The following is a 115,343-nucleotide window of genomic DNA, read 5'->3' as shown; positions in this document are numbered from 1 at the left end:
CTTGTATTCGGAGTGGGAGAACGGAAACAACGTTGGAGGTCGTATTGAATTTGTGTGGCTTTTTGGCACGATCGGCGTATTTGTGCTGCTGCTGGCTTGTATCAATTTCATGAACCTGAGTACGGCGCGTTCGGGAAAACGTGCCAGGGAAGTCGGAATCCGAAAGGCGATCGGTTCCTTGCAGCGGCAATTGGTGGGCCAGTTTTTCAGTGAATCTTTCCTGGTTGTATCGTTTGCCTTCGTCCTCTCGCTGGCATTGACCCGCCTCGCTTTGCCGGCTTTCAATGAAATTGCCGACAAGCAAATACTAATTCCCTGGAACGACCCGATCTTTCTCGCGGGTGCAGCCGCTTTCGCACTTCTGACTGGCTTCGTGGCAGGCTCCTACCCTGCTTTCTATCTATCTTCATTTCAACCTATTAAGGCACTAAAAGGCAAATGGAGCCCTTCGGGAATGCGGGCGACCCTGCCGCGAAAAATTCTGGTAGTTGTTCAATTTACGGTTTCAGTCATGCTGATGATCGGGACAGTGGTCGTTTACAGGCAAATTCTTCATGCGAAAAACCGCCCTATCGGCTATACCAGGCAAGGCCTCGTGACCATGCTGGTAAACAACAAGGACATCCATGGGCATTTCGATGCGGTGCTGGACGATCTCGTCAAAACAGGAAGCGTAACCTCGATAGCAGAGTCGGCTTCCCCGCCTACCGAGGTTTTTTCGGCAAATGTAGGCTTCGACTGGAAAGGCAAAGATCCCGGCCTGCATTCCGAGTTTGCGACAATTGGTATTTCACATGGTTTTGGAAAAACAGTCGGGTGGAGCTTTATCGCCGGGCGCGATTTTACCAGAACCTTATCCTCGGACTCCGCCGGGTTTGTCGTCAACGAAGCGGCGGTGAAGTTTATGGGCCTCGGAAAACGCGATTTGAACGACGCGATCGGCGAAACCGTAACCTGGGATGGAAGGCGTTTCAGGATCATTGGCGTGATCAGGGATATGCTTATGGAATCACCTTACGACCCCGTCAAAAAGTCGATATTTTTCATTCATCCCAAAGGCGGCCGGTTTGTGACGGCGAGGCTCAACCCGGGAGCTAACGCGAGTTCGGCATTGAAAAACATTGAAGCTACTTTCAAAAAGTACAGTCCCGACTCACCGTTTAGCTTTCAGTTTGCGGACCAGGAATATGCTTTGAAATTTGCAGCCGAAGAACGGATCAGCAAGCTGGCAGCCATATTTACAGGCTTGGCCATTTTCATCAGCTGCCTCGGCCTTTTCGGAATGGCCTCTTTCATAGCGGAACAGCGGACGAAAGAAATAGGGATCCGCAAAGTGCTCGGCGCGTCGGTTACCAGCTTATGGCAGTTGCTTTCGGGCGATTTTATCATTCTGGTGGCGGTTTCTTGCCTGCTGGCTACACCCATTGCCTGGTATGCGATGGATCGCTGGTTGGAGAAATATGCCTATCACACCCAGATTTCCTGGTGGATTTTCATGATTGCGAGCCTGGGAACGCTCGCAATCACGCTCATTACAGTGAGTTACCAGGCTGTTCGCACCGCCTTGCTAGACCCTGTAAAGAGCTTGCGCACGGAATAGGCATGCCTGCTCTTAATGCCGATAGGCAACTTTACCTGACAAGAAACGCATTGGCTGGGTCGGTGCCGGTGAGCAGGTCTTCCCGTGACGGCTTAATGGTAACGTCGGGCAATATCCCGCGCCCGGGCGTCGGCTCGGGCTTCACGGCCGAGTAGTATCCGCCGAGCGGGATGCCCAAATCTAGCCCGGTAGAGGGCAATTTATATATGGCGAACGTTCCGCTATTGTCGCCATGGTAGGTCCCTCCGGATTCCTCGCCCATGAACACGCCCCGGTTTTCGTCGCGTGCCACGGCCAGAAATTCCGATGTTACCGAATAGCTCAGGCCGTCCATCAGGAACACGACCTTTCCCGTGTAAGCGCCGCGGCGCGGGTGATGTGTGCCAAAGTTCTGGTGTTTTTTGAACACCAGCCTACCCTGGGAGTCTTTTTTGATAACCAGCCTGGCCAGACCAAGAAACCGCGGCAGGTACACGTGCCCGCGATCCGGAACATCTTTTTTGCGTTTTACTTTCACTTCGATGCGGTCGTAATACCGGAAATCCTTCGTCGCGATATAGGCATAAAGATGCTTCCCGAGGGCATCGTTCCCGCCTTCATTGCCCCTCACATCAATAATCAGCTGACGTACCGGCCGACTGCCGATCTCGGTAAATACCGAATCCAGAAAGTGCCTGAAATGCTTGTCGCCTTCGCTTGAATAGAAGTTCGCGATCCGGAGACGGGCCACCGTATCCGATGGGAAGCTGAGCTGATTGAGGCCGGTTAAGTAGGAGTTCTTCCGATTAAGTGCCTGCCACGCACCGACATTAATGCCCATCATTTCAATAACCGTACTGGTTTCGGTGCCGTCCGTCAGGCCCACTGAGAATGACCCGGTACTGCCCTGGATAAAATCGGCATACCAGGCGCTGAAATACTGCTGGATCTGTGCATCGGCAGATGATTGCACGAAGCCGTCGACCATCATATGAGGGCGTAACGCACGTAAAACCGATTCGATAGATTGCCCGTTGATGTGCATTACGTACTTGCCGACGGCCTGCGGATAGCTGGAATGCGTCACCAGCAACCTGTCGGAATTATCGAAACGCACGATCATTGGTATCAGTTTGTCTGTAAAAAAATAGAACGGGAATTCTTTCATAGGCGCAAAGAATTTGGTGTGCCCGCAGCGAAGTCGGGCCAGCACGGGGTTCACCATCCTAAAAAACGACACGAAAGTTGTAGAATCGGCACCGGCGACGACGGTTTTGACGGAATCGAGCGAATGCAGAAAACGTTCACGCGGCTCAAAGCGGCCGAGGCCCGGATGAAGGGCTACCACGGCCGAACGGATCATGGCGAGGTCTGTGAGCAATGCGGCGGAAGAAATCTTTTTCCCGGGCAGGGATTGTGCCCCGGTTGCAAAGCAGGTAACAAGTTGCAGGAGGAATGTAAGTAGTATACGGCGTTTCATTTTTCAAAATTTTACGCAAATTTGGGTCGAAACAAAGCAGGGGTCGTCTTTCCCGACAAGTTCAGACCTCTTCAATGTACACTTTTAGCACATTCTCCCGGCAATCTTGATTACAGCACTCCTTCTTTCAGGGATCATCCAGGGCGGCTTCCTCGCTTTTCTATTGCTTCGGAAAACGGCCAATCAGTTGCCCAACCGAATCCTGGCAATGCTGATTATGGTGGTCATGTTCCATCTTTTCCTGATCTGCCTGGACGTTCGGGGCCTTTTTACAACTTATCCGCATTTCAGCAGGCTGTCCTGGCTGCTGCCGCTTTTATATGGCCCGCTCATCTGGCTGCTTACTCAAAGTATTACCGACCCGGACTTCCACTTGCACCGCCGCCAGCTGCTTTCGCTCGTTCCTTTTTTGATATACCTGGTCATTTTAACACCCTACTTCGCGCTGCCCACGGTCGAAAAGACAGCATATTTAGCCGACGCCCGGCTTGTAGCGCAGGCGGATTTTGGCTGGATGAACACCCTTACCAATTTCATGCACGTAGGTTTTACTGCCTATGCATTGGCGGCGTTTTACCGCAACATCAGGAAACGCTCGGAGTATTTTTCAAACAGCGAGCTCATCGATATCCTCTGGCTGAAAGAATTCCTGTGGATCGTATTTTCGATCATGCTTTTTTCGGTAGTCACCTTCTACGCCCATAAGTACCGGCTGGCATACCTGAGCAGTATTTATCCGGCCCATTTTTTACTGGTCGTCATGCTCGTGTACTGGATTGCATTCAAGCTCCTCAATGAAAAAACCTCGCTCGCTCCCGTGAGCGAAGCTGCTGCCGAACAACTGCCGGCGGATCAGGCCGAACCGGCTGCCAAATATGCCAAAAGCAGTCTTTCCGGACAGGTTAGCGGCGACATTGCGGAGCGTCTCAAAGCGTTGATGCATTCCCAAAAGCCCTACCTGAATAATAACCTGACCCTCAGCGACCTGGCCGCACAGCTCAACATCCCGCGACATCAATTGTCCCAGGTGATCAACACGGTATTTGGTGTCAACTTTTTCGAGTTCATCAACCAGTACCGGCTGCAAGAATTCAAGAAGCAGGTACTGGACCCTTCCAACGATCACTTGTCCATTCTGGGAGTCGCCCTCGAATGCGGCTTCAATTCGAAGGCCACCTTTAATCAGGTATTTAAAAAACTGGAAGGGATCACTCCTTCCGACTTTGTGAAGCGATATAGGGAAAGTGTGGAGAAATAGGCCCGCGCATAAACGCCTGGGACGTATATTGCGGTACTGAAATCATTCACGAATGTATAGGATTTTATTAACCATTGCCCTGGCGTTGGTTTCCAGTGCTGTTTTTGCCCAACTGAGGATCGAAATTACAGAGGCTCCGGCGCTTATCTCTCCTGGCTCCTCGCTTTTTCTGGCCTCGGACCTGAACAACTGGAGTCCCGGTGACCCCAATTACAAGTTCAAGACGGACCCGACGGGCAAATACTATCTCGATATCGCCAAAGTTCCTCCGAAGTTCGGGTACAAAATCACGCAGGGAAACTGGACGATGGTGGAGGGCGATTCGGCCGGAAAGCCTGTTTCGGACCGGATTTATGACGCGTCAAAGGAGGCAGACAGGCATCTCGTACGCATTCATATACGCGGGTGGGAGAAAAAAATAGTTTATACATTCATTATCAATAGTCTCCCCAAAAACACGCCTCACGACGCACAGATTTTCATTTCCGGTAATTTTAACGACTGGGAACCGGCCAACCCGCTTTACAAAGTATATAAGAACGTCGATGGCACATACAGGACCACCATTTACACCGACAAAGACCCGGTTGAATACAAGTTCACGCGGGGTAGCTGGGAGTCGATAGAGGGCCGGCAAAGCGGCAAAGCACTCCCCAACCGGACAATCTACCGCGATTCAAAAGTCGATCATACGTCCATCAATGTGGAAATAGACGGTTGGGAGGACCTTTCTGCTTCTTTCCATTTTTATTCGCTTTACGATCTGTTACTGCTTTTTGCAGTCTTTCAGGGCATTCTGCTGATCATCGCGATCCCCTCGATGCAAAACTATAACCGTGCGGCGAACCGGTGGCTGGTAATTACCATCGCCGTAGCCTCGCTGATGATCCTGCTGCGGACAATAGGAGGCTATCGCGAAGCTTCGCAGGCTTTTGGTAAAATATTGCTCCTGCCGGACTTCATTCTCTTTCTGTACATGCCGGCCTTTTATATTTACCTGCAAAAGCTGCTTTTCAACCATTCTGAAAAGCCGGTGAGGCAATTCGCCCTCTTTTTGCCGGTATTGCTCCAATGCTTTGTTTATTTGCCGTTCTTTTTGATCAGCGATAGGGAGCTGCATCTGCAATTCCTTGTCCGCGACGCTAAACTTTTCGGGGTGTTTCTCGGCACAGGCTTGCTTGCTTTGGGCTGGAATACCTATTTCTGGTTCCTTTTCCGCAAAACTTTCCGGTTTTACAGGGAGCAGTACCAAAGTCATTTTTCTTACGAACAAAACCTGCATTACCTGAATACCGTCATGTTCATCCAGGGGCTTTGCCTGAGGTTATGGTACTTCCTTTTTGTGATGCTCGGGCTGGGTTACTGGTTTGGGTTTAATGTCACCCAGATCGTCGAGGGCAGCGTGGACGCCATCTGGCTGGCTTTTTCAACGATTACTTATTTTGTAGGCTATTTCGCCATTCACCAGCCGGAAATCTTCAAATTATCTTCTCAACCCCAGTCGCTCTTCGAGGCGGCAACGAATGCGGCGGACGAGGAGGTCCCGGAAGGCTCGGGGAGCAGGAAGGTCGAACAAATAGAGGACCTTGCCGGGCTGAAACGGCAAGTGGAGGAATTCATGGCGAAAGACAAGCCCTACACCAACCCCAAACTTAGCCTCAGCGAATTGGCAGGCAAGCTGAAAGTATCTCAGCATATCCTGTCAAGAGTGATCAACGACGGATTCGAAAAGAACTTCTTCGACTTCATTAACTCCTACCGGATAGACGATTTCAAGAAGCGGGTCGACAACCCCAGGTTTAAGAACTACACCCTGCTGAGCATTGCCTATGAGGTAGGATTCAACTCCAAAACCGCATTCAACCGGTCCTTCAAAAAAATCACCGGACAGACGCCCCGCGACTACTACAACGCCAGCCGCCCGGAGGAATAATTGACCTTTTTCATTTAAAATTATCAGGAAAATAAGTGCCATTTTATAAAGTGGCGCTATTTTACTATTCATAAATACCTGTATCATAAACAATTATGTAACATAATACCCCTAATGCTTAAAAAAACGCCGGATCGGTGAAGTGGGACGACAAGGGCTCTGAAAGCAGGTAGTTTTGCCAGAAATATTTTGATAAATAATTGGATTTAGCCGGTTAGACCTATCAGGTATTGAAAAGCAATCGCTCACATTTTATCCCTTTATGATGAAACAGCTTTACCAGAAAACAGTCTGTTTTGCCCTTTTGCTCCTTCTCGGGAATTTTGCATTAAGGGCCCAAAGTACCGTCACCGGAGAAGTTACCGACGAGCACGACGGCTCAGTTCTACCCGGCGTGACCGTCATTGTCAAGAACAGCGCATTAGGTACCCAAACCGATGAAAAAGGAAGGTATTCGCTATCCGGCGTTCCGGCCGGGGCCAGGCTTGTTTTTAGCTTCGTGGGAAAGCTCACGCGGGAGGTGGATCTCGGAAACGAGTCGGTGATCGACGTCGCGCTGGCCGACAACTCCAAGGAATTATCCGAGGTGGTGGTCATCGGCTACGGTACCCAGAAAAAGCAAGAGCTGACAGGCTCCATCACGAGTATTTCTGCGAAGGATTTCCAAAAAGGGAATATTCAAAGTCCCGAACAACTGATCGTTGGCAAAGTAGCAGGTGTTTCTATCACTTCGAACAACGGACAGCCGGGTTCTGGCAGTACCATCCGCATCCGGGGCGGCGCGTCGTTGAATGCGAGCAACGATCCGCTGATCGTCGTCGACGGCGTACCCCTCAGCGGCAGCAGCCTAAGCGGTGCGCCTAACCCGCTGAGCCTGATCAATCCAAATGACATCGAAACTTTCACCGTACTGAAAGATGCATCCGCGACAGCCATTTACGGGTCGCGGGCATCCAATGGCGTTATCCTTATCACCACCAAAAAAGGACAGAGCGGCACCCCTGTGATCCATTTCAGTACGCAGGCGGCCGTTTCCAAAATCATCAAAAAGGTGGAGGCGCTCAATGCCGATGAATTCAGGGCTTACGTCGAAACGAATGGAACCGATGAACAAAAAGCATTGCTGGGTTCTTCAAAAACCGATTGGCAGGAGGAAATCTATCGTACCGGGGTGAGTACCGACAACAATCTGAGCGTTTCGGGGGCTTTAAAAAATACGCCTTACAGAATCTCGCTGGGCTACATGCTGCAAAACGGGATATTGATTACCGACAAGTTGCAGCGCCCTTCGGCATCGATCAATGTAAGTCCGAGGCTCTTTAACAAGCATCTCAGAATCGACCTGAACCTGAAAGGCGCGCAAACCAGATCGCATTTCGCCAACCAGGGAGCGATTATCAACGCGGTCCAGTTTGACCCTACCCAGGCAATCATGGATGAGTCGAGTCCTTTTGGCGGCTACTTCGAATGGGTCACCAAAGACGATGCGGGAAAGATCACCCTCAATCCCAATGCGCCAAGGAACCCGGTGGCGCTGATCCGCCAGCAAGACAATAACGGCACTGTTACCCGCAGCTTCGGCAATGCGCAGTTTGACTACAAACTTCATTTCCTGCCCGATCTTCATGCGAACCTTAACCTGGGTTACGACATTTCGAAAGGACATGGGACAACATTTGTTCCCGAATATGCCGCACAAAACTTCACTACCAGGGGACAGAATAACCGCTATTTACAAAAGGTCGACAATAAGGTGGCCGAGTTTTACCTGGCCTATGCGAAAGATATCAGCAGCATTAAAAGCTCCGTGAGCGCGACAGCGGGCTATGGTTATTACAACAACGCGACCAAAAATTACTTCTACCCGAATTTCAGCGCCGACGGGCAGATCATCGAAGGCTCTCAACCAAAATTCGAATACGATATTCCAGAAAACACGCTGATTTCGTACTATGGCCGGCTTATCTACACCTACAACGATAAGTACATTCTGGCTGGCTCGATACGCACGGACGGTTCTTCGCGCTTTTCACCTGAAAATCGCTGGGGGGTATTCCCGTCCGTAGCACTAACTTGGAGGCTCAACCAGGAGGAATTCACCAAAACTTTCAAGGCGCTCAGCGACCTGAAACTCCGTTTGAGCTACGGCGTCACGGGCAATCAGGATGGGATCGCCAACTATTCTTACCTGGGCATCTACTCCGTAAGTTCCAACGCGTCCCAGTACCAGTTCGGAAACACTTTTTACAACATGACCGCCCCGGCTGCCTACGATCAGAACATCAAATGGGAACAGACGGCTACGGCCAATGCCGGTTTGGATTTCGGCTTTTTCAACAACCGGCTTTCAGGGAGCGTGGATGTTTATTACAAGAAGACGAAGAATCTGCTCAATACTGTTCCGGTTCCGATTGGCTCGAATTTCAGCAACCAAATCCTGACCAACGTCGGTAATATTGAAAACAAGGGGGTGGAATTCTCCGTAAATGGCTCGCCCATTGTCAAAGACCAGCTAACCTGGAATATCGGGTTCAATGTTACCTACAATAATAACAAGATCACTAACCTCACCGCCGTCAACGACCCCGAATTCGCAGGAAATCTCGCGGGCGGAATCACGGGAGGCACCGGCCAGAGCATTCAGATCCAGTCGGTAAACTACAACACGTTCTCTTATTATGTTTTCAAACAGGTATACGATCAGGAGGGCAAACCACTGGAAGGCGTTTACGCCGATCTGAACGGCGACGGGGCCATTGACCAGAAAGACCAGTACCGCTACAAATCGCCGTTCCCAAAGGTTATGTTTGGTTTCAATACGCAGCTGACCTATCAGAAATGGAGCCTGAGTACCATTTTGCGGGCCAACATCGGCAACTACAATTACAATAATGTGGCCTCCAACTTTGGCGTGCGGCGGAACATCCTGAATCCCAACAACATTCTGGGAAACAGCACGACCGACATTTACAATACCAACTTTTTCAACAACCGCTACCAGTCGGATTACTACGTCCAAAACGCTTCCTTCCTGAGAATGGACAATGTGGGTATCGGCTACAATGCAGGCCGGATTTTGGGCAACCGCATGAACCTGAAAATCAACGCCAGTTGCCAGAACGTGTTTGTCGTAACCCGCTACAAGGGCCTCGATCCGGAAATCAATGGCGGTATCGACTACAATTTATATCCAAGGCCGAGAACTTTCGTACTGGGCCTTAATCTGGAATTTTAATTCAAAACTCATTAGTTATGAATATCTTATACAAAACGCTGATAGCGTCCGTCATCATTGCAGGCGGAGCATCGTCCTGCACGAATGACCTGAATCTTTCACCAACCAATTCCATCACCGCCGAAATTGCCTACAAAACACCTGCCGACTACAAGCAGGTACTCGCCAAGGTATACGGCAGCTTCGCACTGGCGGGCAACAACGGTATCAACGCTTCCGACCTGGCGGGTATCGATCCGGGCCAGGCCGACTTTTTGCGGCTTTTCTGGAACGCCCAGGAGCTTACTACCGACGAAGCGGTTTGCGTGTGGAACGACCCCGGCATTCCTGATTTTCACAACCTTAACTGGACGGCCAGCAATGTGCTTTTGAGCGCACTTTATAACAGGAGCCTTTTTCACGTGACCGTCTGCAATGAATTCATCCGTGAGTCGTCGGACGAAAAATTAGCCAGCCGGGGAATCGCAGGCGGGGAGGCTGACGAGATCCGTCGGTACCGGGCCGAGGCCCGGTTTCTGAGGGCTTTCCAGTATTGGGTACTGATAGACCTTTTTGGAAACCCTCCGTTCGTAACCGAGGCGGATCCGATAGGCAAGTATATTCCGCCCCAAATCAAGCGCGCTGACTTATTTGCCTACATTGAGTCGGAATTGAAAGCTGCGGAACCTGTTTTGGCCGAACCGCGTAAAAATGAATATGGCCGTGTAGACAAGGCCGCTTCATGGGCGCTATTGGCGCGGCTTTACCTGAATGCGGAAGTTTATCTGGGCAAAGGCCAGGCGAAATACGGGGAGGCGATTACCTACTCGGATAAGGTAATTCAATCGGGTTACTCGCTGATGCCCGAATACAAACATCTGTTTCTTGGGGATAATGATCTGAACAATCCGGAAGTGCTGCTATCGATCAATTATGACGGGATCAAGACACAGAACAATGGTGGTACTACCTTCATTATCAACGCGGGGATCAATGCGGCCATGAACCCGTCGTCGTTTGGCATTCCCAATGGCGGGTGGGGAGGCAACCGCGCTACGAAAAACCTGCCATTGCGCTTTGGCGATTACAGCGGAAACAAAGATAAACGCGCGATGTTTTTTGGCCAGAAGATCGAAATGGATGATCCTGCCTTATTCACCGATGGCCTGGCGATCACCAAATTCAGGAACATCACGCGCGCCGGTGCCATCGTGCCTTCCACGGGCAACTCGTTTTCATCGGTCGATTTCCCGCTGTTCCGGCTCGCGGAAATGTACCTGACCTATGCCGAGGCCGTCAAACGCGGTGGAACGGGCGGTAGTGAGTCGACCGCACTCTCCTATTTCAACAAAGTGCGGGAGCGTGCATTCGGTAATGCGAGCGGTAATGCGACGGCTATCAGCCTCAACGATATCCTCGACGAACGAGGCCGCGAACTGTATTGGGAGGCACATCGCCGGACAGACCTTGTCCGGTATGGACTACTCACTTCCGGCAGCTATTTATGGCCATGGAAAGGCGGAGTAAAAGAAGGCAGAGGTGTTTCCGAAAGCTTCAATCTCTTCCCCATCCCGGCTACCGACCTGATCGCAAACCCTAACCTGAATCAAAACCCATGAAGAAAAATAGCATACTATCCGGTTTCCTCGCCCTGATCGCATTTACAGCGCTCTTCTCCTGCGAAAAAGACGAAATCAAGGCCATCGCCACCACCGGCTCTGTCCCTGTGTTGTCGGTAAACAACTCCGTTCTCGCGTTGAGCAACGAGCATTCTGCCAAAGAAGCCGTTGTCCTTTCGTGGACGCCTGTGGATTACGGCTTTGCCAGCGTGGTCCGTTATACCATTCAGTTTGATAAAAAGGGAAGCAATTTCCAGAAGCCGGTTGAAATCGATGCAGGAAATTCCCTGAAACGTGCCTTGACCACCTCGGAGATTAACGGCCTGATGATTAACAAGCTTAAACTCGTTGCCGGCCAAAAGGCAGATATAGAAGCGCGTGTGGTATCGTCCCTCGGCGCGGACGCCAAGCGGATGGATGCCATTTCAGAAACTAAGAATCTGTCCGTGACACCTTATTTTGTCGTAATAGTTTATCCGGCGATCTATGTCCCTGGCAGTCATCAGGGCTGGGCTCCCGAGAAAGCACCCAGGCTGGTTTCTGTGAAGGATGACAAAACCTTCGAGGGCTATGTGTATTTCCCGGAAGAAAGCACCGAATTCAAATTTACCAATGCACCCAACTGGAATGAGGGCGATTATGGCAGTGGCGGCCCCGGCAAACTGGGAACTACCGGCAATCTTGTCCAGAAAGGTTCGGGTTATTACCTGCTCAAAGTAGATTTGAACAAAAGCACCTGGTCGTCGTTAAAGACCGCCTGGGGCGTTCTGGGCTCGGCTACGAAAGGAGGTTGGGATAAAGATCAGGACCTTACTTTCGATCCAAAAGACGGGGTTTGGAAGACTGAACTGGCCCTGACGGCGGGAGAGATCAAGTTCCGGGCAAATGACGACTGGACCTTGGCGTTCGGTGACGGCAATGCCGACGGCATACCCGACACGCTCGACAATGGAAATATCCGCATCGAGGCGGCCGGCACCTACCAGATCACCCTCAATCTGAGCAATGCAGGCAACTATTCGTATTCTGTCACTAAAAAGTAGCTTCTCATTATTTCATGGATTTCACTAAAATAAAAGGGTGCTGCCTTTCCGTCTTGTCGCTTCTGACAGCGGCCGCCACCCAGGCACAAACCGGCAATCCGCCCGCTGTCTGCTATGAGATATTCGTCCGCTCGTTTGCCGATTCAAACGGGGACGGTATCGGCGATATCAATGGGATCACCTCAAAACTGGATTATCTGAAAGAACTGGGTGTGGACGCCCTCTGGCTGACGCCACTCTGCAAATCGCCGACCTATCATAAATACGATGTGATGGATTACCGGCAGATCGATCCGGAGTTTGGTACAATGGATGATTTCAAAAGGCTGCTATCGGAGGCCCACAAGCGGAAGATCCGCATTATCAAGGACCTGGTGGTAAACCATACCAGCGATCGGCATCCGTGGTTCCAACAGGCCCGAAGCGGAAAACAGAATCCTTACCGCGACTACTATGTCTGGCTGGATCAAAAGACCATCGACTCCCTCGGCATTGCCACCCGCGAGAAATCGGGGGATTCCTGGGAGGTAAACCCCTGGCATGCATTAAAAGAAGGAGGCGCCGAAAAGTATTATGGCCTCTTTTGGAGCGGTATGCCGGATTTGAATTTCGACAACCCTAAAGTGCGTGAGGAAATCTATTCCGTAGCCGATTTCTGGCTCAAAGAAGTGGGTGTGGATGGGTTCAGGCTCGATGCGGCCAAACACATTTACCCCGACTGGGAGGCAGAGAAAAGCCATGCATTCTGGATCGAGTTCAGAGAAAAGATCCTGCGCATGAAACCGGATGCCTATCTGGTCGGAGAAGTATGGTCGACACCGGATAAAGTGGCACCGTATTTCAAGGGGTTGCCAGCCAATTTCAATGTCGACGCCGCCCTGGCAACGCATCAGATGCTCAAAACGGGGTTAGCAAGCGACCTGATCGGGCAATTGCAGCAGACCTATCAGGCCTATGAAGCAGTGAACCCTAACTTTATAGATGCGATTTTCAACAACAACCACGACCATGTCCGCATTGGAACTACCGTTGATGGTGATATCGACCGGATGAAGCTCGCCGCCAGTCTGCTCCTGACGCTTCCGGGCGAACCGTATTTGTATTATGGAGAAGAGATAGGTATGCTCGGCAACAAACCCGACGAACACATCCGCGAGCCTTTTTTATGGAGGAAACAGGCACAGGATCAGCAACGCACCCGCTGGATGAAACCATCCTACTCTACCGACGATAGCGTCCGCAACCTGGAAGCACAAATGCAGGACTCGACCTCCCTGTATCACCATTACAAAAGGCTTATCAGGCTCCGTCATGAACATCCGGCATTAGGGCAGGTGGCACCAGCCAACCTTCTTCACGCGGGCGTTGCCCAGGAGGGCGTTCTCGCCTTCGCCCGGCCGCATGCCAGCGGCGACGTGCTCGTGATCCACAATGTAAGCGGCACGGAAAAGACCGTCGAACTGCCCGCCGGGGCACGCAACAAAGGACTATTGTTTGCTTCTTCCGGCAAAACCAGCATTACTGCTTCGAAGTTGAAAATCCCTGCCTATTCATCGGTCGTTTTGCAGTAAATCGGGCGCTTTCCTAACCCTTATCAAAATGAACAAACGCGTTCTGCTCTTTTTATTTTTTCTGGCCTGGCCCACTCCCACCCGCGCGCAGCTTCGATGGCAGCTATCTACCGGCGGCGGCATTCACGGGGCGCCGGCCGTGACCGGGTCGGCTGTGTATTTCGGAAGCGACGACAAAAACCTGTATGCCGTAGACAAAAAGACAGGCAAGCAGATCTGGAAGTTTGCAACGGCGGGGCCGATCAGGTCGACGCCTGCTGTTACAGGGAACAAAATCATTGTTAACAGCGCAGATGGGAGCGTTTACGCTCTTGACAAACAAAAAGGCAAGCTGCAATGGGCCTTCAAAACCGGCGGTGAACTGACCTACGACCTTTGGGACTACTATTTATCTTCACCAGTCGTAAATGAAGGCATAGTATACCTGGGCAGCGGCGACAGCTCGGTGTATGCGATCGACAGCGAGTCGGGAAAAATGGTATGGCGTTTCCAGACTGGCGGTGTCGTACATGCCTCACCGGTGGTGCAAAACGGCAGGGTTTTCATCGGTAGTTATGACGGTCATTTTTATACACTGGATGCCAGGACCGGCAAGGTGGTTTGGAAATTCAAAACAATCGGCGACCCCTCGTTTCCAAAAGGTGAAATCCAACGGGCTGCTTACGTGGATCAGGAAAGAGTGATCTTTGGCAGCCGCGATTTCTTCATTTACACGCTCGATGCCGAAAGCGGCGAGGTAATCTGGAAAATGAAGGAAAAAGGCAGCTGGGTTATCGCCACTCCCTTGTCCGACCGGAAAAGTATTTTTGTCGGAACCTCGGACACGCATCAATTCTATTCGCTGGATGTGAAAACAGGCCAGGTAAACTGGGTATTACCATTAAATATGCGTGTTTATGCCACTGCGCTATTTGTCGGCAACTCGCTGGTTTTCGGATGTTTCAACGGGAAAATCTATTTTGTAGACCCCGGGACGGGGAAGGTCAACAGTACATTTCAGACCGAGCAAAGCAAACGGAATTATTCGCAGGTTTATGATGCGACCGACCATATCCGCAAGGACTTTGATATGTATGGGGACAACTATATCAACGCCGAGAAGCAAATACTTTCGCTGGGTTCCATTCTCTCAGGGCCAACACTAGATAATGGCACCCTTTATTTCGGCGACGCCGCTGGACACTTATATGCACTGAAAGCCGATCCTGCTGCGATAGACTAACAAACGCATTAATCTACTTAAATAATAGATCAAATGAGTTAGTTTTGCGAAAAAACTGACTCATTTGTTGCGTTTGGCCTTTCGAAGCATGAAAAAACGCTACCTGACTGCTATTCTTATTCAAATTTGTGTGGGAAAGGGCCTTTTCGCGCAGTCGGACTCGCTACGCCGTGAGCTGACCGTCGATTTTGAGATCAGGCCCCGAGCCGAATACCGCGACAATTTCATGTGGACTCCCGCTGATACCCTTATGCCGGAGGTTTACACCACCCAAAGGAACAGGCTTAGCATTACTTACCAATCCAACCGGCTCAGGCTGCATGCATCGCCGCAAGAAATCCACGTCTGGGGCGAATCCGGGCAGTTTTCCCGCGTCGGTAATGTCAACTTCTTCGAACTCTATGCCGAACCGAAAGTTACCCCCAATTTTTCTGTAAGGATTGGCAGGCAAGCACTTTCACTGGACAATGGCAGGATATTTTCCGCAGCGCCCTGGGGCCAGCAAAGCCGGGCACATGAGGGGGTCAGGTTCCTGTACAAAAAGAAATTCGAGACCGATCTGACAATCGCATTCACTAGGCCTTATGCGCAGCATTTTGATCCCGCCTACTCCCCTGTCGCCTCACATACCTACAAATACCTTTTTGTACACCACCTGAAATACAAGTTCGCGAATCAGGTTTTACTGACGACGATTAATACGATCGACGTATTTCGCAGGGCGAGTGGTAACAGACAATACTATGAGCGGATCACGAATGGCGGGCGGCTGGACTACACAAGCGGGTGGTTCTACGCGACTGTCAGCGCCTACTACCAGTACGGGCAAAATGCGGCGTCGAAGGCAATACGCGCCTACTACATTCAACCTGAAATCAGCGTGAACACCGGCAGGACATTATTCAGACTGGGAGCGGAAATCCTGAGTGGCAGTAACAGTTCGACAAGTAAGGAAGTATCCGCATCATTCTTACCGCTTTACGGAGTAGCCTGGAAATTCATGGGCAACATGAATCTTTTTACCAAATTCCCGGTGGATGTGAATGAACGAGGACTTGTCAATCCGTACTTGTTTATCCTCTATCAGGCAGGCAAAAAACTTTCTCTCCGAGGCGACTCTCACCTGTTCTACTCGCAATACCCGCTGCTCAGAGATGGCAGCGAAATCGGCGGGACCTATCTGGGATTTGAGAGCGATTTGTCCTTAAACTACAAGCCTGTCAAGACGCTGGAAATCATTTATGGGTTTTCTTTCGCAGTAGCCAATCAGCGCATGGAGTTGCTCAACAAGGTTCCCGATTCCGGCAAAATACCGGTATGGAGCTATCTGATGGTTTCTTTCACACCGCGTCTGCTTTCCCTTAAGTGGGTTGGGACGCGGTAATTGCGTGTTAATTCTGCCAGTAGGTTGCAAGCTTTATCCTGAAAGTTGTGCCTTCTCCCCGCCTGCTTTCAATACTAAGACCTGCCCGCAGCAGTTCGCATAAGCCTTTCACAATGGACAGGCCAATGCCTTCGCCTTTATGGGAAAACGCTGTTTGAGGGGAAGGAGTAAGGAGCATTTCCTGATGACAGCTGTCGTCCGCAGTCATGTTGACGTTTTCCATCGGGTGAAGCGACGAATCATCCGTCTGTGCAAAAAAATCGTTCTGAATGGCATTTGGCAGTCCAGGGCCGGAATCCTGTACACTAATGGTCCAACAATTGTCATTTCCCAAAGTCCATCCCACCGATACCCAGCCTGATTCGGTATGCTTCAAGGCATTCAGTACCAGATTTTGTACGATACGCTGAAGGTGAATGGGATCGCACTCGACCAGTAAGCTAGCCGGGCCTTCGCAATTTAATATAAGGCCGCGATCATTGGCCAGTGGCTGGTACCTCGACACCAGGTCCGTCAACATTTGGGCGGCATCGATGCATTTGATTTGCAGCACCTCCTGCCCTGCTTCGAGCCTGGCCAAATCCATCAGCTGCGTAACCAGTGTGCGGCAGTTCACCAGGTTGCGGCGCAATATCTCCAACAGTTCCTTGCGTTCCTGATCGGAGTTATTCACCATTTCTAAAAGCGAGGCTGCGCCCTGAAGTGCTGTGAAACTTCCCCTGAGATCATGGAAGGAGTTGCGCAACAAATCACTGCGCTGCTTCCCGATTTCATTTAATTCGGCTAGCGTTTTCTGCAATGCTTCCGCCCGGTTCAAAGCAGCCTGCCGTTGCAGATCGGCATACTGGGTGATACTGCCCGTGTTGATCTCGTTACTAAACTCTGCGAGGTGTTCATAGCTGAATGCCAGACTGGCATTCGTAGAGGGGTTGAGCTTCCAGAACGCCCTAAGCTCTCCAAGCAAAAGACGGTTCAGGTGGTGCATTTCGGCCGATAAATCGGAAAGGTCATATCCTTTCTGCCACCGATGAAGTCCATGTCCGGCTGTTAATAGCCTGAAATCCTCTCTGTCGGCTTCGCCATTCAAGCGCTGCCCCAGCACGTTAAGCATTGCAGGAACCTGGTTGATAAATTGTTCCCTGCTCAGGCTCTCGGCCCCTTTCAGCGAAAAATCATTCCCACAGGCTGTACGCCAGTTGTCGAGCAGGTCATGCTGTCTTTCCGCGAGGAATAGTGTAAGGTGCCCGACGGAAGATCCGTCAGAATCATTATAAGATATCATTGTGGAACCTGGTAAATTGCCTACGTCCGGCAGGAGCGGTTTGTCCGGAAGTTGTTTCCTAATTAGGCGACCAGGCGTTTAGTGCAAGTAGGGAGGTTAAACTAAATGACGGATTTCACTCATCGCGTCAGGCTTGGAAATTGTTGCTACTTCCAAAGTCAGCAATTATTATGCCAACAAAAACCATTGCACTATGCAAAAGACCGTAGCAGGAATTTCGTATGAAAGGTGGCATTCCATTTGTTACCTTTACAATACTCCAATTTTCCGGAGTTTGTGCATCTGAAAAGTCGTTAGATATCAGCCTTCATGGATCAAAAATCTACAATCCCCACACTATTCGAATGGGCCGGTGGAATGCCTGTTTTCGAAAGACTGACGGATTTGTTCTATCAAAAAGTACTGAAAGACCCGATCTTGGAACCGGTCTTCAAACATATGTCGCCCGAACATCAGCAGCATGTTGCGCATTTCATCGCGGAGGTTCTGGGTGGTCCCGAATGGTACAGTACTGCTGAGGGAAGCCATTTTAAAATGGTCCAAAAGCATTTGGCCAGGCACCTCACCGAGCAGCATCGTCAGCGTTGGGTTTCGCTGCTTTTGGAAACCGCAGATGAAATCAATCTGCCCGACGATCCGGAGTTCCGTTCCGCTTTCGTAGCCTACATCGAATGGGGCACGCGGATTGCTGTCATCAACTCTCACAGCGACGAGCTGCAAATGAACCCCGAAGAGCCAATGCCCAAATGGGGCTGGGGCGTTCCGGGAGGTCCTTTTCTGGGATGAAAGCAGGTGCCCGTATCACTGCTTTTAAAGCATACGTAAAGGTTGCCCAGCTTACTTTTTACACTATTGGTATCGGTAAATCCTGCTTGCTATTGACTGATGGCGGGCCTCACTTTCTTAAATTTTTCAATCATACGTTGCAGCCTGGGACGGGTGTACCGTTGCAATAAAACAGGGTAAACATTCAACAAGATGTTGAATACCAATAGCCAAATGGCGTTTCGCGCTGAATAGGCAAATAGAACGTAGCCATTGACTATCAAAACGATCACGGCGACAACTATATGCCCAACTTCGGCCACCCGGGTTCCTCGCTCATATGCTTGAAAGTCGGAAAGGCTTTTTTTAATGGGCGTCTGCTGTTGTCTGATCTTTTCCCATCCACTTTTGATTAAAATGGCCCGATACCACTCGATGCCCAGCATCCGGTACAACGCCCCTTGTTTTTCAAAAGGATAGGAGTTAAAGTATCGTGAGTGCAAAGTCGGCCTGAGCTGAGATTCAAGTATCGTGAACCAGAACATCAGGGCGAAGTTAAATCCTAAACTAAAGGCTCCGGAGGTAATATCCATATAAAGCAGCATTAAGCTTAAAGTTGCCGTCGCCAAACAGACTAGAAGCACTATTTTGACCCATTTAAGAAGCATGAGAGAAATATCTTTTCCTGTTATTTTTTGATTAATTGGTTCTAACCGTTTCCTGGGGTTGAATCTAAGCACTAAATGGGAAATGTTCTAGCCGCGCGATTGAAATAGAACCGCAAGCGTTTTATAACAATACATCAATAGCCGCCCTGAAAAACAAATTCGGTTTTTCAGGGCGGCTATTGATTGATAGGAATACTGCAAAAACTTACTGTTTAATTAATTTGATCGTAACGGTATTTTCCCTGTTTGCCATCCGAAGCAGATACAATCCGTTCGATTTGCCATTCATGCTAATCGTATGGTTCTCCTGATTTGACTTTATTTTCAAATCCTGCTGCATTAACCGGTTACCGTTGATATCGGTCAGCGTCATTTGAATCGATTGTCCACCGGCCCCGCGAATCTCGGCGACAGCCTGATCGCCAATAAAGGGGTTACCCTGGATAATCACTTCAAAAGCCTTCGACTCCTTATCCGGGCCTTCCGCGGACAGTCTTCCGCCGGTAGCATATGGCTCCGTTCCATAAATAAGCGTTCCCTGGTAATACACCCCAATGTGGGCGTTTTCCGCGAAGCTCCCCACTGGTTTGTAGGAATAATCATTGGTATGACTGAAAGCCGACCAGTCCGATTTAGCGATCCTATACTGGATATTGCCTGTACTGCTCGATGGATAAAAGCTACCAACGGCAGGATTCACACTTAATTCGAGATAGGTATCCGCACCGGTAACGGCCGGGGTCACCGTCACAAACTGCCCGCTGACATTCGCGGCACTAAGTTTCGCGTAATCTGTCCAATAGTTCAGGCTGGCGGCAGTTTCTCTCGTGAACCAGTAGCGGACTTTTACATCCCCGTAGTTGACAGGCATATTGCCTTCGTTATTGATTTTCAGATAGGTACTGATCGTGTTGGAATTCACATTTGAGCTCTTGTTTTCTGAATAAACTTTAAGCGCGACAACCGGCGCGACAAGGGTTGGCTCCGTGCCCCATACCAACAATCCATTCCGGTAAAGGGCCATGTGGTCATTCAAAACGTAAGCGGATGACGCCAGATAAGCATAATCGTCCGCTTCGTTCAGCGAACTGCCGTCGGTGTTCGCAAACCTCGATTTAATCTCTCCGGAATTCCCATTCGCTGCCAGCGTACCTGCCGATGCATCGAAACTGTATTCAATATAGGCATAGGCGCCGTTGCGCGGCTGGGCGAGCGCAACGTATTTCATTTTCACTTTGCCGCTGCCTAGTTGTGCATAATCGACCCACGTGTTGATACCGGCATAATTCTCGGCAGTGAACCAGTACCGGGCCGTAAGTTCGCCGTAAGCCACCGCAACGGAATCGTTATTGACAATTTTAAGATTAGGTTTGATCACATTGTTGGCAGGCTGACCGGAATCTGCATTCTGGTATTGTATTTTAAGTTGAAGAGGCGCGACCGTCAGCGTTTGATTTACAGAATACGCCGCATAATAATGGCCATTGCCGGCTTGAACGGCTATAATGGTGGTGGTTCCTGCTCCTGTTATATGCAGCTTTCCACCGACAACCGTGGCCACCGTCGTATCCGAACTGGTGTAGCTCACGGGCAATGTCGAAGAGGCCGTCGCGGCCGGGACGAAATCGGTATCTCCGATGACCTTTTTAGCCAAAGCATTGAAGGAAATTGTTTGATTTCGTTTGATCACCAGCACCAACGTGTCGGTAACTTCCCCCCAGGTGTTACCGGCTTCCAAAATGACGGGAAACGTGCCTGTAACGGTAGATGTACCCGAGATGATACCGGTGCAGGTGTTCAGGCTTAAACCTTCGGGCAGGCCCGTAGCGCTGAAATGATCTGGCCGGTTGGTCGCTTCGATGGTGTAACCGAATGCTGTGCCAAATACGAGGTCCCGGGTAGCCGTGGAGCTTGTAATGACCGGAGCGTTGGCTTTCAATCCCCAAAACTCGACTTCCGCGACATTGCCAAACCCATTGCCCGGCGACAGGTACCGGACGTAACGATATGGTGTGGCATTTGAAATGATCTGTTCCGTCAATATCCCGACCGCCGGTTGAGCAGTGACCGTGAACAACGTTACCGCATTGCTGAAATCCGAAGTATTGGCCCCTTGAAAAACGCCGCCCACCATTCGTACAGGGAAATTGGCCCGTGGCGCGTAACGCACACGTGTAATCACGCTAATCCCGCCGGAACCAAGGTCGTATCCAACCCACCCGCTACCCTGCGGAGCATCGAAGTAGGTGTCCAGGTTGCCATCCACCGCGGCAGCTTTGGTGGTGGCAGCTACATTGCCAAACGAGCCTTCGGTACCTACGAGTGTACCGCCGGTTAACTTCCCTCCCAATGAAAGGCCGGAGGGAGACGTGTCGGGCCCTTCTCCTACATTATTAATGGCTGATACCTTATAGAAATAGGTATTACAATTGGTAGCGGCCGTGTCGACATAAGTCAACGTATTTACATTGGCAATCACTGTATAAGGTCCGCTAAGGGCAACGGCCCGCTTCACATTGTAACCGCTTGCGCCCACAGGAGCCGTCCAGTTTAACGTCACGCGGTTGTTTCCCGCCGTAACCGACAACGGTGCTGGTGCTGCCGGAGGTGTCGAAAGGATCATGATATTCGATATTTCCGAAGCGCTTAATGCACGGCTGTAAATCTGAAATTCATCTATTTTACCTGCTAAAAGCGGATCCGGAAATTGCGATTTGCCGATCCAGTTCTGGGTCGCATTCCCCAAACTGGAAGGTTTGAGGGTCAGATTGACGTTTCGTCCAACCTCAACACCATTTACATACAAAACCCCCACTGTACCCGACTGCGTCATAGCTATGTGCGTCCACGCGCCGGTGGCGATCACCGAGCTGGTGGTTATTTGCTGTTCGCCGGAACCCGTGGTGATTGCATAACGCAATGTCCCGTTAGCTCCGTTTTTGGCCGTCAGAAACATGTAATTTGTCGTCCCCGATCCAAAATCAAAAATACGCGCCCAGTTCGGGGAAGCGTCCAGTTTCACCCAGGTTGCAACACTGAAATCGTTCAATGAATTAACCAGGCCCGCCGGTAGCGTAACAAACCCATTGGCAGTACCATCCAGACTGACGGCATTGTTGACCACACCCGGCACCAAAGTCGCGCCGGAAGCAAGCGTTCCGTTTCTCCCACTCCATGAATCGACCGCCGTAGTACCTCCGGTTTCATCGAATTTATAATAATTAGCCTTGCCAGGCACCGCACTCGTCTGTGCTGAATTGGCCGACTCCCCTATCGCATTTACTGCCGAAACAACATAATAATAGGTCGTGGAGGTTGTCAAGGGGGTATCCATGTAGCTGGTCGTGGAAGGACTGGCAATGGTCGTATATGGGCCTCCGCTCACTGTGGCTCTTTTTACATGGTAGGAAACCGCGCTTAAACTGGCTGTCCACGACAGGTTAATCTGGCTGGCAGACGCAGAACTAGCCGTCACGCCCACGGGAACGGGGGCCAGCGCAAGTACCGGTGTGGCATTTACCTCCGAAGAGTTGGGACTTTCACCTGCAAAGTTCGTGGCCAAAACGACATAATAGTAGCTGGTACCGTTTGAAAGCCCGGTGTCGATATAATTCAGTGCGGCAAGACCTGTCGCAACCGTGGTGTAAGGCCCGCCGCTGACCGTTGCGCGTTTTAACGTATAGCTTGCGGCGCCGGTTACCGCATTCCAGTTTAACGTAACTTGCGTATTACCCGGCTGGGCAGTCAGGCCTGTCGGGCCCGGAAGCACCGTGCTGTCCCCGCCTGCCAGGGTCACGTTATCAAAAGTAGAATTGGCCAACGCGCCCGTCGCACTGCCTGAACATGAAGCAAATCCCACGTAATAGGTATTGCCCATTGCCACCGTGCTGGTCGCGATGGTAAACCAGGTTTCACCATCTGAAGACTGATAGGCCGTGAAAGTATTGCCCGTCCGCTGTATCCTGAACCAGGCAGGGATCCACGTATAATCATTCGCACCTACCCAGCTCATATTTCCCCCCGCAGCGGCCCGTGTTCCCACACCCGCCTGCCGCCAGCCTGCATCGCCCAGCTTCATCACGACCGCCTTCGCGTCCGGAGCCAGTGATTCGCGAAACATAATGCCCGTTTTACTTAAAGTTCCGCCTACCGCCGATAGCCGGGCCGTCATGGTGAAATCGCCGGTAACTATTCCATAAGTGTAGCCAAACGAATCGGAAGTGCCGCCTATGCCAGTCCCCGAACCATTGACGATAAACGTGCTTCCGGAAACATTGGCATAACTGGCACTGCCCGCCGCACTTACCGTCCCGATATCTTGCCTCGCCCAACCGGCCGGCAAACCCGCTGCGGCCATGGGAGTGGCCGTAGTTTGAGCCGAAACACCACTGGTGCCCGACTGGTTATTGGCAGATATTACGTAATAATAGGTTGTACCATTGACCACCGTGCCGTCCGTATATTCCGGATAGGTGTTCTCTTTCCAGGAGGCAATGGAGGTGTAGGGTCCTCCGCTCGTGGTAGAACGCAGTATGTTGTATCCCTGGGTAGTGGCCTCATTTGCGGGTGTCCATTTCAGGAATACCCGGCCCACACCAGCCGTTGCACTCAGCCCTGCGGGCACAGGAGGAGCCGGCGAAGGCGGGTAAGGCGAAGCGGCTGCGGTCCGCGTGAATGCCAAAGTGCCGTAACCAAAATGGTCGGCACTCCCGTGTTCAGGCCTTACCAATTGGGCCATTGACTTTACATTGGGAGCGCTTAACCCTTTGCGTACCACATAATGGTTGTAGATCATTTCCCAAACGGGACGATCATCCAGCCGGCCCATTCCATTAATCGAAACCCAAAGCTGGTTTGCATTCTGGCAATTATTGTAGGCGGTATAAGGGACCGGCAACGACAAATTGGTTCGCGCCACATATTCTGCCCCAGCCAACAAACGGCTGTTGTCATAGCCGTACAAGTCGAGCCCCTGGTTCCAGGCGATCTCACATACAGACGCCAGCATTCCTACCGCAAGCTGTGCATGTTCCTGGTCCCGTCCGCTTTCCTGCCACTGCCCGAGATTGCCCGCGTGTACATAGGGAATCGTATTCATGATGCTTCCCATTCCTGCGCCGTTTTTAAAATAATCCACGGCCTCGTCGTATTTGGCCTGATCATCGCAGAGCACCCCCATCGCCAGAATGGCGCCTATGTTACTGATGTCCCAGTTGGACCAGTAGTTGCTGATACAGGACCCATTGTGGTTTACAAGAAAATTATGGGCTACCGGATAAAAATAGGTGAGCATCATATTTTTAAAGCGCGAAAAATCCGTCGGGGCCCATCCGGGATAAATGCGCAGCAATTCGGCCGCCATTCCAAAATCAAAAATAGGGATACCACTCAAACCGGGAATATCCGTACCGGTGGGAACCTGGTTCACCGCCGAAGACCATGCATTACAGATCCGTACCGCACATTCGGCATAGGTGGTGTCGCCGGAAATGTACCAGCGAAGCGCATTAAGGTAGGCGGCATGCGCGTCGGCATCGGCCCGCTGGCGGCTGGAACCCATATTTGCCCTTGCGGCGGGCGCATAGGTGTTCTGTGCCTGCGGATCTGTAATGAGTTTATTCCAACTGTCGATCCAGGGATGTTCACCGGCAGCCACCTTCGTTTTCATCCGGTCGAGATCTGCCTGCGTGTGTAAACCACCGGGGTGTGTAAACGTCTGGGCCTGCGCTGTCGATCGCGCCCCGCCCAACAACCAGAAGCACATCCAAATGAAGGTAAGTAGTGTTCTTGCATGAGGTAATTTTACAATGCTCATAGTCATACATTTAGATAGTAAAATTTAACATATTACGCTCATCTCAGTTATCGAAGGAGGTGTTGAAATGGTGATCGGTGTGACGGGATTGGCGATGGAATATCCGCCAACCCCGTCAGGAAGGTATCCTTGGTACTATAATTTTCGAAGCGAGGGAAGCGGTTATTACCAGCCGGGATTTTGAACCAGATTAGGGTTCAGCTGTAACTGGTTTGTAGGCAGCGGGATCAGGTAATTTTTCTCGGTGAATTTACGCTCATTAACCGGATCGGCGATCACGTCGCCTTCGGCCGTCAACGCCGGGGGGTTGGTCGTGTATTTGGTGGCGTATTCGGTACCAGCCCAACGAACGCCAAGGACAGGCTTGGCCAATTCGGTGTGCGCAATATACCAACGCTTCAGATCGTCCATCCGAAGGCCGTCCCCCTGCAATTCCACAGCTCGCTCGCGGCGTATTTCTTCCTGCATTTTCAATCCGTTGGCGGTAGCAAAGGCATTGCTGAGCTTCGGCATGGTGCTGTTTACGCGGCTGCGGACCAGGTTAAGGGACTTATCCAGATCCTCATCACTGATGGATCCGGTCCTTTCGTACACGGCTTCTGCATAATTGAGATACACCTCTGCCAAACGGATGACCGGGTAGTCGTATCCTTCCTGCGAGTTAGGGACTTGCCTTTCTGCCGCCCATTGCTGGTTGCTGTAACCCGTTATATCATTGCTCCATGGATCGTGGGGCAGGCGTGCATTCTTTAAATCGGTGGCACTCCAGTCCCAGTTGATATGCCAGTTCGTGGCATTTTGCCAGTACCGGTAACCGGGCACCATCATAAAGTAGCGCATCCGGTTGTCGCGGTTGGCAAATTCGGATTTCAGCGTGGCGCGACTGAACGGCAGCTTCGTTTTACCGATCGGCAAACCGTCAGCGGACAGGTACATATCTGCCATAACGCGGCTCATATCTGCCCCCAATGCTCCGAAAGAAATCTGGTTAGGGATCGTTTTGAGCAGGTTGTTCGACTCATAACGAACCGCCAGAATGTACTCCTGGTTGGCAGACTTGGTGATATTGGCAGGATTAGATTTCTGGTTTTCAAGAATAAACAAGTATTTCAGTGCTGAATCGCCCAAAGCTTGTGGCTTGAACAGCGAGTAAGCATTGCTGGTAATCACCGCATTACTATTGCTGATCGATTTATCCAGCAATGCATTGGCTCTTGTGGCATTTTGGTTCCTGAACTTCAACCACGTGCCTTCGTATAAGCACACCCTTCCCAAGAAGGCCTGTGCCGCACCTTTGCTCACACGCCCTTTATCGACGGCCGTAATATCGCTTTCCAAAGGCAGGTCCGCAATCGCTTCTTCCAGGTCCTGGATAATGAAATCGATGGTTTCGTCGCGGGTGCTGCGTGCGGCCTTCAACTCGGGAGATTCCGTGGTAAGCACATTTTTGATCAGGATTACGCCTCCGTAGGAAGTAAGCAGTTTGTCAAAATAAACATATGCACGAAAGAATTTCGCCTCAGCCACATAGGTCTTGATCTGATCCGGGCTTTTGAAGTCTTTTGCTTTTTCCAACATGTAATTGATGTTGTGTATCCATTTGTAGGCATCGTTATAGTTGCCGTCATTGGAAACGATCGTATTGGTGCCTCTTGCAAAAGAGCCCCGGTCGGCGCCCAGATCGGACCCGCTGTGCCCATCCCCGTTACCGTTGTTAAAGGAGCGCAAGTAGTCATAGAATTTGTTAGTCGCCAGTTTAAACTCCGTAGCCTCCTGCCAGAAGGAAACGTCCGACACACGGTCGAGCGGTTGCAGGTCCAGGGCATCCTTGCAGCCCGAGGGTACTACAATGCATGCAGCCGTCACCAATGCAATGATCAGGTGGTTATATAGTTGCTTTTTCATATTTCAGTTTCTCGGATTAGAATGTAACGTTTACACCAAAAGTCAACAGCCGGTAGAATGGGTAGCGTTGCGCCCCGCCGTCGACTCTGTCGGTCTGTTCCGGGTCCCACTTATCCTTTACCTTGGTCAGCTCCCAGAGGTCGCTACCTGAAAAATACACCCGCAGTTTTTCAATTTTCGCCCGTCTGGTCAGTGGCTGGGGAAGCGTGTAGCCGAGCACGATATTCTTTAATCTCACATAAGCCCCGTTTTGCATGGACCAGTTTGAGATCTGATAATTGTAGCTGGCATAGTTCCCGAATCCCTTGTTGGTGGCCGTGGTCAGGATTGGTAATTCAGCGTTTGTGTTTTCGGGCGTCCAGGTTTTGCCCACCCACCAGTCGGCATGGCCTTGCCAGATCGTACCGAAGGGTGTACTCCAGTCGGAGCGACGGTAGATCTTTCGTTGTCCTACCCCTTGAAAGACCGCAGAGAAATCAAAGCCCTTCCATTCGGCACCCATATTGAAGGCAAAAACATAGCGGGGGTCGCTCCTGCCGAGATAAACTACGTCGCCATCCGCGACTGGTTTGCCGCTCGCGTCTTTTTTCCCGAGCAGGTACTGGTTGGCCCCGGCGTTGGTCAGCTTGCCGTCGCCGTTGATATCCTGGTACATATTGATTCCCCTGATCATCTGCGTAGCTCCCGGCATGTTCGTAATACTGCTTCCCGGCACGAGCCCTGCATAAGCCGCTGCTTCATCATCCGTTTGAATACGGCCAGCATATTTCAATCCGAAGTAAGAATCCAGCGCATATCCTTCGATTTTGTTTTTACCGGCAGCAACGATATTATTTCCGCCGTAATTCACGAGTTTGTTGCTATTGTCGGTAAGGGTACCGTTGATGTGGTAGGAAACGCTTCCGATCTTATCGCGCCAGCCCAGGGACATTTCCCATCCCCACACTTTCAGCTGGCCAATGTTGGCTGTCGGGGCTACGGCACCCAGCACAGCGGCGTAGGTTTGGGGCAGCAGCATATTCTTGTTCTTTTTCCAGAAATAATCGAAACTACCGGTCAGCCTGTGGTTGAGCAATGCAAAGTCGACACCGATATTGGAGTTGCGGATGGTTTCCCAGGTCCGGTTCAGGCTTACGAGGGTGTCCGAGGGCGCGGCGGTAACCGAGCGTGAGGTATAGCCTCCCAGGATAGCTCCTGCGTTGCTGAGGTTCGTCAGCTGGATATAGTCATAAAGCCCGATCCCGGTTTGGTTTCCCACGGTACCAATGGACCCGCGCAGTTTCAGTTCATCCAAAAGCTTGATATCCTTCATGAAATTTTCCTGGGTGATCCGCCATCCAGCCGAAACTCCCGAGTAGAATTTCCACCGGTTGGCTGCGTCGAATTTGGAAGAGCCATCATAGCGGGCATTCGCTTCGAACAGGTATTTATCCTTAAAAGAGTAATTGAAACGGCCGAATGCGGATGCGATCGCCCAGTGGTTACCCACTTCGACGTTAGAGCGGGTGGTGTTGTCGCCCAGGCTCAGGCCAAGCGCAGGCACATCGTTGCTTGCCAGGTATCCTGTGCGGCTGGAAAAATAGTTGAATTCATCCCGTTCATAATTACCTCCTGCCAACACGCTGATATTATGGCTGTTGTTCAACACCTTCTTGTATTCCAGAAAAGCATTGGTATTGAAATAGGCATCCTTTCTCAGCGAGCGCTCGTACCAGGATTGCGCCTGTGAAGGATTGGCCTGATACTGGTAGCTTTCCGTATAGTTATAGATCTCCGAAATGTATTTGTACTGGTTCTTGCCCTCCGTCGCTGCCCAGTTGTACCCGGCCTGCGCAACGAGGTTCAGATCTTTGGCGACATTGAATTCCAGTTTCGTATTCACAAACACCCGGTTGTTCAGGGTCTTATTCTCTCCGCCCAATTCGAGCAGCCAGTTCCGGGCGGGCTGCGTGCCCCATGCGTACGGCTTGCCATTGACGGTCGCTACCGGGAATCCGGGCTGCGAACCGAAGTTGATTTCCCCCTGACGACTTGGTACGATCACGTCGTTTTTTTCGAGCGAGATATTGGTTTCCAGTTTAAAACGCGGAGAAAAAGTGTAATCGAAAGCCAGACGGGTATTGTAGCGTTTGCTGGAATTTTCGCCCCATTTGAGCATACTGCCGTCATTGAGATAACCAAAAGACAACCGGTAGCCCAGGTTTTCATTGCGGGCAGCCAGGCTCAGGTCATGCTGGTTGGAGACAGCCCGGCCGTTTCCCCACAAAAGATCGATCGGATTGGTATCGAAGAACGTATAATCTTTAACATCCGTAAATCCGATCGTTTCACCGCCCGCAATATATTCGGGGGTATTTTTATCGATGTACCCGCTGGCAGGTCTGTTGATCCACGCCCTGGCGTACTTGGTCCAAATCCAGTTTTCGTCCGGCACTCCGCCTGTGGAGGCATTGGAGATAGCTTCCAGCAAATATTTACCATATTGGTCCCCATTCAGAAAGGAAGGCCGTAAACCCATCCTTTTTTGCGATACCGAGCCATTGTACTGGATGGTCGCTTTCCCTGACTTAGCCCTTTTGGTAGTGACCAACACTACACCTCCTGCCGCACGCGCGCCATAAATCGCCGCCGAGGCGTCTTTCAAAAAGGAGATATTGTCTATATCCTGTGGATTAATGGAGTTCAATGCGCTTGAATTGACGAGGGGAATGCCATCTACAATAATCAAAGGTTCGGAGCCATTGGAAGAAGCGGCGCCCCTGATCTGGAAATTCCAGCCCTCCTGCCCCGGCGCTGCCGAGCTGCGGGTCACAATCACACCCGGTACCTGTCCTTGCAAGGCAGCCAACGGATTCGAAACGACGCCGCGATCCTGAAAAACTTTCGAATCGATTGAAGAAACGGCGCCGGTCAATGTTTCCTTCTTTTGCTCACCATACCCAACCACTACCACCTCTTCCAGTGCCTTATTGTCGACCAGCAGCGTTACATCGATTTTCGACCGGCCGTCTACCTGTATTTGCTGCGATGCGAACCCCACGAATGAGAATACCAAAACAGCATTATCCATGGGCACAACCAGCGAGTAATGGCCGTTGGCATCCGTAGAAGTACCGGTAGTGGTTCCCTTTATCGTGATATTGACACCCGGTAATTTCTCCCCGTTTTCGGCCTGGACCTGCCCCGAAACCGACCTTTCGGAAACCGTGGCCCGGTATTCGGACGATTGGGAAGCATCCATTTCATGCGACCCCGTTTTTAACGGTGCGGGATCAGGTTCTTTACTTAAAATGATAAAATCATCGGCAACGGAATACCATATACGTAGCGGTACAAGCAGCCTTTCCAGCACTTCCTCCAATCTTCCGTTTTTGACCGAGATACTCACCTTTCGGTTACTCACCACACCGACCACATAGGAGAAACGGACCTTTGTGGATTTCGATATCTTGTTCAGGACGACTTTAAGCTCCATGTTTTCTGCCTCAATACTCACCTTTCGGTTAAGCATTTCCTGCGCAAGGCCAGTTCTTGCGTGGCTCATCCCTGCCAGCAACAGTATCAACACGAACGGGACGCTGATTTTCATAATTAAATAGGCACAGTGATGCCACCAAATTCTTTTTTTCATAATTTGACACGGGTTTTTGAAACTTTTAGATAAAACCTTCCCCTGACTCTTTCCTGAGAGCTTCGTTGAACGCGAGAAAATGGGGAGTTAAACATAGTCGGTGATGCTGGACACATCGCCGGCTTTTTTTAAGTAGTTTTTATTTGCATATCCAATTGATTTAGTTGAACAAGGTCTTAGTTGCAGCCTGCTCCTGAAATCACCACTTCGTTACCCGAGACGACATATTTGGCCTGTATAGTCCGGCAAATGATGTCGAGTTTGGTAAAAAAAGGCTCTTCCCTGAATGGAATAGTAATATTGCAGTTGCCGAAAGTCTCTGCGTCGTAAATAATCCTGATCCCGTACGCTTTTTCCAGCGATTCGAATATTTTGGAGACGGGCAATTCTACGTAGTCGAAGCTAAGTGTTTCCTCCTGGCCCTGCAGAACGACCGGATTTTCCACCAGTTTTTTAGAAATCAAGTTCTTTTCACTGATATACTCCGCCTTCTGGTTTGGTACCAGCAAAAGGCCTTCTTTTTGATCATTTTCAGATTCCTGCATCCTGTACACGGCAACCTTGCCCGATTTCACAGCCACGGAAACATCGGCGCCGCGGGAGGAAATCTTAAAACTCGTACCCACCACACGCGTTACGAGTCCGCCGGTGTAAACCAGAAAGGGGTGTTTTTTATCCTTCGCTACCGAAAAGAAAGCGTCTCCCTTCAAATAGACATCCCGGGTGGAGTCACCCAGCAAGTGTTTCGAATAACTGATCCGGCTGCCTTTCGAGAGTGTTATCTTACTACCGTCGGGAAGCGCGACCTCATGGTCGGCATTGCGGTCGTTTGCAATTTCAACCAGCTCTGATCCGGATCCTGCCGTAAGTTTCTCGTAAGTGTAATCCTTTGTGCTGCTATTTTTCCTTGTCAGCAGCCATGCCAACCCAACGGTGAGCAACAAAACGGCAGCGATTTTATACCAAATACCAAATGCAGCATAAAAAGGTGTGCTGATTTCGTCCCGTACATCGACGCTCGTCATGATCCGCTGGATGTTATCCGAAAGCTTTTGATCCGAAAGTTGCGACGGCAGGTGTTTCCATTCCAGGATCAGCAGCCTGGCTTGTTCCATTTCGGCCCTGGCGGCGGGATCCGAGTTCATCAGCATTTCCCAGCGCGTTCCCTGAATGGGTTCCCCCGAATGCACCCATTCCACAAACTGGTCATCCGCGAGAAAAAAATCAATATTGTAATGATTATATTTATCCATATCTAAGCACAATTAGGAATTGCTTGTACTCATATGGTAAACGTTGTGTTATTATCTCATCAAAAAATATGAATTATTTTACGACAAAATCACAGAATTAAAGTAACTAGCTGATATTAAAAAACTTACAAATCAACAATAAAAACAGTAAAGCATTGAAACAGGTCTTCCAGTAGCTGCGGAAAAGTTTGAGCGAGAGGGACAGCAGATTATATACCGCAGGCTCCGAAATGTTTAGCACCTCGGCTATCTGGGAATTAGACAGGTTCTCAAAAAAACGCAGGTGCAGAATTTCCTGCTGGCGTTTCGTGAGCTTTAACATGACAAAGTCGATCCTGGAAAGTTGCTGCTCGGTCACTTCCACGCGGATAATCCGGGTTTCCGCATCGTCGGTTTCCTCAAAAGGGCTGTCATCCTCCTCGTCCGGAAGCTCTTGGGTCAACGACAGTCTTTTCTTCGCCCGCCATATCTGGTTCCGCAATGCGCTGAACAGATAGAGTTTCAAATTGGTGGTCGGCGTCAGGAATGCGCGGCGGTCCCACAGGCTTAAAAACAGGTCGTGAATGTCGTCACTCAGCTGGTCGTGATCCCTTTGAAACCTAAAACCATAATCGAACATAGGACGATAAAAAATACGCAAGATCTCTTCAAAGGCATCCTTGCTGCCGCCTTGAAAAGCTTTCCACAATTCTTTCTCCTGCTCAGACATCCTGTTGAAATATCCTTTAAAATTATCATCGCTGCAATCCGGGAAAGGCTCCTGGCCTGCTAAATTCAGGTGCATACCTGTCCCTAAGGCAAGAGCCTGGCCTGTGTCGTTGTGTCTCGGTTGGTTTTAGGAATAATTTTGTAAATATCAGAATTATTTTAATAATAATTGTAGCCTGTACAATTATTCTATCGGCCGGAAAGGCAGATTTGAGCTTTCATTTTCGTCAGCTCTCCCAGCAGCTTGGTTTCGCGCACCGCTTCGCTTTTGCCCAGCCCTTCGGCCATCCGCGCGATTTCCAGGTTCAAAGTATCAATCTCGGTATTCCGCTGGCGGCGAATGTCCTGCAAAGTCGAAATCAGCTGGCCGTCTGAGGCAAAGCTGATTTCCAGCAAACTGTCTTCGATGTCTTTTTGAACTAGCCATATTTCTTTGTGATGTGCAATGGAAAGGCATTCCGAAATAATCCTGCGTGCGATTTGCATTGCGTGCGGGCTGCGGGAAAAAATGCCGTTGTCAACTTCCAATAAAGGGCATACAGAATTGAACACACAGTTGATGATGGCCTTTTTCCAGATAATGTTCTTCAGATGCGCTTTGGTTTCGAAAATAAATTGTGGTGTGGTCAGCTGGCTTACGATTTTACTGAGGTTTTCCATGCTCCCGCGTTCAATACCGACGGGACAGGCAGCGACAGGCCTGAACTGGACAGTCGCATCGTCTATCACCTGGCTGGTCACGAAAAGAACGGCTCGGTATATTTCCTGAAAGTTCTGCTCCACGAAAGGCTGCTCTATACCCAAACCGTTTTGCAAAAGCACAATAGGAGAATTGCCGATCTTTTCTTTCAAGTCAATGGCAAGTTGTTTGTTTGCGTAAGACTTGCTCGCCACCACAATGATCCCATCGATCGCTGAAAATGTGTTTAAAGCGGCCACGGTAACCTCGGCTTCCAACACCGTTCCATCCGGCATCCGCGCTGAAAAATGGGCTGATTTATAGCTTCCGTCGTTGAGGCTACCTCTGATAATCGTAACCCTTTTGCCGGACAATCTAAGAAAAACCGCCAGCGCCCTGCTGATCGCCCCCAAACCGACGATGTAAATGTGTTCCATATTCGAATGCATTGCTTGGTTACTGTTTCTGTTCGTTACAAAATTGAAGAACGAAACGCCGCAATAACAGATGCAGTTTTGTTATTTTCAACAATAACAGTTTCCAGCCAAAAGCCTGTCAGCACTAAAAAAGCTGACTGGTCCCATTACTTGCCAGAATAATGCGAATAATATCCCGCCCGAAATCCGCGGCTTTCGCTTGTCCGAAATTTTTGATTTGGGATAATTGGGTCAATGTGCCCGGCATTTTCTGCGCCACCTGCGTTAAGACGGCATCCGACACGATCGTATATGGCTGTACGTTTCGCTGACCGGCAATACCGGCGCGCCATTCAAGCAATTTATCGAAGAGCGCCGCATCGACTTTTGGCTGCTTTTTGCCGCTCGCCACCGGCCTGGTCTCGCTTTTATCAGACCGATAATCGCTCAGCGCCTTTGCAGCCGTCGAAACCAATTCATCGAGGCTCCTGGTTTCGGGCAACATCAAAAAGATTCCCGTTTTCAGCCCGATGCAGTGCCTTAGCCGCGCCGCGGACAAATGGAAGTCAGGGTCCAGTGCGCGCCGGTCGCATTGAGCGAGCAATTCGCCTATTTCCTGCATGACTTCATTGAGTTTGAAAAAGAAATAGCCGATGGCCTTGGTCAGTCTTTCGGGCAAGGCTGGTGCGCTCCGCCCCTGCGAAGAATCCAGGAGCGCCAATAACTCTTGCCTGCGAAAGCTGGCTGAGACCTTTATTAAATCAATATTAATCCATTTCGATACGGCGTCGGTCCTCTGCCGGACAAGCCCATCAAGCAGCTCATTTCCTCTGATAAACCCTGACACCTGTTCCCAGGACTCCGCCAGGATTGAAAAATCGAACAGGTCTATCACCGCTTCCCTTAGACTGTCATGCCGCTGCGCAGCCAGGCCCGAGCCATCGTACGCGTTAATCGAGGCATTTTGCATAAATGCTTTCACTGCGGGGGCCACCATAACACTGGCTGAACCGACCGGTTGAAGCAGCACAAGCCCATCCAGCGAGCGGCATCGGCTCAGGGCCACATACACCTGCCCGGGCGCAAATGCGGTGCGGACGTCGACCACCAGCTTGTCGAAGGTCAGGCCCTGGCTTTTATGAATAGTTACGGCCCAGGACAGTCTCAACGGCAACTGCGTGAATGTCCCCGCGCTGGATTCGCTGATTTTCCCCTCGGTCTCCGACAAAGCATATTTCACATTCTGCCAGATTTCCGCACTTACAACAAAGTCGGAGCCATCATCTATAAATGTGACATGAACACGCCCGTTGTCGATCCGCGAGACCCGCGCGGCCCGCCCGTTGTAGTATTGCTTTTTACCAGAGCTGTCGTTTTTAATAAACATCACATGAGCTCCTTCTTTTAGGACCAGTTCCTTCTCGGCCGGATATGCCTCGGAAGGAAAATCGGCGGAGATAGTCGCACTGAAGAGATGTTCGGGAGCCTGCAACGCGTCGAGCCACTGCTGATTGATCTCCTTGACCTTTTGGTTATGAGTGGAAAGTGTAACGTATTCGGATAGCTCTGAATCCGGCCGGGAAATGTACCGTGCATTAAGTGTAGAAAGCGTCTTTTCTGTTACCTCACCATTTCTGACATTGTTGAGGATGTCGATAAACACCGGATCGCTCTGACGGTAAACGCGCGACAGCTCAAAGGTCAGAAAGCCTGACAAGCCCCAAACCAGACTATCAAAGAAATACGGGCTTTTATAGAAGCGGCTTAGCAAATCCCAGTCGTTGTTGGCAACTGGCGGCAACTGGTAAGGATCGCCGATCATCAGCAACTGCACTCCTCCGAAGGGCCTTGCCGATGCCCTCGTAAGCCTGAGAAGGGCGTCTATGTAGTCCAGCGTGTCGGCGCGCACCATACTGATCTCATCGATGATTAGTAGCTGCATTCGCCGAAGCATTTTCTCTTTCTCCGGGTTCACAGACCGTATGGCTGGCTGTGGCTGGCTCTTTCCGCGTACGCCAGGCGTTAACGGGCCCAGCGGAACCTGGAAAAAAGAATGTATCGTAACGCCTCCCGCATTAATGGCCGCCACGGCCGTCGGAGCGACGACGACCATTTCTTTGGCCAGGTTCAGACGGATATGTTGCAAAAAAGTTGTCTTACCTGTTCCCGCTCTTCCTGTCAGAAAGATAGGTTTATCGGTCAGTGTCAGGTAATCGAGGATAGTTTGATGATGAATGTCGAGTTGCATGCCGGTTTTTTACTGCAAATTAACCTGAATCCGAAGTCCGCGGAAATACTTTTCTGATTTTTAGCAAGCCAGGAAACATACACCTTTGGGCAGACGAGTGCACTACCGGAAAGTACCGGGGCTACGTTCCAAGACTTCCAGCCGCCGTCCCCTTGTTTAATAATAACCGTCAGATAACTAATAAGTTACAAGCAGTTATATTATTGAAATTTTATTATAAATTAGAAGAAATAAACAATCTATACATACATGAAAACAGCTCTTCTTATTCTCATCGTATTCATTGTCCCTCTCACATCCCACGCGTTTGGAACCATTACTTATGCGAGAGCTCTTGAACCCACATCCGGCGTTGCGTTTCCTAATCCGAATGCTCCAACGGTATATGCCGGTCAGAGCATAAGACTGAGTGGATTCGCGGGAGGCCCAGGCGGAATTAGTCCTTTTTTTTGGTTTGGCGAAGGGTTACCTACCGCCGGGGGCGACAGAGAATCGTTGGTTACATTGCAGAATTCAGGAATTGAGCCAAGAACTGTTATTTACATTTTTGCGGAAGACGCGTCCAGCGAATATAAAGCTGTGGTGACAGTGACAGTGCTTCCTGCGCAAACAGTGTCCCCCGAGCCTGTTCTCACAGGACTTCCAATTTGCGCTGGTAAGGATGTGCCCATAACAATTACTGCCTCCGGCTGTCCCGGAACAATCAAATGGTATTATATTAACCAGCAGGGTAACTATCAAATAAAAAGTTACATGCCTGAATATAACGGTTTAACAGCCCTGGTACTATCCCCGATGACCACTCCACGGTCTATTTGTGCTACCTGCACCGTGGGAGGTATTGAAAGCCTGGGCGGTAAAAGATTTACCATTTACCCCAACGGTGCTTCGGGATCATTGACAATCCTTGCCGAAACTGATCCATCCGATACTCTTTGTCCGTGGACAAAAGTCAATCTTACGGCAACGGGCGTAGGAATTAACACCGGATTGGTAGAATGGCAGAAAAGCGCATCGGGAAATGGCCGCCGCCTGGGGACTGGTCCCAATATTTCATCGACGGTGGACGACAGAAATACGTCTTTCCTCGCCTGGCATGAGGATGGCTGCAGTACTCAGTATGCCAGTATCGATTACAAAGTAAATCTACCTACAGCTGTCGCTGCTACCAGCTCGTCACAGACCTTCGTATTTCCCAACTCTCTTTATACTTCGGTGTCAAAGGACTGTCAACAAATTGCTTACTTCTCAACCTTATATAACTATAAAGAGTCCTTTTCAGGGAAGGAAATAACTGTAAAGGTGAATGTCGAGCCCCAAGTTGGTGTGTATAAGGGCCAGCCATATTTGCAGCGACATTATGATTTTGAACCTGTCCAGGCCATTGCCCCCACTGCCAAATACCAAGTCGGCCTCTACTTCACCCAAGCCGAGTTTGATGCCTTTAACGAACACAGTAGTGTCAAATTGCCGTCGAACAACTCGACCGAGGAACTGGAAAAGTTTTCGAACCTGAGGGTTTGGCAGGCACACGGGCTGCCGTTGTCGCAACCCGCAACTCCCGGTAATTATTCCGGGGGAGCGGTCACCGACTATTTGGCTGATCCCGAAACGAAAGTAATCTGGGACAAAGAGCTGGACTGCTGGCGGATTAACTTTTGGGCTTCCGGCTTTTCCGGTTTTTTCATCACGATGGATAACGCGATAGCATTCCCGGTAACACTCGTCGATTTTTCCGCAAGGTTGAATGAAAAAGTAGTAGACTTAAACTGGCAAACTTCGGACGAAGTCAACAGCGATCACTTCGAAGTTCAGCACGGAACAGATGGAAAAAACTGGGCAACATTGCATAAAATAGGCTCAGCTGGCACCAGTAATACAGCCAAAAAATATTCTTACCGGCACGAAAACCCGGTTCATGGCGAAAATCTTTACCGGCTCAAAATGGTCGATTCGGATGAAACCTACACGTATTCAAAGATAGTATCGGTGAATTTCACCAGCCCGGGCGGTCTGCGAATTTTCCCTAATCCGGCATTCGACCAAATTGTTTTCCAAAACGAAGTACCCCTCAGGAATTACCAGATATTAAGCGTAACTGGAAAGGTCGTACAGGAAAAAAGGTTTGAAAACGCGAGCAAAAGCGAAGCAGATATTTCTTCCCTCGCCGCCGGAGTGTATATTGTCAAGGTGACGGATATCCATGGCGAAAGCACTAACCGGAAATTTGTGATAAAAAGGTAGCGCGGGAGTATCAGCGCCGTGGTCCCTACAAATTTGAAACAAATCCGGGGATTGGGACAGCATACCAAATAAATTCCCTTTTTGGACAAGCCCGGTCATCACAAAAAGATCACCGGAGCATAGCTCTTTAATTGAAATCCCCAGAGAATGGAATCAAATCTGCGGCAACATATCGAGAAGCTGGTGCTTTTGACTGACGAAGAATTCGCGTTTGTTGAAAAGCATTTTATTTTTAAGAAATTCAAGAAACACCAGTTTATGGTACAGCAAGGCGAGCCCGTGCCTTATAACTATTTCCTGCTTTCAGGTTTGACCAAGCTGGTATATACCGACGAGACCACCGATAAGCAACATATTTTGGCCTTCGCGATGCAAGACTGGTGGGACAACGACTTTCAGGCATACTACACCCGCACCAGGGCTACACTCTCCATGGAATGCCTCGAAGACACCGAAGCGCTTTGCCTGTCATTGGACGACTTCAATGCCCTACGTACCGGTCTGCCAAAAATCGAGCGCTTCTTTCTGGAAAAGGTGATTGCCGGCTTCCTGGCATCCCAACGCCGCATTCTTTCGTTGATGACTTCCAGCGCGCAACAACGCTATGAACAACTCGCGGCGCAGCATCCTTCATTACTGCAACGTCTTCCCAAAACGCAACTGGCGGCTTATCTGGGCGTTTCCAGAGAAACACTCAGCAGGATGAGCTTTTAGTGTGAGGTACCTCACAGCAAAGTCGTGAGGTACCTCACGGGATGATTTCCCGCGCCCTCAGTAGGTTTGCATAGAAATCAACTGAAGCAAAAATGGAAAAGATAGTCATCAATCCCTGGCAATGGCAGAACGAGCGCCACTATGCGCAGGGTATAGAAGTGAAGCACGTTGAAAGCACGCTGTACTGTGCCGGACAAGCAGCCGTACATGCTGATGGTACATCGAGCTCGGCAGATATGCAAACGCAGCTGCTGATCGCGATAAGTAACCTAGAAAAGGTCATCAGCGAAGCTGGCTACGAATGCAAAAACATTGTCCGGCTAAATGTTTACACGACCAATCAGGAGGAATTCTTCAAATGCTTCGGTACGTTCGGTGATTGGGTTGCGAAAAACGAAATCAAACAAGCAACAACCTTCTTTGAAGTGAAATCGCTTTTTGAAACGTTGTCAGTGGAGTTGGAGGCTACTGTTGTAAAGTAAGTTCCGGGGGTCTGCCCTGGCTCCACATAAAATTGAACGTTGAATTTACCGTTGTTCGGATTCGGCCAGGCTATTAAGCCGCTTCGACTGGTAAATTCAACGGTTATCAAAAAACATGCCGCACGAGAAAACCATCGACCATCTGCTAACAACCCATGAGATTTGTCATGAGCCGTCACAACCGCTCTTAGTTGATCTTTATCATGCAGTTACAATCTCCTCTCGGCTTCGCTGATTGGCAGGTCGTTGATACTTGCATACCGGCGTTGCATGAGCCCATGCCCGTTGAACTCCCAGTTTTCGTTTCCATAGGCACGGTACCATTGCCCCGCTGCATCGTGGTATTCGTACTCGAATCTTACCGCGATCCGGTTATCGGTAAATGCCCAGAGTTCCTTTTTGAGCTTGTAATCCAGCTCTTTGCGCCATTTGGCGGTAAGGAACCGAACCACATCCTCACGGCCATTGATAAACTCCGAACGGTTTCGCCATTCGGTGTCCTTCGTATACGCGAGCGATACACGCACAGGGTCCTGGCTATTCCAGGCGTCTTCGGCCAGTTGCACTTTTTGAAGTGCAGTTTCCAATGTAAATGGCGGGAATGGGGGTTTTTGCTCCATGCTATATACTGTTGTGTTAAATTTGTGATAATTCGAAAACCGTCGGGGTGGCTAGCCAAGTTCCGCTATTTGCCGGATCATTTGATTCGTAAAGCCCCATTCATTGTCGTACCAGGCCATCACTTTCACCAGATCGCCATCGACCACACGGGTCATTTCCAGATCGACTACCGCGGCATAGGGGCTCTGCTTAATATCGGTTGAAACGAGCGGCTCGTCTGTTACAGCCACCACCTTTTCATATCTTGCAGAAGCAGCCTCTTCCGTCAGGATTGCATTGATCTCCTCCGCGCTCGTCGGCCGTTCGGCGATAAATGTAATGTCGGAAATGGAACCTACCGGAACAGGGACGCGCACGGCAACGCCATCGAATTTGCCGGCATATTGCGGCAATGCTTTGGTTGTGGCAATGGCCGCGCCGGTTGCAGCCGGTGCCAGGTTAATGCCTGCTGCCCTGCCCATGCGCGGTTCTTTCTTCGAGGGAGCATCTACCAGCGCTTGCGAGGCTGTGTATGCGTGCGTGGTGTTCAGAATGGCCTTTTTAATGCCGATCCTGCGGCCCAGGATTTCGATAATCGGGCTGATATTATTGGTAGTACAGCTCGCGCAGGAGAAGATCGACGTTTTTCCTTCTTCGGTATTGACGCCATGAACGATCGTAGGCGTATCCTTGGTAGGACCCGAAATGACCACAAAGCGTGCACCCGCTTTGATATGCTTTTCCGAATCGGCGTAGTTGGTAAATACGCCCGTACTCTCGATCACCACATCCACTCCGAGCTCCTTCCAAGCCAAATCATCGATAGACCTGGTCGTTGAATACCTGATTGCCTTACCGTCTACCAGAATGTCGTTCCCTTCGACCGTTACATTGTGGTCGTACTTGCCATAAACGCTATCATACTTCAAAAGGTAAACCGCATTCTCGATGCTCATCATATCGTTGATACCCACTACTTCGAGCCCTTCCGTTGCAGTGATTACTTTCAAGGCTGCCCGGCCTATCCTTCCGAAACCATTAATCGCTATTCTTTTCATTGTTTTATATTTAAATTATTATACAGAACAGTCTGTCTATTTTTAGATAAAAAAATTTTAAATTCTTTTCAATAACACCTCTGCCATCTTCCTGGCCTTTTTTACCGGCCAGGTATCCCGGTAAATTTTCGATTCTACGATCGCCCCTTCATACAAAAGGTAGATCGAGTCGCCCACAAAATCGACGTCAAGGCCACCATCGCCTTCCAATGCCTTCTCCACAAAACCCTTCATATACTGCCTCAGCTTTGCCTTATGCTCGATAATCTCCTTAAACATCAGCGGACTATTGCCACCTACCTCCGACAGGATATTAATGAACTTGCAACCCAGATAATTGTCTTTTTGCAGTGCATATTCCAAAAAATCAAAGCAAGCAGTGAGCTTCTGCCCGGGAGCCTTTTTGGCACTCGTCCATTGCTCAATGCCTGAAAACCACTCTTCCCTGCCCTCTTTCAGGTAAACAACACCCAGTTCATCCTTCGACCCAAAATGCTGATACAGACTCGCCTTGGCCACATTCGCCTCTGCAAGGATCTGATTGATCCCCGTGTTGTTATATCCCTGGCTGTGAAACAGCCTCGTAGCCGTTTCCAGAATCCGCTCCCTCGGTCCAAGTTTCTTTGTCATGTCACAAAGATACAACAGTTATTATTATAGACAAGTTTGTCTATATATTTTTCTCAAAAGTTATTTTAGAGCAGCACATTGAGCTCGATGTTATGCAAATCTATTGATTCATTAAACGCCTCATTGTGCGGACGGAGGGGGTACGGATGTCCCCCAGCTCCTATTGGGTTCGTTACCCATTGTAAAAACGAGCTTGCCTCCTTTCATCAATTCGTCACGGTACAGCCAGCAGTTCTGAATCTTTCGCCCATTGAATGTCAGGCTTTGAACATACACATTCTCCTTTGAATTGTTCTTTGTTTCGATCACCAACACTTTTTTATCGCCAAGACTTATCCTTGCCTTCTCAAATGCCGGACTTCCAAATTCGACAATTGGTCGCAGGTCGGTAAACCCCTTGACGTCAAATAATCCCAGACTCGCCAGAACATACCACGATCCCAATTGGCCCTGATCTTCGTCCTGGCCATATCCGTAACCGTGAATGGGTTCAGTTCCATAAAATTGATCGCAGATCATGCGTGTCCATTTTTGCGTCAGCCAGGGTTGCCGCGAAAAATTAAACAGCCAGCTAATGTGCAAACTGGGCTGGTTACCGTGGTTGTAAACCGCGTTAATCCCTGCAAATGCATCGATGGACTTTCCACCGCCAAAACCATTTTTCTGAGCGTCGTTAAAAATCCCGTCGAGCGTTTCATTAAACTGCCCGTTCCCCAAGGCACCGATCAGCGCGGCGGGATTGTGCGGAACATAGTAGGTATACTGCTTGGCATTGCCTTCCTGAAAGCCGCGCCATGCCTGGTACGGATCAAAATCCTTGATAAATTCGCCGATTTCCGTCTTTGGCTGGATAAGTTTATTGGCCGGATTAAGCAATTTTCGCCACCCGTTCGAATAATTCATGAACATCTTATAATCGGCGGTATTGCCCAGGCCCCTGGCCATTTGAGCGGCAGCAAAAGCACTAAAACTGTATTCCAGCGTATGGGAGGCCGAAAAACTGGATCCCGTTGTATCCGATACATAATTGCTCCCGTTCTCGACCTGCGGAACGTAGCCTAATTTGAGAAATACTTTGGTATCCATTTTCCCGGACCCCTTCAAGCGGTTTTCCCAGCCAAGCTCGTTCTTCCGGACAGCCTGATAGGCCAGGTTTACATCGTAGTCCCGCAGGCCCAGCTGGTAAGCCGCAGCAACGGCCAGGCCTACAAAATTGGTACCCACTCCGGAAACGAATTCACTGTGGGCGATGCCGTCCCCGAACCATCCCCGGTCCTTGTAAATGCGCAGGTGTGTATTTACAAACCTCTGGTACCATTCCGGATAAGAAAGCGCCCCATATAGCGTCGGTATTCATGAAACCGTACTTCTTTTCCTGTTCAGACAGTGTCCCGGACATCCCGCCATGTTGGGGGTAAGCCCCATTGAAGTCGGATAGGTAATAACGTGACCTTCAAAATGGGTATCATCGATCATATGGACTGCACTGCCGGTTACCGCGCCGCTTTCACCTTGCGTTTGCCCTATATCAAGGATGATGCGGGCCTGATCCGATTTTGGAAAAGTGTAGCGATGAAATCCGACCCTTTGGGTTGCAGTAAGTTCCGCGGTGATCTGATAATCATCCAGTAGCACCTTATAATAGCCCGGCTGAGCGACTTCGCTGTTGCGGGAGAATGCTGAACGGTAACCGCTTCCCGGCTTGTCTAGCTCCCCGGGATTTAATTTCAACGGACCTGTGGTAGGCATAAAACTTACACCACCTACTTGCCATTCATGAAAATGTACAAACCCTTCGATCGTATTTTGCCTGACATCGTAACCTACCGCCTCCCAGCCACTCGCGTTACCATAGTGACCATTGGTAGATGGGGCAAGTTTAGCCATTCCTCCGGGCACCGCCGCCGGTGTAAAAAAGAACCATCTGCTATGCGCGGTACCGATATTCGGATTTACATATTTTAAAACATCCTGCGCATCCGCGCCAAAGGTGACAAAAGAGGCGAAGAAAAAGGCGGTTGCTTTCTTAAATGATATTTTCATTTTGGTCAGGTTAAGTCTAATTTTCACCCTGTTCAGACAATGTGCGGAAAAATGAAATCATATAATCGATCTATGCATTGCCCTGGTGATTGGGTGGCGGAATTCAGGACCAGGTCAGGGCTGGTGGGTGATTCAAAATCCGCATTGATGCCGGTGAAATTGCCTATTTCGTTATTCCTTGCTTTTTGATATAAACCCTTAACATCCCTGGATTCACAGATCGCAACCGGGCAGTCGACAAAAACCTCAAAATATTTCTCTCCCAGTTCGATGCGGTTTCGATTGCGTTGGCGTTGCAGAGGTGTAATAAAGGAGCAGATAACCACGATTTTTTTCTGAACGAGCATCTTGCTTATTTCCAGGACCCTGCGGATATTTTCGGATCTATCAGCTTCCGTAAAGGTCAGGTCTTTGTTAATGTTCGATCTGATCAAATCCCCGTCCATTACAAAAGTAAAGAACCCGTTTGCATTCAGTTTCTCTTCCAGACCGGTTGCTATGGTGCTTTTGCCGGCACCCGACAAGCCCTCTAACCAAATCACAAGCCCGTTCTGGTCCAGGTTACTTTGTCTCATTTAGAAATGCGGATTGATTGACCAAACAAAGGAAACTTCCGTTCAAAAGTGATTCTTTATTATACAAAAACGGTTCACCCGTCGGCGTGGTAACACTACCCCCACTATACGTTAAAATAGCCTGCCCGGCTGCGGTATCCCATTCCATTGTCGGCCCGAGCCGGTAGTAAATCTGTGCTATTCCTTCTGCCACCAGGCAAAATTTCAAGGAACTTCCAACTGAAACGCTTTTCACAACCGGGTATCTGGCCAGCATTTCCGCTTCTTCGGGAGCGCTGTGCGTACGGCTGCCCACTGCTGTCCAGCCGGAAACCCTTCTATCCACTTCCAATGCAGTTTTAACGCCGTTTGCATCAATTTTCCATGCGCCGTCAGCTTCACTTGCGTAATACATGAGATCGGTAACGGGCACAAAAATCACCCCCAAAATGGGCCTGTTTTTGTGGATCAATGCAATGTTAACCGTGAACTCTCCATTCCTTTTCACAAATTCCTTCGTCCCGTCCAGCGGATCTACACACCAGAAATAATCCCAATGCTTCCGTTCTTCAAATGGAATATTCCGTCCTTCCTCCGATAAAACGGGAATGTCCGGTGTGAAATCCTTTAGTCGTTTCGTGATCACCTCATTGGATGCTTCATCCGCCAGTGTCAGCGGCGATTGGTCCGATTTATACGTTACCGCATCTGATTTTGCAGGATCGTTGTAAATTCTCAGAATAGCCTCTCCGGCCTCCCTCGCAATAGTCAGCAATTCGTTTATATCAATATCCATTATTAACCCTGTCAAAAACCCAACTTTTAACCATTACAAAACGGGCATCCGGCTGCTTACCGAGCGCAGTAATTCTTCTTGCGCCTTCCTTTTTAGCAGGTCTTCCGGTTTTAACTGCCGCCTGACTTCCTGCTTCATTTTCAGGTTGCTCTCTGAAAATAAAGCAATTTCCTCCTCGCTAAAATCGCGTTCCTTTTCTGTCGGAAAATGCTTTTTGTATCCTAGTTTTTCAAGGGTATCTCCCGCAACTTGCTCAAAGATCAGAATGTCCTCTTCGCTCAGTTCTTTCAGGAATTTGTTATGATTATCCGACAAAACCGGCTTCACGACATTCTGCCACATCAAACCGGAGTTTGCCGTTTCTTTCGACTCATCAGATTGATAATATTCCATTGCTGCATCCGAATACTCGGCACCGATGAAACTACATAATTCGCTCAACACCCTTTGCGGCTGGCTAAGTAAATCCTCATACCGCACCTGTATCACTCTCCCGGCACCCAATGATTCTCTCAACTTAATGGATGCCTCCTGTTCCTGCTTCCATTGGCGGGCAATATGGTAGATGTGCTTTTCCCCGACTATCGCCTTTTTAAAAGACAACGCTACATCTCTCCCATCTCTGAACAAATGTAAATACAGCGGCTTTTCGGTATATTTTTCAAGTTCTTCGGCGTACCGGATGTTTGCCATGCTTTTGCACATCCAGATCGCCGCACCTTCATGCTCAGCCTTCATTTCATAAATGATCCGCGTTATTTCGGGAAGTGTGGGACGTTCGACTCTTTCAATAATCGCTTTCCGGTCCAGGAGAATGCCTGGCCAGGGCACGGGATTATATTCTACCAGAAGACAAACATCTTCAACCAACCGGGCGAAATTCTCCGGGTTTTCCAAATCGCCATATGCCGGGAGCAAAGGCATAAACCTTTCCAGGATATGGGGCGGATGCGGTGCGGAAACTCCTTTCAGCTGATTTAACATCAATCGTAACAGGTTGGAACCCGACCGCTGGGTCCCTATCATTTGAACACAAACCATAGCTATAAAATCAATAATCCTGCAATTCCAGCTGCGGGTATGAGGTACACCGGATCTACCTTAAAGCGCATAACCAGAAGCTGGGCCACGACAAAAACAACCACCGTAAAAACTGTAAATCCGCTATTAGCCATCATCGTATAAGCCGCGGAGACGATCATCCCGATGATAGCCGGGCGCAAACCTTTGAAAACCGCAATCAATGCAGCCGATTTGCTGATCTGATTAAAAAAACGGGTACAAATAATCGTCAGGATCGCCGTTGGAAGGAAAATCGACAAGGTTGCGTTCAATGCGCCCCAAAATCCCGAGAGCTTGTATCCGATAAAAGTTGCGCTGATAAAGATCGGGCCGGGCGTAATTTGTCCCATGGCAATGGCATCCACAAACTCTTTGTTGGTAAGCCATTTCATGCCATCGACTATCACTTTCTGCATCGTTGGTATGATCACGTAGCCGCCGCCGAACTGGGTCAGGCTCATCGTCGAGAACGTCAGTAATATTTGCCGGTGCAGATTGACGATCACGTTTTGTCCTTCGTAAAAGTAAACGAGTGCCGCAATCACTGTAACGAGAATAATGGAATAGACGATAGCTCTTCCCGGGGTTTCAGTAGTCTGAGTTTCCTGCTGTTTTTTCTTTTTTGCCTGAATGGTCTTCACTGGTGGTGCTTGTCCGTAGTAAAAATAACCAATCACACCGCTCACTACCAACACCGCCAAAGTGGTAAGGTAGGACTTCGAAAATGCTGCAATCGATGCGGAGGCAATGGCAATCAATATCTGGGGCCAGCCTTTAATACTTTTCTCACCCATGCTAACGGCAACGCTGATAATCACGGCCGCAACAGCCGGAAGGATTCCCGCGAAAAAATGATTCATGGCCGGGATATCTCCAAACGCTAAATACAAATGAGAAAGCACCAGCATGAGCACAAAAGAGGGAAGCAGCACTCCAAAGATGCTTATCAATGCGCCTTTAACACCGCCAAGTTTGTAGCCTACAAATGATACTACATTTACGGCCATTGGACCGGGAAGTACCGACGCCAGCGATATGCCTTCCAGGATAGTCTCATTTTCAATCTGCCCGTCTTTCTCTACCACTCTTTTCTGGATCATGGAAATGAGCGCCATAAATCCACCCCACGACGTCGCACCTATCCTCAGGAATGTCAGGAAAAGGTAAATCAGGCTGGGTTTCATAGGCTATTTGTTCACAAGATAGGGAGCAACCAGATTGCCCGGGATAAACTCGGCGCGATAAGGCATGATCCTGCTTTTGAGCATCCACAAAAACCGTCCTTCTCTGTTTGTAAGTACTACTGTGTTGGTTTTGGAGCTGCATTGCAGGATGGTTTCGCCTGTTACCAAATAAGCGCTGCCCATTCTGGCGGTATAAATTTCTTTGGGTAAAATGATTTGTCGGGTAACGGCTGCTGTTTTGCTTTTTTCGTCGAGTCTAAATGTCAACGTACGCGTTTGTTCGCGGCTGGTACCGTTATCAAAAAGCATCAGATCTCCTTCTGCGTTTTTATGTACCGCATGGCCCTGGTCGAAAATACCTTCCTCGGGGATCACAAAATCGCCTTTCTTGCCAAATTTCCAGATTACCTTCCCGGTTTTGGCATCGATTTTCCAGACCTGCCCATTGTTGTAAAATGAAACCAGATAATTGCCGTCGGTATCGAAGTTGACGCTGTTGGCATGCATCCAGTCTTTCTTCTCCTGCATGATCTTCGGATCTTTCAATGGATCGAGTACGTCAAAAACCGACCAGCTCCATACTTTTTTCCCTTTTCTGTCGAGTACAATGATTCCGTCACTTTTGACAGTGTCTTTTGCCGTCCCACCCACGCTGGTAAGGTCCATGATCCTCGTCTGCACGCTCAACGTTACTATTTCACTTTTCGGGTTCAGGATAATTTCGTGGTGTACCGTTTCTCTGAAATCGCCTTCACCTTTTTTGAGATGCAGCAGCGTATCGCCGGTCATGGATAGTTCGAGAATTTCATTTCCATAGCTCGTCGGATATTCCTCGGTTCCGAGAATGGATAAAATGGTTTTGTTGTGTGTAAAATGTGTGGTTTTAAATCCGGTACCGTTCACCTGATGATACCAGCGGATCTCACCCTTTGAATCCAGCATAAAAATAATCCCCGGGGTTTCCCGGCGGGCGATGAGCACAAAACCTTCTTTGAATGTCTGTGGTAACACCGCCGGATCGGGCGCGATCACCCAGAAGAAATCCTGAATCCAGACAGGATAACCGGGCGTTTTGAAATCGTATACTTTACTGCTGGTTTCCGCTCCCCCGTTTGTCGAGATGATCTGATAAAGGTATTGTGAGCTGGGACGGAGATTGGTAAGTACAAGGGCGTGCTCAGTACCTTCGGGAGAACTTGGTGTGGTGTATTTGGTAAGCGAGTCGCTTTTTGTCCAATAGTTGATGCGAAGACTGTTTTTATGAGTTGTTTTTACATCAATTTTCACTTTCAATGTATTTCTGCCGGGCGCGCTCAGGCTGATCGTTTCAATACCCGAGCCACCACAACCTGTCAGGAACATTCCAGCCAGGAAAATCAGAAAGTTGAGGAAAATGCATTTCATAAATAAGAGAGACGTGGGTCTGCGTAAATATAGTAAAGTGCTTCGACCGCCGGGCGCCCCCCTGCGCTCAGCATGACAATCTTTTGTCACCCTGAGCGCAGCGGCCGCCGCTGCGGTTGAAGGGTTATTGCCTGTCGCTATTGCTTAGGCTTGGGTTGAGGTCTACCTGTGTTTGTGGATAGGGAAAATACTTATGCTTGTTGATATCAATACGTGGAGCCTTTCCGATGGAGGAGAGATAGGTGTTCACCACTGATTGATATTTCCCCATACGGATCAAATCCTCGCGCCGTTTGCATTCGAAGAAGAACTCCCAGCCACGCTCTTTCAGGATCTGATCACGCAATCCGTCTTTCGTGAATGTACCGGCAGCGCCCAGCAATGTCGCTTTCGAGCGTGCTTTTACCTGATTGATCAACTGAATACTTTCCGCATTGGGTCCATTCAACTCATTCAAAGCTTCGGCGCGGGACATCAGGATATCCGCATAACGGATGATCGGGAATACATGCCCGTCCAGGTAAGTGGTTGACCCTTTGGGGTCCGCATATTTTTTCGACGCCACGTTCGGCAGATAATAATAACCGGCGGGTGGGTTGGTTTGCCCGGCGGGAGGTTGTACATAATGCAGGCCGTCACTGCCGATATAGTCATAAAAGAACATTTCGCGACGATCGTCATTCTTTTCAAATGTATTCCAGAAATACCACGTGATCGCGAAATACTGCCACCTGTCGGTTACCTGCTTATTGTTGATGGGCCCAAAATGGTTCATCATTTCGGTGCCATCCACGAGATTGTTGGACAGCGCGCTAAAAATATTTTCGGAACACCATTTGTTATTTTCTTCAAAAAGTCCCGAATAGGTAGGGTAAAGAGCGTACTGTTTCAGGTCCATGATCTGCTGGGAAACCTCAACCACTTTTTGCCACTGTTTTTCACGCATATACAATTTGCAAAGTAATGCCAGCGCCGAACCCTTTGTGGCTCTGCCAACATCATTGGTTGGGTAAATCGCGTTGCTTCTGTAATTCGCCGGTAAATTTTTTGCGGCATATTCCAGGTCGGCTATGACCTGTTCGTTGATTTTTGATAATTCCGTTGGGGGGGTATGAGCTCCATAGTCGGGACTTTGTACGCTTTTGGCTACGGAATCTTCCGTCATCAAAGGCACGGGACCGAATGCATTTGTCAAGTCAAAATATCCTAGCGACCGCAAGAATTTTAGCTCGCTTAGAAATTGCGTCTTTTCGGCATCCTTCAATGAAGCGATTTTCGGGATATAATAAAGCGCATTATTTACGTCGGAAACGAGCTTAAACTGGTGTTGCCAGGCATAAGCCAGGTAGGTATTGCCCGGCCCCCAGTTGGACTCGGACATGAGGCCAACGTCTCCGCCAGACGCTGCGTGCCCGACATCGGTTGTGAGGTCAGTAATCGTTACCTGAAAACCAGCATAATACATCCACGAATCATTCGTTCCGCTGGGCTGTTTCAGCCTCGAATACGCTGCATTGACTGCCGCAATGGCATCGTCTTTCGATTGGAAAGCGTTGGCGTCGGTGAGGATGCTATACACTTTGGGTTCAATCAGCCCTTCACAGGATACTGCAAGGCACAATAGGAGCAGCGATATGATTGATATATATTTCATTGTCAGAATATTAAAAGTTAATTTTTAAACCAAGGGTATAGGAACGGTAAGAAGGGAACGCCGTATAATCCAGCCCAGAAGCAAGGTTGATAGCAGCGGTTGAGACCGCAGAGGGAGGAGTTCCTCCAATGGCTGCCGTACCTGAATTGGAAGCCCTGGTGTTTGATTCTGGGTCGGTTCCGGTATAATTGGTTATGGTGAAGAGATTTTGAATAGTTCCGTACACTCTTACATTGAGTTTTTTAGCTGTGCCAATCGGGAGATTATAACCCAAAGTGATCATTTTGCAACGCAGGAACGAAGCATCCTCTACAAAGCGGTCATTGATATAGCTTCCATATGAAGTGGTTGCATAGCCATCGCGTGGAATGTCCGTGTTCTGGTTGTCCGGCGTCCATCTGTTTAAAGCGGCCGTTCCATAACCGGATTCAAGAACTAATCCGTTACCGTTGAAAAGACTGTAACCCAGGGCACCTTGCATGAATATATTCAGATCGAAATTTTTATATCTGAACTCATTTCCAATACCATAAATATAATGTGGGTTAGCATTCCCGAGGTAAGCGCGATCATTTGCATCGAGTTTGCCATCATTGTTGACGTCCACATATTTCGGGCTGCCGGCTGGTGCGCCGGGTTGCGGCGTATAGGTTTCGCCTGTTTTGATCACCCCCGCGTACTTATATCCGAAAAAGCTGCTGAGTTCCTGGCCCTTTTCCAGTTTGGTGAAGTCAATAGCCCTACCACCGTAAGGATTGGCTGTTTGGGTGATAATATACGGACGACCACCCAGATTCAGTACTTTTTGCTTGTTGTAGCCGATATTGAACGAAGATTTCCATCTGAAACTCCCTTTTGCAATATTTTGGGTATTAAGAGAAAGTTCAAGACCACTGTTTTGAATAGAACCTGCGTTCACGATCTGGGTAGTGAAACCCCACCAGTCGCCAACCGGAATATTCAACAGCAGGTCCTTCGTTTTTTTACGATAGTAGTCGAAAGTTGCAGAAATACGCCCATTACCGAAGGCAACATCCGCACCAATGTCAAGCTGGGCTGTACTTTCCCATTTAAGGTCAGGGTTGGGCAAACGACTGGCGGCTGTTCCGCCGTAAGAATTATTACCGTCCAATGTTACGTTAACGGGGGAAAACGTAGTCATGTACGCGTAATCCCCGATGCGGTCGTTACCTGTGACCCCGTAGCTCGCTCTTAGTTTTAAGTCAGAGAACACATTCAGATTCTTTACGAAATCTTCATCACCGAGACGCCAGGCGACTGAACCGGATGGGAAGTAACCGTAGCGGTTGTTTGGTCCGAAGCGGGACGATCCGTCTCTCCGGATAGTAAAGGTGGCCAGGTATTTATCTTTAAATGCGTAGTTAATACGTCCGTAGGCGGAAGCAATTTTAGTATTTGTTTTGGAGCTTGTTGAGAGCACGCGTTGCGTACCGGCTCCAAGATTATTGTAAAGAAACGCATCTGTACTAAAATTTTGAACAGCCGAAAAATGGTTTTCGACGATATCGTCTTGCATCGATACTCCTGCAACAGCATTAATAAAATGGGCCCCGAAGGTTTTGACATAGGTAAAATAACCTTCTACAAGATTTCGGGCAGCCGTATTTTCCTGGACCGTCGCACGGCCCCTTACTTTTTCCCCATCTACAAGGGTACGCGGCAAATAAGTGCCTTCCTTCGATGCGTTGTATTCCGTACCGGCATTCACCTTGAAGGATAATGCATCGGTAAACTGATATTCTATAAATGTGTTGATATTGATCTTGTTGCCATAAAGGTGGTTGACGGGTTCCAGCAACCAAGCAATGGAGTTATCGCGGCCCTGAAATCTAGCGTATGTCCCGTCAGCATTGTAGGCAGCTATTGCGGGCGAAGCAGACAGGATTCCATACATCACATTGGATGGCTGAATGTTACCGTCATAATTTTTGTACATAGAGAAAGTATGCGCCCCGTACATATTCGCGCCCATTTTAAAGCGTTTACCAAATTGTTTATCCAAGTTTAAGCGGATAGAATACCGGTCATAATCGGTATTTTTAAGCGCTCCGTCCTGAGAGAAATAGTTAAGTGAAAGCGCCACGCGGGTATCCTCATTTCCACCACTGGCAGTTAAACTGTAGCTCTGTACTTTTGCATCACGGGTGGCCAGCTTGAACCAGTCGGTGTTGGTCCCGCTCGCCAGATCTGTCGGTGTGTAGGTAGGGGGCAAACCTCTCTCCTGATTTTTAGCATTGGTGATTTGCATGGCCTGTAAACCAGTCATTTTATCATACGAGCTGGCTACTTTTTGAATCCCATAGTAGCTATCCAAAGTCACCGTAGGCTTGCCCGTCTTACCTCGTTTTGTGGTGATTATCACAACACCGTTCGCACCCCTTGCCCCGTATATGGCGGTAGCCGAGGCGTCTTTCAATATCTGAATATCATCGATATCGTTCGGGTTTATCTCTTTTCCAGTTTCGGAAGGAAATCCGTCTACCACATATAGCGGTTCGTTGGTCGAGGAAATGGAATTTCCACCTCGCACACGGACGACCGTCGAGCCACCGGGAGCGGAGTTGGACTGGCTCACCTGCACACCTGCCGCTCTTCCCTGAAACGCCTGCGCTACGTTGGAAGTAGCACCCCCGAGGTTCAGGCTTTCATTACCGATGGAGCTTACGGCGCCTGTCAGGTCCTTTTTCTTCTGTGTACCATAACCCACCACTACCAATTGGTCCAGTGTCCTGGAATCCTCTTCCATGGTGATGCTAAACTGATTCTTATTACCAACGGTAACCTCGGTGGTCTTGTAGCCAATAAATGAAAAGCGAAGTACCGCCTGACTGTTGGGTACATCCACAGAAAACATTCCCTTTGCGTCGGTAATTACGCCGGTGGTAGTTCCTACGACAGAAACATTTGCACCGGGAATTCCACCTCCCTTTATATCTGAAACCGTTCCCGACACACGGCGTGCGTCACCCGACGCAACCGTCGCCTGCTGAGAATAGCCGGGTACAGATAAAAATAGTGAAACAAAAATGAGTGTAAATAAAAGTCTAGGTGTCATTTAAACTATGTTTAGGGTTATTACTGATTGTTTTATAAAGCATTGCCAACACGAGAGGAACACAGCCACTAAGTAACTGATAGCAAGTACTTTAAAGGATGCAAACAAATATATCAAATATATGTGCTCGTACACACGCCAAATTAAATATTCCTGATCTTTGAACCTTTAGAAGAAAATTTTACTGCAAAAGGGGAAAGAAAAATATTTTTTAACTTTTCAGGCCATTTCGTAAGCCAACTTGCCGCTTACCGACAACGTTGCGTTTGATGTGTGGTGCTCACAAGATGCTACCCGGACTTCCGACAAAAGAGCCCGGGTGAATGAGAAATTACGGTCCCCTCACCTTACCATCGCCTTTAAGTAGTGAACCTGATTGTTGACCTTATTCCGGATTTTGATGGTATAAAGTCCCGGCAGGATTTCCGATTTTCCCTTTATCACCCAGCCTGCCGGCGCCTCGGAAAGTTCCTTGCTGACAAGCAATTGCGTTCCGTTTAATGCTATGAAAGAAAGATCGTAGTCCGCAGGGCTTTGCATTGCTATACGGAATTCCTGCCCGACAATCGGGTTTGGGAACACGTAGAACGGGGCAAGGTCCTTGCTACTGACCACATTTATGATCCTCGAAAAAGTGAATTTTCCATCAAAATCGAGCTGCCTGAGCCGGTAATAATAACGCAAGTGCTGTTGTACATCCGAATCAAGGAATGTGTACTTCGATTTGACCAACGTTGTATTGCCGCCTGTCACAAGTCCCTTGGTCTCGAAACGCAGCCCATCCAGGCTCCGCTCGATCTTAAATCCCTTGTTCTGCTCTTCCTGGGCCGTCTCCCATGTTAATTTAATGCCTTCCGCATCGGGCTTGCCGTCAAAGCTGATCAGGGTTACGGGCAAAGGGTCCTGTATTGTAATAGAAAAGTCTTCAATCTGGCCTGAGCCGTAATTGACCAGCGTACGGCCGGTATTGTACCCTATGATCGTACAGGCATCTGAGGTCGAAGCAGGGTCGGCCAGCACTCTGACACGCAATGGAATATTGCGTAATGCGGTTAACGGCATTGCGATACTGCCCGATATGAAGTTGTCATTCCCGCCGGGTGTCGTCCCCTGGAACGCCAGCTCATTGTTGGCTACGCCAGTGGTAAAAATCCCGTCGTTGTTGTAATCGATATAAACCTTTACACGGTGTGAATTAGTGTAGTTTCCCCGGATCGAGACCGGATATGAATGGCCCGAGTTCATAACCGAAACGTCGGTACAGGTGCGGTCCACATAATTGGCACCATCTTCCTGCGAATTGCCCGAATTTTTGTTGATGGTCCCGAAGGTGAAGTTTGTAAGGCCAAAATAGACACTTAGCCCGTTCGATGCCGTTGGTGAACATTGCGCTGCGGGGGTTACCTTCTGCGCGCAGCAAGGAATAGCCAATGTAACCGAATTGCCGCAGCCGTCTCCATCCTCAATGTTGATGATCGCCTCTTCTGTATTCGGAATACCCGTAATGGTGTTTCCCGCAACTGTACCCGCAGAAGAGGTTACCAGATAATTCCGCGGATTCTCGAACTGCACCTGCCAGCTATCTTCGGAAGAGCAGGAGGTCACGACATTCCTGATACCGGGATTATAAAAGGTAATGGATTTTGAAGCCGTCAAACCGTTTGCACAGGTCAGCGTATAGTTCCAAACGGTGGAGCTACCTGCGCCGGGCAGTGGTTTAGTCCCCAATCCCGACTCATTGATAACGGAGCCGTTACGGGTGATCGAGGATACTTCGCTGCAAATACAGCTAACCCTGGTGGTCGGGAAACCATCCAATGTACAGTACTCGTCTGGCCCTGAGATGATTGCTGCCGCTGTTGGGGCCGAGGGCGCTAACATAGGCGAGGTAAGCAAAGTCGCGTGATAGGTTTCCAGCGTCGCGCGCATCGCATTCACCTGGTCATTGGTAAACAATTTGTCGCAGCCGCCACCAAGGTAGTTCATGATGTTCTTCTGAATATTCCCATAAGGGGTGTTCGTGCATGGGTTTATTAATGCCATGGCGGCATCCGAACATCCCCAATTATGGTCGCAATTACTTCCAATTCCATATGAAATTAACGGAGGAGTATCGGCAAGGCCATCGCCGTCGCCACATCCGCATTCACTCCGGGAAGGGAACGGGTGTGCGAGGCCCAGATAGTGGCCCACCTCATGCGGTGTTACGTAATCGTGCCCTCCGCTCATTTCCCCGGCCACCCCGATAAACCCCTCGGCTGGCCCTCCAACACCGGACGCTCCATTGTCAAGGCGGTTGACGATCCAGACGTTAAGGTAAAGGTCCTTGTCCCAGGTAACCCAGCTTTGCACCTGTCCCCAGGTCACCCCCTGGTTGAAAACCCCTTTGGATACATAGGTCGCGTTTCCAGACGCATCAAACCGGGTAATTGCGCCCGCCGGATATGCAGAGCAGTCGGGCCCATATTTTGCCAGCTCAAACGCTATGTCCACATCCGGGCTTCCGAGGTAATACCCCTGCCCGCGGTAAGCGTCGTTGAGATTGGTGATAATGCCATCAATCTGTGCGTCAGTAATCAACGACGATGCTGTGCTGGGTTCGATCACGTGGACAACTACCGGAATCCGGTACAGATCGTTGGTACGGAGGTTGGCGCCGTCAGACTTTTGCTTCAAGCGTTGCCGTATCAGAAACCTGATTTGATTTTCAAGGACCGAGTCGGGCTTGTACCCGCAAAAGCCGTTTGCAGTTTGCGAAACAGGTTCGTTGGAAACCTGACAAAAAGCACCTATGCTCACCAAAAAGGCGCAAATCAATAAAATTAGCTTCATTATTAACCAGTTAGTTGAAATAAACAATTTCTAACGCAACGGGAGGGTTATTTCACGGAATTCTGAAATTGCACCGGAATTCTGCTGAGCAAGTCTTTCAATTCAGGGTCACTGTCATCAAACAATACAGGAAAAAACCGGCCATCAAGTACCTGGTCCTGCTCCATCGCGGGAAAAGCCGCCAACGCATCCAGGCGCTCATAACCGGCAGTATTCCCTAATGTTTCGTGCCCCATTGCATTAATGACCACTGCCCTGCGCGACCGCTCGGAATAGTTGGCGTAGGAGCCGTGCATGGTGAGCGGATGGTGAAAACTTGCGTAGCCCTTTTTCAATTCGTTAGCTACTTTCTTCTCAAAAACAGCTTTCTGATCGTCATCCAGCACCTGCTTCACTGCTTCCATATCGCCTGCAAGTCCTGTAATGGGCAGTAACCCCCACTTATGGCTTCCGGGAACGTAGTAGAGGCAACCATTCTCGACACTGGCGTCATCCAGACCAATCCAGCACGTCAGGTGATTCATGGGTTTAGTGAAAGTCCAGTACGAAAAGTCCTGATGCCAGGCTACGACGCCCCCATGCCTGGCCGGTTTGCAAAACAACTGGTCGTGAAAAAGCCGGAACGGCTGACCTAAAAGCTGATAGGCTGCCATACGATACGCCGGGGCCCAGATCAGGTCGTGAAAACCGGGTGTGACCCGCCAGGCGCCAATCGCATGAAAAAGTACTTTGTCGGGATCTTCGGATTCGTTACGCTCATAATGATAAAACAACTTCTTTTCCTCGCTGGTTGCCGATTGCAACCTTACCAGCTCTGTATTCAACAGATCCACCTGCTCCTCGCTCATGATCCGGATACCCGCGACATACCCATTCTCCCGGAATGAATGGAGCTGATCTTCTGTCAGTACATATTGCTCCCATTCGGCTGCGGTTGTGGGCTGCGCGAATATGCTGGCTATCGGGTTGCTGAAATTCGCCAGGTCAGCAGGCGATGTTACCTTGTCGTTTTCCATTTTTTAACACTTTAATGTTTCATCCGAAAATCTAAAATTGGCGTTCCATGTGTATTGGCTATTACGATTTTGTAATCGTTTCCTCCATGTTGTATAAAGTGTTGATCACCCGCATCAACGCCGCGGCCCGGCTTTCATTCACCTTAGCCTGGTGAGGATATTCTCCCACATTTAATACCTTAAATGCCTGTTTCTTATCCTTCGAAAAAATCGAAACTTCGTTTTTGTAATATTCCGTAAGCAATTTTAATTCTTTGTCTGTCGGAGATCGGCAGACAATCCGTTGGAACGACTCCTTAATGTTGGCCTCTGCGTCCGTAGATTTTAAAGTCAGCCGCTCAGCCAGCACCCTTGACGCTTCCAGGACGGTCGGGTCGTTGAGCATCACCAATGCCTGCAATGGCGTGTTCGTTTTGGACCGTTTAATCTCGCAATGGTCGCGGTTACTCGCATCGAAGATAATCATGGAAGGTGGCGGCACTGTGAGTTTAATAAAAGTGTACATTCCCCTTCGGTACAATGCCTCTCCCTTATCTTGCAGATACATCCGCAAACTGCCCCTACCCGAGGACGCTGCCTCCCATAATCCCTTAGGCTGGTAGGGTTTGACACTTGGCCCGCCGACCTTTTGGTTCAATAATCCACTCGTCGAGAGCACCATGTCACGGACCAATTCAGCTGGAATGCGATACCTGGGTCCACGTGATAAATAAATATTGTCCGGGTCAGCTTTGAGTTTTTCGTCGGTAACCTTGGCCGACTGCCGGTAGGTTGCCGATGTCACGATTTGCTTCACGAGCCTTTTGATATCCCAGCCATGGTTCATAAAATCAACGGCCAGCCAGTCGAGCAGCGCCGGGTTGGTCGGCAGATCTCCCTGCATCCCAAAGTCACCGCTGCTTTTCACAATACCGCGCCCGAAGAACTCCTGCCAGACCTGGTTTACAAAAACCCTGGCTGTGAGTGGATTACTTTTACTGGTCGTCCATTTGGCAAGTCCCAGCCGGTCCTGTGAAAATTTGACAGTGTCAAATTTCATAACTGCCGGCAATGCCGAGGCTGTCACCCGCCGCCCGGGCGCATCGTACACCCCACGGTTTAATATATACGTAGGCCTGAGTGTATCCCTGTCACCGAGCACAGAAACCATCAACGCGCTTGTGTCCGGCTTGTTGATAAACGACAACAATGTCCTGGCCTCCCGGTCCGAAATTTTCATGACCGGCTGTTTCGCTGGTTTCGTCTGCTGGCTATACCCTTCATAACCGACTTCCCTCGAATTGTTGAAAAACGCATACAATCGGTAATAATCTTCCTGCGAAACAGGGTCGTACTTATGATCGTGGCATTGCGCACATTCGACGGTAAGCCCTAAAACGCCGGTGCTGAAAGTTTTGGTCTTATCGATATTATATTCCACCCGGTATTCTTCCAGGATCACGCCTGCCTCTTCCGTGTATTTATGGTTCCGAAAAAATGCCGTGGCCAAAATCTGCTCTTTGCTTGCATTCGGCAGCAAATCCCCCGCTATCTGCCAGGTAAGGAACTGGTCATAACGCATGTTCCGGTTGAATGCGCTGATCAACCAGTCGCGCCAGGGCCACTGCGTGCGGTATTCGTCGTCCTGATAGCCGTAGGAATCGGCATAGCGCGCTACGTCCAGCCAATGCACCGCCATTTTCTCGCCATAGGTCTTCTGGCTAAGTAGCTCGTCCACTATTTTTTCATAAGCCTTTTCGCTTCCGTGAGCCTCGAACTTCTTTTGCATTTCGACCGTCGGCGGCAGGCCCGTAATGTCCAGCGATACCCTTTTCAGCAGGTGGCTCTTGTCAGCTTCTTCGTTAGGGGTAAGTCCTGCACCTTCCATTTTTTGTAATACAAAATGGTCTATCTCGTTTTTGGGCCAATCTTCTTTAGAAACTTCCGGTACAGCTGGTAGTGCGGGCGCGGTAAACGCCCAATGCTTTTCATATTTAGCGCCTTGCTCGATCCACTTTTTCACCAGACCGATCTCATTTTCGTTCAAAAGCCCCAAATGCGATTCCGGCGTGGGCATTTGGTAGGACGAATCTACCGAAGTAATCCTTTTATAAACTTCCGACTGCTCAGGCTTGCCCGGGAAAATCGCGACGCCCTTGCCGTCCTTCAATTTCGCGTAGGCGCTTTGGGATACGTCCAGCCGTAGCCCGGCTTCGCGTTTCTTAGCATCCGGTCCATGGCATGCAAAGCATTTGTCCGACAGGATCGGGCGGATATCAAAGTTGTAACTGACAGATCCGCCGATAGAACTGGTTTTCGACGTTCCGGTCTTTTGAAAACAAGAAACTGCGAAGAAGGCAACTATGGCCGACAATACGATCAGCCGCGAAACGTAATTTTTCATATTGAGAATCGCAGGACTCTATAAGTCAATTTTAAAAAACAGTCAGTTATGAAGCTGGCTGGCTGTGTCTTGATATCCTTCATTTTAGATTGATTCATCCGTTTACTACATGTACAATAAGACCGCCTGTCTCTGAAAATCTCCAAAGCCTGTCCCTGAAAACTCTTGCAAAGTTTGGGCTTCTCCTCTTCTTATGTTTGTTCTAGCTTTTCAAATACTTGACTTATATTGCCTTTTTTTATAACAAATCTTATCAATTGCGATAAATGAAGGCGGTTTTCGAACATGTCAGAGCTGGGAGCGGTGAATCTTTGATTTACAAAAGGATAACTCTCCCTGTATTTGATGCTCCATTTCACTTTCACCCGGAATACGAAGTAACTTATATCAAAAGCGGTAGCGGGATGAGATATGTAGGAATGGGGGTTGAGCCATTCGGCCCCGGTGATTGCGTGCTCCTCGGACCTGACCTGGCACACTGCTGGATCAATCACCCCGAAGAAGACGGCAGGGATGTAGAAGCTTATGTCATACAGTTCAATGGCGAATTGTGGAATCAAAATTTAACTAAATGGCCAGAATTTGAGGGAGTGATGCGGTTATTGGATTTTTCGAAAGGAGGAATTGTCTTCCATGCCTCACAGGTAGAAGACCTGTTCGGTAAATTTGATGAAGTTGCCCCCGCATACCGGATACCCCAATTACTGAATCTCTTACTGCGGCTGTCCGAATCACCCCATCGGACCTTGACTGCCACCTACGCTGTTTATGAGGACCACCAGCGATTTAATTTGGTATTCGGCTATATCATTAATCACTTCCGGGAACAGATCGAACTGGAAACTGTGGCAGAATTGGTTGGATTGACGCCTACGTCGTTCTGTCGATATTTCAAAAAAATGACAGGTAAGACCCTTTTTGATATCGTCTTACATTACAGAATGGAAGCGGCTGCACAGCTGCTGGCCGCCACGGAACACCCCATCAACCTGGTGGCATTTGAATCCGGATTTGAAAGCCTCAGCTATTTCAACCGTGCGTTTAAGAAATGTAAAGGCAGCGCGCCTAAAATGTTCCGTCAAAAATACCGCGGGAAATTGAAGCAGCCCAAAACAAGATAGCATCATTAAATTCTCATCAGGGCGCTTCCATAGCGCTAAGCCGTTTTGATTGAAAATATTGCCGTGCCGGCAATATTGGTAGACATACCCGTAATCTATGTAAGTCCCATCTGCGGGATAAGCCTGAAATTTGTGTTATCAATTTGGAATTTGAAAGGCATTAACAGAATGACAAGCATCAATATGAAAACTTGAAAATTAGGTAGCAACGGATTAGAGGTATCTGCGATAGGTTTGGGGCGTATGGGTTTGAGTTTTTCATACGGTCACAGTATCAGTAAAGAAGACTCCATCTCCCTACTACGGGCAGCTGTCGAGAAAGGAATCACTTTTTTCGACACGGCGGTCGAAGGAAGCCTCAAACGGTTGGGGACAGATTACATTGATCTGTTATATCAGCATCGTGTCGACCCGAATGTACCTATCGAAGATGTAGCAGGTACTGTCAAAGACCTGATCACAGAAGGAAAAGTGAAATATTTCGGACTGTCGGAAGCAGGCGCTAACACGATCCGCAAGGCCCATGCCGTGCAACCCGTTTCCGCGCTGCAAAATGAATATTCACTCTGGTTCCGCAAGCCGGAAGATGAAATTATCCCGCTACGGGAAGAGTTAGGTATCAGGCTGGGTACAGCCATTTCAAGAAAAAGCATGGCGGCATTCGTGGCGAAAGTCATCAAAAACCCCAGTTACATCAAAATGAGAATCCGGGGATCAGCAAGCCATCATTAGCGAGCTCATAGTACGCAACAAGTCCAAGCAGGGAGGAATCAAAAATCTTCCCCGCTTGGACTTTATGTATCCGATTAAAATTTACTGGATCGCTCCTAACATGGGATCTGATACAGCATCACGGTCGCCCGATACCGTGCCGTGCGTTGGCAAGTTGGCGCCTCGTATCAGCAAAAAACCCGCAACGTGCGGGGCAGCCATAGAAGTACCGCTCAAAGTGGCATAACGCCCACCCGAATACGTCGATCTGATGCGCACACCATATGCACAGATATCAACACTGCTTCCGTAATTTGAAAAAGATGCAAAACGGTTGTTCTGATCCATTGCCGAAACCGTAAAAACATTGGCATGGTTAACCCGCGCTGGAGAATAATTTACGACATCCTTACCATCATTTCCGGCCGCGATCGCAAACAATATACCGCCATTGGCCGCCTGAATAATCGTCCGTTCAAGCGTCGTGGATATACCTTCCCCGCCCAGGCTCAGATTAACGACATCGCCCGCATGACCATTCTGTATCACATAGTTCACTGCCTGAATAATCCCCGAAAGTCTGCCCTCTCCCTCATCGTCTAAAACCCGCAGTGCAACCAGCGTGGCTCCGGAAGCTATTCCTGTAATGCCAATGGTATTATTGACAGCACCGATTATTCCCGCTACGTGCGTGCCGTGGCCATTTTCATCGTCCGCAGAGGTTTGTCCGCTGATAAACGATCTGCTACGCCCGGCGTCTACATTCAAATCCGGGTGGTCAAGATCAATACCGGTATCGATGATCCAGGCGGTTTTGGTTGTCTGCAAATCCCCGCGGCCGTATCCTGTTTGAGAGACATTCCAGGTCAGAGTGGATGTATTGGCGAGGTCGACACAGCTACAAACAGACATGATCCTGTCCGGTTCCACAATCGTTACAGCCGGATCCTGTTTCAGCGTCTTTGACTCCGCCTCTGTCAAATGCGCCAGGAATGTGGTTTGGTCGCCTGCTACAAGCACCTCTGCCTGTGCATTGGCTATTTCTTTGCCATTTAAAAACTGCTCGGCGATTGATTCCGCTGCGGCTAACCGGGCAGTGGCCGATTTCGGTAATGTTTGTGCGGGTTGGTAAGTGACAATATAAGCCCCGGCAACGACCTGACCGCTATTCGCAGAGGCTGCCACCAGGCAATCCGCAGAATATTCAGGCTCCAAGTCATCGTCGGTCTGACACCCTAAAAGCGCAAAACCGAACAGAACAATATTAGTGGCTGATAAAGACAGGTATCGCAACATGTAAATGTACGGATCAGGTTAAAAATCAAATTCCAGTAGAAACGTACATTTATACCATGCGTGTCGAAGTTGGTTTATTTCAGATAGTAATACGCAAAAAAGATCCTGAACGTGTAATGATTTCTAAAAATTTCCGAATCCAACTTTCTTAGTTTGCATGTTATGCTTGGATTAAAGTCCAAATTCAGACACCACAAGAACAACCTTGCCGTTGACGCCACCAGCCGACACGTAATCCTGGGCTTGCGCGGCTTCCTCTAAGCTGAATGTTTTTGAAACGATCGGGCGGAGTTTTCCCTCTTTAACCAATTCCAAACCCGCGGTCAAGCTGTTCGCTGTGATATTCGAACGGATAAAACGTGCGTCAACCTGGTATTTTTCAGCCAATTCAGCGGACGGTGGGGTTACTATACTGAATAGTTTACCTCCTGGCCTTAACACTTCGAAGAGTTTATGTTGAGACTCACCACCGGCACAATCCGCCACCAGGTCGACATCCTTGACCAAGGCCGTAATGTCTTGTGATTTGTAATCTATTACCTGATCTGCGCCCAGGCTCCCCACTAAAGCAATACCTTCTCCAGATGCCGTCGCGGATTTCCAGGAAATTATCCCTCACCGGAACGTTAATTAGTTCTGAAAACCGTTTGATAAAGTCAAAACCCGGGGCCGCTGTGAATTCTAAAATCATTGCACGAAGTAACTGGTTGACAAGTCTAAGGTTCCTTAAATTTACTGAGATAAGTCACTTTCTTCCGGTAGGTTCTCAGAAACTCTCAACAGGCATAGCTAAACGCTGTGGGAGATTTAGGCAATCACGACTTCACAGTCCCGTTGAGTAGATCAGGGTTTCGTTCCACTTGTCATAAGAACCTTTCCTCTCAATGCTTTAAAGTGGGCAAATGATTAAAAGTTTTGCACTGTTTCTAATACTACTGTGCCCCACGTATATAGTGCTGGGACAGACCAGTAATCGATTTCCGGCACCATTTTACAAACTCCGCACAGACGGAGAAAAAGCATTTTACCTAAAAAAAATAATAAGCGATTCAATCAATGCACAGGCCCACAACCGCGTCCCTGAATGGTGCCACATTGCGCTCGGATTTGCTAAAAAATCAAAAAAGGACACATTAAGTCCTATTTTATATCAATATCTGGGTAATGCGTATGATGAGAGCCGCCCGGATAGCGCAGCCATTTATTTCCGGAAATCGCTGTCTGCATACCGGAATATCCCGTTGAAAAAGAAATTATACCTGTTACAATCGCTGTCCTACAACTATCAGGCACTCAACAAGAAAGACTCCCTTATCAAGTATATTCATGAACTTAAAAAAGCGGTTGAACCATTGTCTGACAAGGATAGCCGGAAGATCAAAGCTACAACTACCATTGCGAGCAGCTATGCAGCCCTAAACGAGTATGAAAACGCCATCAAAAACTACCGGCTTGCGGTAAGACAAAGTATGCTGATCAAAGATTCGGCCAGCATTGTCGGCGCGCTGGTAAATATCGGACTAACGTATAACCAGCTGGATGATAACAGATTGGCAATCTACTACACCTTGCAGGCCCTACCCTATCTGGGAAAAAACGATTACTACAAGTTAGTGACATACTTCAATCTGACGGACTACTATTCAAATATGGAGAATCAGGATTCCGTCCGGTACTTTTTAAAAAAGGCTAAGGCTATCGCAGTAAAACTGAATGACGATGCGGTGATCAATGCGATCGGGATCAAGCAAGCCCGGGTGCTGATGGCCGAAAAAAACTACGCGGCTGCGAAAGTTGCGTTGCAGGAAGGTCTCGACTATCTGTTAAAAAAGGAACCGGGCACTGAACTTGTCAATTGCCTGCTGACATACGCTTCACTGGATACGGCCCAAAATAACTACGCCGACGCCGACAGGCATTTGAATTTGTTGCAAGGCTTTACCAAAAAAATAGACGTGAAGGTCTATGAATTGGAGGCGCTCCGATTACATATTGCCGTGAAACAACGGTTGGGACAATATAAGCAGGCTTTCGAACTTCAAAAGAACTTTATTGCGCTCAATGATTCGATCAAAACGAATAATACGCAAACCGAACTGGCCAAACTCCAGACAGAGTATCAGACTTCCAGAAAAGAGGAAAAGATCCGATTGCTGCAAAAGGAAAATCAGATCAAAGATCTTGAAATAGAGGCCTCATTCCGCAATAAAATGTTGCTCATCACACTCATACTCGGCCTTATCTTTGTGTTTGGGGTTGTGTATTACATTCGGCAGCTTCGTAGTAAAACTGTACTTCAAAATCTAAAAACTACATTGGAAATGAAGGCTTTGCGCAGCCAGATGAACCCGCATTTTATTTTCAATTCATTAAATTCCATTCAAAAATATATTTGGGAAAACCGGCAGGAAGACGCATCCGAGTATCTGACGAAATTTGCTCGACTGATCCGGCTGGTACTGGAAAATTCGCTTTACGAATCCGTAAAACTGACCGACGAACTTGCATCCCTCAGGCTTTACGTAGAAATGGAACAGCGGCGCAATAATCAAAAATTTGACTATACCATTTCCGTGGCCGAAAACATTGATACCGAATCAACACTGATACCGCCGCTACTGCTGCAACCATACATTGAAAACGCGATCTGGCATGGTTTAAGCCAGAAAGACGGGCACGGCCAGCTCGACATCGTCATAGAAAAAACAGCAGAAAACCTGATTTGCCGCATCGAGGACGATGGCATCGGGAGAGCAAAATCGGCGGAGATAAAGGTGGATGGTATTCAGAAAAAATCGCTGGCGATGAATATTTCAAGTCAAAGGATCGAATGGCTAAAAAAGGATTCCAATGGGCGATCTTCTGTGGAAATTATCGATAAATTCGACGGTAACGAGGCTACCGGCACGACCGTCCTGCTCACTTTACCACTTCTGCAAAAACATGATTAACTGCCTGATTATCGACGACGAGCAGCATTGCATTGACACACTATCCGCCATGCTGAAAGCCCGGTTTTCCGCAAAAGTATCTGTTGCCGGCTCCACGACCGATAGTCGCAAAGCAGCTGAAATGATTGAGCAGCATCAGCCAGACGTGCTTTTTATAGATGTCGAAATGCCCTATTTCAATGGTATACAGGTAGTTGATGCTATTCCAAACAGGAGTTGCGCGGTCATTTTTACAACCGCCTACGATCAGTATGCATTACAGGCGCTCAAAACCGAAGCTGTCGACTATTTATTGAAACCGATCAGTCTGCGGGAATTGGGTGAAGCCATCGAAAAAGCGGCTCAGCGATTACAGCTTTTGCGTGCGGAAGTTGTAAAGAAAGACCTGCCGCTGCCTCAGAAGTTGCTTTTACCTACCAGCAAAGGTCTGCTGGCTGCCAGTATCCCCAGCATTATCCGGGTGGAAGCCGATAGTAATTACTGCCGTTTTCACATTGACGGAAAGCCCGAAATAGTGGTCGCAAAGACATTGAAGGAGTATGAGGAAATACTGGTACCTTCCAATTTTTTCAGGGTACACCAGTCTCATCTGATCAACTTGCATTATGTCGAATACTTCCACCCTGGCCTGGAAGAATATGTGATCCTGACCAATGGGGAACAAATAGAGGTTTCCAGGCGCCGCAAAGCCGAATTTCTTCAAAAACTGGCTGCATTATAGCACCATATTAGTTTTCTGACCGACCAGTTTCCGGACAAACCGCGCCGGATTCTAGGAATAGTATGCCATCTGCTCAAAGCCCGGAAAACTGATTTCGGGCCGGTTTACCTTGCATTGAATCTAAATCACAAGGTCTAAACTAAATCATCGTCATGAAACGGAACATTACCTGGACGGCCTGCATACTCGCATCGCTTTTGATTGCTTCCGGTATCCGCCGCACATTTTTGCCGGCTGGTAAAATCGCCCCTGTTCAACCCGGTAGTCAAATCGCCCCATATGCTGTATTTAAACCTAAACTTCCTGCATTTCCCGGCCAGACTAAATTGTCGAATGTCAGTAAAGGGGAATCAGGTGAGGATATTGAAACACTGAAAGGCGGCGACTGGTACAAAAAGGTAATCGGCGACATGGAGCGTAAAAGTTACTTTGTGGCACCCTCGGGTGACAGCGTCAATAGCATTAATCCAAAACAGAAAATGCAGGCCGTGTATAGATCCGGCGGTTTTGCATTGTCGAATATGCCGGATCGCCAGGAGCTTGAAAAACCAGGAAACGGCGTTTCAAAAGACTCTTCACGGCAAAATTGGAAACTGAATATGACCGTGCAGGGCTTGTATGCGGACGGTGTATTGGCCATTTCAAATGATCCCAATTCAAAAGTTGCCACCGACACGAATGAAGTTACATTTACTCACCATAACCAGCTGGTCGTGCAGTACCAGAACCGGGAAGATGGTGTGCGGCAAAATTTTATTGTAAAAAATAAACCTTCCGCAAATGCCAAGGAACTTCGGGTTAAAATGGGTTTTTCGGAAGAGTGGACCGTTAACCAGACGGATCAAAACGAGCTTCAATTTGCATTGAAAAATGCCGAAGGAGACCTAGCTACCAAAGTGATTTACAAGGACATCAAGGCCTGGGACGCTAATGGAAATATCCTCGCTGCAAAAATGGAAACGGGTAATCATCAAGATTTTAGTCTGGTCGTGGCGGTTGCCGATGCAGCTTATCCTGTGACCATCGATCCGCTTTCTACCACCGCCAATACTACATTAACCGGCCCGTCGGCCAATGCCAGTTTCGGGTGCAGCGTGGCCAGCGCGGGCGATGTGAATGCGGACGGCTATGGAGATGTAATCGTAGGCGCTTACGGGCTGGCCGCCAATGCGGGTGCAGCGTACATCTATATGGGCAGCGCGACGGGATTGTCCACCAGCGCGGCCAGGGTGTTGAACGGACCGGCAAACAGTTATTTCGGCTACGCTGTGGCAAGTGCAGGTGACGTGAATGGGGATGGGCGGGGCGATGTGATTGTGGGTGCCTATCAATATGCAAACAACGCCGGTGCAGCCTACATCTATTACGGAACTGCCACCGGAATCAATGCCACGCCAGCTACCATATTAACCGGGGCAGCTGGCAGTTCGCTGGGTATCAGCGTATCCGCGATCGATCTAAATGCGGATGCATATAGTGACATTATAGTCGGTGCACCCAATTTCAATGCCGGTACCGGCCGTGCGACGGTGCATCTGGGCAAGTCCACAGGGATTTCTCAGACACCGGATTATATTCTGGCCGGTACGGTTGCCAATGGTCGCTTCGGGCGCAGCGTCGCTGGTGCAGGTGATGTAAACGGGGACGTTTTCGGAGACATGATCGTCGGGGCAAGCGAAGCGAACAAAGCCTATGTTTACCACGGAAATGTGGATGGCATGAATGCGTCAGCCGCATCCACATTGACCAGCCCTGCATTTAATACATCTTATGGCCTGAGCGTGTCGGGTGCGGGAGATGTGGATGGCGACGGGTACTGTGAAGTGATCGTGGGTGCCTACGCGAACAATGCGGCTTATGTGTACAAAGGCAGCGCCGCCGGAACGCAGACGTCGCCGGTAAAAAGCTTATCCGGTTACGGGGGCGTAAGTGTTGCCGGCGTTGGCGACGTCAATGGTGATGGCTATGCAGATATTATGGTGGGTGCGAGCGGCACCGGCACTTATGCAGGCTCCGCTTATCTTTTCCAGGGCAGCTCATTGGGATTACCTGCTGCACCCAGCCAGACTTTCCAGGGATCTGTGTATTACAGCTTTTTTGGTGTCAGCGTCGCTGCTGCGGGAGACATCAATGGAGATGGTTACAGTGATGCCATTATCGGCGCGTCGGGTACTTCGTCCAACACCGGCTCCGCCTATATTTACCTGGGCAGCCCGGTCATGGTCACATCGCCGGCAACGTTTTTGACCGGTACTGGCGACTTTGGGTACAGTCTGGCCCATGCGGGAGATGTGAATGGCGACGGATATGGTGATGTAGTTGTAGGAGCCAGCCACAACAGCTCGCGTTATGGCTTTGTCTATCTCTATCTCGGCAGCGCTAACGGCTTGTCTACCAGTTCATCGTCTGTGGCAGGTACGTTTGCAGATTCGGACTTTTACGGATTTAGCCTGGCCCGCGCCGGAGATGTAAATGGGGACGGCTTCAGCGATATCATTGTGGGTACGCTCAATGCCGGAAAAGCTTATGTAGTGCATGGAAGCGCGCAGGGGCAGCTGATACTTGGTGCAACATTGCAAAAAACCGGCGAAGCACGCTTTGGGTTTATCGTTGCTGGTGCGGGTGACATCAATGCGGACGGTTACGATGATGTGATTGTCGGATCAGGCACAGTTTCCAAAGCATATGTTTACATGGGATCTGCATCTGGTGTCGCCACCACGCCCACAACCACACTCACCCGGCCGGACACAAACTTTGGTCGTGGTGCCGGGGGAATAGGAGACATCAACGGCGACGGTTATGCCGATGTAATGGTGGCAGCCTGCCACGAGGTCGCTGCACAGACCTTTCCTGAAATGGGCTATGTATACCTGGGCAGCGCCGCCGGCTTGTCCAATTTTCCATCGACAGTCATTTTCCCACCCTCCGGGGCAAACGGCTTCGGTATGCGGATTGTAAATGCGGGAGATGTGAACGGCGACGGGTACGGTGATGTCATGGTTGGTGCATCAAGCTCTTATTCACTGGCTGGTGGTGCCTATCTATACAAAGGAAGTCCATCCGGTATTTCAAGCAGCAATTACACCCCGTTCCCGGGTGCTCCCGGCGAATATTTTGGGGTGGGCGTCAGTGCGGGTGATATTAACCGCGACGGATACAATGACGTGGTGATCGGCGCCTCCGACAGTAAGACTGTCCGAATTTACAAAGGCAGCCCGGCTGGTCTGGTTTATTCAAATACCATTAGTGGATCTGTCAACGGGTTTGGTTTCAGTGTCTCGGCATCGGGCGATGTCAATGGCGATGGTTACAGCGACCTTATTGTTGGGTGTACTTATGGTAATTCAGCATTTGCGTATCTGGGAAATGGCGCAGGCAAACGAGATAACACGCTCCGGCTTTACAATTCCGATCTAACCTCCCGGATCAGTGCTTCCAACAATCTGGCTACCAACTTCGGTGTCGGCCTTTTCGTTCGGCCTGCCGGTGGAACAGCTTATGCAAGATTAATATGGGAAACAAAGCCTCAGGGAGTACCATTCAGCAGCGGATCTTCCATTACCAATTATGTAGGCAAAACAGGTACTGAGTCCTACACCAACATTGGCCCTGCCGGTGTAGAGCTGAAAGCTGTGGTTGCCAAAATAGCGCGCTACACCAGGGTCCGGGTCAGGGTGGAATATTGGTCGGCGGCCCGCCCATCCGGACAAACTTTCGGTCCGTGGATTTATTTACAAAACCATAATTTGGGTGTTTTAAACAAAAATGTTCCGTCTGCCAGAATGGATGCTTCTGGATTTTTTGAGGCTCCAAAAGAAGAAGTGGTAGCAGCCGCATTTAAACTAACCGTTTATCCAAACCCCGTTGTCGACAAGCTGAACTTGAAACTGGAAGATGGCTTTAAGTGGAACCAGGTAAAGAACATTCAGATCATCAGTACCAATGGAAATATCATGTACAATGCCACTCAGGTGCAGCACGGCGAACTAAATGTATCGACGCTGGCCAGTGGTATTTACCTGATCAGACTTGTTTACGACGACGGTAAGGTCTATAATTCGAAATTCACGGTCATCAGGTAACACGAGATTTGTAGCTGGTATATCCTATGGTAGTTGCATAAAACTTGCACCGATCACTTTCAATTCATCACCAAAGCGTTTCCAAACTCTAAAATATCTAAATTTCCCCTCTAATGGCGTTCCCATCATTTTTCCTTTCGCTGTCATTGTTACGATTGAAAGTGCGGTGTCGCCAATTATTTTAATCTCATCAATGATCGTGGAAGCGTCTTCAACGATCATTGTTTTTGCTTTATGTGAGTCCAAGTCCATTTTTTTGGTCAGCACTTGTCCTGTCGGCGCAACTGCAATTAAATCATCGTGTAACAGTAGGTCAAGAATATCCACGTTGCTCACAAGTTGAGCCGAAAAAAGTTTGTTTTCAGCCTCAAGAACGTCTTGTCTGGTAATTTCTACTTTTTCCATATTTCTATTTTCCAAAACCGTTAGGATCCATTTGGCATGGCATCGTGGTTGGCGAAACAAAAATATAGCGGCTTGTCAAAAATGGTTGTCAGTAAAACTTGAGATTTTATGTGATTTGCTTGAGAATAGGGTGGTTTCGCGGGAAGGCTTGCAATTGTAGCGAAACGATGCGACTCGTTCACTCACAATTGCAAGCCGGGTAATTCCATTAGTTATTATTTTTCAACGAGATCGCAATCCGTAACCAGGCCGTCGGAGGTCAGATGGACGAGTATGTAGGTGTCCGGCTGATTGGATTTCAATTGGTAAGTTACTATTTCGCTAACGTCGCTTTCATGGCGTTTAATTCCCCGGCCCGCGACGTTTTCTGAATGAATAAAAGTTAATGATTTCAAAGTTTCCGGCTCTCGCATTCCTCCTGCGAAATCGCGTTTGGCTCCCAAAGTGAGGCCAGATGCTTCTTCTAACATTTTACCTCCTTTTACCATAGCCTGCAAAGCCGTCATGATTTTGGGTGTGCGTGACGGATCAGGATCGGCATTGGTTTGATGGGCAAGCGGCCCGATGCGCGGTACTGTTCGCTCATAGTGTTGATCATTGTCTTGAAGCGTGAAGCCAGTCACATTTTTATTGGCGTCGGTAATAAAGATCACAGAAACATTGCGGTCAGTCGATGTAAACTTATTAGGAGCGACGGGCACAAATTCTTCATCAACAAAACCATCTTCCAGGGTAAAGAGTCGCTGACTCTCAGCCTCAAAAGTGACCATTCGATTATTAAATAATTCATATCGACCTTCGAAAGCCGTTAAGCTTTTGGCATCCACATCTACCGCGGCCAGTTTACTCTTCACAGGAAATCCATCCCAGTGGTAATAGTCAGCGATAAAGTCAACAATCCTGCCCATCATATGGGAGTTATCATTCGCATTGATCATGATCACAATGCCTTTTCCTTTGTCCACACTAGCGGTAAGTAACGCATCAAAACCCTCGTCGCGCCCATTGTGACCGAAGCGGAGCGTAGTACTGTCACCCTGCAAAAAAACACCAAGTCCATCCCTGTTTTTCTGATCTGTCAGCATCTGGCGGGTCATGGATTGGGATAATACATTTCCTGGTTTTCCAGCATAGGCATTCTGAATACTGATCGCGAATCGAGCCAGATCGGACGGCGTAGTCCACAGTCCCGCTGCTGCCATCTCAGGATAAATGTGCCAGCGACCTTCGACTAAACTTCGATTGTTGTAGTGACCGGTTGCCGTCAATTTTGCCAGTTCCGGAGGTAAAGGCTGTTGGTAAGTGCTATTTTTCATACCCAATGGCGAAAGCACATTCTTTTTCATGAATGCCGGAAAATCAGCGCCGGTCACATCCACCATCAGTTGTTGCATGACGGTATAACCGCCGCCTGAATACCTCCAACGGGAGCCCGGAACAAAGTCTACCCGAACCGGAGGTGTATTGGCCGGGGCTGTCCCATCCAGAATCTGAACTACCGAGGGGATCTTCGCGCCCACAGCGTATCCCGGGAATCCGTGCACGGTAAGACCGGTAGTATGGCTGAGTATGCCGCGCAGTGTAACCTTTTTCTCATTTGTAAATTCATTATCAGGCACTTTCCAACTTTTAAGTTTGACGTTAACATTCTCATCCAGAAAAAGTTTATTCTGTTCAACCAAATACAGAGCGCCCATAGCCGCAACCGATTTACTAACAGAACCCGCCTGAAACAAGGTATTCGTCGTGACGGGCACCTTTCCATCCTTATCAATAAATCCATATGCCTGAGCCTTCAGGATTTTTCCGTCCTGGATGATAGCCAGCGATAAACCGGGAATACGCCGTTTCTGCATTTGGCCCCGGATAAAATCGTCCAGATCATCCGCATGGACGTGAAATACAACTACTAGAAAGGAAAGGATTAGAAAGAGGCGTTTGTTTTTCATGGATGGTTTGGTTGGAATATTTTTCAAGGATTTCAGCCACCGCGGTGGATCGCCACTGCGGTGGGCCGCCACAGCGGTGGATCGCAAAGCTAAAAAGTTTCTATCCTATCGTCTGTTAATGAGCTGTAAAAGAAGGTTAATGAAATGTAAATGCCGCACTTGGCCGATCAAGGGGTGGGATAGCGCAATTACTCGCAGGGTAAACAGGATGTCCGTGAGATATTTGACCCGGAATTGCAAATGGCGACCGATCCAAAATTTGCTTTGCTAATCATTCAAAAGACCGGTGAAGATGAAATCAATTGAGAGTTCAAAACCGGCTGTCTGGCGTCAGCTTATTCTAAACTTAATTTTTGAAGTTTATCTCTTATCTCCGAAGTGTTCTTCAATTTTAATGCCCGCTTAAAATAATCTATTGCCTGGGGCTTTTTACCGATGGCTAAGAAATAATCACCCATGCCATCATAAACATTAAAGCTATTTGGGTAATACTGTACGTTGGTCTCAAAGAAAAAAAAGGCCCTTTCAAAGTCTTTCTGCTGCAAGAAGGAATATCCTAATTGGTTCATCAACGGTTCAGGCGGTTTCACCTGGTAGCCCCGCTCTTTTGAAACGAGACCGTAATGCGCATCCATATTTTTTTTCAATTGTACAACAGAATAAGCTCTATCCAAATATTGGTTCTGTGGTTGATTTAGTGGAAAACGGTTGCTGTTAAAAATGAAGCGTAGAGCATCATATTCTGCTATCAGGGGTATCGAGGCATGGTCGTCGTCAGCATAATATTTGTAACGCCAACGCAATCCGTTATCCGCGGCTTGTGCCAAGTTATCTTTTAGCATCAATATCGATCTTATGTGAAAAGTAATTGCAGTAGTATCTGATCTAACCTGTACGGTATCCATATCAGCGTTCATCGTGTTAGCAATACCTAAAAATAGGCTCTGTTGCTTCCAACTCTGTTGACGCAAAAGCTGCCTGGTTTGTTTGAGCAGGTTACCGTGGTCATAAGACATACTGGGGTCTAAGGCGACATAGGCGTTGAATAGTGAAGGATGCTTTAATAAGGTGTTTAATACCATAAGGCCACCCAATGAATGCCCGATCAACGTGCGATACGGTGCGGTGGCGTAGTGCTCATCCACGTAAGGTATTAGTTCTTTTTCCAAAAACGTAGTAAATGCCTCTCCGCCACCAGAGGCAGGATCCATAGTACTGGGAGAAGGGGTAAGGTCGCGATTCCTTTTGCCTGGTAAATTAGGAACACCCACAATCACCATTTGAGGAAATATAGTATTGCCATTATGAACACTAAGTTGCTGTATCATGGTTACCAGCGAGGCGAAATATGCGTCGCCATCCAATACATAAAGTACTGGATATGCTGGCTTGCTGAAATAAACAGAATCATAACTCGGGGAATAAATTAAAATCGGCCTTTTTTCTTTCAGGACCTCAGAGTATACCGTATCCACTTGCCCCATTACGATGGGCTGCGGAACGGACTGCCCTTTTGCCAAAATGGAAAGGCACAGCAACCCTGTTAAAAAACATAATTTTTTCATGGCTGGTATTTAAAAGATAATCTCTAAATTAAGATTTATCCATCTGTTGGTAAAAGAAATGTACCAACAAGCACCTTGCTCTCAATCAGCCACTTAATACATCTCAATTCATCCCTTTTGTGCGAAAACAACCTTTCTTGTGCGAAAATGAACCTTTTGTGAAGCCTTACCCAAAAGGAGACACGACGCCGCTGTTTACATGGGCTAAATGGACGGCGTTCTATCAGGCCTCAATACAAAAACTTCGGAATGAAAATGCCCCAGAAGATCCAAAGGTTGCGCGGGAATGGGCAAGATTCGGCGATGCATCCGCACCCGACGAACTTATCAAATCCGGGGCGGCATAATGAAAAGCTTGTCTGGCAAACCGCTGATGGAGAACCCACATTTGAGATCGTTTACCCTTAGCCTATCAATATGGACTTGATAACTTTGCTATTAACTACGGCTCACAAGCTTCTTGTCATTGCTTGATAAATTGCAGTGCCTGTTTCTCTTTCCGGGATGCCGGCCCAGCCGTTTGCAAATACAAAAAGTAGGTGCCCGTAATCAGATTATTAGATGAACATATAAAGGAAGAATTCATTGTAAAATCGTTTTAGCGCTCGATGAAAAATGATGATGGAATTATTTTTTCGGGAAATCTTCCATCTGTTTCCTGAACTGGGCAGATTGCAGCTGACCATGGTCGACCGCCCATTCAGCCATGGCAAACAAAACGGGATATAATGCTTTCCCTTCCTCGGAAAGTTCATAGGTCACATACGGCGGGATAACAGGCTTCGACTTCCTAAGGACCAAACTACTTGCTTCCAGTTGCTTCAACTGTTGTATCAAAACCTTCTCTGTAATACCTGGAATCGATTTTCTTAGTTCGTGGTATCGCTTCGTGCCTCCAAGTAAGTTGAATAAGATGATCGGTTTCCAATATCCTCCGATCCGCTCCATGACGAATGTTACAGGGCAAGCCGCAAAAGCATTGCTCTTATTTTCCTGGATAACCGATGTGTCTTTGATCTCTGCCATACTTGAACATACCATTGGGTAAGTACTTGTACAAAAGTAAGCTCAAATCTAGTTTTGCCCAAACATTTTAAAAACAGGAAAAATGAAAGTAACATTAACAGGTTCGCTGGGAAACATAAGCCGTCCCCTTACAGAAAAATTGGTGGCAAACGGGCACGAAGTAAACGTCGTCAGTTCTAACCCGGATCGGGCGGAAGAAATAAAGAAACTTGGCGCGGCGGCTTCGATAGGTTCGGTCGAAGATTATGAATTTATCAGGCAATCCTTTACGGGAAGCGATGCAGTGTACCTGATGATCCCACCTAGTTTCACCACAACCGACCCGAAAGAGTATATCAAAGCTGTTGGGGAACAATATGCCAAAGCTATTGAGGAAACCGGGGTTAAATTGGCAGTTAATTTAAGCAGCGTCGGGTCGCACATACAGAATGGTCTTGGGCCAACCGGATCAAACTTTCAAGTCGAACAAAAATTAAATGAGTTGGTTGGCGTAAATGTCCTCCATCTGCGGCCAGGGATGTTCATGACCAACTTTTATGGCGCCATACCAATGATTAAATACCAGGGTATGCTCGGGAATAATTTTGGCGGGTCTGTCAGCCTATCCCTCACACATCCCCGCGATATCGCTGAGGCGGCGTTCCAGGCAATCGATCAAATGAGTTTTTCAGGAAAGAAGGTGCAGTACATCGTCAGCGACGAAAGAACCGGATTTGAAATTGCTGGTTTACTGGGTGAAGCCGTCGGGAAAACCGGCGTAAAATGGATCGAGTTTTCCGATGAACAGCTTCTGAATGCCTTAATGCAAAATGGTTTTTCGGAGCCAATGGCGAAGGTCTATATGGTCGAGATCGGCATAGCACTTAGGGATGGCAGTTTTTCAGAAGATTTTCGCAAGCACAAACATTTGTCGGTTGGCAGGACCAGCTTTCAGAAATTTTCCGACGAGTTTGCATTGGCTTATGGCCATGTAAATTAGCCCGTGCGACGAGCCAAGACAAACCCACAAACGAGCGTCTTAACTAGGATGATTGCTGATTTTTTGGCAAAATCAGCAATCGACGTTTTGGCGGCTCTTCGTTGAACATGCCCTAAGTGATCCTAGAATATGGAAACAAAAGGATTTGAACTTCGGGATTGCCATTTACAAAAGATCTCCCCTACCCTAATTTTGTCATTTCTGGCAAGTTTAGCATCGACTTTGTATCAAAGCCAAGTTCAGAATATTCCGCTGTATTTATTCCTTTTCACTGCTCATCGCAATAGATTTGAAGCATTTGTAAACCGCCTGCCGAAGCGAATATCGGTAGATTTTCTCCATTTTTTCCTGGTTCGCATCTCTCGATTCCACACCGAAGTCAGCCGTAGATTCGCAAGAAATAAGCTGTTTATCCGTCGCCAGATCATACAAAGTGACCTCCATCTTCACATGGCCCCTTTCTCTTTCGGTCATCGCAGTAGCGGAAAACTCCTTGTAAGCATCAACCAAAATAACGATCGCCTGTACGGATGGCCCAGAGCCATTGATGTTATTCCTGCAAAAACCCTCGATTTCTTGTCGATGCTCGACTGTAACGGCCGGGGAGTGCTTGGTATAGCTTTTCGGAGTCGACAAGGTCGGGATTTTCATTTCAGCCCCCGAGACATTTCTTCTGTTGTCGACGATCTCGATACGCTGGACCTGATAGGCCAGGTTTACCTTCGGGACATCCTCGTCCAGTATTTTTGGAGTTTGCCGAGTTGGAGCGCAACTCATAATCAGAGAACTGACCGTTGCAATAAAGATAAAGAAAAGGAAACGTTCAATTATTCTCTTAAAAGGAATGCACATTGTGTTGGTAATTATACTGTCACCGAAGGGCTTTCAGGGCCCTTTGGTTTTATCCGTGATAACAAGCCTCCGGATAATTGATTGAATTATGGTGGCTGAACTATTACTCTCGCAAATGTAGCCAGGAAACGTTTAGGATGGTCTTTCTTTTTCAACAGTCCATGTAACGCGCAGATGATGTTACGCTGGCCGGTGGGATTAGAGGCTTCATTGCTCATTCAGTGAATTTTTGAGGAACATCAGCAACCGGTTTGCAGGGTGACTTAGGCACTTTGCTTTGCAGGTAGGATTTACCCGGTTTTGACTTTTTAGTGTTCGGCCATCTAAAATGGCGCTACTGTTACATCGTATTCCAAATTCTTAGTTCCATGAATCGCAAAATTTTGATTGTCACCGGAGATGGTGGCGAAAGTTACGAAACCCTCTATGCCGTTCACCGATTTCAGGAAGAAGGTGACATTGCCGTGATTGCTGCCCCCAGCAAGCGCCGGCTTAACCTGGTGATGCACGATTTTGAACTTGGCTGGGATACCTATGTAGAGCGGCCTGGCTATTGTCTGGTCTCAGACCTTACGATTGAGGAAGTGGTGGCAGACGACTATGAAGCCATTTTGCTACTAGGTGGCAGAGCCCCCGAATACCTGCGCAACCATGCTGCGCTTCTGGAAGTAGTCCGCGAGTTTGACCGCCAGGGTAAGTGGGTCTTTGCCATTTGTCACGGTATCCAGATCCTGGTTACAGCCGGACTTGCCAAAAACCGCGTCTTAACCGCCTATGAACATGTGCGTACTGAAATAGAGATGGGTGGCGGCACCTATTCAACGGAACAGGCCGTCCGCGACGGCAATATTGTGACTGGCCAGACTTGGCAATCACACCCTGACTTCTATCGCGAAATCTTTGCCTGTTTCAAAGAAGTGGAAGTGATTCAAGATTAATTGCGGAGACGACAGTGGTTTGGAAAATGTACGTCTCTCTGGTTACGTGCTATTGAAATCGATTGACACATAACCGGTTTTCAAACTGAACAACAAGAATTTACCCATTTTTGGAAATATCCGTCCTCGTATGCTACGGAATGGCGTTGACAGCTAGCCATTTCGCTGAAAATGAACGCCGTATTGGACATTTCCAAAACGCACTTTTTTATAAGGATATCACTTTAATGGGAGTGGTCCCGACCGCCGGTGCGCCTGGCTGGGCGTGAGATAACCGATTGAAGCGTGCGTCCGAAGATTGTTGTAAGCGTGAACGGCTCTTTCGATCGAGACACTTGCTGCTGAAAAAGAAAGAAAATCTCTCAGTCTAAAATCTTCCCGCTCCGGCGGCCCGGTTTAAAGTCCGAAAAACGCGTACTAAGATTCGATTACGACAATCTTAGATTCAGCGACTTTTTTTCGACGATCGGAACAGACCTTTGTTCATCAAAGGAATTTAATTATGAAAATCACAATCACCGGCTCTCTGGGCCACATTGGACGTCCACTCACGCTGGATTTGGTAAAAGCTGGTCATAAGGTTACCGTCATCACCAGCAACGAAAACAAGAAAAACGAAATCGAAGCCCTTGGTGCGTTGGTGGCCGTAGGAAGGGTCTTCTAGCTGAAACATTTTCGGGTATGGATTCAGCATTCTGCATGATCCCTCCTGATTACAGTCAACCGGACCAGGTGGAGTACTACGCCCGTCTCGCAAACGTCTATGCAGAAGCTATTCATAGCTCAGCGATTTCGAGAATAGTCCATCTCAGCAGTTACGGCGCGCACTTGCCGTCAGGAACCGGCTTTATTTCCGGATCGTACAGGACGGAAAAACTTTTCAGCGGCATACCAAACATTCAACTTACTTCACTCCGTCCGACCTATTTTTATTACAACCTTCTCCACTTCGTTGGTATGATAAAACAGACCGGGTTCATTGCTGCGGTGTATGGTGGTGAGGACAAATTGTCAATGGTGTCTCCACTCGATATCGCATCCGCAGCAGCCGAAGAACTTCAGGTTACGGAAAATGTTTCGCACATTCGATATATAAACAGCGATGAGAGGACTTGTAATGAAGTAGCGCAAATATTGGGAAAAGCGATAGGGATTGACGATCTGAAATGGCTTGCTTTTCCGCAGGAAAAAGTACTCGAATCGGTTCTCGCTACGGGTATGCCGGAAAATGCGGCAAGGAATCTCGTCGAACTCGGACAGGCCCTTCACACTGGAAAACTAAATCAAGACTATGTGTTACACAAACCCTCATTTGGCAGGGTGAAGATCGAGGATTACGCAATCGAGTTCGCCCGGATCTTTAAAGCCGAAAAAAGCGCTCATTAAGATGAAAAACAAAGCACCGCTTCACATTAAAACGATCAGTGAGTTCCATAAGCTTCGCGGTTTGCCAAAGCCGGAACATCCGTTGATCAGCGTGGTTGACTATGAGCTGATCAAATACGATCAAAATAGACATCCCGACAGCTGGTCATTGGATTTTTATTGTATCTCTTTGAAGCGAACGACCAATGCAAAAATAAAGTATGGCCAGCAACAGTACGACTTCGATAATGGCGTGCTGTTTTTCATGGCGCCTGGCCAGGTCTTCAGGATAACACACGAAGCTGGCCTAGTACCGGAACACACAGGATGGATCTTGTTGATCCACCCTGATTTCTTTTGGAATACGGCGCTTGCCAAGGCAATTAAAAAATTTGAGTTCTTTGATTACTGTGTCAATGAAGCGTTGTTTCTTTCCGGAAGGGAAGAAGAAATTCTCAATAATATCATTCAAAATATTGTTCGGGAATATCATTCTAACATTGATGAATTCAGCCAGGATATTGTCGCCACCCAGATTGAAACGCTGCTCAACTACTCACAACGTTATTACCGTCGTATTACACCTGTGAAATTTCGTCAATCATTCAATTGAAATTACTAGAATCCGTATTTCCCTCCCCATTTTGCCATTTCATTAAATATGGGCTTCAAGCTTTTGCCCAAATCGGTAAGAAAATTCTACCAGTGGCGGGAATTGATTAAACAATTGATCAAAAAATGAACCCGTCGCATTACCACTGCTGAATAACAATACCAAGTTGCTTGTCAGTGATTGCGAATTCCCTCGCTCCCCATGGGCGGAGCGTTACCTTGTTGAGATTAGGATGCAGGAGATTTGGGTACTTCGATGAAATTTGATTGTAAACATTTTCAATGTCTTCCGTTACCAGCCGGAATTCGGGATGATGTTCGTTTGCCAGGCCCGCATCTTCAAACAAGTTGATGCGCAGCTCTCCTTTCTCGATCACGCAAAATGGTCGGTGTGTTTTAATTTCATCGTGGGTGATTGTAAACCCGAGACAGTCTACAAAAGTGGTCAGGGCGTCCCGTATATCTATATAAAATACATTCGGAACGAGTTTAGTAAATTTAATTTCGGACATAGCTGATCAGAGTGATGACGGTTTGAAGATATGCCCAGGTCGCCAGATTTGAAAAGGGACATTTGAGGGGTAATAAACACTTTCCCAAAGCCAGGATCGCGATAGAAATTCCTGGAACGCTCAAAATCCTTGCATCCAACAAACGGCCTGATTGATATCGATTTATGAACCATGATTTTCGATTAAGTGAACGGCAAAATTATCGCTCGCACACGACTAACGCTATTGATTCAAATCAAGAAATGCGAGGTTTCATAATCGACTTCCTCACACGGCTCAATGTCTCGGGGGTTATTTGAAGGTAAGAAGCGAGCATTTTCAGCGGAAACGTCCGAATTAGCTCAGGGCGCTGATTGATCACCAAGTTGTATTTCTCATTCGGGGACATCGCCCTTTCCAAAAATTTCATTCTTGATGTGGCCCCTTCCAGTGCTTTGTTCAATTGAAGGAATGCCAGCGACCGACCTATGAGATAGTGCATCACATTCAGATCCATTTCAAGAATTATGCACTCGCTGAAAGCGCTAACAGTCAACTCCGAAGGAATTTGTGAAATCAGACTCTGATAATTGGTAAACCACTCACCTCCAACGTGCAGATCGACAACCTGGTTGCCATCAGGAAGCTGACGGTATTGAAAAGCGGAGCCTTGTATAAGGAAAAAAATGGATTTGCAAACCTGTCCTTGCGGTATCACTACTTCATTTTTTGCTAGTTTTCTTTGCATAACCGAAGCTTCAAACAAGCGGATATCATTGTCAGTGTAGTGACCCGTCGTACGCAGAATGTCTGAAACTTTCATATTTATCAATATAGAACGCGGCAATGATAAAAATAATCGTGAACGCTAGAATTAGAAAGAGGCTATTGACCAGGATCCTCTGCCAGAGTAATTTATGTTTCGATTCCACGGTGATGAGTCAAATTACAGTCCTTTTTCAACTTCAAAACCGAGCAGACAAGCTATTGAGCAGGCCCAGGAGAAAGATTATATCAAAGTTACGTAAAAGGTAAATTTGTTTCGAATCATCAAAGCTTTCTCCCCTGGGAAGTGACTATGCTCCTCTGAGCAAAGCCATCAACAGCTGGCAACAAACAAAATCTCCGCCAGCATTGTATCTTTAGAGCCTGGGCAACTGACCAAAAACAGGAGAAGAAATGAGCCTCAACAACAAGCTGATACTTGAAAGTGCCAATAAAGCCATTTCTCGTACAAGCAATGGGAGGTGCTGACTAAATCGAGCGATTATGAACGATAATTGAGAAATAAAAATGAGCCAAATTGCCAAACAGTTGGGCTGATTCGCAAGGAGTTTTAAACACGAGTGTTGCAACTTTGCATTGTCGATATCGACAGCAATGTCTAACAAATATAAAAATGAAACGTACAGCAAAAGCCCATTGGGCAGGAAGCGTGAAAGAAGGTAGAGGGGAGCTCACCACACAAAGCGAGATTTTAAACAAAACAAATTTTAGCTTTAAAACCCGGTTCGTTGGAGGCGAACAAGGAACCAATCCCGAAGAACTCCTGGCAGCAGCACATGCTGGGTGCTTTACAATGGCGGTCAGCTATGCACTGACGGAAAAGGGGTTTGCAGCAATTGAGCTGGATACTGAGGCAACTGTATCCATGGATAATGCGGGCATAACCGGCGTGCACCTTTCAATTTCGGGAAATGTGCCGGGGCTTGGCTCCGAGAAGTTTGAAGCAATCACGAAAGAAGCAGAAAGAAACTGTCTAATTTCAAAAGTTTTGTCTATTCCTGTGTCATCGCAGGCACACCTTGTGTCTCTATAATTGTTTCTTTCAAGGCTATTCTAATGGTCACTGATTATAAAAAATTCGACTTGTATGGCCAAACCGTCCTTCAAAGGGTGAATGTAAAGTCGTCTTTTGAATTTACGTTCCCCGTTGCCGAGCAAGCCTGTTTCTTATACATGTTGAAAGGGGAAGTGGAATATCAGTCAGGGGCTGATCACTTGAATATTCCGGCCCACCAGTCCCTGCTTCTAAACTGCCTTAAAGCAGGTAATCAAATCAGGGACATCCATTCCAACGACAGTAGTGAAATTGTGATTGTTACATTCCACGCAGAAATCCTCAAAAGAGTTTATGAAAAGGAGTTTCCGCTTGTATTTACAAAAAATGATCAAATAACTAATCAGCAGCGCGGGGTAATCAATAACGACTTTCTGATTCAGAAGTACATCGAAGGCTTGCTCTTCTATTTTGAAAATCCATCGTTAGTAAGTGAGGATATTTTGATATTGAAGCTGAAAGAAATAGTGCTTTTGTTGTCGCAGACACAACAGGCAGACATCGTACAGACCATATTATCCCAACTATTTTCACCAACGACCTTCACCTTCAAGCAGATTGTAGAGGCTAATTTATTTTCACAGATTAGCGTAGAGCAGCTGGCTCAAATGAACAATTTGAGTACTTCCTCATTCAAAAGGGAGTTTAGAAGGCTCTATGATGATTCTCCCGCCAGTTATATCAAAGCAAAGCGCCTGGAACGGGCAGCACAGCTACTTTCGGCTTCTAATGAACGTATATCGAACGTTGCTTTCGATTGTGGGTTCAATGATCTGGCTAATTTTACCAAAAGCTTCCGCCATAAATATGGTGTGTCACCGACCAATTATCGTTCGAAGTTCAATCAAAGCTAAGGGGAGTTATGCCCCAATTTTGCCGGCGTCTCAGGAATAGGTCACCGCTGACCCAAATTGCCAAATCATTGGACTAGCCTGCAAAGTTATTTTGCTGCCTGTCAGGCAACTTTGCAGTGTTAATCAAACAAAACAAAATTATGGGATTGTCATATTTGGGTATTTTTCATACCGTTATTGGTGTCGTTGCCATTGTTGCAGCGGTTGTGTCTTTAGTGAAGAGCGCTAAAATTGATCTGGGCAGGTTGTCCGGGAAAATCTATTTTTACTGTACTTTGGTTACCTCACTCACTGCATTGGGGATATCGAGTGTCAAGGGTGTTAACCCCGGTCATATCCTTGCCTTGCTAATCATGTTATTGGTACTCGTGGCTTACTTTCTCTATTTGAAAAAGCCAGGAAACCGCCGGTCTCGTTTTTTTGAAAACTTCCTTTTTTCCCTCAGTTTCTTTTTGTCCCTACTTCCGACTGTCAATGAGACATTTACGCGAGTTCCATTAGGGCATCCTCTGGCAAACGGGCCGCAGGATCCACTGATTGCAAAAACGCTTCTCTTACTCTTTGTCCTGTTTATCGCAGGTTCGATTTTGCAATTCAGAAAGCAAAGCCGGATCAATAGGTCGATCACCAATCACCCTCGTTCTGGCTACAAATCGGCTTGATTTGGCTACAATCGCCACCCCGGCAAACCTGAAATTTGCTTTCTCAAATTTCAAAGTAAAAACAGATGGAAGCAAAGAAAAGTAAAGTAGCGCTGGTGACAGGTGCCAATCAGGGAGTGGGATACCAAGTGAGCAATATCTTCGCTCCTTCCGCAGCAAATAACCTTGCTTCTGATTCACCCATTCCACCGGCAACTCCGGTGATGATCACCACTTTGTTTCCTAATCCTGCCATGACTTTATTGTTTTGATTCAAGGGCAAAATTAGGTTGACCTATTCGGGCAAAAATTGACACAGATCAATGAATTCGCTTGTTTCAAATCAAACCGACAGTTGCTCGGTATTTCCTATTTGTAAGAAAATACTAATTTCGGGTAGCCTTAACAGACCAGATTCCGGCAGAACTCACCGGTTTAACCAACATGTTCGACAAGCTGCGCAAGTATATCGACCGGGTCACATCGGCCGTGATCCCCGACGAAGAATTCGTATTTATAGAAAAAGCATTTGAGGTTAAACGCCTCAGGAAGCGGCAATTTCTCTTGCACCAGGAGACGGTTTGCCGGTATATGGCATTCGTAGCCTCAGGCGCGCTACGACAATATAGTATCGACAGCAATGGCTTTGAACATATTACAAACTTTGCCATCGAAGATTGGTGGATCAGCGACCGTGGCAGCCTTATCAGTCAGACTCCGTCCAGGTATAACATCGATGCGGTTGAAGATTCTGTGCTGCTGGTGACTACACTCGACAAGCTCAATGTCCTCAAAGAACAGTCGCTCTCCTTTCTTAAAATGGCGCACATCCTGGATCAAAACCACTCTGTCGCCTCCCAAAGACGCATTGAGGCCGGCATTACGATGACCGCAGAAGAGAAATACCGGTATCTGATGGCGGCCAACCCCGAGTTTTTACAGCGGTTTCCCCAAAACATGCTCGCTTCCTACCTTGGTCTCACCCCTGAAACAATGAGCAGGGTACGAAAACAGGTACTGGCCAGATAGTTACCAAACAAACAAAGACCGCCTCATAGTCATGTGGGGCGGTCTTTTGCTTATTGCCTTGCACCTTTCGATAGTCAAAAAAGTGACATTCGAATTGATCTATATCAACTGCATTTCTTAATCCAGGTCAAAATTCCCAGCGCGACCATGCCCCAACTTTGCATCATCGAAAGCGGCCAACAAAAAACACCAGCCGGTATTCGTCAATGACCAAATTCTTAACTACTAAACAAAAACATCATGGAAGCGACCGCCACATTGAACCCAAAGGCAGGACTTGGAGCACTTTTGACCCCGGATAACTGTGCATTGATACTGATCGATCACCAACCGTTCCAGTTTGCCGGGCTCAGAAGCCACGACACCCAAACCATCATCAACAATGTGGTGGGACTCACCAAATCGGCCAAAGCATTCGGCGTGCCTACCCTGTTTACGACGGTGGTCGAGCATCGGGGCGGGTTTTTGATCAAACAGCTTCAAGACATCTTTCCCGACCAAAAGCCGATCGACCGCACGTTTATCAACACTTGGGAAGACACCCGGGTGACCGACTGGGTAAAAGCGACTGGTAAAAAGAAAATTGTCATGGCCGCCTTATGGACCGAAATATGCCTTGCAATGCCGGTTATCCAGGCATTGGGGGAAGGATATGAGGTTTACATTGTCACGGACGCATCGGGTGGCGTAAGCCTTGAAGCGCACGAAATGGCCGTGATGCGCATGGTCCAGGCTGGCGCTGTGCCGCTGACATGGACGGTCTTTGCCTCCGAGCTGCAACGTGACTGGGCCCGCACTGAAACCGTGCCGGCGCTGGCGGAAATGCTCATAGAACACATGGGCAACGTAGGCACAAGCCTGAGCTGGGAACTGCAACTACTCGCAACGCCCCCTACCGTTTCGTCAGCGGCACCGGAAGGTATTTAAGTCCCCAGACATCAGTACAATCATTTCGAACACAGTCCGGCGCCTTCGTGGTGCCGGCTAAACCAAGTTAAAATCATGCAGCAAACAATCGGAATTATCGGCGCCGGCCACATCGGCCAGACCGTTGCCCGTCATCTTATAAAGGCAGGGCATAAAGTTATACTTAGTAACCAGCGCGGGGTGGATGCGCTTCAAGGTCTGGTAGCCGAGCTCGGCCGGAACGCAAGGGCCGGATCGGTCCAAGATGCCGCCCAGGCAGAGATCGTTTTACTTTCATTGCCGTGGTCGCAAATACCATCCATTACCGGCATTGCCGACTGGAATGGGAAGATCGTGATTGACGCGACAAACCATTTCATCTCCTATGCGCCCGACTTCAAAGTAGAAGACCTTGGAACAAAAGCATCCAGCGAAGTAGTGGCCGGGCTTCTTCCAGGAGCAAAAGTGGTCAAGGCATTTAACACCATCTTTTACAAAACGCTTGCCGAAGATCCCCGGGTAGCCGGTGGTAACCGCGTACTTTTTGTTTCTGCCAACGATTCCGCAGCAAAAGCACAAGTAAGCCAGCTCATCGAATCGATCGGCTTTTCGCCCGTAGACCTTGGAGATCTGGCCTCCGGCAGCAAGCTACAACAGGCAAAAGGGCCGCTGGCCACCCTCAACCTAATCAAATTGTAGCAAAAAAAGCCGTAGCCCACACTGGACTACGGCTTTTTACCGGTTGACCAAGACTACCATCCCTGCTCGGTAGGTAATACAAATACTTCCGAAACGTTCACATGGGCAGGTTGCGACACCGCGTACAGGATGCTCTTACCGATGTCTTCGCCCGTCAGGAAGGTCATCTGTTTGGCGAGCTGCTCCATATCATCACGGTATTTAGCATCGGAAATGTGGTCGTACAGTTCTGTTGCGACCGCACCGGGCTGGATGTTGGTGACACGGATCTTGAATTTGGGGGCAAGCTCCATTCTCAGACCATCGGAAAAGGCGGCGATGGCGAATTTGGTGGCACAATAGATCGAAAGCCCTTTGAAAACCTTGCGGCCGGCGATCGAGGACATATTGATGATGTGTCCCGAGTTCTGCTCTTTCAGGTAGGGCAGCACGGCGGCCGTCGAATTGAGCACGCCTTTGATGTTTACATCGATCATCTGGTTCCACTCGTTTACTTTTAAGCTCTCGATGTCCGACAGCGGCATCAGTCCCGCATTATTGACCAGAATATCAATAGTGCCAAAAGCAGCAACAAGCTCTTCAACGCCGTGCTTAACGGATTCAGGATCAGTAACGTCCATTTGAATAACAAAGGCTTCTCCGCCGGATAAAGTGATCTCATTTTTCAGCTCGTTTAATTTGTCTATTCTACGGGCGGCGATGCCGACTTTGAATCCGTTTGCGGCCAGAACTTTGGCAGTACCAGCGCCAATCCCACTTGAAGCGCCGGTTATCAGGGCTATTTTTGATTGCGTTTCCATTGCTTAAATTGTTTGAATCTGCGATTGATAATTGTTTATTTGTTCAGATCTGATGTTACAAAGGTATGCTGGGGAACCGGCCCGGCAGATGCAAGCTTCAAACCGATAATTGCGAAAAACAAACAATCAAAACGTCGCCTTCGGATACAAACGAAAAGGCCGGGTTTCACATCCACTTGGGAGGTAAAATCCGGCGTTTGGCCTGATATGGAAAGTGTATGCCTACAAGTTTTCGGGCCTGAGCCGCTCGGGGAATGAAATGTGCTCACCCGAAACCATAAATGTACCCCCACCCCGTGTGCCACCGCATTGTCATCATATTGCCCTCTCCGTCACAGCTTGAACTTACCAGCACGATCGGGCCTGGTTCCAGATACCGACGGATGCCGTCGACTGGAAAATCGCTTTTTTCGTAGCTCGTTTTCATGATGTGTGATTTTTGGTTGTATTAGCAAAGTTCGTGCTACCCCGCAATGCAGCCATTGCAATAAACGATCGGATCCTTGCAAATATCAAACAACAAAAGGGGCACCTTGCAGCGCCCCTTTCCTGATGGCAAGATATCATTATAAAGACCTGAATGCAGATGGCGAGACCTCTGTATGCTTCCGGAAAAAGTTGTTGAAGTGGGCCGGCTCTTCAAAACCCAGCGAGTAACCGATTTCGGCGATGCTCCAATTCGTATGTTTGAGCAGCGCCTTTGCTTCGCTGACCAGCCTAGTGGCAATCAGGGCAGATGTGGTCTTACCGGTTGTTTCCTTTACGGCGCGGTTCAAATGGTTGATATGCACGTAGAGCTGGTCTGCGAAATCCTTCGGAGAGCGCATCGTAAATCGCTGATCGGTCGAATCGATCGGGAACTGCCTTTCCAGCAGCTCCGAGAAAATCGAAGTGATCCTCGCATTGGCGTTGACCTGGTGGTGAAGTGTTTCGGTAGCGTCCATTTTTAGTGCAGAGTGAATCAGCTCTGTAACGTAGCTAACCAACAGGTCCTGCTTGAAACGGTAATCCGAGCCTATTTCGTCGATCATCTTCTGAAAGATCCCGCTGACAAAATCCTTCTGCTGCTCGTCCAGGATATAAGAAGGTTTGCCGCCAATGGCAAACATGGGCAGCTCACCGAGGTTACTCCTGAGCTTTTCCATAAAAAACGCTTCTTTGAAAATACAGAAGTAGCCCGCGTTCCCCTCGGCAAGCGTCTCCCACCGGTAAGGGACATTCGGGTTAAAAAATATCAGCGACGTACCCTTTACATGCAAGGTTTTGTCGGCATAATGGAAAAGATTATCGCCGTTGATCAGGCTGATTTTATAAAAATCCCTTCGCGCGTAGGGTACAGTGACCTGCCCTTGCGGGTTGACACTGTCTTCCACCACGAAAACATTGAAATCACCGATCTCGCGTTGAATGTTTGCCGGCGTTCCTGAAAATTTGTGCTGGTAAAACTCTTCAAGTGTTTCTGTACTAGCCATAGTTTTTGGATACCTTTGAGAATATGTAAAGATACACAATGCAGCCAGCCGCTCAGGTGCCGCCACCTCCGTTTCTTAGCCCACAATGGATAATTTGGACTACATAATTGCGCATCAGGTCCAGCTTATGGGCATATTCGGAAGTTAGTTCGGCAAGAAGCAGTTCAAAGATCCGGCTTACCGCAGCTGCCTGTACCCCACTCAGCTGGACTCTCCCTTTGTATTTAGCCGTAAATATGGAAAGCCGTTCGATACGTCGGGCCAGCTTTTCGGGCATAAAAAACGGCGTGAATGCGCAGTAAAAGCCCTGCCGTCCCGCGAGTGAGCAGCTGCCAGCCTGCAGGGATTGCCCACTGGTAAAAAGCAGATGACCGGAGTCTTCCAGGTGCAGGATCACCCAATAACCGAGCAGTTGCCCCGCTGCAAATGGGTCTTCGGCAGCGAGGCGTTCGATCCGCCCGGCGTGGATATTGGTGGCGGTAGCTTCCATATCAATGAGCTGGTCTTATTTCTGTTTGTAAAGCACCATCCCGGCATGGTACAAAATACCATCCCGAAATTCCCCATCGGCCGTAAAGCCGGTGTCGTCCTTGTAGTCAATATGATCCCCCGTGACTTTGTAGGAGCCCTGATAAGCGCTTTCATGTTTGCCCCTGGCTTCATCGTACCGGTTCTCGGGGAGCAGGTTATGGCGTATGTACCCGTCGGCTGTTACCCACATGCCGATATATTCTTTACTTTCCTGCATTGTTTGTATGGTTTTCATAGCGGTTGGTTGGTTCGATTTACATTGAATGAGTAGGATCGTCAGGGTGGCCAATATGCCCGACCTGACAAGTAATCCATGCAGTTCTCATCTTTGCTATTCGTTTAAGTGGTTAAATTTTTGATATAGCAAAGGTATATTGGCCTGACAGCAGCAGGTTAGCAGCAAAGAAACAGCTTCTTGCGTAAATCAAACATTGATTCAATTTGCCAGGAATATCAGCGAATTTCTTTCCGCAAACTTCTTCCAGGCCGGCTGCGTACAAAACGAATTACATTTAAACACGCATTAGACGATGTTTTTTTGAACCATACAGATAGTCTGGATTCATCGTAGCAAGAATTCAGAAAAATCACCGAAGTACACTTTAACGACTGTCTCTTTAGACTCACAAACGGACCAATACGAGCCACCCTCAAAATTGAAACTGAGTAGTGAAACGTAATGGGCTTCTTTATTTTGCACACATCCTTTTCAGATTGGCCAGGTATTTCATGGTTGCGGAGGGAGACAAATCGTCTTCACGACAGACTATAAACCAAATACTTAATTACCCGTAACATTCGTTCTCCCCGAATTCACCCCTTGGGTCGGAACCCGGAATGGTGGAAAAAAGCAAAAGCCCGTAAATCAGTTTTACGGGCTTTTGAAAGATTTGATTATTACTCTGGTGGAGATGCGGGGAGTCGAACGGCTTTCCTATTCCATATGATTATCAAGCAATTATACCAAGATATAAAAATCTGCTCACCGAAGTGCTCACTAGATTGAGCCGACATACAATAATACTCAATCCTATGCGAATGATAAAGGAATAAATCGAATTTCGAATACAAAAAGAGTTCAGATCTGCTTATCGCTGAATAACCCACCAAGGTTGAACATATGGTTGCATATCCAAACTCTCACACCAAAGTTATCACCAATCCGCTAGAAATAATAGTCGGCTATATATACCTCGTTACCCAAAGAGTCGTTCAAGACACCCTAAGAACTGCAAGGTTTTTCCAGGATGACACATCGACAAAGGAAACTAGTATTCCATCGCCTTTAAAGGAGCCCATGTTTTAGACTAAATGTTTGAGCTGCGTCTTGAGCGATGCTTTATTCGAACGGGTAGGAAAATCTCCTTGCATTATTTCCAAACGAAGGTGATCGCTCAACTGCGTGATGCTGGGGTGCTGATTGCAAGTAGCTCGCGTGGTTACAAGCTACCGGCGAGCGAGTCTGACCTCTATGATTTTGTGACCCATAGTAATGCGATTATTGAGCCAATGCTGTCAAGGGTAAAACGTTTTCGCGATCAGATTAACACGGCTACGACCGGCGAGATTGTATCTTAGCACAAGAGGAATATTCATTGATCTGGAAGGTTGTTGTCGACTATTAAGATGTATCACAAATGACATACAAACCAATATCTCAATTGCTTTACGACGAACGGGCATGCAAGATAATTTTTGAGCTGGTCACTACTGGTTGCGGACCAACCCAATTTGGTCATGCTGAAGATTCTGAGCTTGGCTATCTAACCTTATGGGAAAAGTATGGCAGTGGAAGCACCCGACACATCCACATCATGCATGACGGGTTAATCGAACACTATTATGGTGACCAGCTCGAACCACTCGGGAATATTTTTGAACTCGTCGACCAAATACGAATGCTCGGTTATTCAGCTTAAAATCTTTCGTCTACATATCCAAAGCTTTAAAGCACTTGCTCAAATAGTCCCGATAACAGGCAGTCTGATTTAGGGACAGATAAAGACCCGTCTTTTTATCCAGAACAGACTACCGCACCGCAACTATTAAGCAAAGACGTGACAATGAAGCAACTGACGGACATCAGCTATTGTGGAGATTTGCTTGAAGAATGGCAACTGGTCGATGTTACACGTTTTCATTTCTCAACCGCTTTTACGCACAATTCCTCTATATCGGCTTACAATGGTGTCCATTTGAAGCGGATTGCCATTTAAGGAATGATCAAAAAAAACATCTAACAGGCTGACGGTGGACAGATGGGTTCTTCTTGATACTTGACCAAGGCCAAAGATATGTGCAGCTAACAAGCGTGCAGGTGGCGACAACAATAGCGGCACATCTGTAAAACTGTAATGATCGGCATTAGACAATTCGTACCGGTAGCCACCGCCAAATGTTTTAAATAGTAACTGATTACCTGCTTCATATCTGGCGAAACGAGCTGTGTCACTTTTATTACTTTCTACCAGCAGGAAGGGACGGGGAATAGTTGATTCAGGTAAGCCGCCATACAAAGTGCCGTCTATGTTGACCGCTGCTTTGATTCTTGAATCATAGGCCATTGCGGCCGCACCGGTAGCGCCCCCCAGGGAATGTCCGGCGATACCAATCCGATTCAAGTCAAGCGAAGCGAAAAAGGAGTCGATCGAAGAATTTCTATGCTCCAGTTGATTGAGCACGAATTGCACATCGGCAACACGGATGTCGAGCCGGTTTTTCATGAAACCAAGTCGGTCCGGAGCGCCCGGCTGAAAGTTTTCGATCGTTGTGGCTAGTTTACCGTTGACCAGTTGCGTAATTGCTGATTCATAGGGGTGGTCAAGACATAAAACGACGTAACCATGACTCGCAAGACCGGCGGCAAAGCTGGTATAGAAGGCTCGGGCTGCCCCATAGCCTGGTAGAAAGAGAATGACAGGCCATTTATTGCCAGTCTTAGCCGTTGGTGCATTCAGTATTCCATAGGTGTTAATTTGATCGTAGTGATCCATTAAAAAGCTTGGTAGAACATTCACATTTGGTGGTAGCCTATGTAAGCCATCCAGGTAAGGTGCATGCGTACCGCCTGTCTTCCCCCCGGCCGGATACCAGGCCTGAACTATAACATTTCTCAGGTCAGAAGAGTCTTTGGTTATTTGTTCAACTCTGGTTGAATCTACCCAGCGAAAAATTTGGGTTCCAACGGCATAATCACCGGAAGGCGCAATTAGAGTGGGAACAGGCAAAAAGATACTCCATGGTATTAAGGCGGCAACCAGCAACACGACCAAGACAATACGCATCAGTTTTTTACGCAACGTTTTGCTAACGAACACGGTGATCAAAACGCACATTTGCAAGTAGGCAGGCAAGTATTGCCAATAGAAGCCCTTCCAAAAGAGTTGAAATGCTAACAGCAACGACAACAAAGAAATTGATATTGCAAGTACTTTATTCGCCCGATTTAAACGGTGTATTGAATAAGCGCTAGTCATTATCAGTAAAATTAAAATCAAGACATCTAAGCCATTCATCCGTGATAACAGGGGTTAAAAACAAGGCTGAAACTAGCCTCCTGGTAAGCCACGAGATCAATAAAAAGTATGAAAGGCATAATAAAGGATATAATCGGAGGACGCCTCTAAAAGCTGCCAATTGCGTAGTTAACTTTTCTGATAATCCTAAGGCATCTCCTAAGTGCGAGGAGTACGACAAATGTTGCATCAAAGGAAAGAAATGTTGTATATCAATGCATTAAGAAAGTAAAAGACCGTATTTAGTCTACTTTGAGGAATAGGCAACGTGCCCCAGTACCACATACGGTTTCAATGAACACACCTCGCTCACCTTTCCATCGCCTTAACATCGACACGTTCGCTCGTCATGCACAACAGGCAGGCCATTTAATGAAGAACCATATCGCAATCATGCTGGTAATTGCAGGATTGTTGAATATGTCACCTTCTTGCGCCCAAAATCAACGGCCCGACAGCCTGCTGAGAGTGCTTTCAAGGCATCGGGGACACGATTCGGTACGTGTGAACCTTTACCTCAAACTGAGTCATTACTACTTCGGTGTGGATCAAACGGAGTCATCTGCATATGCACGAGATGCAATTATGCTGGCCGCCAAACGCGGATATGCCTATGGTGAGGCACGTGCGCATAACCAATTGGCGCTTATTCACAGCCTGGCCAACGAAGCGGAACTCGCTATTGCGTGCGCATTACGGGCCGAGTCTATCGCCGAGCGGAACGGCTTCCGGGCACTGACGGGCGAAAGCTACCGGGTAATGGGCCTCACCTATCTGGATCAGGAGGATTTTGCAAAGGCAGGCAACTTTTATCGTAAGGCAGAAATGCGCGCGCGTGAAATGGGCAACAAGGTATTGCTCGCTAAAACATTGAACGGCGAAGGTGGAATGCGTATCCGGCAGAAAGATCGACCCGGCGCGCTGAAATACTACCTCGAAAGCTTAAAAATAGCGCGGGAGATAGGGATGTCATTTTATATGGCACTGATCCTTTCGAACATAGGGGAAATATATCTGAGCGGTGATCCGGCAGACCTGGACAATGCCAGTCAGTATTTTACGCAGGCGTTGGAAAGTGCACGCATAAGTGGAAACAAGAACGGCGAGACGAATGCACTGGCTAACCTGGGAAAGGTATACATGCTGCAGGGTAAGCTGGCCGAAAGCGAGACGCTGCTGCTGCAATCATTGAAAATGTCTGACCAGATGGGTATCCGCATTACCTCGCAGCGGACCTACATGAAGTTAGTGGATCTTAGCCTCCGCCAATACAACTACAAAAAAGCCAGCGAGTATATCCAAAAATATTATGCGGTGCGAAACTACCTTATGAACGATGAGCGGACGAAAGAAATGGCCCGGCTGGAAGAGAAATACCAATCCGAAAAGCGCGAGCAACAGATTCAGCTATTGAAACAGGAAAAGCGATTTGAGACTGCCTCGAAAAACTTCTGGATAATCGGCTCGGCATTCCTGCTATTAGCCGCAACGGCAATATATCTGCTGCAACAGTCGCGAAACAAGAAAGCGCGCCAGGTGATGACGATTCAAAAGACCTTGATCGCCGAAATGGAAGAGATGGACCTGATGAAATCTCGATTCTTCGCCAATATCTCACACGAATTCCGTACGCCGCTTTCGCTGATAGCTGCGCCATTGGAAGAACTTACAAAAGAAGTAGGGTCATCCGGGCAGATCAACCTGAATTTGATCAAACGCAATGCAAACAGATTACTTGAACTTGTAAATCAACTACTTGACCTCTCCAAATTTGAGGCGGGCAAAATGGAGATAATTGTGTCCATGGGAGAGCTTGGGCAGTGGTTACGGGTTTTCATTGCCTCCTTCGAATCTCTGGCCGAAGCCAGGAAAATCAACTTTCAAACCACCATCGATGTACCTGAGGGAATGTTCGCATTTGATCAGGACAAGCTTGAAAAAATACTGACGAACCTGCTGGGAAATGCATTCAAATTCACTTCGTCAGGGGATACGGTGCAGCTGTCGGTGCAGGTCACAAATGATGAAGGCGACCTTGAAGTAGTGGTGAGCGATACCGGGTCCGGTATCCCCGAGAAAGATCTGCCACATATCTTCTCCCCATTCTTTCAATCACAGCACATTACCAGCGACGGGCAGCCCGGCACGGGGCTTGGCCTGGCGCTTGTCAATGAAATCGTAAAACTCTACCGGGGACTCCTCCACGTGCAAAGCCGCGAGCACGAAGGCACAACGCTGACGGTTCAGTTACCCTTAGAAGTAGGTAAACTGACATTCGCCCGTTTTGCTTCTGAGCCGATACCTCCTATTTTAGCGGCCAGCCAAATGCACGACGAAGCCGTTCTACGGGATGAAATAATGGGCCCCGTCACAACAGAAGCAACGATTCTGGTCGTAGAAGATAACCGGGAACTGCGCGAATTTATTGCTCGTGCGTTTCCAAATCGATACAAAGTGCTCACCGCCGAAAATGGCGAGATAGGCTTACAAGTTGCAACTGAACAAGTACCGGACGTGATTATTTCAGATGTAATGATGCCAGGAATAGACGGTATCCAGTTAACCGAGTGCGTTCGCCAGCAGGAGGTGACATGCCATATTCCAGTACTACTATTGACGGCCCGATCGGACGGTGAGTCGCGCATGAGAGGGCTCCTTACTGGCGCGGACGACTACCTTTCGAAACCATTTTCCACAGATGAACTGCGAGTGCGTGTGTTGAATATGATAAGCCAACGCAAGCGCCTGGCCCAAAAATTTCAGAAAGAACTTGTCACGCCGTCTCCCGCAGACACGATCCCATCCATAGACGACAAGTTCTTGATACGCTTACGGGAAACCGTTAGCGAGCACCTGGCCGATCCGGTATTCGGGGTAGAACAACTGGCAGCTGAAATGTGCCTGAGCAGAACCCAATTGTTCCGCAAGGTGAAAGCGCTGCTGGATACCACGCCTGTTGATCTCATCAATGACATTCGCCTTCAACGGGCCGCGGTTTTGATTCGGTCACGAGCTGATACGCTCACCCAGATCAGCTACTCCGTCGGTTTCAGAGAACAGTCGTACTTCGCCAAAAAATTTCGGGTAAAATTTGGCGTTTCACCGCGTGAATACGCCAATTCGTGATATCACGCACCTAATCTATTCTTGATTGCAACATTATTGGTATCCAGCCCAAGCTCATGGAAATAGTTTTGTGCCACAATCCGCAGTCCACTCGGGGCTGGGTAATTCACACAATTCAATTAACCATGAAAATTTTTAACAAACTGTTGCTTGGGCTGGCTACACTGGCCCTACCGATTTATTCATGTGAAGACCACGTGCCCTCGGGTGGTGACCCGGTAGAAGTACCGGGCCCGCCGGAAGGGATAATTTTTGCATTAGCAGAAAATAACCTGCTGTATGAGCTCGATGTCAGCAACCCCTCGCAGCCAAGGCAGGTCATTAAAATTGAAACCCAATACCCAAAGGAAAAAGTCATCTCCATCGACTTCCGGCCTGCTACCGGGCAGCTTAATGCTTTAACAGACCATGGGACGCTTTACGCAGTAAACGTAAATACAAACCGGATCAGCCGCCCGAACCCGGTAAACCCCGCGCCGCAACCAGCCGAAAAGCCGGCAGTCCTTCCTTACTTACCGTTTGATTTCGACCCCGTTTCCGATGAAATCCGTTTAATTGCATTTGGAGCAATTATCCGGTACGAATCCGAGACTTTCAAAATTGTCGAAGGCAGCGGACGACCGGCGAGTGACCAGTTGTTGTACGTGGAAGAAATCGCTTTCGGGAGCAATTATTCCGGGGCTAAAAGCGCAGCACTGTTCGGTCTGGATCCTACGCATGACAAACTAGTGCGCTTCAATGCCGAACAGGTTAACACCGTCGAAACCTCGCTCGACCTGGGAAAAGACATCACTTCCGTTGGCGGTTTCGATATTTCGCCCCGTACCAGCAAATACAAAGAGTACGGCTTTGCCGCAGTACAGGTAGACGGCCGGTGGGAACTGGATGTGCTCGACCTGAGCAATGGTAGATCACGCAAGTTGGGCAACTTGCCAGACGGAGATAAATTTATCGGCATTGCGGTACCAACACCGGTAGCTTATGCACTCACGGCTGACAACCATCTGATTTCTTTCAATCCAACATACGGAGCAGACAAAGCGCCCGGTTTGATAGTAGATAAAACCATAACCGGCTTGCCTGCAAATGTGAAACTGCTCGGCCTGGATTTTTCGGTTGAAGTAACACCCAGGTTGTATGCGTTGGCAAGCAATAGCAAAATTTATCGCATCAATCAAGTGACCGGCGCGGCAACTGAGAAGTCCACATTGTCGATGCCGCTGGAACTCACCAACGATCCCGCGTTCGCGCTGGATTTTGACCCGGTAGACAACAAGCTAATGGTCGCCAACACGACGAAACATGCATTTAAGGTAGATATTAATACCGGTCAGGTATCCGAATTCGGGGCGCTGACAGCCGGCGACCAACCTTTCGGACCGAGCGGCATCGCTTTCAGCAACAGCCAGGTAGGCGTTCCCGAAGGCTCCGCCAAACTATTCGCGATCGACGGTGAAACGAAGAAGTTGCATGAGCGGATTGGTCGGAAAGAATGTAAGGAAGTGGGCGACCTTTCCACCGGTTTTGATAAATACAACGGCTTCGACATAGGCGGTACCCCTGACGAATTCGGTTTTGCATTACTGACCGACCAGGGCAAAACCACCCTGTGGCGCATGAGCCTTGAAACCGGCGTCAGCGATCCCGTTACCACAATCCCCTACAAAATTGTTGGCTTTACGTTGGGAGCATATTTAAATACAATCACTGAAATTTAATCCAAGAGCACATTTAAGCCATGCGTATATCCATGCTCTGCATTCGCATCGCGGCCGCTTTCTTGGTCGCCATCCTGATAAACTCCTGCCAGGATCACGAAGGTCCGGTCGATACCGGCCAGTTTCCCCGTTCCCTCGACGAAAGGATTTTTTACGCGCTCACTGACGATAACCTAATCTACGAACTTGACGTGGCTCGTCCGCTCGCCTCCTCGCGGATATTGCGGGTGGTAACCAGGGATGCCGACGAAAAAATCATCGCAATCGACTTTCGACCCGCTACCGGACAGCTCTACGCGTTGGGCCGATCAGGCACATTCTATGCCGTCAATCTGGATTTAAATACAAATGGGAAACCCACGGTTGTGAATGTGAAAACGGAAGTGGAAGCTGACTTTTCGGCCAATACCTTTGGTTTCGATTTCAACCCGGTAACCGACCGTCCGCGGCTGGTGACTGACAAAGGGGAGAATCTGAGCCTGGACCCCTACACCGGGTCACTGGATAACCGTTCAAATCCAGTACGCGGACGGGCTACACCAAACGTTCATGCCATTGCCTATTCAAACAATTATTCGGGCGCCTTGGAAACAACGCTCTACGGCATTGATCCCGTCGCTGACCAGCTCGTGCGCTACAAGGGTGCAGATGCAGGGCAAGTGGAAATGGTGGGAAGACTAGATGCAGATATCACCGAAGTAGGCGGTTTTGATATTTCTCCCAGGACCAGTCGGTCCCCGGAATATGGCATCGCTTCTGTCCGCCGGGGCGACCGGTGGGAAATCGATTATGTGCATTTGGCGTCGGGCAGGCTGCAAAAGATCAGCGACGCTCCTGCTGGAAACATTATCGGCATCGCGGTTCCAACGACTGTGGCGTATGCAGTAAGTAGCTCAGGTAAGCTGCTTGCATTCAACCCGCTCGACCGCGTGGAGCGTGACCCGGCGAAGCTGATTTCGGCCAAAAACATCACCGGATTGGCACCGGGGGACAGCATTCTCGGAATGGATTTTTCGGTCGATCGGTCAACATTTTATGCCTTGTCAAGCGACAGCAAAATCTACCGGCTCGATCCTGCAACAGGCAAAGCAATCTTCGCCAGAGATTTACCTGTAAAGCTAAATCTCGCTGCTACGGGTGCATTCGGCTTTGACATCGAGCCATTCAGCCAGCGCGCGCATGTGGTAACAGGCATTTTTCAACGATTTTATGCCCGGCCAGATATATCGGATTTCCGTTCTCTGAACGCGTTCATTTACAACGGAAGAATGCAGGGAATAGACGGCCTGGCATACAGCAACAACCAATCCAACTTGCCACGTCAGACCGCTTCGACGCTTTACGGGATCGACAGCCAGTCGCGCAACCTATTCAAACTGGACACTGTATACAATGAGCTAAATTTGGTGGGCCAGCTGGATCTGGCGTTCGACAAGTTCAACGGCTTTGACATCGGAGGCATGGCTGAGCTGGGCTACGGTGCCTTTAAAGTCAACGGGAAAACGCGGATTTACGAGATCCTTCTTGATGACGGAACCATTATCAGGGAAGTTTCTGAACTGCCTTATGATGTCCGGGCATTCGCATTGGGGCGATATTTATACAACAACATTCCATAATATACCTAACTAATCGTAACACGTTCAATTGCATGGCCGCGAGGTATGTCAGCGGCTTTTGCAGTTTTGACATATCAGTAATTACATAAAGTAGGAAAGGCCACTATAAAACACGAAAAGAGGGACAATGCGTTGGATACGCATTGTCCTTTTGCATTTGACGTATATTGGCCCCCGGAAACCTTGTTATTTTTCGATAATGGCCATCAGTACTGGCCAGAGTTCTTCGCGGTACTTCTTCCGGAAAATCCCCGTGTGCCCCACCTTACCCCGCGTATGTTCCCGAACGGAGAGTTTGAATATCTGGTGCGGTGAATTCGGGAAGAACCCCATCATGAGCGGGACGGTTTTGTCGTTGGCAATGAAATCGTCGCTCATGTACACTGCGGTAATGGGCCTGGTAAAGTGCACAAACTGACCGGCATCGAGCAGCTGCGTCAGGCTCCCGCGGAAGTATGAGCGGTTGAGGCACCAGGTGCGCCATTCCAGCAGCATATTGCGCGGCAGGTTTTCGCCCCACCCTATTTTATTCATCACGCCATAACCGTAAACTTTCACCATCAACGGCCCTACAAAATACCATAGCGCCCAGATCAGCCAACGCCACGGCAGCGGGAAATACCTCCAGTAACCCAGCGCGGAATTGACCGACACAACTTTGGCAATGTGTTCGGCATGGTCCACAAACCCTACGAGTTGCGCGCCTACGCTGTGCCCCAGCCAGATAATTTCTTTCAAACCTTTCTCATGCACGAGGTAATCCACCACAGCATTCATATCCTTGGTGCCCCATTCGTGCATGTAGGCGTCCATCGTGCGCAGGTCGGCAGGTGCGGAACCGCCGATGCCACGGTAATCGAACAGCAGCACATGGTAGCCCTGCCCGACAAGAAAACCTGCAAAATGGATGTAAAATTCTTTCTTGACACCGGTAGCGGAGCTGATCACGATGGACCCCCTGCATTCCTGGTCGGGTGAGGCGTACAATGCGCTGAGCTGATAGCCATCGGACGCTGTGATTGTAAGTTTTTCCATGACAATGTTTTTTTTAAAAACGGATCAAAAACGGGTCACGAAAATAGGCTGGCAGCCCGGAAACGAGCTAATACAAATGTTACAAGAAAGGATAAGGATGTGCCATCAAGCTAATTCGGTGGAATACAGATCGTTGTATAACTTACATTATGTTAAATAACAGAGTTAGTACTATCCTCTTAAAAAACTAAGCAACTGATCGAGCAAAGCAGTCAGCTGAGTTATGAGCGCATCATGTCCAGAATCTTTGCCAATTTCAAAGGCAGCACCCAACAGGTGTCAACATACCTGAAAAGACTGGGGGAAGACAAAATCGGGCTGATTGCCGAAGTGTTGCCCAGGACAACGGCCCCGCCGGCGCAGAGCACGCCCGGAAGTGGCTGTAAAAAGACACAGCTAAAAAATGCGATGGAGCTGGCCGGGTACCGGCAGCAACTGCGGGGGCAAGGGCTGGATACAGGGAAAAATAGAGGAATTGGTTTAGATATGTAGAAAATGTCTATATAGCATTTTCTGTGTGATTCTTACTTCTCACCACTAAAGGTGTTTTTTTGTACCGTTTTAGCCAGTTCAAAAAGAAATTGATATATTGCATATGTATTAACATGCCAACGGAACCCTCTTAATTGATAGTAATATTTAACAAAAAAATAAGTTATTATGAAAATTAAGAATGTTCTATTTTTTCTAGGAGTTTCACTTCTCGGTTCATGTACTGATGACATTGATCCAGCGGTAGAAACAATACGTGTTTATAGCGGCTTTGAAGCAGAACGAGAGAAGGCATTCCCGAACCTGTATAATTATTATGTTGCTAGCTCAAAGAGTAAGGAGTATTACGAAGTAATTTCCAAAGGTGATTTTATACTAAATTATTACCCAAAAGGGCAGCTTTTAACCATATGTGCTGATCAAGGAAGTGGTTGGCTAAGTCAATACAAGGATATTGACGAATCAGACTTGAAAAAGTTTGTTGACGACGGAATAACATTTGATCAAGTGTCGAGATTCGGCACCCTAGATAACGATTTGGATAGTTCATACAATTCAATATTAATTGAAACAGACCCTTTCATTGAGGTAAAAACAAATGGGGAGCCTCGATAAAAATCCGCATCAAAAAAATGGCGCTCGTTTGAGCGCCATTTTTTGTAATTGTCTTATAATCAGTTGAATATTATTGCAGACGAACTAGATATTGCTGAACTCCTGTTTGTAAATCAAACAACTTGTTCCAGACATAATCACTATCGCCTCCATGTGGTGCTAAAATTTGTGCACGAGTATGGACGGTACTAGCATCTGCCTTACCTTTCATATTATTAATGATATCTTCAAAAGATGGCATTGATCTAAATGGGCCAATTCCCCAGCTGGTTTCCTCTTTCATCCAAGTCCTTGCAGCCATATTGTTAAAGAGGTCCATTGCCGACGCATCGGTTCTAATTTGATTGCCATTATCATCCTGTTCATGTTTTGAAGTTCCATCCTGTGTAAAATCTACTGCTTGATTTTCACTTGCCGGTGCGCCTTTGAGTATATATCTAATTGAAAGCGCATTCCAAATCGCATGTTTAAATGCATTATTGCTTTCGTTATCAGCATCTCTTTGATAAACTACAACAGTCCAGTGGTTTGATTCCTGTGCAGCAAACGAGTAATGCTGCCCGTAACCTGGATTGGCAATCAAGTGATTTCGCTCCGGCACCGTTAAAGTTTCAGGAGAGATACCTCCTAGGGTTCTCTTGTTAACATTATTGCTCTCAAAAGTTATTACATCTTCGATTAGATCTGGCTTTATAAGTGTTTGATAGTAATCGTAGATTATTTCCTTTTTACTATTAGCATCTTCAGCAGTTTTTATTTCGGGGAAATCGACGAAGATCCTTTTTAAATCTTGTTCAGAGAAGTCTTTTTCATAGCTAACATCAGGTATGCTTGAAGTGTGTCTCTTTAAAATCTCAAGTAAACTTTCATAAGTAAGATTAGTTTCATCTGAGGCTGTTCGCAAGGAGCTTTTTTTCGAAATGCCTTGAAAATACCGGTCAAATTCTTCCTGAGATTGGCTAAGTAGCTCTTTGGGGAAATTTGAGGGAATTATCGCTTTTTCTCCTCTAAAGTCAACGACGACCTTTTTGGAGACTTCGGGTTCATTTGTTGTGCCGACTTCCGGGTCATTACAAGATGCGATACCGAATGCCAACGTTGTAAAAAAGAATGCTGTCCTTAGTGTTTTTTTCATGTCTACAGTTTGTTCGTTTAGGTAAAAGTATGTTATATATGGTTACATATTAAGCGCTTCGAGGTTATGGTAGCGTTATTTTCGACCAATAGTCACAATTACTCGACGAACAGTTACATACCAGTAGACGAATGATATTTATTGATTAACCGGCATAGATTGAAAAAAAAGCGGAAAAATCTAACCTTATCTTTTGACCAGCGGGAAGCAAAAGCAGCATTAAATCCAAAAAACCCCGGTGCCGTATGCTACGGATAGCAAATTTTTTAAAAAGAATTTGTAAGCTTCGTGCCTTCTCTGCCCCACCTACCTTTTGAGTAAATAAAGGGCCGCTACTTTTCAGTAGCAGCCCACTTGCATTCTTAGTACTCACTCGGAAGTAGAATCACATTGCCCGAAACGTAAATTTTGATTTCAGCGAGTGGAAAGTCTGTGTAGGGGATTTGCTTTGAACAAAGGACCCGGTCGTGGCCGTCTTCGCAACTGAGTAACGCCGTTGACTCTTCGAGATTGGTCGCTAGTATCCAGACCTGGAATTCTTCCGTTTTCACTCTTGGGTGGAACTGCTGGTATGCAATTTCGTCGACCAGCCAGTACGCTCCGGCTTTGTTCATCATATGCCTGATCCCATCGGTGTATAGCATTTTGCGGACGATCGGGTGACGGTACCAATTTTCCGTGCCGGTGAATTGTGAGAGTTCTGTCGATGTCAATTGCTGAGTTTCCATTTTCTGCTGTTTGAATACCTCCACCGTTGGAGAACAATGCCTATCAGCATGAGGCAGAACCTGGCAAGGCAACACCAACACGGGAGCGAAGCGAATGGAGCGGGCAGCGTGATTGACGCCCAGGCTGCTTTATGCATCTTGCGTTGTTTCTCCTCAGTGGTAGGCTACTGACGAAAACTATGTGCTGAAATCCGAACGGCTGATACATTCGATTATAGTCTACGAGTTTTCAATCAGCAACTAACAATCTAGCCAGCAAGTATTTAGGTAAAAAAATGACGGTTGCATAAGGAAAATTACCTAGCCTCTGAAGTTGGATGTAATCCTTAGCAGCATATTCTATCGTACCATTAATGTCTGCAACGTACTGGCCGCCTATCTACGGAAGCAAAACCGTCCGGAAGTTCATACATTCAAATAGCCAACATCCATTAAAAGCTTTGAGCTCGGTAGTTTTGAAATAAGATCGGAAAATACTGCTTTGAAAAGTCCGTGCTCCGCAGTATTATAGTGTTTCAGCGTAAAACCCCTTAATATGAATTGGATGTCAACAGAGTTTTGGAGCCAAGGATGGTGGCAAGGATTTGGCGGCGCAGTCGCTTTAATAAGTCTTTTGACTGCATTTATGGCGATTTACATATCAATGCAGCATAACAAGGCGAAAAAGCTGTCATATGAAGTTATATATGCTGCCCCTCTATTAAATATCGATAATAAAGTAAAAGGAGATCTGCAAATCACTTACAAAGGTCACGGCGTCAAGCAATTAAATATCCTAAAAATAAAAGTAATTAACAATGGGAGCTTACCAATTAAATCTGATGATTTTGAGGGGTTACTAGAAGTCCAGATCGAAAATGCAGAAACCCTAATTGACTTCCATTTTTCAGATGCGAAACCCCACAACTTGCCAGTTATCGGAGATAAAAATGGGAATGCCATATTAATCCAACCATTATTACTTAATGTTGGCGAATATTTTACCATTCAAACTATATTTGACGGACCAGATGATACTTTCTCTGTATTCGCAAGAATAATTGGTGTAAGCGAAATTAAGCCAGTTACAGAGCGACCAGTCAGTATGACGCTTGGAATATTGATGGCGATATCACTTTCCGCCACCTTCGCATACATTTTCTTCATTGAAGGCACTCGCTTTGCCCTGTATGTTGGTTATTCATTATCAATACTGTTACCGTTGGTATCGGTATATTTCTTCGCCAAAATGTATCATTTACGAGTGAAAAATGGCAGATAAGATCTGAAAGAATATTTAAATATTAATAAACCATATATTATTTTCATGAAATTACTTAAATACGAATTTTTAGATGCACCGGAAGGGTCTTACAACGGCGTGCTTAAACAACTAGTCACTCAAATTCGAAATCTCAGAAATAACAGCACAAGTGAAGATTTTATCAAAGCCGGACCCAGTGTTCGAAAACTAGAACAGTGGTTACAGAACGTCGACGATTCTATGAGCAATGGCTCCCATAGGGAATATATTCAAGAGATTATGGATGAACTGTCACAAGAAGATGATATTGAGAGCAATTTTTTGGAGGAAATCGAGCGATCTTTGAAAACCATACTCAAATCAGTCGCCAATATCGGCTTCTCGATGGACGATGTAAATTTCTCATTCGAGAACGTGGAAGCGGTACAATGGATTGAGTACTTAGGCTACAATGGTGATAAGCAAAAACAAGAAATCGTAAGAAGTACGTTCCAGTCGATCTGTTACAAAAATGGACTTATTTTTATCGATAAAACGGCAGAATGAATAAAAGAACTACCTTACCAGTAGTCTGTCAATAGTTTACAAATTGAGGATTAGATAACTTTCGTGGTCTAATCCTCAACTCAAATAGCCCATTATAAGCAACGCGAGTAAGAGCCAGTTGTCATTCTAGTTTTTGCTTCGGCTCGTTGGAACTTCCCCAATCTAAGATCAAATTCTTAATAACTCGCTCCTCCAAATAATTGATTTCAAATGTGTTAAGCGTTTTCCCAAGTTCAGATTTTGCGACATCAACGAGTGCTGCAACCTCTTTTTCTACCCAATCAAATAGAGGAATGTAAGACTTAATTTCATCGTAGGCAGGACCAGTCCGAGCGGTTTTAACGTTAAAGTAGGTATCTGGTTTTGGAGTTCCATTCTCCTTAACAGTCACTACTACAACTGCATTTTCAAAAGGCGATGAGTCTCGATGGGCCACAAACTTGTCGCGCAACATCATTATTCGATCATGAAGAACTAAAAGCTCCGGTTTATTAGCGAATATACTTTTATCTAATCGCTCGTTTTTGTCCCAGTTCTTTGTAAAGCAACGCCCATACATTGTTATTAGGCCGTACCATTGCGAGTCGTTCTGTGATTCGACATATTCTTTTTCTCCATCCTCTCTTGGCTCTTCCAACTTCTTCATCAGGTCCCGCGCCGCGTAGCGCAAAAACATAAAGTCTGCTTGAATGTAAGCCAAAGAATATAGCTTTCGAGCGTGCTCAGGGTCTAGGTAAATATTAAGATGTTGTGAATTGCTTTCTTCAACTTGGCGTAATAGCGTTCGAATAGCGGGGTTCTCGATCATAAATAGTGTTAATTTGGCTTCGAAAGCAATCAATTTCTGGTTTACGTACTAAGGTACTTCGAATAGGGTACAATACTGAAATTATGCAGCAGCACTTTCCGATGTTCCATCTATCTTCTCCTGGATTTCTTTAAGCTGCTTTAAGATTGTGTCCATGGTTTGCGAGATATGTTGCACTCCGAGACCCTTTCAGGAACGTCCTTGGAAAAGTAACTGTGAAACTTCCAGATTTCAATCACATCACCGGCACTCACCTCGTAAGGCTCATACGCCCGGTTCAGCGATTCGAGAAGCATTTTATTCCCCTCTGGCAAAACAGTCAATTTCTTGAAGACAAAATCCTGCTCCCCATCCAGGATCACAATGCATAGCGTGCCTGCCTTCAAGGCCGTCCAGTCCTCGACATACCGGCAGATCACATCTGCCCCCTCCGGCACCGGCAGCATCGAATCGCCTGTTGTGGGAAACATCCGGAACGTGCCCGTTTGCGGAAGGCCGGGCACGGAGAATTTGGGCAGCGAAGCGATGAATTCCGGGTTCGCATACCCGCTCCGGTAACCAGCCTTGGCTTTGACCGGCACATACTCGACGTTCTCCTTATTGGCTTTATCTGTCGAGATGGCCAGCACCCGAAGGTTGGTTCCTTTCATGTAGAGCTCATTCCCCGCTTCCAGCTCTCGGAGCGGGAGCTCCCCTACCCTTCTCAGGTCAACCCGGAAAAGATTGTCGATCGATAGCCCGAAAAAATCCGAGAATTTGATCAGGTCAACCGCAGGCGGGTTTTCCGTCCTCCCAGCCTCAATCGCAGCAAGTTTCACCCTTGTGACGCCCAGCTGCTCGGCGAAATCTTCCTGGGTCATTTTCCTTCGCTCACGGAGAAACCGGATGTTGCTACCAAAAAAAAGTTTTGCGCTTGTCATGGCATAATGTTATTATTGAAATCACATCAATGGTACTAACAATACCAAAGATATAAAAACATTAGTATTATGGAAACTGCATTGAAAAAAAGTGAGCTGGTTGCCAGGCTCAGAAGCGATATCGCCGCTTTGCAGGGCTTCCGTGCGCCGGCGTTGGGCGTAAAACAAGACGACTTTGGCCTTGGGCCCGTAATGAAAGCCTTTCCGCAAGGGGTGTTCCCCCGCGTGGGGATGCATGAGTTTATCAGCCAGTCCGCTGAGCAGACTGCCGCCACCTCCGGCTTTATGGCCGCGCTGGCCGGTAAGATGATGAAACAAGACGGGCTCTGCCTTTGGCTCGGCACGCGCCGCACAGTTTACCCGTTCGGATTGAGCCAGTTCGGTGTATCTCCCGACCGGGTAATCTTTGTCGATTTGAAAAAGGACAAAGACCTGTTGTGGGCGATCGAGGAAGCGCTTAAATGCGATGCGCTCTCAGCAGTCATCGGCGAGATCAAGGAATTGAACCTGACCGAATCGAGAAGATTACAGCTTACCGCCGAAGAAAGCAAGGTGACTGGCCTTTTACATAGGGTATCCCCTCGCCTTTCAAACCCGGTTGCAGCCGTCTGCCGCTGGCGGATCAGCCCGCTTCCGGGCGTAACAGACCACGTGCTTCCCGGCATCGGATTTCCGCGCTGGCAGGTACAGGTCGAGAAAGTACGTAACGGCGAGCCAGGCAGCTGGCCGCTCGAATTCCGTGATGGCAGCTTTGAGCTGATAGACGAATCTGTTTCTTTTCACCAGTACATATCAAAGGCCGGATAAAGCTGCTTGGGAAGATGAAAAGATATGTGGCGATATGGCTTAGGCACCTTTTGGTTGACCGCGTGCTGCTCATCCGGCCGGAGCTGGATGGCAAACCCTTTGTGCTTGCCGCCAAAGAGCGTAACCGGATGGTGGTGAAAGCATCCAGCCGCGATGCTTTGAAATTGGGAATTGAAGTGGGCATGGTGCTCGCCGACGCGCGCGCAGTACAGCCTGAGCTGGAAGTGCTGGATTACGATCCTAGCTTACCCGAAAAGCTGTTGCACGCTCTGGCCGAATGGGCCATCCGCTACTCGCCGCTGGTAGCCATTGACCTGCCCGACGGATTGATCCTGGACGCAACGGGCTGTGCGCACCTGTGGGGTAGCGAGGCAGCTTACCTGAAAGATATTGCAACCCGGCTCAAAGCCTCAGGCTATGATGTCCGGACCGCGATGGCCGACACGATCGGGGCGGCCTGGGCAGTTTCGCGCTACTCTCGCGCTTTCCCGATCATCCCGCCAGGCGAGCAGCTGTCAGCACTCTTGCAGCTGCCGCCACATGCATTGCGGCTGGAAGCTGCGGTTATCGAGAAAATGCAGAAGCTGGGGCTTTACCAGATCAAAAGCTTTATCTACATGCCGCCATCGGTGCTTCGCCGAAGGTTCGGCCAGGCCACGCTCGACCAGATCGGCAAAGCGCTAGGCACCATGCATGAGGCCTTTGAGCCGGTGTGCCCTGCCGAGCCCTATCAGGAGCGGCTTTCCAGCCTGGAACCGATCCAGACCGCGGCAGGCATCGAGATAGCCATCCAGAAGCTTCTGGAAAAACTCTGTGAACGCCTGGTCAAAGACGGCAAGGGAGCCAGACAGGCCGTGCTACGCTGCTACCGGATCGACGGCGAGATCCAGCAGGTCCAGATCGGCACCAGTGGGCCCTCATGTAGCGCCTCCCATATGTTCAAGCTCTTTGAGCTGAAAATTGCCAGCATCGAGCCTGCCCTGGGCATTGAGCTTTTTGTGATGGAAGCCCCGGTAGTTGAGCCGTTGGCAAACGCGCAAGAAACGCTCTGGGATTTAAGCAGCGGCAATAAGATCACGCGAATCGCAGAGCTGATCGACCGGCTCAGCGCCCGCGCGGGCACGGGCGTCATCCACCGCTACCTTCCGGCTCAGCATCACTGGCCGGAGCGCGCGATCACTGAGGCCACAACACTTAACGACCAGCCCGAGATAGAATGGCGGACCGACCAACACCGGCCGGTGCAGTTGCTGGCCGAGCCCGAACGGATCATCGTATCTGCCCCGGTACCGGATTACCCGCCTATGCTGTTCCGCTATAAAGGGGATATCCACCGGATCAAGAAAGCGGACGGGCCTAACCGGATCGAGCAGGAATGGTGGATTGATGATGGGATGCACCGCGACTACTACGCGGTCGAAGACGAGCAGGGAGGCCGCTACTGGATCTTCCGGCTCGGCCACTACAATGAAGAGCTCAGCGCCGAGTGGTTCATCCACGGCTTTTTCGCATAAAACCTTCCCGACCTCATGCAGTACACCGAATTACAGGTAACCAGCAATTTCAGCTTTCTTCGCGGCGCTTCGCATCCCGAAGAGCTCGTTGATCAGGCGATCCACTATGGCTACAAGAAAATAGCCATCACTGACCGGAATACGCTGGCAGGGATCGTGCGCGCGCATTCGGCCGCTCGCGGCAAAGGCTTTGAGATTATCCCAGCCGCGCGGCTCGATCTCATTGATGGGCCCAGTCTACTCGCCTACCCTACCGATAAGCCCGGCTACGCCCGGCTTTCAGCGCTGTTATCGCTAGGCAACCGAAGGACCGAAAAGGGAAAATGTGATCTCTACCGAAGGGATGTATACGAGCATGCCGAAGGAATGAAGTTTGTTGCCGTCGCCCCGGTGACGCTGAATGCATCCTTTGAGTTTGATCCGGGTTTTGAAAGGGCGCTCCGTGAATACAGAAGTGAGCTGGGCAGTGAGCTTTACCTGGCCGCTACCCGCTCCTATGTGGAAAGCGATGTTAAGAAGTTCTTCCGGCTGTCTGAAATCGCCAAGCGCCTGGATGTTCCGCTGGTGGCGACCAACGATGTGCATTACCATCACCCCGAACGCCGCCAGCTGCAAGACATCGTCACCTGCGTGCGTGAGAAATGCACGATCTACAATGCCGGCTTCCGGCTGCACCAGAACGCGGAGCGTTACCTGAAAGACCAGGCAGAGATGCTCCGGATCTTCCGCGGTTTTCCGGACGCGATCAGGCGCACACAGGAAATAGCCGATGCCTGCACCTTCTCGCTGGACACGCTGCAATACGTCTACCCCGAAGAGATCACCGGCGGCGACCGGAGCCCGCAAGAGGAGCTCACCTACCTGGCCTGGAAAGGTGCCAGGGATTTTTACGGGGAGCCGGTGCCAGAGAAAGTAGCCAGCGCGATCGAGCATGAGCTCAAATTTGTGGCCGAGATGGATTATGCCGCATACTTTCTGACGGTATATGATATCGTCCGCTTCGCCCGTGAGCGCGGCATCCTGTGCCAGGGGCGCGGCTCAGCGGCCAACTCGACGGTCTGCTTCTGTCTTGGCATCACCAGCGTTGACCCTACCAAGTTTGATCTGCTCTTTGAGCGCTTCATTTCATCAGCCCGTAACGAGCCGCCGGATATCGACGTGGATTTTGAGCATGAGCGGCGGGAAGAAGTGATCCAATACATCTACCAGAAATATGGCCGCGACCGCTCAGCGATCGTGGCCACTGTCACCCAGCTGCACCAGAAGGGCGCGGTCCGCGATGTGGCAAAAGCGATGGGGATGTCCGTCGATGCCATCAACAAGCTTTCCAGCTCGATCTGGGAGTTTACCGACGAGTGGTTTGAAGGAAAACGTATTTCGGACCAAGGTTTTAATGCAAACGACCCGCACCTTTTGAAGGTGCTCGACCTGACCAAGCAGTTTATGGGCTTTCCGCGCCAGCTGGGCCAGCACACAGGCGGGTTTGTGATCACCCAGGGCAAGATCACAGACCTATGCCCCATCATTAACGCGAGGATGGAAGACCGGACCAATATCGAATGGAACAAAGACGATATCGACACGCTAGGGTTTCTGAAAATAGACGTGCTCGCCCTGGGCATGCTAACCTGCATCCGCAAAGGCTTTGACCTTTTAAAAGAGCATTACGGAAAAACCTATACGCTAGCCACTGTGCCGCAGGATGACCCGGTCGTCTATGAGATGATCTCGCATGCCGATACGATCGGGGTCTTTCAGATCGAAAGCAGGGCGCAGCAGTCGATGCTGCCCAGGCTCAGGCCGCAGAACTTTTATGACCTGGTCATCGAAGTGGCTATTGTCCGGCCCGGCCCGATCCAGGGGGATATGGTGCACCCGTATTTGAGAAGGCGAAACGGCGAAGAGCCGGTCGAATATCCTTCCAAGGAGCTGGAAGATATTTTAGGCCGGACGCTGGGCGTGCCATTGTTTCAGGAGCAGGCCATGAAAATCGCGATCGTAGCCGCTGGCTTCACCCCTGCAGAAGCCGATAAGCTCAGGCGCAGTATGGCGACTTTTAAGCTGAGTGGGCTTGTCACCCAGTTTGAAAAGAAGCTGATTGACGGCATGACCGGTCGGGGCTATACGGAAGAGTATGCGCGCCGGATCTTTAAGCAGCTGGAAGGTTTTGGTAGCTACGGGTTTCCTGAAAGCCACGCGGCCAGCTTCGCGCTTTTGGTCTATGTTTCCAGTTGGATGAAATGCTATTATCCCGATGTGTTTGCGACAGCGCTGTTGAACTCTCAGCCGATGGGCTTTTACCAGCCTTCCCAGATTGTGATCGATGCCCAAAAGCATGGGGTGAAGGTCCGGCCCGTGGATGTGAACATTTCCCAGTGGGATAACACGCTCGAAGAACCAGAAGGGAAATATAGGGCCGTCAGGCTCGGCTTTCGTCAGGTCAAAGGGCTTTCTGAGCAGGATGTCGCCGCTTTGGTCGCTGGCCGCACCACGCCTTACACGGCCATCCACCTGATGCGTGATGCCGGCGTATCGCAAGGGGCGCTGGAAAGGCTCGCGGATGCGGACGCTTTCCGATCGATGGGCATGGACAGGCGGCAGGCCATGTGGGAAGCGTCAGCGCTCTCCGACCGGCCGATGGGCGTTTTTAAAGGTCAACAGTCAGCCAGCGAGTTCGAGGCCCCAGTCGAGCTGCCCAAACTATCGCTTTCAGAGCATGTCGTCCAGGATTATATGTCAACCTCGCTTTCACTAAAAGCGCACCCGGTCAGCTTCGTCCGTAGTGAGCTCGCTGCGAAACGGGCGGTACCAACGGCGGACCTATCCAAATTTCGCGACGGGCAGTTTGTGCGCGTTGCAGGGCTAGTGCTGGTGCGCCAGCGGCCAGGCACTGCCGGTGGGGTTTGCTTTATAACCATCGAGGACGAATCCGGTGTGGCCAACCTGGTAGTCTTTCAGAGCCTTTTTGAGAAATTCAGAAAAGAAATCCTGCGCTCTCGGCTTTTGATGGTGGAAGGAAAGCTACAAATCGAAGGGGAAGTGATCCATGTGGTCGTCCGGCGCTGCTATGATATGTCGCCATTGCTTCGACAGCTCAACCAGAAGGATGAAGATCCTGACGTGATGACGCTCTCGCGCGCCGATGAAAAAGATGAATATGTCTCCCAGTCTGTTAACCGTAAAACCCAGATCAGAAAGAAGCCCGTGCAATTGGAAATATTTCCTTCTGGCCGTAACTTCCATTAACCATGGTAGCCGCTTATAACCCTTTCGAAATCCTGAACCTGCCCATGATCCGGCGCATCACCCAGCATGGCAACCACTTCATTGTCCTGCAACGCTTCAACTGGCCGGGGATCAAGGAAGGTCATGGCTTTATGGCAACACCCTATAAGGACGAAAAATCAGGGAAAGCCCATGCGGCCCAGCTGGCAGAAAAGGAAGGGAAGCTGCTGAGCCTCTCGGCCGATATCGAAAAGATCACCTCCCTGATCAATGACCCCAAATACAGCCTTTTCCTTTGCACCTTCCGGGAAGAATCATGGAGCAAGAAAATGATTAAATTGTACCAGCGAAATATGATATGTTACATCAAAGCCCGGATGCCTATCGCCTCCAACGATGCGATCGTCATTCACCTGGATCTCAAATTCGGAAGGCTCAAAGCAACTGTGACGGCTAACGGGCCAGAGCATGAGTTCGACGCCTATGAAATGATAAAATAAGCACCCATGATTTCATTCTTGCATCGGCGTCAGCTTTGCTACGACATATCCCTTCACAGCGATATTGAGCTGACCAAAGAGATATTTCCCAAAGTCAAAGATCAGCGTGTAAGCCTGATCGCGCCAGGTGGCGACCATGTGCTTTCGTTCGGCTTCCCTGAGTACCCGATCATCTCGCGGCAAGGCAGTGACCTGGTTCTCTCTGAAATGGAATGGTCGGTGGATCCTGTCTATGAAAAAGACCCAGTAGAAAGGAAGAAAAAGCGCATCCGGATGGCCGATATGCGCTCAGAGCGCGTGTTAGAGGATAAACGCTCCTACTGGTACAAGCTCCGCACGAACCGCTGCCTGATCCCCGTATCGGGAACCTATGAGCACCGCGCTATACAGGGCTGGGCCCAGAAGGTCCCCTACTACATCTGGCCCAAAGACCGTAAGATCCAGTTCCTTCCCGGGCTTTATCAGCTCTTTGAGTCGATCGGACCAACTGGTGAAAAGATACAGATTGGCAGCTTCGGGATGCTCACCCGCCCGGCAAACGAGCTGATGGCAAACATCCACAACGACGGCGAGTTCCGTCACCGGATGCCGCTGTTTCTGACGCCCGAATTAGAACAGTTCTGGGTTTCTGAGAATTTCTCCGATGATGATATGAAAGCGGTTTTTGACTATTGTTTGCCCTCAGAGCTGCTGGATGCTCATACCGTTTTTAGCGTCAGGGGAAAGAAGCCGCGGCCGGATGGGAAGCCGAAGTTTGAGTTTTGGAGGTATGAAAATTTGCCGCCACTGGGGGACGATCATGAGTTGTCGAATCAGATGGCACTGTTCTAGCAAAGAATATAGCACTAGCTGTCATCAACGTAATTCAACGTAAGAACACTTTCGCCGTCAACTGTGATTAGCCAAACGTGTTGGTAACGACTGCCAATTTGATTTATAAATGTATAAAACGCTATTAACACGAACGATGAAAAAACTATATGTGGCTATCCTCTTCTCGACCCTCTTTTTAGCTTTCAACTTATTTGCAAAAGCACAAATCAAAGAACCCGATTTCATTGGCGAGTCATATATAATAAAAATTGACAGCTCTTATTCTAAGCTCGATAAGTCCATTGGTAATTTCACATCAGGAATGTCGTTCTCTTCGAATTCCTGGAATGCCCTTTCACTCGAAGTCGACGGCGGAAAAGCGCAAACCAGGATTGCTCCGGCCGAAAAAATCATGCTCATAGTGCGCGCAGTTGATAATAACTCCGACCCCATGAGTATCATAACCATCTACAAATTCAATGCAAAGAAGAACAAAAGGACGGTTGTAGTTAGCAAGGACAATTCTGGGACAGTTATGAAAAGTCGCACTAACTCGAAAGAAATGATCAAGTTTGATGGAAGCAAATATGGGTCTTCTTCATATATTTTGGATTTGGGACACCTAAAATCCGGTGAATATGGAGTAGTTGTGTCAAATCCGAATAGCAAGGATGAAAAACGCGTAATTGTATCTGGCTTTGGAGTGGACTGAGTGGTAGTTAATTAAGCCAATGTGCTTAGATCACCAATACCAGGAAGTCCTCTGTCTTATTAACTTAAATGATGCTCCAAGAGTAGATACACTGAATCATAAGACGGCTATTTGAGGCGCTTTTCAGCCGGATTTGGCCGGCCTGCCAGTCGGCGCACAGTGTCGCAAAGAACGGGGGTTATTATGCGAAAAATCAAAATAGAACAATTCATTGATCAATGTGTCTTAGATAGAAGTCTACAATTTGTTCTATCATCATAGCTGGTTTATCCAAGGGTATATTGTGTGAGCTGCCTTTTGCAACAATTAGTCTTCGATTTGGATACCCTTTAACCAAATTTCGTTGATCTTCCTTGAATCGCTCATTTTCAAAACTTTCTTCAAAAGGGCCATTTTCCGCCATAATATCTAGCAAAGGAATATTAGTTGGTAAAGGGACCTGTCTGACGTAATCACTGGTACTCTCCATTCTGGCCAGCAAATAATACAAACTCATATATTCAGATTCGTAATCTTTTCGATTCATACTCTGAAAATATCGTTTGGCAAATTGCATATCGCCGTAGGATGGTATCCTGGGATCAACAAGGATAATCCCTTTCACCTGATCGGAGTGGCGAGCGGCATAAACTCTGTTATAAAAGCCGCCCAATGAATGTCCAACCAGCAGTAACTTTTCGTTTATGAAACCAAACTTTTGCAAAGCCGATTCAAGACTTTTGATTTCCCGAAGAATCGTATAGCCCAAAGTGTCAAGGCTACTTTGGCCAAAACCTGCCCGGTCATACGTAATAACAGTTGCTTTGAGACGCTGATGCACTATTGTTGCTATCGAATCCCATTGTGACGCATCTTGTCCGCCACCAGATTCAAAAAGTATAGGGGTTCTCTCCCCTTTTATCATTTTAAAGTGCAGCTTGTACGGGTTAGCATCTATGATTGTATCGTATCCGGCCTATCAACTACGTATTTGTTAATTGGTGAACCTTGTTAAAGTGTTGCGGATACAGGTCAGTGATGTTTTTATG

Annotated in this window: 90 protein-coding genes and 3 pseudogenes (1 of these 93 running past the window's edge); 45 read left to right on the top strand and 48 right to left on the bottom strand. The window is 48.4% G+C overall.

The annotated features are described in order from the left end of the window. Window positions 1–1,600: the 3' portion of an ABC transporter permease gene (locus tag IEY24_RS25160; RefSeq protein ID WP_188937594.1), read on the top strand. Its footprint begins 809 nt before the window's first position; only the last 1,600 of its 2,409 coding nucleotides appear in the window; its start codon lies off the left edge, out of view; the stop codon is at window positions 1,598–1,600. 31 nt (window positions 1,601–1,631) lie between these two features. On the opposite strand, the gene IEY24_RS25155 is transcribed toward IEY24_RS25160, so the two are convergent. Continuing rightward, window positions 1,632–3,059 carry a S41 family peptidase gene (locus IEY24_RS25155; protein WP_188937586.1) on the bottom strand — a complete coding sequence of 476 codons (1,428 nt, stop codon included), beginning with the start codon at window positions 3,057–3,059 and terminating at the stop codon, window positions 1,632–1,634. Window positions 3,060–3,165: 106 nt separating this feature from the next. Between IEY24_RS25155 and IEY24_RS25150 the strand changes: the two genes are divergently transcribed. From IEY24_RS25150 to IEY24_RS25115, 8 genes are all read left to right on the top strand, one after another. Beyond that, window positions 3,166–4,317, top strand: coding sequence for a helix-turn-helix domain-containing protein (locus IEY24_RS25150; protein ID WP_188937584.1), 1,152 nt, complete (start codon window positions 3,166–3,168; stop codon window positions 4,315–4,317). 52 nt (window positions 4,318–4,369) lie between these two features. Then, on the top strand, window positions 4,370–6,250 hold the full coding sequence (locus IEY24_RS25145) for a helix-turn-helix domain-containing protein (RefSeq protein ID WP_188937582.1): 1,881 nt from the start codon (window positions 4,370–4,372) through the stop codon (window positions 6,248–6,250). A 262-nt stretch (window positions 6,251–6,512) separates the two neighbouring features. Next, complete coding sequence (locus IEY24_RS25140; protein ID WP_229223119.1) at window positions 6,513–9,485, top strand: SusC/RagA family TonB-linked outer membrane protein; 2,973 nt, start codon at window positions 6,513–6,515, stop codon at window positions 9,483–9,485. 17 nt (window positions 9,486–9,502) lie between these two features. Next, complete coding sequence (locus tag IEY24_RS25135) at window positions 9,503–11,083, top strand: RagB/SusD family nutrient uptake outer membrane protein (protein WP_188937580.1); 1,581 nt, start codon at window positions 9,503–9,505, stop codon at window positions 11,081–11,083. Beyond that, window positions 11,080–12,126 carry a SusE domain-containing protein gene (locus IEY24_RS25130; protein WP_188937578.1) on the top strand — a complete coding sequence of 349 codons (1,047 nt, stop codon included), beginning with the start codon at window positions 11,080–11,082 and terminating at the stop codon, window positions 12,124–12,126. The genes IEY24_RS25135 and IEY24_RS25130 overlap by 4 nt, the downstream gene beginning before the upstream one ends. Before the next feature lie 14 nt (window positions 12,127–12,140). Then, a complete protein-coding gene (locus tag IEY24_RS25125; RefSeq protein ID WP_188937576.1) occupies window positions 12,141–13,697 on the top strand; it encodes an alpha-amylase family glycosyl hydrolase in 1,557 nt (518 codons plus the stop codon). Between the two features lie 28 nt (window positions 13,698–13,725). Continuing rightward, a complete protein-coding gene (locus tag IEY24_RS25120) occupies window positions 13,726–14,919 on the top strand; it encodes an outer membrane protein assembly factor BamB family protein (protein WP_188937574.1) in 1,194 nt (397 codons plus the stop codon). 88 nt (window positions 14,920–15,007) lie between these two features. Then, window positions 15,008–16,303 carry an alginate export family protein gene (locus tag IEY24_RS25115; RefSeq protein ID WP_229223117.1) on the top strand — a complete coding sequence of 432 codons (1,296 nt, stop codon included), beginning with the start codon at window positions 15,008–15,010 and terminating at the stop codon, window positions 16,301–16,303. A gap of 7 nt (window positions 16,304–16,310) precedes the next feature. Here IEY24_RS25115 and IEY24_RS25110 read toward each other — a convergent pair whose 3' ends face one another. After that, complete coding sequence (locus IEY24_RS25110; protein WP_188937571.1) at window positions 16,311–17,585, bottom strand: sensor histidine kinase; 1,275 nt, start codon at window positions 17,583–17,585, stop codon at window positions 16,311–16,313. A 309-nt stretch (window positions 17,586–17,894) separates the two neighbouring features. On the opposite strand from IEY24_RS25110, the gene IEY24_RS25105 reads away from it, so the two are divergent. Beyond that, the gene (locus IEY24_RS25105) at window positions 17,895–18,371 is read left to right on the top strand and encodes a group II truncated hemoglobin (RefSeq protein ID WP_188937567.1); all 477 of its coding nucleotides are present in this window, start codon (window positions 17,895–17,897) and stop codon (window positions 18,369–18,371) included. Between the two features lie 89 nt (window positions 18,372–18,460). On the opposite strand, the gene IEY24_RS25100 is transcribed toward IEY24_RS25105, so the two are convergent. From IEY24_RS25100 to IEY24_RS25065, 8 genes are all read right to left on the bottom strand, one after another. Then, window positions 18,461–18,943 carry a glycosyl-4,4'-diaponeurosporenoate acyltransferase CrtO family protein gene (locus IEY24_RS25100; protein ID WP_188937564.1) on the bottom strand — a complete coding sequence of 161 codons (483 nt, stop codon included), beginning with the start codon at window positions 18,941–18,943 and terminating at the stop codon, window positions 18,461–18,463. Between the two features lie 280 nt (window positions 18,944–19,223). Next, window positions 19,224–24,833 carry a cellulose binding domain-containing protein gene (locus IEY24_RS25095; RefSeq protein ID WP_188937562.1) on the bottom strand — a complete coding sequence of 1,870 codons (5,610 nt, stop codon included), beginning with the start codon at window positions 24,831–24,833 and terminating at the stop codon, window positions 19,224–19,226. A gap of 165 nt (window positions 24,834–24,998) precedes the next feature. Further along, a complete protein-coding gene (locus IEY24_RS25090) occupies window positions 24,999–26,738 on the bottom strand; it encodes a RagB/SusD family nutrient uptake outer membrane protein (RefSeq protein WP_188937561.1) in 1,740 nt (579 codons plus the stop codon). A gap of 16 nt (window positions 26,739–26,754) precedes the next feature. Beyond that, a complete protein-coding gene (locus IEY24_RS25085; RefSeq protein ID WP_188937560.1) occupies window positions 26,755–30,327 on the bottom strand; it encodes a SusC/RagA family TonB-linked outer membrane protein in 3,573 nt (1,190 codons plus the stop codon). Between the two features lie 218 nt (window positions 30,328–30,545). Then, entirely contained in the window at window positions 30,546–31,622 is a 1,077-nt protein-coding gene (locus IEY24_RS25080) for a FecR family protein (protein ID WP_188937558.1), read from the bottom strand. A 106-nt stretch (window positions 31,623–31,728) separates the two neighbouring features. Further along, on the bottom strand, window positions 31,729–32,406 hold the full coding sequence (locus IEY24_RS25075) for an RNA polymerase sigma factor (RefSeq protein WP_188937556.1): 678 nt from the start codon (window positions 32,404–32,406) through the stop codon (window positions 31,729–31,731). Between the two features lie 113 nt (window positions 32,407–32,519). After that, window positions 32,520–33,446 carry a ketopantoate reductase family protein gene (locus IEY24_RS25070; protein ID WP_229223114.1) on the bottom strand — a complete coding sequence of 309 codons (927 nt, stop codon included), beginning with the start codon at window positions 33,444–33,446 and terminating at the stop codon, window positions 32,520–32,522. Window positions 33,447–33,570: 124 nt separating this feature from the next. Further along, window positions 33,571–35,673 (bottom strand): HRDC domain-containing protein, encoded by a 2,103-nt coding sequence (locus IEY24_RS25065; RefSeq protein ID WP_188937552.1) that lies wholly within the window; start codon window positions 35,671–35,673, stop codon window positions 33,571–33,573. A gap of 249 nt (window positions 35,674–35,922) precedes the next feature. Between IEY24_RS25065 and IEY24_RS25060 the strand changes: the two genes are divergently transcribed. The 3 genes from IEY24_RS25060 to IEY24_RS25050 all read left to right on the top strand — a co-directional run bounded on the left by IEY24_RS25060 (window position 35,923) and on the right by IEY24_RS25050 (window position 39,113). Beyond that, window positions 35,923–37,917 carry a T9SS type A sorting domain-containing protein gene (locus IEY24_RS25060; RefSeq protein ID WP_188937550.1) on the top strand — a complete coding sequence of 665 codons (1,995 nt, stop codon included), beginning with the start codon at window positions 35,923–35,925 and terminating at the stop codon, window positions 37,915–37,917. Window positions 37,918–38,064: 147 nt separating this feature from the next. After that, window positions 38,065–38,631, top strand: a complete 567-nt coding sequence (locus IEY24_RS25055) for a Crp/Fnr family transcriptional regulator (protein WP_188937548.1) — start codon at window positions 38,065–38,067, stop codon at window positions 38,629–38,631. A gap of 92 nt (window positions 38,632–38,723) precedes the next feature. Further along, on the top strand, window positions 38,724–39,113 hold the full coding sequence (locus IEY24_RS25050; RefSeq protein ID WP_188937545.1) for a RidA family protein: 390 nt from the start codon (window positions 38,724–38,726) through the stop codon (window positions 39,111–39,113). Between the two features lie 209 nt (window positions 39,114–39,322). On the opposite strand, the gene IEY24_RS25045 is transcribed toward IEY24_RS25050, so the two are convergent. The 15 genes from IEY24_RS25045 to IEY24_RS24980 form a co-directional block, all read right to left on the bottom strand. After that, on the bottom strand, window positions 39,323–39,733 hold the full coding sequence (locus IEY24_RS25045) for a nuclear transport factor 2 family protein (RefSeq protein ID WP_188937542.1): 411 nt from the start codon (window positions 39,731–39,733) through the stop codon (window positions 39,323–39,325). 51 nt (window positions 39,734–39,784) lie between these two features. Continuing rightward, a complete protein-coding gene (locus IEY24_RS25040; protein WP_188937540.1) occupies window positions 39,785–40,771 on the bottom strand; it encodes a type I glyceraldehyde-3-phosphate dehydrogenase in 987 nt (328 codons plus the stop codon). 57 nt (window positions 40,772–40,828) lie between these two features. Continuing rightward, the gene (locus tag IEY24_RS25035; protein ID WP_188937536.1) at window positions 40,829–41,401 is read right to left on the bottom strand and encodes a TetR/AcrR family transcriptional regulator; all 573 of its coding nucleotides are present in this window, start codon (window positions 41,399–41,401) and stop codon (window positions 40,829–40,831) included. Window positions 41,402–41,521: 120 nt separating this feature from the next. Beyond that, window positions 41,522–42,754: a glycoside hydrolase family 92 protein gene (locus IEY24_RS32850; protein ID WP_262892442.1), complete on the bottom strand. Its 1,233-nt coding sequence runs from the start codon at window positions 42,752–42,754 to the stop codon at window positions 41,522–41,524. Next, window positions 42,755–43,444, bottom strand: a complete 690-nt coding sequence (locus tag IEY24_RS32845; protein WP_229223106.1) for a hypothetical protein — start codon at window positions 43,442–43,444, stop codon at window positions 42,755–42,757. A 32-nt stretch (window positions 43,445–43,476) separates the two neighbouring features. After that, window positions 43,477–44,019, bottom strand: a complete 543-nt coding sequence (gene cysC, locus IEY24_RS25025) for an adenylyl-sulfate kinase (RefSeq protein ID WP_188937535.1) — start codon at window positions 44,017–44,019, stop codon at window positions 43,477–43,479. Continuing rightward, window positions 44,006–44,794 (bottom strand): 3'(2'),5'-bisphosphate nucleotidase CysQ, encoded by a 789-nt coding sequence (gene cysQ, locus IEY24_RS25020; protein WP_188937534.1) that lies wholly within the window; start codon window positions 44,792–44,794, stop codon window positions 44,006–44,008. Before cysQ ends, cysC begins: the two co-directional genes overlap by 14 nt. A gap of 33 nt (window positions 44,795–44,827) precedes the next feature. Beyond that, window positions 44,828–45,820: a sulfotransferase family protein gene (locus tag IEY24_RS25015; protein ID WP_262892435.1), complete on the bottom strand. Its 993-nt coding sequence runs from the start codon at window positions 45,818–45,820 to the stop codon at window positions 44,828–44,830. A gap of 17 nt (window positions 45,821–45,837) precedes the next feature. Next, entirely contained in the window at window positions 45,838–47,040 is a 1,203-nt protein-coding gene (gene chrA / locus IEY24_RS25010) for a chromate efflux transporter (RefSeq protein ID WP_188937530.1), read from the bottom strand. A 3-nt stretch (window positions 47,041–47,043) separates the two neighbouring features. Continuing rightward, window positions 47,044–48,444 carry an aryl-sulfate sulfotransferase gene (locus IEY24_RS25005; protein WP_188937528.1) on the bottom strand — a complete coding sequence of 467 codons (1,401 nt, stop codon included), beginning with the start codon at window positions 48,442–48,444 and terminating at the stop codon, window positions 47,044–47,046. Window positions 48,445–48,568: 124 nt separating this feature from the next. After that, window positions 48,569–50,098, bottom strand: a complete 1,530-nt coding sequence (locus IEY24_RS25000; protein ID WP_188937527.1) for a RagB/SusD family nutrient uptake outer membrane protein — start codon at window positions 50,096–50,098, stop codon at window positions 48,569–48,571. A gap of 10 nt (window positions 50,099–50,108) precedes the next feature. After that, the gene (locus tag IEY24_RS24995) at window positions 50,109–53,174 is read right to left on the bottom strand and encodes a SusC/RagA family TonB-linked outer membrane protein (protein WP_188937522.1); all 3,066 of its coding nucleotides are present in this window, start codon (window positions 53,172–53,174) and stop codon (window positions 50,109–50,111) included. Window positions 53,175–53,516: 342 nt separating this feature from the next. After that, window positions 53,517–56,006, bottom strand: coding sequence for a M43 family zinc metalloprotease (locus IEY24_RS24990; RefSeq protein WP_188937519.1), 2,490 nt, complete (start codon window positions 56,004–56,006; stop codon window positions 53,517–53,519). A 47-nt stretch (window positions 56,007–56,053) separates the two neighbouring features. Further along, window positions 56,054–57,022, bottom strand: coding sequence for a phytanoyl-CoA dioxygenase family protein (locus tag IEY24_RS24985; protein WP_188937516.1), 969 nt, complete (start codon window positions 57,020–57,022; stop codon window positions 56,054–56,056). 61 nt (window positions 57,023–57,083) lie between these two features. Beyond that, window positions 57,084–59,405 carry a PSD1 and planctomycete cytochrome C domain-containing protein gene (locus IEY24_RS24980; RefSeq protein ID WP_188937514.1) on the bottom strand — a complete coding sequence of 774 codons (2,322 nt, stop codon included), beginning with the start codon at window positions 59,403–59,405 and terminating at the stop codon, window positions 57,084–57,086. Window positions 59,406–59,671: 266 nt separating this feature from the next. Between IEY24_RS24980 and IEY24_RS24975 the strand changes: the two genes are divergently transcribed. After that, entirely contained in the window at window positions 59,672–60,526 is an 855-nt protein-coding gene (locus IEY24_RS24975; protein ID WP_188937512.1) for an AraC family transcriptional regulator, read from the top strand. A 243-nt stretch (window positions 60,527–60,769) separates the two neighbouring features. Continuing rightward, a pseudogene (locus IEY24_RS24970) lies at window positions 60,770–61,147 on the top strand (aldo/keto reductase); the annotation flags it as partial. Between the two features lie 192 nt (window positions 61,148–61,339). Here IEY24_RS24970 and IEY24_RS24965 read toward each other — a convergent pair. Beyond that, window positions 61,340–62,533: a S8 family peptidase gene (locus tag IEY24_RS24965; protein WP_188937506.1), complete on the bottom strand. Its 1,194-nt coding sequence runs from the start codon at window positions 62,531–62,533 to the stop codon at window positions 61,340–61,342. 171 nt (window positions 62,534–62,704) lie between these two features. After that, entirely contained in the window at window positions 62,705–63,106 is a 402-nt protein-coding gene (locus IEY24_RS24960) for a zinc-binding dehydrogenase (RefSeq protein WP_262892440.1), read from the bottom strand. Between the two features lie 668 nt (window positions 63,107–63,774). Between IEY24_RS24960 and IEY24_RS24955 the strand changes: the two genes are divergently transcribed. The 3 genes from IEY24_RS24955 (at window position 63,775) to IEY24_RS24945 (ending at window position 70,290) form a co-directional block, all read left to right on the top strand. Continuing rightward, window positions 63,775–65,484 (top strand): histidine kinase, encoded by a 1,710-nt coding sequence (locus tag IEY24_RS24955; RefSeq protein ID WP_188937504.1) that lies wholly within the window; start codon window positions 63,775–63,777, stop codon window positions 65,482–65,484. After that, complete coding sequence (locus IEY24_RS24950; protein ID WP_188937502.1) at window positions 65,477–66,205, top strand: LytR/AlgR family response regulator transcription factor; 729 nt, start codon at window positions 65,477–65,479, stop codon at window positions 66,203–66,205. Before IEY24_RS24955 ends, IEY24_RS24950 begins: the two co-directional genes overlap by 8 nt. A gap of 152 nt (window positions 66,206–66,357) precedes the next feature. After that, window positions 66,358–70,290 (top strand): FG-GAP-like repeat-containing protein, encoded by a 3,933-nt coding sequence (locus IEY24_RS24945; RefSeq protein ID WP_188937500.1) that lies wholly within the window; start codon window positions 66,358–66,360, stop codon window positions 70,288–70,290. A 24-nt stretch (window positions 70,291–70,314) separates the two neighbouring features. Here the strand turns inward: IEY24_RS24945 and IEY24_RS24940 are convergent, their stop codons facing one another. The 3 genes from IEY24_RS24940 to IEY24_RS24930 form a co-directional block, all read right to left on the bottom strand. Beyond that, window positions 70,315–70,695, bottom strand: coding sequence for a nuclear transport factor 2 family protein (locus tag IEY24_RS24940; protein WP_188937497.1), 381 nt, complete (start codon window positions 70,693–70,695; stop codon window positions 70,315–70,317). A gap of 215 nt (window positions 70,696–70,910) precedes the next feature. After that, on the bottom strand, window positions 70,911–72,644 hold the full coding sequence (locus IEY24_RS24935) for a serine hydrolase domain-containing protein (protein WP_188937495.1): 1,734 nt from the start codon (window positions 72,642–72,644) through the stop codon (window positions 70,911–70,913). Between the two features lie 335 nt (window positions 72,645–72,979). Then, entirely contained in the window at window positions 72,980–74,209 is a 1,230-nt protein-coding gene (locus tag IEY24_RS24930; RefSeq protein WP_188937491.1) for an alpha/beta fold hydrolase, read from the bottom strand. Between the two features lie 158 nt (window positions 74,210–74,367). Here IEY24_RS24930 and IEY24_RS24925 point away from each other — a divergent pair, with 158 nt between their 5' ends. Beyond that, entirely contained in the window at window positions 74,368–74,556 is a 189-nt protein-coding gene (locus tag IEY24_RS24925; protein ID WP_188937489.1) for a hypothetical protein, read from the top strand. A gap of 280 nt (window positions 74,557–74,836) precedes the next feature. Here IEY24_RS24925 and IEY24_RS24920 read toward each other — a convergent pair whose 3' ends face one another. Then, a complete protein-coding gene (locus tag IEY24_RS24920) occupies window positions 74,837–75,235 on the bottom strand; it encodes a winged helix-turn-helix transcriptional regulator (RefSeq protein WP_188937487.1) in 399 nt (132 codons plus the stop codon). An 82-nt stretch (window positions 75,236–75,317) separates the two neighbouring features. On the opposite strand from IEY24_RS24920, the gene IEY24_RS24915 reads away from it, so the two are divergent. After that, window positions 75,318–76,214 (top strand): NmrA family NAD(P)-binding protein, encoded by an 897-nt coding sequence (locus IEY24_RS24915; RefSeq protein WP_188937486.1) that lies wholly within the window; start codon window positions 75,318–75,320, stop codon window positions 76,212–76,214. Between the two features lie 258 nt (window positions 76,215–76,472). On the opposite strand, the gene IEY24_RS24910 is transcribed toward IEY24_RS24915, so the two are convergent. Next, on the bottom strand, window positions 76,473–76,991 hold the full coding sequence (locus IEY24_RS24910; protein WP_188937485.1) for a hypothetical protein: 519 nt from the start codon (window positions 76,989–76,991) through the stop codon (window positions 76,473–76,475). 443 nt (window positions 76,992–77,434) lie between these two features. On the opposite strand from IEY24_RS24910, the gene IEY24_RS24905 reads away from it, so the two are divergent. Further along, window positions 77,435–78,004 carry a DJ-1/PfpI family protein gene (locus IEY24_RS24905; protein WP_188937483.1) on the top strand — a complete coding sequence of 190 codons (570 nt, stop codon included), beginning with the start codon at window positions 77,435–77,437 and terminating at the stop codon, window positions 78,002–78,004. A gap of 219 nt (window positions 78,005–78,223) precedes the next feature. On the opposite strand, the gene IEY24_RS33145 is transcribed toward IEY24_RS24905, so the two are convergent. After that, the gene (locus tag IEY24_RS33145) at window positions 78,224–78,370 is read right to left on the bottom strand and encodes an integrase core domain-containing protein (RefSeq protein WP_369009298.1); all 147 of its coding nucleotides are present in this window, start codon (window positions 78,368–78,370) and stop codon (window positions 78,224–78,226) included. Window positions 78,371–78,506: 136 nt separating this feature from the next. Here IEY24_RS33145 and IEY24_RS32840 point away from each other — a divergent pair, with 136 nt between their 5' ends. From IEY24_RS32840 to IEY24_RS24895, 3 genes are read left to right on the top strand one after another with little or no spacing between them, the layout of a single operon-like run. After that, window positions 78,507–78,668, top strand: a complete 162-nt coding sequence (locus IEY24_RS32840; RefSeq protein ID WP_229223093.1) for an SDR family oxidoreductase — start codon at window positions 78,507–78,509, stop codon at window positions 78,666–78,668. A 17-nt stretch (window positions 78,669–78,685) separates the two neighbouring features. Beyond that, the gene (locus IEY24_RS24900; protein ID WP_229223092.1) at window positions 78,686–79,390 is read left to right on the top strand and encodes a Rossmann-fold NAD(P)-binding domain-containing protein; all 705 of its coding nucleotides are present in this window, start codon (window positions 78,686–78,688) and stop codon (window positions 79,388–79,390) included. A gap of 1 nt (window position 79,391) precedes the next feature. Next, window positions 79,392–79,982: a hypothetical protein gene (locus IEY24_RS24895; protein ID WP_188937480.1), complete on the top strand. Its 591-nt coding sequence runs from the start codon at window positions 79,392–79,394 to the stop codon at window positions 79,980–79,982. A gap of 5 nt (window positions 79,983–79,987) precedes the next feature. Here the strand turns inward: IEY24_RS24895 and IEY24_RS33140 are convergent. The 3 genes and pseudogenes from IEY24_RS33140 to IEY24_RS24880 all read right to left on the bottom strand — a co-directional run. Beyond that, window positions 79,988–80,056, bottom strand: a pseudogene (locus IEY24_RS33140) (hypothetical protein); the annotation flags it as partial. Window positions 80,057–80,121: 65 nt separating this feature from the next. Continuing rightward, entirely contained in the window at window positions 80,122–80,493 is a 372-nt protein-coding gene (locus tag IEY24_RS24885; RefSeq protein WP_188937479.1) for a VOC family protein, read from the bottom strand. A 235-nt stretch (window positions 80,494–80,728) separates the two neighbouring features. Beyond that, window positions 80,729–81,295: a Crp/Fnr family transcriptional regulator gene (locus IEY24_RS24880; protein ID WP_188937478.1), complete on the bottom strand. Its 567-nt coding sequence runs from the start codon at window positions 81,293–81,295 to the stop codon at window positions 80,729–80,731. Window positions 81,296–81,871: 576 nt separating this feature from the next. Here IEY24_RS24880 and IEY24_RS24875 point away from each other — a divergent pair. From IEY24_RS24875 to IEY24_RS24845, 7 genes and pseudogenes are all read left to right on the top strand, one after another. Next, the gene (locus IEY24_RS24875) at window positions 81,872–82,291 is read left to right on the top strand and encodes an OsmC family peroxiredoxin (RefSeq protein ID WP_188937477.1); all 420 of its coding nucleotides are present in this window, start codon (window positions 81,872–81,874) and stop codon (window positions 82,289–82,291) included. Between the two features lie 140 nt (window positions 82,292–82,431). Next, complete coding sequence (locus IEY24_RS24870) at window positions 82,432–83,166, top strand: helix-turn-helix domain-containing protein (RefSeq protein WP_229223086.1); 735 nt, start codon at window positions 82,432–82,434, stop codon at window positions 83,164–83,166. 140 nt (window positions 83,167–83,306) lie between these two features. Next, window positions 83,307–83,828 carry a hypothetical protein gene (locus tag IEY24_RS24865; protein ID WP_188937472.1) on the top strand — a complete coding sequence of 174 codons (522 nt, stop codon included), beginning with the start codon at window positions 83,307–83,309 and terminating at the stop codon, window positions 83,826–83,828. A gap of 65 nt (window positions 83,829–83,893) precedes the next feature. After that, entirely contained in the window at window positions 83,894–84,079 is a 186-nt protein-coding gene (locus IEY24_RS24860; protein WP_188937470.1) for a hypothetical protein, read from the top strand. 172 nt (window positions 84,080–84,251) lie between these two features. Then, the gene (locus IEY24_RS24855; RefSeq protein ID WP_188937469.1) at window positions 84,252–84,836 is read left to right on the top strand and encodes a Crp/Fnr family transcriptional regulator; all 585 of its coding nucleotides are present in this window, start codon (window positions 84,252–84,254) and stop codon (window positions 84,834–84,836) included. A gap of 240 nt (window positions 84,837–85,076) precedes the next feature. After that, entirely contained in the window at window positions 85,077–85,763 is a 687-nt protein-coding gene (locus IEY24_RS24850) for a hydrolase (RefSeq protein WP_188937467.1), read from the top strand. A gap of 63 nt (window positions 85,764–85,826) precedes the next feature. Further along, window positions 85,827–86,441 (top strand): annotated as a pseudogene (locus IEY24_RS24845) (NADPH-dependent F420 reductase); the annotation flags it as partial. Window positions 86,442–86,494: 53 nt separating this feature from the next. Here the strand turns inward: IEY24_RS24845 and IEY24_RS24840 are convergent. The 5 genes from IEY24_RS24840 to IEY24_RS24820 form a co-directional block, all read right to left on the bottom strand. Beyond that, window positions 86,495–87,241, bottom strand: a complete 747-nt coding sequence (locus IEY24_RS24840; protein WP_188937465.1) for an SDR family oxidoreductase — start codon at window positions 87,239–87,241, stop codon at window positions 86,495–86,497. 265 nt (window positions 87,242–87,506) lie between these two features. After that, entirely contained in the window at window positions 87,507–87,668 is a 162-nt protein-coding gene (locus IEY24_RS24835; RefSeq protein WP_229223077.1) for a hypothetical protein, read from the bottom strand. A gap of 139 nt (window positions 87,669–87,807) precedes the next feature. Next, a complete protein-coding gene (locus IEY24_RS24830; RefSeq protein WP_188937463.1) occupies window positions 87,808–88,713 on the bottom strand; it encodes a helix-turn-helix domain-containing protein in 906 nt (301 codons plus the stop codon). A 52-nt stretch (window positions 88,714–88,765) separates the two neighbouring features. Further along, window positions 88,766–89,203 carry a hypothetical protein gene (locus IEY24_RS24825; RefSeq protein ID WP_188937462.1) on the bottom strand — a complete coding sequence of 146 codons (438 nt, stop codon included), beginning with the start codon at window positions 89,201–89,203 and terminating at the stop codon, window positions 88,766–88,768. Window positions 89,204–89,218: 15 nt separating this feature from the next. Further along, the gene (locus IEY24_RS24820) at window positions 89,219–89,479 is read right to left on the bottom strand and encodes an Atu4866 domain-containing protein (protein WP_229223075.1); all 261 of its coding nucleotides are present in this window, start codon (window positions 89,477–89,479) and stop codon (window positions 89,219–89,221) included. 1,426 nt (window positions 89,480–90,905) lie between these two features. On the opposite strand from IEY24_RS24820, the gene IEY24_RS32835 reads away from it, so the two are divergent. Further along, a complete protein-coding gene (locus IEY24_RS32835; RefSeq protein WP_229223054.1) occupies window positions 90,906–91,163 on the top strand; it encodes a hypothetical protein in 258 nt (85 codons plus the stop codon). 225 nt (window positions 91,164–91,388) lie between these two features. Here the strand turns inward: IEY24_RS32835 and IEY24_RS24815 are convergent, their stop codons facing one another. Then, window positions 91,389–92,759, bottom strand: coding sequence for an alpha/beta hydrolase family protein (locus IEY24_RS24815; protein ID WP_188937460.1), 1,371 nt, complete (start codon window positions 92,757–92,759; stop codon window positions 91,389–91,391). Window positions 92,760–93,053: 294 nt separating this feature from the next. Here IEY24_RS24815 and IEY24_RS24810 point away from each other — a divergent pair, with 294 nt between their 5' ends. From IEY24_RS24810 to IEY24_RS24800, 3 genes are all read left to right on the top strand, one after another. After that, on the top strand, window positions 93,054–95,885 hold the full coding sequence (locus IEY24_RS24810; RefSeq protein ID WP_229223052.1) for a hybrid sensor histidine kinase/response regulator transcription factor: 2,832 nt from the start codon (window positions 93,054–93,056) through the stop codon (window positions 95,883–95,885). A gap of 125 nt (window positions 95,886–96,010) precedes the next feature. Next, window positions 96,011–97,603 carry a DUF4394 domain-containing protein gene (locus tag IEY24_RS24805; RefSeq protein WP_188937455.1) on the top strand — a complete coding sequence of 531 codons (1,593 nt, stop codon included), beginning with the start codon at window positions 96,011–96,013 and terminating at the stop codon, window positions 97,601–97,603. A 20-nt stretch (window positions 97,604–97,623) separates the two neighbouring features. Beyond that, entirely contained in the window at window positions 97,624–99,222 is a 1,599-nt protein-coding gene (locus tag IEY24_RS24800; protein ID WP_188937449.1) for a DUF4394 domain-containing protein, read from the top strand. A gap of 186 nt (window positions 99,223–99,408) precedes the next feature. On the opposite strand, the gene IEY24_RS24795 is transcribed toward IEY24_RS24800, so the two are convergent. Next, window positions 99,409–100,257: an alpha/beta hydrolase family protein gene (locus IEY24_RS24795; protein ID WP_188937441.1), complete on the bottom strand. Its 849-nt coding sequence runs from the start codon at window positions 100,255–100,257 to the stop codon at window positions 99,409–99,411. A gap of 234 nt (window positions 100,258–100,491) precedes the next feature. On the opposite strand from IEY24_RS24795, the gene IEY24_RS24790 reads away from it, so the two are divergent. Both IEY24_RS24790 and IEY24_RS24785 read left to right on the top strand, forming a co-directional pair. Next, window positions 100,492–100,749, top strand: a complete 258-nt coding sequence (locus IEY24_RS24790; RefSeq protein WP_188937439.1) for a hypothetical protein — start codon at window positions 100,492–100,494, stop codon at window positions 100,747–100,749. Window positions 100,750–100,917: 168 nt separating this feature from the next. Then, window positions 100,918–101,364: a hypothetical protein gene (locus tag IEY24_RS24785; protein WP_188937438.1), complete on the top strand. Its 447-nt coding sequence runs from the start codon at window positions 100,918–100,920 to the stop codon at window positions 101,362–101,364. Between the two features lie 70 nt (window positions 101,365–101,434). Here the strand turns inward: IEY24_RS24785 and IEY24_RS24780 are convergent, their stop codons facing one another. Then, the gene (locus IEY24_RS24780; RefSeq protein ID WP_188937437.1) at window positions 101,435–102,499 is read right to left on the bottom strand and encodes a DUF6973 domain-containing protein; all 1,065 of its coding nucleotides are present in this window, start codon (window positions 102,497–102,499) and stop codon (window positions 101,435–101,437) included. Window positions 102,500–102,861: 362 nt separating this feature from the next. Further along, the gene (locus tag IEY24_RS24775; RefSeq protein WP_188937434.1) at window positions 102,862–103,227 is read right to left on the bottom strand and encodes a DUF6876 family protein; all 366 of its coding nucleotides are present in this window, start codon (window positions 103,225–103,227) and stop codon (window positions 102,862–102,864) included. A 535-nt stretch (window positions 103,228–103,762) separates the two neighbouring features. On the opposite strand from IEY24_RS24775, the gene IEY24_RS24770 reads away from it, so the two are divergent. After that, a complete protein-coding gene (locus IEY24_RS24770) occupies window positions 103,763–104,488 on the top strand; it encodes a hypothetical protein (protein ID WP_188937431.1) in 726 nt (241 codons plus the stop codon). A 45-nt stretch (window positions 104,489–104,533) separates the two neighbouring features. After that, window positions 104,534–105,016, top strand: coding sequence for a hypothetical protein (locus tag IEY24_RS24765; protein WP_188937430.1), 483 nt, complete (start codon window positions 104,534–104,536; stop codon window positions 105,014–105,016). Window positions 105,017–105,137: 121 nt separating this feature from the next. Here the strand turns inward: IEY24_RS24765 and IEY24_RS24760 are convergent, their stop codons facing one another. Both IEY24_RS24760 and IEY24_RS24755 read right to left on the bottom strand, forming a co-directional pair. After that, window positions 105,138–105,824, bottom strand: coding sequence for a hypothetical protein (locus IEY24_RS24760; protein ID WP_188937429.1), 687 nt, complete (start codon window positions 105,822–105,824; stop codon window positions 105,138–105,140). A gap of 140 nt (window positions 105,825–105,964) precedes the next feature. Beyond that, window positions 105,965–106,744 (bottom strand): XRE family transcriptional regulator, encoded by a 780-nt coding sequence (locus tag IEY24_RS24755; RefSeq protein ID WP_188937426.1) that lies wholly within the window; start codon window positions 106,742–106,744, stop codon window positions 105,965–105,967. A 69-nt stretch (window positions 106,745–106,813) separates the two neighbouring features. On the opposite strand from IEY24_RS24755, the gene IEY24_RS24750 reads away from it, so the two are divergent. From IEY24_RS24750 to IEY24_RS24725, 6 genes are all read left to right on the top strand, one after another. After that, complete coding sequence (locus IEY24_RS24750) at window positions 106,814–107,551, top strand: ImuA family protein (protein WP_188937423.1); 738 nt, start codon at window positions 106,814–106,816, stop codon at window positions 107,549–107,551. Between the two features lie 14 nt (window positions 107,552–107,565). Further along, window positions 107,566–109,065: a Y-family DNA polymerase gene (locus IEY24_RS24745; protein ID WP_188937420.1), complete on the top strand. Its 1,500-nt coding sequence runs from the start codon at window positions 107,566–107,568 to the stop codon at window positions 109,063–109,065. Between the two features lie 15 nt (window positions 109,066–109,080). Next, the gene (locus tag IEY24_RS24740; protein ID WP_188937418.1) at window positions 109,081–112,311 is read left to right on the top strand and encodes an error-prone DNA polymerase; all 3,231 of its coding nucleotides are present in this window, start codon (window positions 109,081–109,083) and stop codon (window positions 112,309–112,311) included. Between the two features lie 2 nt (window positions 112,312–112,313). Further along, on the top strand, window positions 112,314–112,790 hold the full coding sequence (locus tag IEY24_RS24735; RefSeq protein ID WP_188937417.1) for a hypothetical protein: 477 nt from the start codon (window positions 112,314–112,316) through the stop codon (window positions 112,788–112,790). A gap of 6 nt (window positions 112,791–112,796) precedes the next feature. Beyond that, window positions 112,797–113,621, top strand: a complete 825-nt coding sequence (locus IEY24_RS24730) for an SOS response-associated peptidase (protein WP_188937415.1) — start codon at window positions 112,797–112,799, stop codon at window positions 113,619–113,621. 136 nt (window positions 113,622–113,757) lie between these two features. Further along, window positions 113,758–114,315 carry a hypothetical protein gene (locus tag IEY24_RS24725; protein WP_229223041.1) on the top strand — a complete coding sequence of 186 codons (558 nt, stop codon included), beginning with the start codon at window positions 113,758–113,760 and terminating at the stop codon, window positions 114,313–114,315. A 208-nt stretch (window positions 114,316–114,523) separates the two neighbouring features. Here the strand turns inward: IEY24_RS24725 and IEY24_RS24720 are convergent, their stop codons facing one another. Then, window positions 114,524–115,219: an alpha/beta fold hydrolase gene (locus tag IEY24_RS24720; RefSeq protein ID WP_188937409.1), complete on the bottom strand. Its 696-nt coding sequence runs from the start codon at window positions 115,217–115,219 to the stop codon at window positions 114,524–114,526. Window positions 115,220–115,343: the final 124 nt, after the last annotated feature.

Origin of the sequence: Dyadobacter endophyticus, from assembly GCF_014641595.1 — a bacterium.
In the GTDB taxonomy this organism is placed as follows: Bacteria; Bacteroidota; Bacteroidia; order Cytophagales; family Spirosomataceae; genus Dyadobacter; species Dyadobacter endophyticus.
The sequence above is the reverse complement of the archived record's forward strand: the minus strand, read 5'-3'. Positions and strand labels throughout refer to the sequence as shown.

Excerpts from the sequence above, each read along its gene's own strand:
- IEY24_RS24995 (WP_188937522.1), bottom strand. The coding sequence starts at position 53,174 with ATGACACCTAGACTTTTATTTACACTCATTTTTGTTTCACTATTTTTA.
- IEY24_RS24745 (WP_188937420.1), top strand. The coding sequence starts at position 107,566 with ATGAAAAGATATGTGGCGATATGGCTTAGGCACCTTTTGGTTGACCGC.
- IEY24_RS24815 (WP_188937460.1), bottom strand. The coding sequence starts at position 92,759 with ATGAATGGCTTAGATGTCTTGATTTTAATTTTACTGATAATGACTAGC.
- IEY24_RS24915 (WP_188937486.1), top strand. The coding sequence starts at position 75,318 with ATGAAAGTAACATTAACAGGTTCGCTGGGAAACATAAGCCGTCCCCTT.
- IEY24_RS25155 (WP_188937586.1), bottom strand. The coding sequence starts at position 3,059 with ATGAAACGCCGTATACTACTTACATTCCTCCTGCAACTTGTTACCTGC.
- IEY24_RS25120 (WP_188937574.1), top strand. The coding sequence starts at position 13,726 with ATGAACAAACGCGTTCTGCTCTTTTTATTTTTTCTGGCCTGGCCCACT.
- IEY24_RS24725 (WP_229223041.1), top strand. The coding sequence starts at position 113,758 with ATGAAAAAACTATATGTGGCTATCCTCTTCTCGACCCTCTTTTTAGCT.
- IEY24_RS25060 (WP_188937550.1), top strand. The coding sequence starts at position 35,923 with ATGAAAACAGCTCTTCTTATTCTCATCGTATTCATTGTCCCTCTCACA.
- IEY24_RS24835 (WP_229223077.1), bottom strand. The coding sequence starts at position 87,668 with ATGAAAACGAGCTACGAAAAAAGCGATTTTCCAGTCGACGGCATCCGT.
- IEY24_RS24965 (WP_188937506.1), bottom strand. The coding sequence starts at position 62,533 with ATGTTGCGATACCTGTCTTTATCAGCCACTAATATTGTTCTGTTCGGT.
- IEY24_RS24875 (WP_188937477.1), top strand. The coding sequence starts at position 81,872 with ATGAAACGTACAGCAAAAGCCCATTGGGCAGGAAGCGTGAAAGAAGGT.
- IEY24_RS24830 (WP_188937463.1), bottom strand. The coding sequence starts at position 88,713 with ATGGCTAGTACAGAAACACTTGAAGAGTTTTACCAGCACAAATTTTCA.
- IEY24_RS24810 (WP_229223052.1), top strand. The coding sequence starts at position 93,054 with ATGAACACACCTCGCTCACCTTTCCATCGCCTTAACATCGACACGTTC.
- IEY24_RS24785 (WP_188937438.1), top strand. The coding sequence starts at position 100,918 with ATGAAAATTAAGAATGTTCTATTTTTTCTAGGAGTTTCACTTCTCGGT.
- IEY24_RS24770 (WP_188937431.1), top strand. The coding sequence starts at position 103,763 with ATGAATTGGATGTCAACAGAGTTTTGGAGCCAAGGATGGTGGCAAGGA.
- IEY24_RS24820 (WP_229223075.1), bottom strand. The coding sequence starts at position 89,479 with ATGAAAACCATACAAACAATGCAGGAAAGTAAAGAATATATCGGCATG.
- IEY24_RS24760 (WP_188937429.1), bottom strand. The coding sequence starts at position 105,824 with ATGATCGAGAACCCCGCTATTCGAACGCTATTACGCCAAGTTGAAGAA.
- IEY24_RS24795 (WP_188937441.1), bottom strand. The coding sequence starts at position 100,257 with ATGGAAAAACTTACAATCACAGCGTCCGATGGCTATCAGCTCAGCGCA.
- IEY24_RS25125 (WP_188937576.1), top strand. The coding sequence starts at position 12,141 with ATGGATTTCACTAAAATAAAAGGGTGCTGCCTTTCCGTCTTGTCGCTT.
- IEY24_RS24825 (WP_188937462.1), bottom strand. The coding sequence starts at position 89,203 with ATGGAAGCTACCGCCACCAATATCCACGCCGGGCGGATCGAACGCCTC.
- IEY24_RS25135 (WP_188937580.1), top strand. The coding sequence starts at position 9,503 with ATGAATATCTTATACAAAACGCTGATAGCGTCCGTCATCATTGCAGGC.
- IEY24_RS25145 (WP_188937582.1), top strand. The coding sequence starts at position 4,370 with ATGTATAGGATTTTATTAACCATTGCCCTGGCGTTGGTTTCCAGTGCT.
- IEY24_RS32845 (WP_229223106.1), bottom strand. The coding sequence starts at position 43,444 with ATGAAAATATCATTTAAGAAAGCAACCGCCTTTTTCTTCGCCTCTTTT.
- IEY24_RS24800 (WP_188937449.1), top strand. The coding sequence starts at position 97,624 with ATGCGTATATCCATGCTCTGCATTCGCATCGCGGCCGCTTTCTTGGTC.
- IEY24_RS25075 (WP_188937556.1), bottom strand. The coding sequence starts at position 32,406 with ATGCACCTGAATTTAGCAGGCCAGGAGCCTTTCCCGGATTGCAGCGAT.
- IEY24_RS25050 (WP_188937545.1), top strand. The coding sequence starts at position 38,724 with ATGGAAAAGATAGTCATCAATCCCTGGCAATGGCAGAACGAGCGCCAC.
- IEY24_RS25100 (WP_188937564.1), bottom strand. The coding sequence starts at position 18,943 with ATGGATATTACCTCCGGAGCCTTTAGTTTAGGATTTAACTTCGCCCTG.
- IEY24_RS24980 (WP_188937514.1), bottom strand. The coding sequence starts at position 59,405 with ATGAAAAATTACGTTTCGCGGCTGATCGTATTGTCGGCCATAGTTGCC.
- IEY24_RS24975 (WP_188937512.1), top strand. The coding sequence starts at position 59,672 with ATGAAGGCGGTTTTCGAACATGTCAGAGCTGGGAGCGGTGAATCTTTG.
- IEY24_RS24730 (WP_188937415.1), top strand. The coding sequence starts at position 112,797 with ATGATTTCATTCTTGCATCGGCGTCAGCTTTGCTACGACATATCCCTT.
- IEY24_RS24740 (WP_188937418.1), top strand. The coding sequence starts at position 109,081 with ATGCAGTACACCGAATTACAGGTAACCAGCAATTTCAGCTTTCTTCGC.
- IEY24_RS24720 (WP_188937409.1), bottom strand. The coding sequence starts at position 115,219 with ATGATAAAAGGGGAGAGAACCCCTATACTTTTTGAATCTGGTGGCGGA.
- IEY24_RS25055 (WP_188937548.1), top strand. The coding sequence starts at position 38,065 with ATGGAATCAAATCTGCGGCAACATATCGAGAAGCTGGTGCTTTTGACT.
- IEY24_RS25095 (WP_188937562.1), bottom strand. The coding sequence starts at position 24,833 with ATGAGCATTGTAAAATTACCTCATGCAAGAACACTACTTACCTTCATT.
- IEY24_RS24900 (WP_229223092.1), top strand. The coding sequence starts at position 78,686 with ATGGATTCAGCATTCTGCATGATCCCTCCTGATTACAGTCAACCGGAC.
- IEY24_RS24910 (WP_188937485.1), bottom strand. The coding sequence starts at position 76,991 with ATGAGTTGCGCTCCAACTCGGCAAACTCCAAAAATACTGGACGAGGAT.
- IEY24_RS25105 (WP_188937567.1), top strand. The coding sequence starts at position 17,895 with ATGGATCAAAAATCTACAATCCCCACACTATTCGAATGGGCCGGTGGA.
- IEY24_RS24775 (WP_188937434.1), bottom strand. The coding sequence starts at position 103,227 with ATGGAAACTCAGCAATTGACATCGACAGAACTCTCACAATTCACCGGC.
- IEY24_RS24880 (WP_188937478.1), bottom strand. The coding sequence starts at position 81,295 with ATGAAAGTTTCAGACATTCTGCGTACGACGGGTCACTACACTGACAAT.
- cysQ (WP_188937534.1), bottom strand. The coding sequence starts at position 44,794 with ATGGATATTGATATAAACGAATTGCTGACTATTGCGAGGGAGGCCGGA.
- IEY24_RS25040 (WP_188937540.1), bottom strand. The coding sequence starts at position 40,771 with ATGAAAAGAATAGCGATTAATGGTTTCGGAAGGATAGGCCGGGCAGCC.
- IEY24_RS24735 (WP_188937417.1), top strand. The coding sequence starts at position 112,314 with ATGGTAGCCGCTTATAACCCTTTCGAAATCCTGAACCTGCCCATGATC.
- IEY24_RS24765 (WP_188937430.1), top strand. The coding sequence starts at position 104,534 with ATGAAATTACTTAAATACGAATTTTTAGATGCACCGGAAGGGTCTTAC.
- IEY24_RS32840 (WP_229223093.1), top strand. The coding sequence starts at position 78,507 with ATGAAAATCACAATCACCGGCTCTCTGGGCCACATTGGACGTCCACTC.
- IEY24_RS25080 (WP_188937558.1), bottom strand. The coding sequence starts at position 31,622 with ATGGATAAATATAATCATTACAATATTGATTTTTTTCTCGCGGATGAC.
- cysC (WP_188937535.1), bottom strand. The coding sequence starts at position 44,019 with ATGAGACAAAGTAACCTGGACCAGAACGGGCTTGTGATTTGGTTAGAG.
- IEY24_RS25045 (WP_188937542.1), bottom strand. The coding sequence starts at position 39,733 with ATGGAGCAAAAACCCCCATTCCCGCCATTTACATTGGAAACTGCACTT.
- IEY24_RS24865 (WP_188937472.1), top strand. The coding sequence starts at position 83,307 with ATGGGATTGTCATATTTGGGTATTTTTCATACCGTTATTGGTGTCGTT.
- IEY24_RS25110 (WP_188937571.1), bottom strand. The coding sequence starts at position 17,585 with ATGATATCTTATAATGATTCTGACGGATCTTCCGTCGGGCACCTTACA.
- IEY24_RS24790 (WP_188937439.1), top strand. The coding sequence starts at position 100,492 with ATGTCCAGAATCTTTGCCAATTTCAAAGGCAGCACCCAACAGGTGTCA.
- IEY24_RS24840 (WP_188937465.1), bottom strand. The coding sequence starts at position 87,241 with ATGGAAACGCAATCAAAAATAGCCCTGATAACCGGCGCTTCAAGTGGG.
- IEY24_RS25035 (WP_188937536.1), bottom strand. The coding sequence starts at position 41,401 with ATGACAAAGAAACTTGGACCGAGGGAGCGGATTCTGGAAACGGCTACG.
- IEY24_RS24940 (WP_188937497.1), bottom strand. The coding sequence starts at position 70,695 with ATGGAAAAAGTAGAAATTACCAGACAAGACGTTCTTGAGGCTGAAAAC.
- IEY24_RS24905 (WP_188937483.1), top strand. The coding sequence starts at position 77,435 with ATGAATCGCAAAATTTTGATTGTCACCGGAGATGGTGGCGAAAGTTAC.
- IEY24_RS25140 (WP_229223119.1), top strand. The coding sequence starts at position 6,513 with ATGATGAAACAGCTTTACCAGAAAACAGTCTGTTTTGCCCTTTTGCTC.
- chrA (WP_188937530.1), bottom strand. The coding sequence starts at position 47,040 with ATGAAACCCAGCCTGATTTACCTTTTCCTGACATTCCTGAGGATAGGT.
- IEY24_RS24930 (WP_188937491.1), bottom strand. The coding sequence starts at position 74,209 with ATGAAAAAATTATGTTTTTTAACAGGGTTGCTGTGCCTTTCCATTTTG.
- IEY24_RS24990 (WP_188937519.1), bottom strand. The coding sequence starts at position 56,006 with ATGAAGCTAATTTTATTGATTTGCGCCTTTTTGGTGAGCATAGGTGCT.
- IEY24_RS24755 (WP_188937426.1), bottom strand. The coding sequence starts at position 106,744 with ATGACAAGCGCAAAACTTTTTTTTGGTAGCAACATCCGGTTTCTCCGT.
- IEY24_RS25130 (WP_188937578.1), top strand. The coding sequence starts at position 11,080 with ATGAAGAAAAATAGCATACTATCCGGTTTCCTCGCCCTGATCGCATTT.
- IEY24_RS25085 (WP_188937560.1), bottom strand. The coding sequence starts at position 30,327 with ATGAAAATCAGCGTCCCGTTCGTGTTGATACTGTTGCTGGCAGGGATG.
- IEY24_RS25015 (WP_262892435.1), bottom strand. The coding sequence starts at position 45,820 with ATGATAGGGACCCAGCGGTCGGGTTCCAACCTGTTACGATTGATGTTA.
- IEY24_RS24805 (WP_188937455.1), top strand. The coding sequence starts at position 96,011 with ATGAAAATTTTTAACAAACTGTTGCTTGGGCTGGCTACACTGGCCCTA.
- IEY24_RS24850 (WP_188937467.1), top strand. The coding sequence starts at position 85,077 with ATGGAAGCGACCGCCACATTGAACCCAAAGGCAGGACTTGGAGCACTT.
- IEY24_RS24920 (WP_188937487.1), bottom strand. The coding sequence starts at position 75,235 with ATGGCAGAGATCAAAGACACATCGGTTATCCAGGAAAATAAGAGCAAT.
- IEY24_RS24945 (WP_188937500.1), top strand. The coding sequence starts at position 66,358 with ATGAAACGGAACATTACCTGGACGGCCTGCATACTCGCATCGCTTTTG.
- IEY24_RS24750 (WP_188937423.1), top strand. The coding sequence starts at position 106,814 with ATGGAAACTGCATTGAAAAAAAGTGAGCTGGTTGCCAGGCTCAGAAGC.
- IEY24_RS24895 (WP_188937480.1), top strand. The coding sequence starts at position 79,392 with ATGAAAAACAAAGCACCGCTTCACATTAAAACGATCAGTGAGTTCCAT.
- IEY24_RS24985 (WP_188937516.1), bottom strand. The coding sequence starts at position 57,022 with ATGGAAAACGACAAGGTAACATCGCCTGCTGACCTGGCGAATTTCAGC.
- IEY24_RS24935 (WP_188937495.1), bottom strand. The coding sequence starts at position 72,644 with ATGAAAAACAAACGCCTCTTTCTAATCCTTTCCTTTCTAGTAGTTGTA.
- IEY24_RS25090 (WP_188937561.1), bottom strand. The coding sequence starts at position 26,738 with ATGAAAAAGCAACTATATAACCACCTGATCATTGCATTGGTGACGGCT.
- IEY24_RS24870 (WP_229223086.1), top strand. The coding sequence starts at position 82,432 with ATGTTGAAAGGGGAAGTGGAATATCAGTCAGGGGCTGATCACTTGAAT.
- IEY24_RS24855 (WP_188937469.1), top strand. The coding sequence starts at position 84,252 with ATGTTCGACAAGCTGCGCAAGTATATCGACCGGGTCACATCGGCCGTG.
- IEY24_RS24860 (WP_188937470.1), top strand. The coding sequence starts at position 83,894 with ATGGAAGCAAAGAAAAGTAAAGTAGCGCTGGTGACAGGTGCCAATCAG.
- IEY24_RS24885 (WP_188937479.1), bottom strand. The coding sequence starts at position 80,493 with ATGTCCGAAATTAAATTTACTAAACTCGTTCCGAATGTATTTTATATA.
- IEY24_RS24950 (WP_188937502.1), top strand. The coding sequence starts at position 65,477 with ATGATTAACTGCCTGATTATCGACGACGAGCAGCATTGCATTGACACA.
- IEY24_RS25115 (WP_229223117.1), top strand. The coding sequence starts at position 15,008 with ATGAAAAAACGCTACCTGACTGCTATTCTTATTCAAATTTGTGTGGGA.
- IEY24_RS25000 (WP_188937527.1), bottom strand. The coding sequence starts at position 50,098 with ATGAAATATATATCAATCATATCGCTGCTCCTATTGTGCCTTGCAGTA.
- IEY24_RS25065 (WP_188937552.1), bottom strand. The coding sequence starts at position 35,673 with ATGCAACTCGACATTCATCATCAAACTATCCTCGATTACCTGACACTG.
- IEY24_RS24780 (WP_188937437.1), bottom strand. The coding sequence starts at position 102,499 with ATGAAAAAAACACTAAGGACAGCATTCTTTTTTACAACGTTGGCATTC.
- IEY24_RS25070 (WP_229223114.1), bottom strand. The coding sequence starts at position 33,446 with ATGGAACACATTTACATCGTCGGTTTGGGGGCGATCAGCAGGGCGCTG.
- IEY24_RS25005 (WP_188937528.1), bottom strand. The coding sequence starts at position 48,444 with ATGAAATGCATTTTCCTCAACTTTCTGATTTTCCTGGCTGGAATGTTC.